General features: G+C 70.0%; 103 protein-coding genes and 11 pseudogenes (1 of these 114 only partly in view). 45 read left to right on the plus strand and 69 right to left on the minus strand.

Going from position 1 to position 112,374, the window contains the following annotated elements; translation table 11 throughout:
* Positions 1–51: 51 nt before the first annotated feature.
* Both LRS10_RS20520 and LRS10_RS20525 read left to right on the plus strand, forming a co-directional pair.
* Positions 52–279 (plus strand): hypothetical protein, encoded by a 228-nt coding sequence (locus tag LRS10_RS20520; protein ID WP_257838866.1) that lies wholly within the window; start codon positions 52–54, stop codon positions 277–279.
* Positions 280–700: 421 nt separating this feature from the next.
* Positions 701–1,345 (plus strand): S24 family peptidase, encoded by a 645-nt coding sequence (locus LRS10_RS20525; RefSeq protein ID WP_257838867.1) that lies wholly within the window; start codon positions 701–703, stop codon positions 1,343–1,345.
* A 273-nt stretch (positions 1,346–1,618) separates the two neighbouring features.
* Here the strand turns inward: LRS10_RS20525 and LRS10_RS20530 are convergent, their stop codons facing one another.
* Complete coding sequence (locus LRS10_RS20530) at positions 1,619–2,014, minus strand: hypothetical protein (protein WP_257838868.1); 396 nt, start codon at positions 2,012–2,014, stop codon at positions 1,619–1,621.
* Between LRS10_RS20530 and LRS10_RS25380 the strand changes: the two are divergent.
* Both LRS10_RS25380 and LRS10_RS20535 read left to right on the plus strand, forming a co-directional pair.
* Positions 1,985–2,173, plus strand: a pseudogene (locus LRS10_RS25380) (GSU2403 family nucleotidyltransferase fold protein); the annotation flags it as partial. The gene LRS10_RS20530 and the pseudogene LRS10_RS25380 sit on opposite strands and share 30 nt — an antisense overlap.
* Positions 2,174–2,276: 103 nt before the next feature.
* Positions 2,277–2,681: a nucleotidyltransferase domain-containing protein gene (locus tag LRS10_RS20535; protein ID WP_257838869.1), complete on the plus strand. Its 405-nt coding sequence runs from the start codon at positions 2,277–2,279 to the stop codon at positions 2,679–2,681.
* A 155-nt stretch (positions 2,682–2,836) separates the two neighbouring features.
* Here LRS10_RS20535 and LRS10_RS25385 read toward each other — a convergent pair whose 3' ends face one another.
* Positions 2,837–2,947 carry a hypothetical protein gene (locus LRS10_RS25385; RefSeq protein WP_374570698.1) on the minus strand — a complete coding sequence of 37 codons (111 nt, stop codon included), beginning with the start codon at positions 2,945–2,947 and terminating at the stop codon, positions 2,837–2,839.
* Between the two features lie 56 nt (positions 2,948–3,003).
* Between LRS10_RS25385 and LRS10_RS20545 the strand changes: the two genes are divergently transcribed.
* Positions 3,004–3,591: an SOS response-associated peptidase gene (locus LRS10_RS20545; protein ID WP_257838870.1), complete on the plus strand. Its 588-nt coding sequence runs from the start codon at positions 3,004–3,006 to the stop codon at positions 3,589–3,591.
* Positions 3,592–3,594: 3 nt separating this feature from the next.
* Here the strand turns inward: LRS10_RS20545 and LRS10_RS20550 are convergent, their stop codons facing one another.
* The 4 genes from LRS10_RS20550 to LRS10_RS20565 form a co-directional block, all read right to left on the minus strand.
* Entirely contained in the window at positions 3,595–3,828 is a 234-nt protein-coding gene (locus LRS10_RS20550; RefSeq protein WP_257838871.1) for a hypothetical protein, read from the minus strand.
* Positions 3,829–3,881: 53 nt separating this feature from the next.
* Entirely contained in the window at positions 3,882–4,088 is a 207-nt protein-coding gene (locus tag LRS10_RS20555) for a DUF3126 family protein (RefSeq protein ID WP_257838872.1), read from the minus strand.
* Between the two features lie 67 nt (positions 4,089–4,155).
* Positions 4,156–4,983 (minus strand): serine O-acetyltransferase, encoded by an 828-nt coding sequence (gene cysE / locus LRS10_RS20560; RefSeq protein ID WP_257838873.1) that lies wholly within the window; start codon positions 4,981–4,983, stop codon positions 4,156–4,158.
* Between the two features lie 29 nt (positions 4,984–5,012).
* Positions 5,013–5,627: an NUDIX hydrolase gene (locus LRS10_RS20565; RefSeq protein WP_257838874.1), complete on the minus strand. Its 615-nt coding sequence runs from the start codon at positions 5,625–5,627 to the stop codon at positions 5,013–5,015.
* Positions 5,628–5,709: 82 nt separating this feature from the next.
* Between LRS10_RS20565 and LRS10_RS20570 the strand changes: the two genes are divergently transcribed.
* Entirely contained in the window at positions 5,710–6,321 is a 612-nt protein-coding gene (locus LRS10_RS20570) for a nitroreductase (protein ID WP_257838875.1), read from the plus strand.
* Positions 6,322–6,592: 271 nt separating this feature from the next.
* Here LRS10_RS20570 and queF read toward each other — a convergent pair whose 3' ends face one another.
* Positions 6,593–7,102: a preQ(1) synthase gene (gene queF, locus LRS10_RS20575; protein ID WP_257838876.1), complete on the minus strand. Its 510-nt coding sequence runs from the start codon at positions 7,100–7,102 to the stop codon at positions 6,593–6,595.
* Positions 7,103–7,171: 69 nt separating this feature from the next.
* Between queF and LRS10_RS20580 the strand changes: the two are divergent.
* From LRS10_RS20580 to LRS10_RS20600, 5 genes and pseudogenes are all read left to right on the plus strand, one after another.
* Positions 7,172–7,970, plus strand: a pseudogene (locus tag LRS10_RS20580) (SDR family NAD(P)-dependent oxidoreductase).
* Between the two features lie 188 nt (positions 7,971–8,158).
* Positions 8,159–8,842, plus strand: a pseudogene (locus LRS10_RS20585) (TorF family putative porin); the annotation flags it as partial.
* A 210-nt stretch (positions 8,843–9,052) separates the two neighbouring features.
* Positions 9,053–9,676, plus strand: a complete 624-nt coding sequence (locus LRS10_RS20590) for a hypothetical protein (protein ID WP_257838877.1) — start codon at positions 9,053–9,055, stop codon at positions 9,674–9,676.
* Entirely contained in the window at positions 9,562–10,989 is a 1,428-nt protein-coding gene (locus LRS10_RS20595; protein WP_257838878.1) for a UDP-N-acetylglucosamine 4,6-dehydratase family protein, read from the plus strand. The genes LRS10_RS20590 and LRS10_RS20595 overlap by 115 nt, the downstream gene beginning before the upstream one ends.
* A gap of 48 nt (positions 10,990–11,037) precedes the next feature.
* Complete coding sequence (locus LRS10_RS20600; protein ID WP_257838879.1) at positions 11,038–11,310, plus strand: hypothetical protein; 273 nt, start codon at positions 11,038–11,040, stop codon at positions 11,308–11,310.
* A gap of 15 nt (positions 11,311–11,325) precedes the next feature.
* Here the strand turns inward: LRS10_RS20600 and LRS10_RS20605 are convergent, their stop codons facing one another.
* Positions 11,326–13,176 (minus strand): phosphoenolpyruvate carboxykinase (GTP), encoded by a 1,851-nt coding sequence (locus LRS10_RS20605; protein ID WP_257838880.1) that lies wholly within the window; start codon positions 13,174–13,176, stop codon positions 11,326–11,328.
* Between the two features lie 268 nt (positions 13,177–13,444).
* On the opposite strand from LRS10_RS20605, the gene LRS10_RS20610 reads away from it, so the two are divergent.
* The 7 genes from LRS10_RS20610 to LRS10_RS20640 all read left to right on the plus strand — a co-directional run bounded on the left by LRS10_RS20610 (position 13,445) and on the right by LRS10_RS20640 (position 19,481).
* Positions 13,445–13,981 carry an RNA polymerase sigma factor gene (locus tag LRS10_RS20610; RefSeq protein WP_257838881.1) on the plus strand — a complete coding sequence of 179 codons (537 nt, stop codon included), beginning with the start codon at positions 13,445–13,447 and terminating at the stop codon, positions 13,979–13,981.
* Positions 13,982–14,078: 97 nt separating this feature from the next.
* On the plus strand, positions 14,079–14,381 hold the full coding sequence (locus LRS10_RS20615; protein WP_257838882.1) for a DUF4880 domain-containing protein: 303 nt from the start codon (positions 14,079–14,081) through the stop codon (positions 14,379–14,381).
* On the plus strand, positions 14,333–15,064 hold the full coding sequence (locus LRS10_RS20620) for a FecR family protein (RefSeq protein WP_257838883.1): 732 nt from the start codon (positions 14,333–14,335) through the stop codon (positions 15,062–15,064). Before LRS10_RS20615 ends, LRS10_RS20620 begins: the two co-directional genes overlap by 49 nt.
* Before the next feature lie 171 nt (positions 15,065–15,235).
* Positions 15,236–17,491, plus strand: coding sequence for a TonB-dependent receptor (locus LRS10_RS20625; protein ID WP_308237991.1), 2,256 nt, complete (start codon positions 15,236–15,238; stop codon positions 17,489–17,491).
* A 99-nt stretch (positions 17,492–17,590) separates the two neighbouring features.
* Positions 17,591–18,001 (plus strand): hypothetical protein, encoded by a 411-nt coding sequence (locus LRS10_RS20630; protein WP_257838884.1) that lies wholly within the window; start codon positions 17,591–17,593, stop codon positions 17,999–18,001.
* Positions 17,977–18,393 carry a hypothetical protein gene (locus tag LRS10_RS20635; RefSeq protein ID WP_257838885.1) on the plus strand — a complete coding sequence of 139 codons (417 nt, stop codon included), beginning with the start codon at positions 17,977–17,979 and terminating at the stop codon, positions 18,391–18,393. The genes LRS10_RS20630 and LRS10_RS20635 overlap by 25 nt, the downstream gene beginning before the upstream one ends.
* Positions 18,394–18,470: 77 nt before the next feature.
* Positions 18,471–19,481 (plus strand): NAD-dependent epimerase, encoded by a 1,011-nt coding sequence (locus LRS10_RS20640; RefSeq protein WP_257838886.1) that lies wholly within the window; start codon positions 18,471–18,473, stop codon positions 19,479–19,481.
* A gap of 150 nt (positions 19,482–19,631) precedes the next feature.
* Here the strand turns inward: LRS10_RS20640 and LRS10_RS20645 are convergent.
* Positions 19,632–20,738: pseudogene (locus LRS10_RS20645) on the minus strand (M24 family metallopeptidase); the annotation flags it as partial.
* 193 nt (positions 20,739–20,931) lie between these two features.
* Here LRS10_RS20645 and LRS10_RS20650 point away from each other — a divergent pair.
* The gene (locus LRS10_RS20650; protein WP_257838887.1) at positions 20,932–21,249 is read left to right on the plus strand and encodes a UrcA family protein; all 318 of its coding nucleotides are present in this window, start codon (positions 20,932–20,934) and stop codon (positions 21,247–21,249) included.
* Between the two features lie 9 nt (positions 21,250–21,258).
* On the opposite strand, the gene LRS10_RS20655 is transcribed toward LRS10_RS20650, so the two are convergent.
* Positions 21,259–21,732, minus strand: a complete 474-nt coding sequence (locus tag LRS10_RS20655) for a RidA family protein (RefSeq protein ID WP_257838888.1) — start codon at positions 21,730–21,732, stop codon at positions 21,259–21,261.
* Positions 21,733–22,124: 392 nt separating this feature from the next.
* On the opposite strand from LRS10_RS20655, the gene LRS10_RS20660 reads away from it, so the two are divergent.
* Entirely contained in the window at positions 22,125–24,689 is a 2,565-nt protein-coding gene (locus LRS10_RS20660; protein ID WP_257838889.1) for a TonB-dependent siderophore receptor, read from the plus strand.
* 41 nt (positions 24,690–24,730) lie between these two features.
* Here LRS10_RS20660 and LRS10_RS20665 read toward each other — a convergent pair whose 3' ends face one another.
* The 19 genes from LRS10_RS20665 to LRS10_RS20755 form a co-directional block, all read right to left on the minus strand.
* Positions 24,731–25,957 carry a pyridoxal-dependent decarboxylase gene (locus LRS10_RS20665; RefSeq protein ID WP_257838890.1) on the minus strand — a complete coding sequence of 409 codons (1,227 nt, stop codon included), beginning with the start codon at positions 25,955–25,957 and terminating at the stop codon, positions 24,731–24,733.
* Between the two features lie 206 nt (positions 25,958–26,163).
* Positions 26,164–27,453, minus strand: a complete 1,290-nt coding sequence (locus tag LRS10_RS20670) for a nucleotide sugar dehydrogenase (protein ID WP_257838891.1) — start codon at positions 27,451–27,453, stop codon at positions 26,164–26,166.
* Between the two features lie 93 nt (positions 27,454–27,546).
* Entirely contained in the window at positions 27,547–29,511 is a 1,965-nt protein-coding gene (locus tag LRS10_RS20675) for an AGE family epimerase/isomerase (protein WP_257838892.1), read from the minus strand.
* Between the two features lie 7 nt (positions 29,512–29,518).
* Positions 29,519–29,872: a hypothetical protein gene (locus LRS10_RS20680; RefSeq protein WP_257838893.1), complete on the minus strand. Its 354-nt coding sequence runs from the start codon at positions 29,870–29,872 to the stop codon at positions 29,519–29,521.
* Positions 29,869–30,675 (minus strand): sugar phosphate isomerase/epimerase, encoded by an 807-nt coding sequence (locus tag LRS10_RS20685; RefSeq protein ID WP_257838894.1) that lies wholly within the window; start codon positions 30,673–30,675, stop codon positions 29,869–29,871. Before LRS10_RS20685 ends, LRS10_RS20680 begins: the two co-directional genes overlap by 4 nt.
* The gene (locus tag LRS10_RS20690; protein WP_257838895.1) at positions 30,675–31,472 is read right to left on the minus strand and encodes a pyridine nucleotide transhydrogenase; all 798 of its coding nucleotides are present in this window, start codon (positions 31,470–31,472) and stop codon (positions 30,675–30,677) included. Before LRS10_RS20690 ends, LRS10_RS20685 begins: the two co-directional genes overlap by 1 nt.
* The gene (locus LRS10_RS20695) at positions 31,469–32,548 is read right to left on the minus strand and encodes an FAD-dependent oxidoreductase (RefSeq protein ID WP_257838896.1); all 1,080 of its coding nucleotides are present in this window, start codon (positions 32,546–32,548) and stop codon (positions 31,469–31,471) included. Before LRS10_RS20695 ends, LRS10_RS20690 begins: the two co-directional genes overlap by 4 nt.
* On the minus strand, positions 32,545–33,549 hold the full coding sequence (locus LRS10_RS20700; protein WP_257839224.1) for a glycosyltransferase: 1,005 nt from the start codon (positions 33,547–33,549) through the stop codon (positions 32,545–32,547). Before LRS10_RS20700 ends, LRS10_RS20695 begins: the two co-directional genes overlap by 4 nt.
* Before the next feature lie 73 nt (positions 33,550–33,622).
* Positions 33,623–34,042 carry a DUF4112 domain-containing protein gene (locus LRS10_RS20705; protein WP_257838897.1) on the minus strand — a complete coding sequence of 140 codons (420 nt, stop codon included), beginning with the start codon at positions 34,040–34,042 and terminating at the stop codon, positions 33,623–33,625.
* Positions 34,043–34,083: 41 nt separating this feature from the next.
* Positions 34,084–36,759: a polar localization protein TipN gene (locus LRS10_RS20710; protein WP_257838898.1), complete on the minus strand. Its 2,676-nt coding sequence runs from the start codon at positions 36,757–36,759 to the stop codon at positions 34,084–34,086.
* A 118-nt stretch (positions 36,760–36,877) separates the two neighbouring features.
* Positions 36,878–37,099, minus strand: a complete 222-nt coding sequence (locus LRS10_RS20715; protein ID WP_257838899.1) for a hypothetical protein — start codon at positions 37,097–37,099, stop codon at positions 36,878–36,880.
* 108 nt (positions 37,100–37,207) lie between these two features.
* Positions 37,208–37,669, minus strand: coding sequence for a methylated-DNA--[protein]-cysteine S-methyltransferase (locus tag LRS10_RS24610; RefSeq protein WP_308237992.1), 462 nt, complete (start codon positions 37,667–37,669; stop codon positions 37,208–37,210).
* 44 nt (positions 37,670–37,713) lie between these two features.
* Positions 37,714–39,225, minus strand: a complete 1,512-nt coding sequence (locus tag LRS10_RS20725; RefSeq protein WP_257838900.1) for an AlkA N-terminal domain-containing protein — start codon at positions 39,223–39,225, stop codon at positions 37,714–37,716.
* A 194-nt stretch (positions 39,226–39,419) separates the two neighbouring features.
* Complete coding sequence (locus LRS10_RS20730; RefSeq protein ID WP_257838901.1) at positions 39,420–39,602, minus strand: hypothetical protein; 183 nt, start codon at positions 39,600–39,602, stop codon at positions 39,420–39,422.
* Between the two features lie 96 nt (positions 39,603–39,698).
* Positions 39,699–41,003, minus strand: a complete 1,305-nt coding sequence (locus tag LRS10_RS20735; protein ID WP_257838902.1) for an MFS transporter — start codon at positions 41,001–41,003, stop codon at positions 39,699–39,701.
* A gap of 113 nt (positions 41,004–41,116) precedes the next feature.
* The gene (locus LRS10_RS20740; protein ID WP_257838903.1) at positions 41,117–43,573 is read right to left on the minus strand and encodes a response regulator; all 2,457 of its coding nucleotides are present in this window, start codon (positions 43,571–43,573) and stop codon (positions 41,117–41,119) included.
* Positions 43,566–44,018, minus strand: a complete 453-nt coding sequence (locus LRS10_RS20745; protein WP_257838904.1) for a response regulator — start codon at positions 44,016–44,018, stop codon at positions 43,566–43,568. The genes LRS10_RS20740 and LRS10_RS20745 overlap by 8 nt, the downstream gene beginning before the upstream one ends.
* Positions 44,019–44,024: 6 nt before the next feature.
* Positions 44,025–46,226, minus strand: a complete 2,202-nt coding sequence (locus tag LRS10_RS20750; protein WP_257838905.1) for an ATP-binding protein — start codon at positions 46,224–46,226, stop codon at positions 44,025–44,027.
* Positions 46,223–46,774 (minus strand): biliverdin-producing heme oxygenase, encoded by a 552-nt coding sequence (locus LRS10_RS20755; RefSeq protein WP_257838906.1) that lies wholly within the window; start codon positions 46,772–46,774, stop codon positions 46,223–46,225. Before LRS10_RS20755 ends, LRS10_RS20750 begins: the two co-directional genes overlap by 4 nt.
* A gap of 273 nt (positions 46,775–47,047) precedes the next feature.
* Between LRS10_RS20755 and cysD the strand changes: the two genes are divergently transcribed.
* Both cysD and cysN read left to right on the plus strand, forming a co-directional pair.
* Positions 47,048–47,998 (plus strand): sulfate adenylyltransferase subunit CysD, encoded by a 951-nt coding sequence (cysD, locus tag LRS10_RS20760; RefSeq protein ID WP_257838907.1) that lies wholly within the window; start codon positions 47,048–47,050, stop codon positions 47,996–47,998.
* A pseudogene (gene cysN / locus LRS10_RS20765) lies at positions 47,998–49,903 on the plus strand (sulfate adenylyltransferase subunit CysN). Before cysD ends, cysN begins: the two are co-directional and overlap by 1 nt.
* Positions 49,904–49,935: 32 nt before the next feature.
* On the opposite strand, the gene LRS10_RS20770 reads toward cysN, so the two are convergent.
* The 3 genes from LRS10_RS20770 to LRS10_RS20780 form a co-directional block, all read right to left on the minus strand.
* Positions 49,936–50,955, minus strand: a complete 1,020-nt coding sequence (locus tag LRS10_RS20770; RefSeq protein ID WP_257838908.1) for an NAD(P)-dependent alcohol dehydrogenase — start codon at positions 50,953–50,955, stop codon at positions 49,936–49,938.
* A 66-nt stretch (positions 50,956–51,021) separates the two neighbouring features.
* Entirely contained in the window at positions 51,022–51,780 is a 759-nt protein-coding gene (locus LRS10_RS20775; RefSeq protein ID WP_257838909.1) for an N-acyl homoserine lactonase family protein, read from the minus strand.
* A 39-nt stretch (positions 51,781–51,819) separates the two neighbouring features.
* Entirely contained in the window at positions 51,820–52,983 is a 1,164-nt protein-coding gene (locus LRS10_RS20780) for an MFS transporter (protein ID WP_257838910.1), read from the minus strand.
* A 78-nt stretch (positions 52,984–53,061) separates the two neighbouring features.
* Between LRS10_RS20780 and LRS10_RS20785 the strand changes: the two genes are divergently transcribed.
* Genes LRS10_RS20785 through LRS10_RS20795 form a run of 3 tightly spaced genes read left to right on the plus strand, consistent with a single transcriptional unit; the run spans position 53,062 to position 56,101 of the window.
* Entirely contained in the window at positions 53,062–54,339 is a 1,278-nt protein-coding gene (locus tag LRS10_RS20785) for an aminotransferase class III-fold pyridoxal phosphate-dependent enzyme (RefSeq protein WP_257838911.1), read from the plus strand.
* Positions 54,339–55,760: an amidase gene (locus LRS10_RS20790; RefSeq protein ID WP_257838912.1), complete on the plus strand. Its 1,422-nt coding sequence runs from the start codon at positions 54,339–54,341 to the stop codon at positions 55,758–55,760. Before LRS10_RS20785 ends, LRS10_RS20790 begins: the two co-directional genes overlap by 1 nt.
* 8 nt (positions 55,761–55,768) lie before the next feature.
* Entirely contained in the window at positions 55,769–56,101 is a 333-nt protein-coding gene (locus LRS10_RS20795) for a DUF423 domain-containing protein (RefSeq protein WP_308237993.1), read from the plus strand.
* Here LRS10_RS20795 and LRS10_RS20800 read toward each other — a convergent pair.
* Positions 56,092–57,330: a multidrug effflux MFS transporter gene (locus tag LRS10_RS20800; protein WP_308237994.1), complete on the minus strand. Its 1,239-nt coding sequence runs from the start codon at positions 57,328–57,330 to the stop codon at positions 56,092–56,094. The genes LRS10_RS20795 and LRS10_RS20800 overlap by 10 nt on opposite strands.
* A gap of 80 nt (positions 57,331–57,410) precedes the next feature.
* On the opposite strand from LRS10_RS20800, the gene LRS10_RS20805 reads away from it, so the two are divergent.
* From LRS10_RS20805 to LRS10_RS20820, 4 genes are all read left to right on the plus strand, one after another.
* Complete coding sequence (locus LRS10_RS20805) at positions 57,411–58,391, plus strand: alpha/beta fold hydrolase (RefSeq protein WP_257838914.1); 981 nt, start codon at positions 57,411–57,413, stop codon at positions 58,389–58,391.
* A gap of 10 nt (positions 58,392–58,401) precedes the next feature.
* Positions 58,402–59,394: a prolyl aminopeptidase gene (pip, locus tag LRS10_RS20810; protein ID WP_257838915.1), complete on the plus strand. Its 993-nt coding sequence runs from the start codon at positions 58,402–58,404 to the stop codon at positions 59,392–59,394.
* 7 nt (positions 59,395–59,401) lie between these two features.
* Entirely contained in the window at positions 59,402–59,785 is a 384-nt protein-coding gene (locus LRS10_RS20815; RefSeq protein WP_257838916.1) for a nuclear transport factor 2 family protein, read from the plus strand.
* Between the two features lie 106 nt (positions 59,786–59,891).
* Positions 59,892–61,325 carry an MFS transporter gene (locus tag LRS10_RS20820; RefSeq protein ID WP_257838917.1) on the plus strand — a complete coding sequence of 478 codons (1,434 nt, stop codon included), beginning with the start codon at positions 59,892–59,894 and terminating at the stop codon, positions 61,323–61,325.
* Positions 61,326–61,346: 21 nt separating this feature from the next.
* Here the strand turns inward: LRS10_RS20820 and rodA are convergent.
* The 11 genes and pseudogenes from rodA to LRS10_RS20875 form a co-directional block, all read right to left on the minus strand.
* Positions 61,347–62,499, minus strand: a pseudogene (gene rodA / locus LRS10_RS20825) (rod shape-determining protein RodA).
* Entirely contained in the window at positions 62,496–64,502 is a 2,007-nt protein-coding gene (gene mrdA / locus LRS10_RS20830) for a penicillin-binding protein 2 (RefSeq protein ID WP_257838918.1), read from the minus strand. The pseudogene rodA and the gene mrdA overlap by 4 nt, the downstream one beginning before the upstream one ends.
* A gap of 4 nt (positions 64,503–64,506) precedes the next feature.
* Complete coding sequence (locus tag LRS10_RS20835) at positions 64,507–65,019, minus strand: hypothetical protein (protein WP_257838919.1); 513 nt, start codon at positions 65,017–65,019, stop codon at positions 64,507–64,509.
* The gene (mreC, locus tag LRS10_RS20840) at positions 65,016–66,155 is read right to left on the minus strand and encodes a rod shape-determining protein MreC (RefSeq protein WP_257838920.1); all 1,140 of its coding nucleotides are present in this window, start codon (positions 66,153–66,155) and stop codon (positions 65,016–65,018) included. Before mreC ends, LRS10_RS20835 begins: the two co-directional genes overlap by 4 nt.
* A gap of 71 nt (positions 66,156–66,226) precedes the next feature.
* Positions 66,227–67,271 (minus strand): annotated as a pseudogene (locus LRS10_RS20845) (rod shape-determining protein).
* 354 nt (positions 67,272–67,625) lie between these two features.
* A pseudogene (modB, locus tag LRS10_RS20850) lies at positions 67,626–68,293 on the minus strand (molybdate ABC transporter permease subunit).
* A 5-nt stretch (positions 68,294–68,298) separates the two neighbouring features.
* Positions 68,299–69,051, minus strand: a complete 753-nt coding sequence (modA, locus tag LRS10_RS20855; protein ID WP_257838921.1) for a molybdate ABC transporter substrate-binding protein — start codon at positions 69,049–69,051, stop codon at positions 68,299–68,301.
* A 26-nt stretch (positions 69,052–69,077) separates the two neighbouring features.
* Positions 69,078–70,058 (minus strand): kelch repeat-containing protein, encoded by a 981-nt coding sequence (locus LRS10_RS20860; RefSeq protein ID WP_257838922.1) that lies wholly within the window; start codon positions 70,056–70,058, stop codon positions 69,078–69,080.
* A gap of 16 nt (positions 70,059–70,074) precedes the next feature.
* A complete protein-coding gene (locus LRS10_RS20865) occupies positions 70,075–70,968 on the minus strand; it encodes an EamA/RhaT family transporter (RefSeq protein WP_308237995.1) in 894 nt (297 codons plus the stop codon).
* Between the two features lie 42 nt (positions 70,969–71,010).
* A complete protein-coding gene (locus LRS10_RS20870; RefSeq protein WP_257838923.1) occupies positions 71,011–72,582 on the minus strand; it encodes a 2-isopropylmalate synthase in 1,572 nt (523 codons plus the stop codon).
* A 294-nt stretch (positions 72,583–72,876) separates the two neighbouring features.
* Positions 72,877–73,602, minus strand: coding sequence for a TVP38/TMEM64 family protein (locus LRS10_RS20875; RefSeq protein WP_257839226.1), 726 nt, complete (start codon positions 73,600–73,602; stop codon positions 72,877–72,879).
* Between the two features lie 162 nt (positions 73,603–73,764).
* Between LRS10_RS20875 and LRS10_RS24615 the strand changes: the two genes are divergently transcribed.
* A complete protein-coding gene (locus LRS10_RS24615; RefSeq protein ID WP_308237996.1) occupies positions 73,765–74,949 on the plus strand; it encodes a calcium-binding protein in 1,185 nt (394 codons plus the stop codon).
* A 6-nt stretch (positions 74,950–74,955) separates the two neighbouring features.
* On the opposite strand, the gene LRS10_RS20895 is transcribed toward LRS10_RS24615, so the two are convergent.
* Positions 74,956–75,366 carry a hypothetical protein gene (locus tag LRS10_RS20895; RefSeq protein ID WP_257838924.1) on the minus strand — a complete coding sequence of 137 codons (411 nt, stop codon included), beginning with the start codon at positions 75,364–75,366 and terminating at the stop codon, positions 74,956–74,958.
* A gap of 85 nt (positions 75,367–75,451) precedes the next feature.
* On the opposite strand from LRS10_RS20895, the gene LRS10_RS20900 reads away from it, so the two are divergent.
* Complete coding sequence (locus tag LRS10_RS20900) at positions 75,452–76,687, plus strand: pyridoxal phosphate-dependent aminotransferase (RefSeq protein WP_257839228.1); 1,236 nt, start codon at positions 75,452–75,454, stop codon at positions 76,685–76,687.
* Positions 76,688–76,702: 15 nt separating this feature from the next.
* Here LRS10_RS20900 and LRS10_RS20905 read toward each other — a convergent pair whose 3' ends face one another.
* Positions 76,703–76,939 (minus strand): DUF2171 domain-containing protein, encoded by a 237-nt coding sequence (locus tag LRS10_RS20905; protein WP_257838925.1) that lies wholly within the window; start codon positions 76,937–76,939, stop codon positions 76,703–76,705.
* A 52-nt stretch (positions 76,940–76,991) separates the two neighbouring features.
* The gene (locus LRS10_RS20910; protein WP_257838926.1) at positions 76,992–78,629 is read right to left on the minus strand and encodes a CHASE domain-containing protein; all 1,638 of its coding nucleotides are present in this window, start codon (positions 78,627–78,629) and stop codon (positions 76,992–76,994) included.
* A gap of 112 nt (positions 78,630–78,741) precedes the next feature.
* Here LRS10_RS20910 and LRS10_RS20915 point away from each other — a divergent pair, with 112 nt between their 5' ends.
* A complete protein-coding gene (locus tag LRS10_RS20915; protein ID WP_257838927.1) occupies positions 78,742–78,918 on the plus strand; it encodes a DUF4169 family protein in 177 nt (58 codons plus the stop codon).
* 9 nt (positions 78,919–78,927) lie between these two features.
* Here LRS10_RS20915 and LRS10_RS20920 read toward each other — a convergent pair whose 3' ends face one another.
* The gene (locus LRS10_RS20920; protein WP_257838928.1) at positions 78,928–79,680 is read right to left on the minus strand and encodes a Coq4 family protein; all 753 of its coding nucleotides are present in this window, start codon (positions 79,678–79,680) and stop codon (positions 78,928–78,930) included.
* Positions 79,681–79,895: 215 nt separating this feature from the next.
* Here LRS10_RS20920 and LRS10_RS20925 point away from each other — a divergent pair, with 215 nt between their 5' ends.
* A complete protein-coding gene (locus LRS10_RS20925; protein WP_257838929.1) occupies positions 79,896–80,108 on the plus strand; it encodes a ribbon-helix-helix domain-containing protein in 213 nt (70 codons plus the stop codon).
* Position 80,109: 1 nt separating this feature from the next.
* Here LRS10_RS20925 and LRS10_RS20930 read toward each other — a convergent pair whose 3' ends face one another.
* From LRS10_RS20930 to LRS10_RS20950, 5 genes are all read right to left on the minus strand, one after another.
* Positions 80,110–80,361 carry a hypothetical protein gene (locus LRS10_RS20930; protein ID WP_257838930.1) on the minus strand — a complete coding sequence of 84 codons (252 nt, stop codon included), beginning with the start codon at positions 80,359–80,361 and terminating at the stop codon, positions 80,110–80,112.
* A gap of 10 nt (positions 80,362–80,371) precedes the next feature.
* A complete protein-coding gene (locus LRS10_RS20935; protein ID WP_257838931.1) occupies positions 80,372–80,596 on the minus strand; it encodes a hypothetical protein in 225 nt (74 codons plus the stop codon).
* A gap of 49 nt (positions 80,597–80,645) precedes the next feature.
* Positions 80,646–80,993: an iron chaperone gene (locus tag LRS10_RS20940; protein ID WP_257838932.1), complete on the minus strand. Its 348-nt coding sequence runs from the start codon at positions 80,991–80,993 to the stop codon at positions 80,646–80,648.
* Between the two features lie 84 nt (positions 80,994–81,077).
* The gene (locus tag LRS10_RS20945) at positions 81,078–81,806 is read right to left on the minus strand and encodes a pseudouridine synthase (RefSeq protein WP_257838933.1); all 729 of its coding nucleotides are present in this window, start codon (positions 81,804–81,806) and stop codon (positions 81,078–81,080) included.
* Positions 81,803–82,717: a class I SAM-dependent methyltransferase gene (locus tag LRS10_RS20950; RefSeq protein ID WP_257838934.1), complete on the minus strand. Its 915-nt coding sequence runs from the start codon at positions 82,715–82,717 to the stop codon at positions 81,803–81,805. The genes LRS10_RS20945 and LRS10_RS20950 overlap by 4 nt, the downstream gene beginning before the upstream one ends.
* Before the next feature lie 140 nt (positions 82,718–82,857).
* Here LRS10_RS20950 and LRS10_RS20955 point away from each other — a divergent pair, with 140 nt between their 5' ends.
* Positions 82,858–85,209 carry a UvrD-helicase domain-containing protein gene (locus tag LRS10_RS20955; RefSeq protein WP_374570750.1) on the plus strand — a complete coding sequence of 784 codons (2,352 nt, stop codon included), beginning with the start codon at positions 82,858–82,860 and terminating at the stop codon, positions 85,207–85,209.
* On the opposite strand, the gene LRS10_RS20960 is transcribed toward LRS10_RS20955, so the two are convergent.
* The gene (locus LRS10_RS20960; protein WP_257838935.1) at positions 85,206–85,682 is read right to left on the minus strand and encodes a hypothetical protein; all 477 of its coding nucleotides are present in this window, start codon (positions 85,680–85,682) and stop codon (positions 85,206–85,208) included. The genes LRS10_RS20955 and LRS10_RS20960 overlap by 4 nt on opposite strands.
* A gap of 38 nt (positions 85,683–85,720) precedes the next feature.
* On the opposite strand from LRS10_RS20960, the gene LRS10_RS20965 reads away from it, so the two are divergent.
* The 3 genes from LRS10_RS20965 to LRS10_RS20975 all read left to right on the plus strand — a co-directional run bounded on the left by LRS10_RS20965 (position 85,721) and on the right by LRS10_RS20975 (position 87,653).
* Complete coding sequence (locus LRS10_RS20965) at positions 85,721–86,284, plus strand: hypothetical protein (protein ID WP_257838936.1); 564 nt, start codon at positions 85,721–85,723, stop codon at positions 86,282–86,284.
* 50 nt (positions 86,285–86,334) lie between these two features.
* Complete coding sequence (locus LRS10_RS20970; protein ID WP_257838937.1) at positions 86,335–87,204, plus strand: 50S ribosomal protein L11 methyltransferase; 870 nt, start codon at positions 86,335–86,337, stop codon at positions 87,202–87,204.
* A gap of 62 nt (positions 87,205–87,266) precedes the next feature.
* The gene (locus LRS10_RS20975) at positions 87,267–87,653 is read left to right on the plus strand and encodes a hypothetical protein (RefSeq protein ID WP_257838938.1); all 387 of its coding nucleotides are present in this window, start codon (positions 87,267–87,269) and stop codon (positions 87,651–87,653) included.
* A gap of 5 nt (positions 87,654–87,658) precedes the next feature.
* Here the strand turns inward: LRS10_RS20975 and LRS10_RS20980 are convergent, their stop codons facing one another.
* On the minus strand, positions 87,659–87,841 hold the full coding sequence (locus LRS10_RS20980) for a hypothetical protein (protein WP_257838939.1): 183 nt from the start codon (positions 87,839–87,841) through the stop codon (positions 87,659–87,661).
* A gap of 265 nt (positions 87,842–88,106) precedes the next feature.
* Here LRS10_RS20980 and LRS10_RS20985 point away from each other — a divergent pair, with 265 nt between their 5' ends.
* The 4 genes and pseudogenes from LRS10_RS20985 (at position 88,107) to LRS10_RS20995 (ending at position 92,195) form a co-directional block, all read left to right on the plus strand.
* On the plus strand, positions 88,107–89,921 hold the full coding sequence (locus LRS10_RS20985; protein WP_257839230.1) for an aminopeptidase P family protein: 1,815 nt from the start codon (positions 88,107–88,109) through the stop codon (positions 89,919–89,921).
* Positions 89,922–89,925: 4 nt separating this feature from the next.
* Positions 89,926–90,792, plus strand: coding sequence for a class I SAM-dependent methyltransferase (locus tag LRS10_RS20990; protein WP_257838940.1), 867 nt, complete (start codon positions 89,926–89,928; stop codon positions 90,790–90,792).
* A gap of 70 nt (positions 90,793–90,862) precedes the next feature.
* Positions 90,863–91,171: pseudogene (locus LRS10_RS25390) on the plus strand (PAS domain-containing protein); the annotation flags it as partial.
* Positions 91,172–91,190: 19 nt separating this feature from the next.
* Positions 91,191–92,195, plus strand: a complete 1,005-nt coding sequence (locus LRS10_RS20995) for a sensor histidine kinase (protein WP_257838941.1) — start codon at positions 91,191–91,193, stop codon at positions 92,193–92,195.
* Here the strand turns inward: LRS10_RS20995 and ligA are convergent.
* The 7 genes and pseudogenes from ligA to LRS10_RS21030 form a co-directional block, all read right to left on the minus strand.
* The gene (ligA, locus tag LRS10_RS21000) at positions 92,192–94,255 is read right to left on the minus strand and encodes an NAD-dependent DNA ligase LigA (RefSeq protein ID WP_257839231.1); all 2,064 of its coding nucleotides are present in this window, start codon (positions 94,253–94,255) and stop codon (positions 92,192–92,194) included. The two genes, LRS10_RS20995 and ligA, sit on opposite strands and share 4 nt — an antisense overlap.
* 70 nt (positions 94,256–94,325) lie before the next feature.
* Positions 94,326–96,023 (minus strand): DNA repair protein RecN, encoded by a 1,698-nt coding sequence (gene recN, locus LRS10_RS21005; protein ID WP_257838942.1) that lies wholly within the window; start codon positions 96,021–96,023, stop codon positions 94,326–94,328.
* A gap of 41 nt (positions 96,024–96,064) precedes the next feature.
* Positions 96,065–96,967: an outer membrane protein assembly factor BamD gene (locus tag LRS10_RS21010; protein WP_374570760.1), complete on the minus strand. Its 903-nt coding sequence runs from the start codon at positions 96,965–96,967 to the stop codon at positions 96,065–96,067.
* A gap of 120 nt (positions 96,968–97,087) precedes the next feature.
* A pseudogene (gene lpxC / locus LRS10_RS21015) lies at positions 97,088–97,979 on the minus strand (UDP-3-O-acyl-N-acetylglucosamine deacetylase).
* A gap of 198 nt (positions 97,980–98,177) precedes the next feature.
* A complete protein-coding gene (locus tag LRS10_RS21020; protein WP_257838944.1) occupies positions 98,178–98,396 on the minus strand; it encodes a hypothetical protein in 219 nt (72 codons plus the stop codon).
* 109 nt (positions 98,397–98,505) lie between these two features.
* Positions 98,506–100,017, minus strand: a complete 1,512-nt coding sequence (gene ftsZ / locus LRS10_RS21025; protein WP_257838945.1) for a cell division protein FtsZ — start codon at positions 100,015–100,017, stop codon at positions 98,506–98,508.
* Between the two features lie 278 nt (positions 100,018–100,295).
* Positions 100,296–101,381: a phytase gene (locus tag LRS10_RS21030; RefSeq protein ID WP_257838946.1), complete on the minus strand. Its 1,086-nt coding sequence runs from the start codon at positions 101,379–101,381 to the stop codon at positions 100,296–100,298.
* 365 nt (positions 101,382–101,746) lie between these two features.
* Between LRS10_RS21030 and LRS10_RS21035 the strand changes: the two genes are divergently transcribed.
* The 4 genes from LRS10_RS21035 to LRS10_RS21050 all read left to right on the plus strand — a co-directional run bounded on the left by LRS10_RS21035 (position 101,747) and on the right by LRS10_RS21050 (position 105,799).
* Entirely contained in the window at positions 101,747–103,753 is a 2,007-nt protein-coding gene (locus LRS10_RS21035) for a TonB-dependent siderophore receptor (RefSeq protein WP_257838947.1), read from the plus strand.
* Positions 103,754–103,765: 12 nt separating this feature from the next.
* Positions 103,766–104,002, plus strand: coding sequence for a hypothetical protein (locus LRS10_RS21040; RefSeq protein WP_257838948.1), 237 nt, complete (start codon positions 103,766–103,768; stop codon positions 104,000–104,002).
* Positions 103,999–105,273: a phosphoesterase gene (locus tag LRS10_RS21045; protein ID WP_257838949.1), complete on the plus strand. Its 1,275-nt coding sequence runs from the start codon at positions 103,999–104,001 to the stop codon at positions 105,271–105,273. The genes LRS10_RS21040 and LRS10_RS21045 overlap by 4 nt, the downstream gene beginning before the upstream one ends.
* A gap of 64 nt (positions 105,274–105,337) precedes the next feature.
* Complete coding sequence (locus LRS10_RS21050) at positions 105,338–105,799, plus strand: hypothetical protein (RefSeq protein ID WP_257838950.1); 462 nt, start codon at positions 105,338–105,340, stop codon at positions 105,797–105,799.
* Here LRS10_RS21050 and ftsA read toward each other — a convergent pair.
* The 7 genes and pseudogenes from ftsA to murB form a co-directional block, all read right to left on the minus strand.
* Positions 105,796–107,136, minus strand: a complete 1,341-nt coding sequence (gene ftsA / locus LRS10_RS21055) for a cell division protein FtsA (RefSeq protein ID WP_257838951.1) — start codon at positions 107,134–107,136, stop codon at positions 105,796–105,798. The genes LRS10_RS21050 and ftsA overlap by 4 nt on opposite strands.
* Positions 107,137–107,159: 23 nt before the next feature.
* The gene (locus LRS10_RS21060; protein ID WP_257838952.1) at positions 107,160–108,074 is read right to left on the minus strand and encodes a cell division protein FtsQ/DivIB; all 915 of its coding nucleotides are present in this window, start codon (positions 108,072–108,074) and stop codon (positions 107,160–107,162) included.
* Positions 107,986–108,950: pseudogene (locus LRS10_RS21065) on the minus strand (D-alanine--D-alanine ligase). The gene LRS10_RS21060 and the pseudogene LRS10_RS21065 overlap by 89 nt, the downstream one beginning before the upstream one ends.
* 97 nt (positions 108,951–109,047) lie before the next feature.
* Entirely contained in the window at positions 109,048–110,268 is a 1,221-nt protein-coding gene (locus tag LRS10_RS21070) for a SulP family inorganic anion transporter (protein ID WP_257839232.1), read from the minus strand.
* Positions 110,269–110,370: 102 nt separating this feature from the next.
* The gene (locus tag LRS10_RS24620) at positions 110,371–111,087 is read right to left on the minus strand and encodes a M20/M25/M40 family metallo-hydrolase (protein WP_308237997.1); all 717 of its coding nucleotides are present in this window, start codon (positions 111,085–111,087) and stop codon (positions 110,371–110,373) included.
* The gene (locus tag LRS10_RS24625) at positions 111,084–111,788 is read right to left on the minus strand and encodes a hypothetical protein (protein WP_308237998.1); all 705 of its coding nucleotides are present in this window, start codon (positions 111,786–111,788) and stop codon (positions 111,084–111,086) included. Before LRS10_RS24625 ends, LRS10_RS24620 begins: the two co-directional genes overlap by 4 nt.
* 71 nt (positions 111,789–111,859) lie before the next feature.
* On the minus strand, positions 111,860–112,374 hold the 3' portion of the coding sequence (gene murB, locus LRS10_RS21080; protein ID WP_257838953.1) for a UDP-N-acetylmuramate dehydrogenase. It continues 397 nt past the right edge of the window; the window shows 515 of its 912 coding nt (coding positions 398–912); its start codon lies off the right edge, out of view; its stop codon occupies positions 111,860–111,862.

Consider the following 112,374-nt stretch of genomic DNA (forward strand, 5'->3'; position numbering starts at 1 on the left):
TCGGCCTCTCGGCGTTGTCATGCTTTCGCCCTCGACTGCGAGGTGCTTCCGATGCCTGGCGACGTAGAATTCCTCGACGATGCGCGCCGCGCCCGCCGGTCGGCCCGCCAGTCTGCCGCCCAGGCTTCGGCGGCGGCCGGCTACGTTAGCCGCGCCGAAGAGGCCTTGGGCTTGCTGCCGCAACTCACGGACCTCGACGAGCGCGCCGCGGTCTGCCGCATCGTTGAGGCTTGGCTTGCTCTGGCTGAGGCGGAGTTGTCGAAACCCGCGCCCTGCTGAGCCCCAGGCGGCGCACGGATCAACGCCGCCGGACATCCGTCCTAAATCTCCGAGCCGTGGATATCTCGCGGCGAAACCTCTGCCCTCCTCGCCCCGCGGACGATCCGGGTGAGCGCACGCCTAGGGAACGGGCATCCTCAGGCTGCGACGGCGGGACCCATGAGTGTTTGGGTCCGCGAACCGCGGACGGCGCTCGCGCGGGTAACCAGCCGCGGCAGGCCGCCCCGCGCCCTGCGACCGATACTGACGCGCAGGCGCAGTTCATTGGGAGTGCGGCGCGGCGGGTTCCGCGGTCGCAGCGCATCGGCCACACGGCCCCGGCGCCGTCGGTGACTGGCGGTCTCTACAGATGGTCTACTTGTGCTTGGTGCGACGGAGTCCTGCATGTTATATACAGAACAGAGACGCCACAGGACGAACCATGGACGGCCGCGCCGAGCGCCTGCGCCAAGCCCGCCTCGACAAGGGGTTCGAGACCGCCGCCGCAGCGGCCGACGCCTTCGGCTGGAGCCGCAATACCTATGCGTCCAACGAGAACGGCAATGCGCCCTTCTCCTACCGCCGCGCCAAGGAATATGCCGCGGCCTTCGGCGTCCGGCCCGAGTGGCTGTACGACGCCGCCGGTCCCATGACGGGCTCATCCGAGCCGGGCTTCGTCCAGGTGGTGGGTCGCGTGGGCGCCAATCCGGAGGGCGCCGTCCTCTTTGCGACGGGTCAGGATCCGGCCGAACTGGCGCCGATACCGCCCGGCGGCACCGACAAGGCGGCGGCGCTTAAGGTGGTTGGCCACTCCATGCGCGGCGTCGCCGACGATGGCGCGCTCATCTACTTCGAGGATCAGCGCACGCCGCCGACGCCGGACATGCTGGGCCATGTCGTGGTGGTCGAGACAGACACCGACGAGGTGCTGGTCAAGCGGCTGCTCCGCGGTTCGCGCCCAGGGTTGTACGACCTGGAGAGCGTGGCCGGTCCTACGCGGCGCGACGCCCGCCTGCGTTGGGCCGCGCATATCACGGCCATCATCCCGCCCTTCCAGGCCCGCCGGATCATCCGAGGCGCATCTTAAATACAGAGATGACCCGCCCTTTGGCGGTGGCTTTGCGACAGTCGTTGTCGGCGGAGAGCAAGCGGCTGGAGCGGAAGCTTGAGGCCCCTCGCGTGGCCGGTTTGGCTGGCGAGCGGGGCGCGTACGCCAGAGCGCGAGGCGACGCGTCGAGGTCCGCGTCGGTCGAAAGCGGAGGTTGGCTCAGAGCCCGAGAGCAGACGATTTCGGCGTACATGCCCGAGAGCTGACACTCGGAAGGTCGGCCAGCCGCTGCGCCTCGCCTCCGCGGCGCAACTACAGACAACTTCGGCCTTTCTGTCTGTAGGACTTGTAAATGCAGACAGCTTTGGCGAAACTGTCTGTATGAGCCTGGCGCCGATCAGCCCCACCCTGCAGACGATGTTCGCGGACCTGGTGCAACAGGTAGAGACCGCGCCCCTCGCCGGCTCCGTCTACCGCCGCACCGCCGACGGCCATGACTACATCTACGCCAAGGTCCGGGTGGGCGCCGGCCGCGTCGATCAGTTTGTCGGCAAGTCCGGCGATCCCGAGGCCGAGGCGCGCGCCGCGGCGATGCGGACGGGGGCCGCCCTGGCCGTGGAGCGCCGCCGCCTGGTCTCGGCGCTCCGGAGCCAACGCTTCGCCGCCCCGGACCGAACCATGGGGGCGATCCTCGACGTCCTCGCTCACGCGGGCTTGTTCCACAACGGCGCCGTGCTCATCGGCACCGCCGCCTATCTCGTCAGCGAACCCCTGGTCGGGCGTCGCCTGCCCTCCCCCACCCTGATGACCGGCGACGTCGATATCGCCACCGCGAGCCTCGCGCTCTCCGCTGAACCGCCCGACCGCCTCGAGGCGATCCTGAAACGGGCCGATCCGACCTTCGAGGGCATCCCGCAGCTGACGGCCAAGGCGCCCCCCTTCCCGCTTCCGGAACGCCGCCGGCTACCTGGTGGACCTGGTGACGCCGGTCCGGTCGCGCGACGACCCCAACCCCCTCGCCGTGCGGGAGCTCGACGCAGGCGCAACGCCGCTGCAGCACCTCGCATGGCTGATCGAGGCGCCGGTCCGCACCGTTGCGCTTTGGGGCGCGGGCGTGCTGGTCAACGTCCCGCAGCCGGCGCGCTTCGCCGTGCACAAGCTCATCCTGGCGCAGCGGCGCGATCCTTCCGGTCGGCTGAAGCGGGCCAAGGACCTCGCCCAGGCCAAGGCCCTCGTCGAGGCCCTGGTCGAGCACGACCGCTTCGCCTTGGATGACGCGCTCGAGGACGCGCTCACGCGCGGCGAAAGAGGCTGGGCGACGCCGATCCGGCGGTCGCTGGCGGAGTTGGGGCTGGAGCGCTTCAGCGCGCCCTAGTGTCGGCGCGCTCGGGCCGGCGAGGCTCCTCGCCCGGGCCAAGCGGCGGGCGCCTGTTACGGGGCCCCGGCTTGCGGCGACAGCCGATAGCTGTCCCCATGCGTGACGACTTCAGACAACAATCCTCCAGGCGCAGCAGCGCCTCGGCCGCCGGGTTAGCGTGCAAGGTCGAGAGCCCCTGGGGTGGCCGTGTTCCAGTCCTTCAGGGTCTCCAGCGCCGCGGCGCCGTCGCTCATCTCGCCGACCACGATCCGGTCCGGCCGCATGCGCAGCCCATCTCGCACAAGGTCCCCGACGCCGGCGCGGAGTGCGCGCGAGAGCCTTGCCAAGCCGCCTGCTGACGGCCACCTCTCAGACCATGTGCAACGAGTTCAGGGCCCAGCGCGCCCTCGACGACCTCCTGCGCGAGTTCGGGCAGGTCAACATTCCGCTGGAGTTCGCCGGCGGCCGGCCGAACCTTGAGCCGCGGGCGTCGGTACGGCCAACGGACCTTGCCCCGATCATCGTCGGCGAGGACGGCGCCGCACGCCTGAAGGAGCTCCGCTGGGGCTTCCCCAATCCGCGGGGCGGGCCGGTGATCAACTTCCGGTCGGAAGGCCGTCGCTTCCCGACCGGCCGCTGTCTGGTTCCGATCGACGGCTTCTACGAGTTCACCGGTGCGAAGGCGCCGAAATCCAAATGGCTCTTTGAACCGATCGAGGGAGACATGCTCGGCGTGGCCGGGCTCGTCCGCGGCGACCGCTTCACCCTGCTGACCTGTGAACCGGGTCCCGACGTCGTCCCCTATCACGACCGGCAGATCGCCATCCTGCCGCGTTCACAATGGGCCGCCTGGCTGGGCCCGCCCGAAGAGCAGCCGCCCATCGCGCCCCTGCCGGCCGGCAGCCTGAGGGTCACCCAGGTCCGCTGAGCTTCAGCGACGTCCCGCGTCATCCATGTGCAGACGGCCGACGCTCAGCTCGTCGACGCGAAGACGCCTGATGTGGAGGTCACCGACGCGCGCCTTGCGCACCGAGAGGCGACCGATGGCGAACGCGCCCACCGCGACGGCCCCGAACGCCAGCGCGCCCACGGCCACCGCTCCGAAGATCCCCGAGCCGGCGCTGATCGCGCCGGCGGTCGAGACGCCAACGGCGCGAGCGCCCACGGCGTCCGCCTTCCGGATGCCTGATGGCCTCTCCGGAGCGGAGCTCATCGCGCTTACGGCAGGTCTTCGGCCAGGATGGCCATTTCGAACATGAACGAGCCGTCCTCGTCCTCGTCCTGGAAGACGACGCCGATGAACTCCTCGCCGATGTAGACCTCGCAGGAGTCCTTCTGCTTCGGCCGCGGCACGAGGGTGATCCGCGCATTGGCGAAGGTCCCGCGCAGATGGCCTTCGATCTTGCGGATGGTCTTCTCGTCCACGCCCAACGCTCCATTACGGTCCGGAAATCGGGCGCGAACCTACCGTCTCGGCGCGATCAGGGAAACCTCAGATGACGTAGTCGTACACAGCGTCGGCCAAGGTGTGGTCCATCCGCTTGGCCGGCTCCTCACAGGTCGGGCAGTTCACGAGCCGCGCCGGCACGCCCGCCGCGGTGCAGCCGGGCGGCACCGGTTTCAGCACGACCGAACCCGAAGCGATCTTGGCGTAGTCGCCGATAGTGATATTGCCCAGCACCTTGGCGCCCGCGCCCAGCAGCACGCCCTTGCCGACCTTCGGGTGCCGGTCGCCGCGCTCCGCGCCCGTGCCGCCCAGCGTTACGCCCTGCAGCATCGAGACGTCGTCGCCGATCACCGCGGTCTCGCCGATGACGATGCCGGTGCCGTGGTCGACGAACACGCCGCGGCCGATCTTCGTCGCCGGATTGATGTCCACCTGGAACAGCTCGCTCGAACGGCTCTGCAGGTAGAAGGCCATGGTCTCCCGGCCTTCACGCCACAGCCAGTGCGCCACGCGGTGCGTCTGCAGCGCCAGGAAGCCCTTGAAGAACAGAAACGGCTGGACATAGCCCTTGCAGGCCGGGTCGCGCTCGAACACCGCCTTCAGATCGGCCTCGGCGATCTCCACGATCCGCGGATCGCTGCCGTAGGCTTCCTCGATCGTGTCGCGCAGGCTCATCGCCCGCAGTTCCTGGTCGCCCAGCTTCCGCGCGAGCTGGTACGACAATGCGTCGCCCAGCGTCTCGTGGTTCAGGATGACCGCCGCCAGCAGGCTCGCCAGCGCCGCCTCGTTCTTGGCGGCGGCATAGGCCTCGTTGCGCAGCGCGGCCCATACGGGCGGCGGCGTCGCGGGGTTCACCACCTCGAGGCGGCTCATCGGTTCCTCCCGACCCATAGGCTTCTCCCTCAGCCTAACATGGCGCGCGCCAGCGCGGGCGCCAAAAGCCCTTCACGGGCCATATGGTAAGCCCGCAGCAGCATCGCCACCGTGAGCACGTCCGGCAGGTCTCCGGCCAGCGCCGCGTCGAGCGCTTCGCGGAACGGCGCGCGCACCAGGGCGATCGCTTCGGTATCGTCAGCTTCGTGGTCGGCGTCGGCCTCTGAAAGCCCGAGCGCAAGGTAGCCGATCGCCCGCTCGTCGGTGATCGAGTTGGAAAGCTGCACCCGCATCAGCTCCCGCCACTCGGCGGCCTGCAGCCCCGTCTCCTCGGCCAATTCCCGCTTGGCGGCGTCCAGCGGGTCCTCGCCGGGCGGCGCGCCGCCTTCTGGAATCTCCCAGCTGTAGTCGGCGTGCGGCAGGCGGTGCTGGCCCACCAGGGTGACCGTCCCGTCGTCGTGGAGCGGCAGGACCGCCATGGCGATGTTGCGGAAGCTCACGAGGCCATACAGCGCCGGGCGGCCCGTCGGGGCGATCGCGTCGTATTCGGTGACGCGGATCCAGGGGTTCTCGTAGATCGGCCGCCCATCCCCGCGCGTCCAGGGTCGGCCGTGCGCCTTCAGCCACGCAGCTCTGCCGGTCATCTTCGCCTCGCCTTGCGGAATGGCCGCCCGCCCCCATAAAGGGTTGGCCCCTTTCGTTTCCCTAAACGCGAAGACCGCCGCCTTGAGCCAAGACCTGCCGCCCGAACCTGAGTTCGGGACCGCCCTGCCTGTCACGCCAGCTCCGGAGGTGCTCCGCTTCCTTGCGCTGCGCCGCTCTACAGCTGCGGTTACGCTCGAAGCTCCCGCGCCCACCGACGCCGAACTCGACCAGCTCTTCCGGCTTGCCGCCCGAGCCCCGGACCACGGCAAGCTGGCGCCGTGGCGCTTCGTCGTCCTCGAGGGTCCCGACAAGGCCGCCTTCGCCGACCGGCTCGAGGCCCTTGCGCGCAGCCGCGGCGACGCCAATCTGGTCGGCAAGCTTGCCAAGCTGCGGATCCCGCCGCTCACGGTGGTCATCATCTCACGGGTGAAGCCCGCCGCGATCCCGGAGTGGGAGCAGATCCTCTCGGCCGGCGCGGTCTGCACCAACTTCCTCAACGCCGCGCTCGCCATGGGCTACGGCTGCAACTGGATCACGGACTGGTACAGCTTCGACCAGGACGCGCTTGCGATCCTCGGGCTCGCCCACGGCGAGCGGGTCGCCGGCTTCATGATGTTGGGGACGCCCGGCGAGCCGCCGCTCGAGCGGGAACGCCCGGACCTGGCGCCCCTCGTCAGCCGATGGACGCCTTAACCAAGCTGCGGATTGGAATCGGCTGCCAGAGACACAGCGGCCGGACGGCGCGCCGCGCCGCCCGGCCTGAGGTGACACGCCCGAGGAGAGTTGGGCAAGCTCACGTATAGGCCTCTAAGCCGCTTTTGGGAAGCCCGAACGGGCTTCCGCCACGCTCGCGATCTTATATTCGCCCTCTAGGTGAGTAGGACGCCTCACGCGGGTCTCACGCGAGCTCTGGACCAACCCGCCGAGCAGGCCCGTTAACCAGGACTCTTCTCGCCGCCCCCCCTCAGCCCAAAAGCATTGGAGGCGTCGAAACCCTTCGCGGGTCTGTCCGCGGACTCAACCCCGCCCCCCGGTACGGAGCGACGCCCTGATCCGGCAGCCACAGGCCCTCCGGCGGCGCCCCCGTCTGCCAGAAAACATCGATCGGAATGCCGCCGCGCGGATACCAGTAGCCGCCGATGCGCAGCCACTGAGGGTCAAGTTCGGTCACCAGGCGCCGCCCGATGGCGACGGTGCAGTCTTCGTGGAAGGCGCCATGGTTCCGGAACGACGCCAGGTAGAGCTTCAGGGACTTCGACTCCACCAGCCAGGCGCTGGGCGCATAGTCGATCACCAGGTGGGCGAAGTCGGGCTGTCCCGTCACGGGGCAGAGCGAGGTGAATTCCGGCGCTGTGAAACGCACGAGATAGACGGTGTCGGCGTGCGGGTTTGGCACGCGCTCCAGGATCGCGGCCTCGGGGCTTTCGAAGCCCCGGACGTCGCGTCCGAGCTGGCTTAGGCGGGTCTCTTCCATGCGCGCGGCTTTAGCGGCTACTAGGTCCCCAAACAACAAGGCCCAAGGGCACATTCAAGGGAGCGGCGCATGGCGGGCGATTTCGAAGGCTTCGTGGTGGTGGTCACCGGGGCGTCCACAGGGCTCGGTCGCGCCGTCGCGGTCGAGACCGCCCGCCAAGGCGCGCAAACCGTGATCGTCAACTACGCTCGCAGCGCTGACGAGGCCGAGGAGACCGCCCGTCAGGTCCGCGCGCACGGCGCCGAGGCCATCCTCGTCCAGGGCGATGTCGCTTCCGATGAGGACTGCCGGAAGATCGCCGCGGCCGCCCAGCCGTTCGGCCGTATCGATGCGCTTTTCAACAACGCCGGCGTGACCCGCTTCGCCGGCCACGCCAACCTCGACGCCGTTTCGGCTCAGGACTTCCTCGACCTCTACGCCGTCAACGTCATCGGTCCCTACCAGATGATCCGGGCCTGCCGCAGCCTGCTCGAGGCCGGCCCAAGGCCGGGCGCCGTCGTCAACACCGCCTCGATCGCGGGCGTCACCGGCATCGGCTCGTCGGTGCCCTACGCCGCGTCCAAGGGCGCCCTCAACACCATGACCCTCTCGCTGGCTCGGGCGCTTGCGCCCCAGATCCGCGTCAACGCCGTGTGTCCCGGCTTTATCGACACACCCTGGTTCGGCAAGGGCATGCCCGACGCGGCCGTCGAGAAGCTGCGGGCCAACGCCGAGGCCACCACGCCGCTGAGGGCGGCCTCGACGCCAGAGGACATCGCCGCCTCGACGGTGTTCCTCGCGTCGCCCGCCTCCCCGCCACATCACCGGCGAGACCCTGCTGGTCGACGCCGGAACGCATCTGGGATTCGCGCCGCTCGTCGCCCGCTGACGACGTGCACAAATTTGCGGCGCCGGGCTGCCGCGGCGCCCAGACTTCAACCAGCCTGGTCGAGGCCGAGCTTGAGCGGCCCCTCCGCGTTGATCTGGTCGAGCGGCGGTCAACGATGGCCGGCGCACGGTCAGGCCGAGGTCGGATCGAGACACAAAAAAGGGGATACTCGAATGAATAAGCTGAAAGTGTCGCTTCTCGCCGCTGTCGGCTCTCTGGCCATTTCGGGCGTCGCTCACGCCCAGGACGAAGGCCCCGTTTCGCTGTCCTTCAACATCGGCTCGGCCACCGACTACGTCTTCCGGGGGGTCAGCCAGACCGATGAGGATCCGCAGGTCTTCGGCGGCGTCGACGCCACCCTCGGCTCCATCGGCTATGCAGGCGTCTGGGCGTCGAACGTGGATTTCGGCGACGGCACCGACTTCGAGTATGACATCTATGCGGGCGTGAGGCCCACGCTGGGCGCGGTCTCCCTGGACATCGGCGTCATCTACTACGGCTACGCCGACCAGCCTTCCGGCGCAGACTACGACTATTGGGAGGGCAAGATCGCCGCGTCCGTGCCGGCTGGCCCGGCGACGCTTGGCGCCGCCGTGTTCTACTCGCCGAACTTCTTCGGCGCGACCGACGACGCCTGGTACTATGAGGCGAACGCCACCTACGCCATTCCCGAGACGAAGTTCTCGATCAGCGGCGCCATTGGCCACCAGTACGTGGATGGCCCCGGCGACTACACCACCTGGAACGTTGGGTTGGGCTTCGCGCTGACCGACAACATCGGCTTCGATGTCCGGTACTGGGACACGGACGAGCATAGCTACGGCAAGCTGTACGACAGCCGCGTCGTGGCTGGCGTGAAACTCGCCTTCTGATCCGCCGACGCGGAATGCGCAGAGCCGCTCGGGCCAGCCCCGGGCGGCTTTTCGTTTGCGCGCCGGAACGCCTCTTTTTAAGTTCGTGCGCCTACGCAGACATAGGAGTCGGCGCCGTTCGCGCCGTCGTAGTCCAGTCTGTCGAGTTTTCCGGGCGGCCGCATCCGGCCTCCAAGTCTGGCGATCGGGAAGGTGAGCGGAGTGCGGCGCATGGAGCGTGTGGCTTTCCGAGCCCAGACCGTCGTGGCCGACGTGGCGCTCGCGGCGCTGGCGTTCGCCCTGGCCTTCGTCATCGCCCGAAACCAGGCCGGCCTCGACCTCGCCTCCCTGTCGGACGCAGGGTTCGTCCAGCTGACGGCCCTTTACGGCGGGATCGCCGGCATCTTCGCCTTGCTGTTCCGCCGGGAGCTGTCGCCCTGGCGCTACGTGTCGATCCCGGACGCCCTGGTCCTGGCGCGCAGCGCCTTGCTGACGGTCGGTGTCTTCCTGCTCGGCGTCTTCGTCCTGACCCGGGCTCAAGGGGTTCCGCGGTCCGCGCTGTTCATGGCGCCGCTCTTCCAGATGGTCTTCTCGATGGGGGTCCGCATCACGCGGCGCGCCCTGCACGAGCGCGCGCTCGAGAGCTTCTCCCCGCTGAAGACGGTCACCGACCGACTGGCGCAGGCCCCGACCCTCCTGCTGATCGGCCCCCCTCCCTGGCCGACACCTATCTGCGCGACGTGGCCCGTAGCCACGACCGCACCTATACGCCGGTCGGTATCGTCACCACCGAGAAGCGGGACGTGGGCCAGCAGGTGCGCGGCGTCTGCATTCTCGACACGCTGGATCGCCTAGACGAGGCCCTGGCGGAGCTCCGCCGCTGGAACCGCTACCCGCGGGCCATCCTGTTCCTGGAGGAACCGGCGCGCCTGAAAGGGCTGACCGCCGACCAGCTTGGCCGCCTCAAGAACGACGGCATCCGTCTGCTTCGCCTGCCCTCTATCGTCGAACTGCCGCAGCACGACAGCGTCACCCTGCTGCCGATGCGCGACATCAACATCGAAGAACTGCTCGCCCGCGACCCCATCGAGCTGGATCGCGGCGCCATCGCCAAACTGATCCGCGGCCGGCGCGTGCTGATCACTGGGGCGGGAGGCTCCATCGGCGCCGAGCTATGCCGGCAAGTGGCGGCCTTCGACTGCGCTCACCTGACCTTGCTCGACATCTCCGAAACGGCCCTGTTCGAGATCGACCGCGAGATGCGCGAGACCTTCCCGCACATTCCGCGCAAGGCGGTGATGTGCGACGTGCGCCAAGCGCCCCGACTAACGGCGGCCTTCAAGGCCGAGAAACCCGACCTCGTCTTCCACGCCGCGGCGCTGAAGCATGTGTCCATGGTCGAGCATCACCCTTCCGAGGGCGTGCTCACCAACGTCATCGGGACCTGGAACGTCACCGAGGCTTCCAAGGCCGCGGGCGCTGGCCAGATGGTGCTGATCTCCACCGACAAGGCGGTCGATCCGACGAATGTGATGGGCGCGACCAAGCGCATGGCCGAAGCGGTGATCCAGGCCCAGCAATCCAGCGGCAAAGGCACGCGGTTCTCGGCCGTGCGGTTCGGCAATGTGCTGGGTTCGGCAGGCTCGGTCGTGCCGATCTTCAAGTCGCAGATCGAGCGCGGCGGCCCGGTGACCATCACCCATCCCGACATGGAACGGTTCTTCATGACCATTCCGGAGGCGGCGCAACTGGTGCTTCACGCGACGGCCACGTCGGCGGAGGGCGAGCGGCGCGACGCCCGCCTCTTCCTCCTGGAGATGGGCGAGCCCGTGCGGATCCTCGACCTGGCCCGTCAGATGATCGCCCTGTCCGGCCGCACCCCGGGCCGCGACATCGACATCGAGGTGACGGGCCTCCGCCCGGGCGAGAAGCTGACCGAGGCGCTGCTCGACGAGACCGAGAGCTCGGTTCCCTGCGCGCCCAAGGTGTTGGAGGTGATCAGCAACTCCGCCCTGCGGGTGACGCCGTCGCATCTGGCTGAGCTGGAGGCCCTCGCCAACGAAGGCGACGTCGACCGCGTTCGCGATGCGCTCTTCGCTCTGGTGTCGCAGGTCCGCGGCGAGAAGCCCGGCGGCGCCCCCAACCTTCGGGTCATCGCCGGCGGCTGAGCCCGCCGGCCCACCTTCCGCCACCTTTCGCAGGAATAGCCCCGCACCATGGGATATGCCGCCGGTCTGATCGGTCTCGCCGCGCCAATGGCCGCCGTCGCCGCCATCGTTCGCTACACGGGCCGCGCCGAACGTCGGCGCCGCCAGGCGCGGCTCGAAGCCTTGCGCCCGTCTCCGGTGAATGCGCCGGCGCGCGTCGAGCCGGCCGACACGTTCGAGGCCTGGCAGGCCGGCTTTTCCGGCCAGTCGCAGCCGGAAGCCGCGCCGGGCGGCGCAGAAACGCAAAAGGCCGCGGATACGCCGCGGCCTTCGCAATCCTAGAGAGCGGGCGGGCCGCTATTCGGCGGCGACCACTTCCGGCGACTTGGTCCCCTGGAGGCGTTTGACCAACGCCTCATACTCTTCCCAGAGGCCCTTCGGCGTGTGTTCGCCAAACTTCTGGTAGAACTCGGGGATCAGCGCCGCTTCCTGGGCCCAGATGCTCGGGTCGACCGTCAGCAGAAGGTCGAGCTGGGCGTCGGTGAGCGTGACACCGGACAGGTCCAGGCTGTCCTTGGTCGGCACCTTGCCGATCGGCGTGTCCACCGCATCCGCGCGGCCTTCCAGCCGCTCCACGATCCACTTCAGCACACGCGAGTTGTCGCCGAAGCCCGGCCACACGAACTTGCCGCGCTCGTCCTTGCGGAACCAGTTCACGAAGTAGATCCGCGGCAGCTTGGCGGTGTCGGCCTTCTCGCCCATCGCCAGCCAGTGAGCGAAGTAGTCGCCCATGTTGTAGCCGCAGAACGGCAGCATCGCGAAGGGATCGCGCCGCAGCTCACCGATCTTGTTCTCGGCCGCCGCCGTGCCTTCCGACGCCACGTTGGACGCCATGAACACCCCGTGGCGCCAGTCCCGGGCCTCGGTCACCAGCGGCACCGCCGAGGCGCGGCGGCCGCCGAACAGGATGGCGGAGATCGGCACGCCGGCCGGGTCTTCCCACTCCGGCGCCACCACCGGGCACTGCGAGGCGGGCACGGTGAAGCGAGCGTTCGGATGCGCCGCCGGCTCGTCGCTGTCGGGCGTCCAGGAGCGGCCTTTCCAGTCGGTCAGGTGCGCCGGCGCCTCGTCGGTCAAGCCTTCCCACCAGACGTCGCCGTCATCAGTCAGGGCCACGTTGGTGAAGATGCAGTTGGAGTGCAGCGCATCCACGGCATTCTTGTTGGTGGTCTCGCCGGTGCCGGGCGCCACGCCGAAGAAGCCGGCTTCCGGATTGATGGCGTAGAGGCGACCATCCTCGCCGAAGCGCATCCAGCAGATGTCGTCGCCAATCGTCTCGGCCTTCCAGCCCTCGAGCGTCGGCTGCAGCATGGCCATGTTGGTCTTGCCGCACGCGCTGGGGAAGGCGGCGGCGATGTAGCGGACCTGGCCCTCGGGGGAGGTCAGCTTCAGGATCAGCATGTGCTCGGCGAACCACCCTTCGTCGCGGGCCATGACCGATGCGATCCGCAGGGCGAAGCACTTCTTGCCCAGCAGGGCGTTGCCGCCGTAGCCCGACCCGTACGACCAGATCTCCCGCGTCTCCGGGAAGTGGACGATGTACTTGATCTCGTTGCACGGCCAGGCGACGTCCTTGGCGCCGTCGATCAGCGGCATGCCCACCGAATGGACCGCCGGCACGAAGAAGCCGTCCTCGCCGAGCTGGTCGAGGGCGGCCTGGCCCATCCGCGTCATGATGCGCATGGATACGGCCACATAGGCAGAGTCTGTGATCTCAACGCCGATGGCGCTGATCTGGGATCCGAGCGGCCCCATGCAGAATGGCACGACGTACATGGTCCGACCGCGCATCACGCCGTCGAACAGCTGCTTCAGGTCGGCCCGCATCTCGCCCGGATCCAGCCAGTTGTTGGTCGGGCCGGCGTCCTCGGGCTTCTCCGAGCAGATGAAGGTGCGGCTCTCGACACGGGCGACGTCGCGCGGATCGGAGGCGGCGTAGAACGAATTCGGCCGCTTGGCCGGGTTCAGCGGCTTCAACGTGCCGGCGGCGACGAGTTCGGCCGTCAGCCGATCCCATTCCGCATCCGACCCGTCGCACCACACCACGCGGTCGGGCTTCGTCAGCGCGGCGATCTCGCCGACCCACTGGACGAGCTTGGCGTGTTTCGTCGGCGCGGGCGCAAGTCCCGGGACGGTGGGTTGGCTCATAGACGAAAACTCCCTGGCCCCAACTGACGCGCCCGGGCGGGCCGAACGCTCCTTACACGTGAGCAACTCCTTAACCGCCGAAGACGCGTCTGCCTACCGCTGGACGCGTCCTGGACGGCTGTGCCGTTGCATCAACGCCCCACAACGCGAAGCGGCCACGGCAGTTCACGGTCAATTGCACCGGCTCACGCAACGGGAGGAGCGCGGATTTCCACAGAATCGGCCCGGCGGTTGGCGAGGCTCGGCGAATGGGGCATGTGTGTCGGCCATGGCCGGTCGGAGCAAATCGGCTGCACATGATCCGCTCCTGGATGTCTACCTGGAGCGCCGGGCGAACCTTGTCCGGTTCTTCGCCGCCCGCAGCGGCTCGCCGGCCGCCGCCGAAGACCTGGCCCAGGAGCTCTACCTGAAGCTCGCCGCGCGGGAGCCGGCGGCGGCCGCAGACAACCCGACCGCCCTCCTCTACCGGATGGCGCTCAACCTCATGCTGGACCGGGCGCGGGCCGAGCAGCGCGCCACCGCCCGCGAGACGGCGTGGCGTCAGACCGCCCACCAGAGCCTGGGAGGCGAGGACATCGCCGATGCGCCGCCCGCGGACGAGGCCCTGGCGTCGCGGCAGCGGCTGAGCCAACTCGTCGAAGCCGTCGCCGTCCTGCCGCCGCAGATGCAACGTGCGTTCCGGCTCCACAAGCTGGACGGGCTGTCCCACGCGCAGACGGCGGAGGCCATGGGGATCTCGGTCAAGTCGGTCGAAAAGCACATCAGCGCGGCGCTGAAGGCGCTCACCGCGAGAGTTCGCCCATGATCAACCAGGAATTGTTTTCTCGGACCGGGGGGCGGGCGGAGGCGGCGCCGTCTATGCATTCAGAAGGCGGCTCTGCGGGGCGGCGTTGGGACGGATGATGAGCCAACTGCGTCGACATGCCGACGACGAGCCCCGGCGCGAAGCGGCCGCGGCTTGGGTCGTGCGACTGCAGGGCGCCGACGTCGACGAAGCCGACGCTATGGCCTTCGACGCCTGGCTGTCGGCCTCTGCTGCGAATGCGCAGGCCTACGACGAGGCGCTCGCGGTTTCTCAGGAATACGCGCGCAACGCCGACGCCCTGACCGAGGCGCTGAGCCGGCGCCGCGCGGTGAGCCCCAGCCGTCGACAGGCGTGGTTCGCCATGGGGCCGCCGCGGCGGCCGCCGCCGCGGGCCTGCTGATCCTTACGCCTCCGCTCCGCGGGCCGCAGCCCCAGACCTACGCCACCGGCATCGGCGAGCACCGCACCGTAACCCTGGCCGACGGCTCGACGCTGCAGATGAACGCTGCGACCAAGCTCTCAGTCGTGCTCCGCCGGGATCGGCGCGAGGTGACGCTGCAGGAGGGCGAAGCCATCTTCGATGTCGCGCACGACGTCCGCCGGCCGTTCGAGATCGCCGTCGGAGACCGGACCGTCAGGGTGGTCGGCACCCAGTTCGACGTCCGCCGCCGCGGCGGCGAACTGTCGGTCACGGTGGCCCGCGGCGCGGTCGAGGTTCGTCCTGCGGCGGGGTCGTCGGGCCCCGCCTACCGGCTACATCCCGACCAAAGACTTGACCACCGCGAGGGGGACACGACGGTCGATCTGGCCACGGTCGACGCCCAGGAAGTGCTCGGATGGCGCACGGGCCGGCTGGTCTATCGCGAGCAGCCGCTGAGCCAGGTGGTGTCCGACCTGAACCACCAGTTCTCCACGCCCATACATGTCGAGGACCCTGCGCTCGCGGCCACGCCGATCTCCGGCGTGCTGGTTCTCGACGACCAGGATGCGGTTATCCGTCGCCTGGCCTTGCTGGTTCCCATAAGAGCAGTACGTTCCGATGCAGGCCTGGTCCTGCGGCGCGAGGGCGCGCCGGACCGGTGATCGGGCCGCTTTTGGGGTTCAGGGGCGATATCACCTCCAGGCAGGCCTCTTCGGGCGTTGCTGGCCGGCGGTCTTCTCGCGTGTTCCGCGACGGCCGCTGAGGCCGCCGACGCGCGCCTGCGTCTCTCGATCCCCCCGAAACCCTATGCGGACGCGCTGATCGACCTCGGCATGCAAGCCAATGTCTCGATCGTCGGCACTTCGGCCTGCGGCCGCGGCGGCCGCGTCGAGCTCCTGGGACGATACAGTCTGAGCCAGGCGCTGGAGCGACTGCTCGCCGACGCGCCCTGCCAGTATCGCATCGTGGACGCCCGTACGGTCCGCATCACCGCCGCCGCGGCGGCCGAGGCTCCGCCGCCCGCGCGGCTGCCTGCCGACCAGCCTATGCTGGTCTCCGAGCTGGTGGTGACGGCGGCCAAGCGTCCGGCCAGCCTCGACCTGCTGCCCGCCGGCGTCAGCGCCATCTCGCGGGAGCAGATCGCCGTCACCGGGGCCGCCGATGTCGGCCAGACGGTGGGTCAGGTTGCGGGCGTACTGACCACCAACCTCGGGCCGGGCCGCGACAAGCTGCTGATCCGCGGCCTGTCCGACGGCGCCTTCACCGGCCGCGCGCGTTCGACGGTCAGCACCTACCTTGACGAGGCGCCGATCAACTACAACGCGCCCGATCCGGACCTCCGGCTCGTGGATGTCGAGCGCATCGAGGTGGTGCGGGGGCCACAAGGCGCGCTCTACGGATCGGGCGCCGTCTCGGGCATCTACCGGATCATCACCCGCCAGCCGGACCTCGACAGCCTCGAAGGCGGCCTGGCCGGCACGCTGGCGCTGACCAAGGACGGGGAGCCTAGCCGCGAGGTGGAGGGCTACCTCAGCGTGCCGCTGGCCGCCGGCCACGCGGCCCTGCGCATCGCCGCCTACCACGACTACCGCGGCGGCTATCTCGACGACACGCGCACGGGCGAGAAGGATGTCGACCAGACCGTCCGCAACGGCGGACGCCTCGCGCTGCGGCTTCGCGTGAGCGACGACTGGGAAATGAACCTGCGGGCCGCCACCCAGCATCTGCGGACCAAGGACGCCCAGTACATCTTCCCGGCGATGGGCGTCCGGCGGGTCTCGCCGTTCCGCGAGGGCCACGACAACGACTTCTCGCACGCGGCGCTGAGCCTCGCTGGGCGGGTGGGCGAGATCGAGCTCTCCTCCTCCACCGCCTACGTGCACCACACCTTCACCAGCCAGTACGACGCCAGCGAAGCCGGCGTCTTCAACCGTCCCGGCGAAACGGGCGCCTACCTGGAAAACACCCGGGTGAACATGCTCGTGGAGGATCTGCTGATCCGATCCGGCTCGGGAGGCCGCTTCAACTGGCTCGCCGGAGCCTTCGGCTCGCTGACCCTGGAGCGCTCGCCCTCGGAGGCGAACTTCGTCTCGGCCGCGGGACGGACCGTGACGACCTACGAGGAATTCCGGAAGGACCGGCTCGAGGAGGCCGCGCTTTACGGGGAAGCCGACTACGCATTCGCGGACGGATGGAAGGCCACGCTCGGAGGCCGGCTGTTCCGCAGCCGGGTTCGCACCTCGGCGGAGATCGAGGTGGCGCCCGGCATACCGCTGGCGCGCTCCCGGGTGGTTGGCTACGCGCGCTCCTTCGACGGGTTCTCGCCAAAGCTCGCCCTGCAGCGGGCGTTCGCCAACGGCAGCCTGGCCTACGCCCTGGTTTCGGAGGGCTATCGCCCCGGCGGCTTCAACACCGCCGGCGTCACCTATCTGCGCCAGGAGCGGACCTTCTTCCAACCCGACCGGCTGAGGAACTATGAGATCGGCGCCAAGCTGCGCCTTTTCGAGGGCCGCATGGCCCTGCGCTCGGCCGTCTATTACGACGAGTGGAACGACATCCAGACAGACCAGTATCGCCCGACGGGCCTCTCCTACACGACCAACGTCGGCGACGCCCGGATCGTGGGGCTGGAGACCGAGGTCGGCTACGACTGGGATTTCGGGCTCTCAGTGCAGGTCAACGCCCTCCTCACCGACTCGCGCCTCGCCAATCCCAATCCGAACTTCACGGGTCCGGTCGCCGAGGAGTTGCCGGGGATCCCTGCGGCCTCGGGGGGCGTGGTCGCCGTCTATCAGCGGCCGCTTCCCGGGACATTCGTCATGCGGTTCGTCGGCGAGGCCAGCTACGTCGGCCGCTCCAGCATCTCGTTCGACGCCGCCGCGACACGCCGGATGGGGGACTACGTGCGGGCCAAGATCAGCGCTGAAGTGGCCAGCGATATCTGGACGGCGGCCGTCTTCGTCAGCAACCCGCTCGACGACGACAGCGACACCTTCGCCTACGGCAATCCGTTCAGCTTCCGCGCCGTGCGCCAGGTGACGCCACAACGTCCCCGGACCGTCGGCGTCAGGCTCGCGGCCAACTTCTAAACATTTCTTTGACCCTAGAGCGGGGGGTGCGCTGCGCCGGCGGCGTCTCATCAGCATGAGCCGGAAGGCTCGGCTGGAGGCGCAGAGGACGTGGTCAGATTGTCGGCGCTTGTCTGCGTGCGTGATGGCGAAGCCGAGCTCGCCGCCTGCCTGCGCAGCCTCGGCTTTTGCGACGAGATCGTCGTGGTCCTCGACCGCGGCGCCGAAGGCGCCCGCGAGGCCGCCCGCCGCGCCGGCGCCCATGTGGTCGACGGCATCTTCCCGCTTCCCAGCCAGGCCCGCGTGGCGGGCGCGGAGGTCTGCACCGGCGACTGGGTGCTCGAGATCGAACCGGACGAGCAGGTCGACCGCGCCCTTGCCTGGGAAATCCGCGCGGCCCTTCAGATGCGTCCGCAGGGCGACTGGTTTGAAATCCCGATCGACAACTACGTGGGGGAAACCCTCGTGCGGCAGGGCTGGACCGGGGCGCTCGGCGCCGACCGGGGGTGCGTCTGGCCCGGCGCGGGGTGAAGTCCTGGCGGCCTGGGCGACGCGCGACCGTCGTGCTGGGGGAAACCGCCGGGGCGTTGAAGGGCGCGATCCGCCGTATGGCCGGCCGCGACCTGGGCCAGCTGGTCGCGCGGCTGGACCTCGAAACCGGCGCCGCCGCCGAAGATAGCGCCGACGCCGGGCGGATCGGCGGCTTCGCCCGCGCCCTGCTCTCGGGCCTCGGCGCGGCTGCCCACAGCTACCTGCTCCGCCAGGGCTGGCGGGAAGGCCGCCTGGGACTGATCGTGGCGCTGCTCTCGGGCCTTTATCCTGTGCTCATCCAGTTGCGCGCGGCCGACCTCCTCGCGACCCGGGAGGCCGAGGCGGCCCGGTTGCAGGCCCAGCCGCTCCGGCTTCGCCAGGCCGCCGGCTAGGCCTCGACCGTCGACTTCGTCGCCGCCTGGCGCTACCCAGGCGTGCCCAAAGCGCAGGCGGCGTCTGGAGTGAGACCTTGACCATTCTCGTCACCGGCTCGGCCGGCTTCATCGGCTTTCACCTGAGCCGCCGGCTGCTGGAGCGCGGCGAGGTCGTGGTGGGCCTCGACAGCCTGAACGCCTACTACGATCCCAAGCTCAAGGCCGCGCGCCTGGCGATCCTCGAGGGTTACGGGGGCTATCGGCATGCCAAGCTCGATCTCGCCAACCGGGACGGCGTGGCCGCCCTGTTCGCCGAGACGAGACCCACAGGCGTCGTGAACCTGGCAGCCCAGGCCGGTGTGCGCTACAGCCTCGAGAAGCCCGAGGCGTACGTGGACTCCAACGTGGTGGGCTTCCTCAACATCCTCGAAGGTTGCCGGGCGGTGCAGCCGCGCCATCTGTTGTACGCCTCGACGAGCTCGGTCTACGGCGCCAACGGCAAGCTGCCGTTCAACGTCCACGACCACGCCGTCCATCCCATCACGCTCTACGCGGCCACCAAGCTCGCCAACGAGACGATGGCTCACAGCTATTCGCACCTGTTCGGCATCCCCTCCACGGGCTTCCGGTTCTTCACCGTGTATGGGCCCTGGGGCCGGCCGGACATGGCGCTGTTCAAGTTCACCGACGCGATCCTCAGGGGGCAGCCGATCGACGTCTATGGCCAGGGCAAGATGCAGCGCGACTTCACCTTCGTGGATGACATCGTCGACGGCCTCGTCGCCGCCCTCGACCGCCCGCCGGCGCCGAACCCCGCCTGGGACGCCCAGGCGCCCGATCCGGCGACCAGCGGCGTCGCCCCGTGGCGCGTGCTCAACCTGGGGGCCGGCCGCCGTGTCGAACTGATGCGCTACATTGAGGTGCTGGAGGAGAAGCTTGGCCGCAAGGCCGAGCTCAACCTGATGCCGATGCAGGCCGGCGACGTCGCCCGCACGGAAGCTGACACCGCGGAAACCGAAGCCGCCCTCGCCTACCGCCCCTCCACCTCGGTGGAGGTCGGCGTCGGCAAGTTCGTCGACTGGTACCGCGAGTACTACGGCGTCTGACGCTAGACCGGCCGGTCGATGGAGGCGGGCGGCTGCGAGAACCACTTCGGCCCCCGCTCGGTCATGTACAGGCAGTCCTCCAGCCGGACCCCCGAATTCGCCGGGGATGTAGATGCCGGGTTCGTTCGACAGGCACATGCCGGGCGCCAGCTTCGTCCGCTCGCCGCGCACGAAGTTGATGGGCTCGTGTCCATCCAGGCCGATGCCGTGGCCGGTGCGGTGCGACGTGCCGGGCAGCTTGTAGTCGGGGCCGTAGCCCAGCGAGGCGTAGTAGGCGCGCACCGCGTCGTCGACCCTCCCGGCCTCGACGCCGACCTGGGCCGCCTCGAAGGCGATCTGCTGGCCGCGCCGCATGTGCTCCCAGACGACCCGCTGCCGCTTCGTCGGCTCGCCGAAGACGAGCGTCCGGGAGATGTCCGACTGGTAGCCCTGGTAGGTGCAGCCGCAGTCCATCAGCACGACCTCGCCGTCCCGCACCGCCTGCGGCTTGCCCGAGCCGTGCGGATAGGCGCTGGCCTCGCCCAGCAGGATCAGGGCGAACTCGGGCGCGCCGCCCAGCGCACGCGTCGCGCCGTTCATGATCGCGCCGATATCGCCAGGCGTCATGCCGCGCTCGATGCGCGGCGCGGTGTGGCGATAGGCGGCTACGGTGATGTCGGCGGCGTGCTGCATCAGGGCGATCTCGGCGGGCGACTTGATCATCCGGCAGGCGCGGACGACCCCCGCGCCTGACCGCACCTCGACCCCGGGCAGGCGCCTCTGCAGCCCCTCGACGGCGAAGAAGCGGACGGTCTCCTCGACGCCGACCGCGCCCCTCGCGAGCTTCCTGTCCCGCAGCCAGCCGGCGACCAGCGCCAGCGGGTCCTCATGCTCCTGCCAGGTGCGGAATTCGGCAGGGACCGCCAAACTTTCGCGGACCGAAGGTTCTTCGAAGAACGGCGTGACGACCAGGATCTCGCCCTCCGCCGGAATGACAGCCGCGGTCAGGCGTTCGCTCCGCCCCCATCGGACGCCGGTGAAATAGACGAGGCTCGCGCCAGGCTCGATCAGCAGAGCCGATAGCCCTTGTTCGCGCATCAGGCGCTGAGCCTTGGCGAGCCGCGCGGCGCGCTCTGCGGGCCCGATCGGCGGCGGCGGGTTCGCCAGGGGCGCGAGACCGGCGGCCTGGACTGGCGAGGCGGACAAGGCGGGCAAGGCGGGCAAGGCGCTCAAGGCCAGGGATGACGCCCCGAGGGCGAGAAGGCTGCGACGGTCCATGGCGGCCAAGCTGTCCTGACTTCCCGCCCCGCTCAAGTCCGCAGGACCTGCAACGACTTTTGCGCAGACCCGCCGATTCTCACGAGGATTTGCCTGCGCCGGCAGCGTTCTGCTGGCGACGCGAGCGCCCGGCGACTAAACTTTCGGCGCATTGATCGAGCCGGCGCGAGACCGGCCGCCTAGGGAGCCCAACATGAAGCGCCTGATCGCCATCGCCCTCATCGCCTGCGCCGCACCGGCCGCCGGCTCGGCCGCACCGCTGACGGCGGTGGTTCGCTACGGCGATCTCGACCTATCGCGGTCGGACGACGCAGCCATGATGATGCGCAGGATCGATCGCGCGGCCCTTTCCGCCTGCGGCGCCTCGAAGGTCAGCGTTCGCGAGCTGCAGCGAGCGGTCCGGGAAGGGCCCTGCTTCCAGGAGACCCTCGCCCGGACCGTCAGCGCGCTGAATGCGCCTGCCGTCTCGGCAATCTATCGGGAGCAGATGCCCCAAATGGCGGCGCGCTGAGCCCGGCGATCAAGGCTTCTTCGCCGCCTGCACCTCGATCTCGGCGTACATGCCGGGCCGAACCAGCCCGGCGACCTGCGAGGTGATCCGCGCAGGCTTGTTCTTCAGCGGGCCGAAGACCTGGTTGTAGCCTTCCATCATGCCCGCGAAGTCCATCCCACCGCCCTTGGCCGGGTCTCCGACGAGCAGCACCCGCATCATCACCACGTCCTCGAAGCCGTAGCCCTGGGCCGTCAGGATCGCGCCGATCTTGTTGAGCACGCTGAGCGTCTGGGTCTTCGTGTCGCCGAACGGCGTGGCCGGCGGCGCACCGGGCACGGTGTCGGGGGTAATGCCGCTCACATAGAGCATCTCCGAGCCGGCAGGCACCTTCACCGCCTGGGAAATGAAGCTGTTCTGCGGGTTGACGTGCACGTTCTGGGCCTGAGCGGTCGCCCCCGCGCAGGCGCTGAGGGCAAGGGCGGCGAAGACGGATCGATGCATGAGCACTCCCGGGTGACGATCGGCTGGTGTGGATGCCGCAAGCTAGGCCATCTGCGACCCTGCCGACGAGTCCCGTGGGCGCTGGCGCAGCGCCCTTGAGACCGGCGCCTGAATTTTAGCCTCCGGGCGTAGCGAACGCGCCAGCGGAACGCCGTTTTGTACGGAGCCGCCAAATTGACGCTCAAGACGAAATAAGTATTCCCGTCTGATCCTTGCTCACATTTCAGACCTACTGCTCACCGCGTGCGCAATCGATCGGACCGCCCAACCCGTCTTCTTGACTCTCCCAGGAAGTCACGCGGTCCTGTCATGCAAGTGACGTGTGATCAACATGCGCACGGGGGTTGGGGAGGTGCGCTGCGAAAGGGCCCACAGCAAAGAGGGGGTCCTAGGTGAAAGCAGTACTTAAGACGAGCGGCCGCGCCGCTCGGCCCGCATACGCGCGCGGCTTGTGGCTGGCTGGCATCTCGGCCGGCGCGGTCACCGACACCCAGGACCTTCTGAAAACCCTGGTGCCGTCCTACACCCTGACCCGCCAGCCGATCTCCGACGGCGCCACCTTCATCCGGCCGGCGTCGCTCCGCGGTCTGCCGTCGGACAAGACGCTGCTGCTGGTGAACTCCAAGCGTCGGCACCGCTCGGCGCTGGTTGTGACCGGCGGGTCCGGCGTTCAGGCCCAGGACGCCGCTCAGATTCCAGCAGCCGCGCTGAAGTCCGTGGAGGTGCTGCGGGACGGCGCGGGCGCCCAGTACGGCTCGGACGCCATCGCCGGCGTGATCAACTTCATCCTGAAGGACGGCCCCGACGGTGGGAGTCTGCAGGTCCAGGCCGGCGAGTACTACGAGAAGGACGGCGATTCCATCATCGTCAGCGGCAACAAGGGGCTTCCGCTTCCCAACAACGGCTCCATCAACGTCTCGTTCGAGTACATCACCGAGCAACCGAGCTCGCGGGCGCAGACCTTCTGCAACCGCAATATCCCGAACCAGTCGGCGGGCTTCTGCATCCCCGTCTTCGCCAGCGAAACCGCGGGCACGGCGGCCAATCCCGGCACGGCCTACACAGCGGCCTACGCGCAGCAGGTGAACTACCTCGGCCTCTACAGGCGCACGCCGCAGAAGTGGGGTCAGCCCGAGGCGGAGGCGATCCGGGTCTTTGCAAACAGCGAAATGGAGTTGGGCGTCGGCGAACTCTACGCCTTCGGCAACTACGGTCGCAGCCACATGAAGGAGGACTTCAACTACCGGAACCCGGTGGACGTCGGCGCCTCGACGAACAATCTCGACGACTATGTGCGCATGCAGAACGGCCAGCTGTTCCGCGCCAACCAGATCTTTCCGCTGGGCTTCACCCCCGAGTACTTCGGCACGGTGACCGACTGGTCGATCATCGGCGGCTACCGTGGCGAGATCAGCGGCCTGAGCTACGATCTCTCCGCCCGGTACGGCTATGACAAGCTGCGCTACGACCTCGACAACACCGTGAACTTCTCGCTCGGGGAGAAGAGCCCGACGGAGTTCCACCAGGGCGATCTGGTGTCCGATGAAGTCGCGCTGAACGCCGACTTCACCTACGCCTGGGAAGGCCTGACGCCCGAGCCCGTGGCCATCGCCTTCGGCCTCGAGTACCGCAAGGAAGGCTACGAGATCCGGTCCGGCGACGTGAACGCCTATATCGCCGGCCCCTACGCGGTGCAGGACCCCTACGACTTCTGCACCAACGAGGCGAGCGTCGCCCTACGTACTCTGCGGCCGACGGCGCCGCAGAACGCGGGCATCGTCTGCAATTCGACGACCCAGGTGATCGACGGCCGCACCTTCACCAATCCCGTCTATGCGGTGCTGGGCGTGGGATCGAACGGCGCGCCGGGCTTCTCGCCCCAGTATGCCGGTCGCCTGACCCGCAACTCCAAAGCCGCCTACGTCGACGTCTCCACCGACCTGACAGACCGGCTCTTCCTGCAGGGTTCGCTGAGAGCCGAGGACTTCTCGGATTTCGGCTCGACCCTCGATTACAAGGTCGCCGGGCGCTTCGAGATCAACGACGTCTTCGCCCTCCGCGGCTCCGTCGGAACCGGCTTCCGGGCGCCGACCACCGGCCAGAACTTCACCACCATCGTCTCCACGGTGGTCAACAACGGCCAGCCGGTTGCCCAGGGGCTCTTCCCAGCCACCAATCCGGTCGCCCAGTTCCTGGGCGCCGAGCCGCTGGAACCCGAGACATCGCAGAACTTCTCCTTCGGCGTCACCGCGCAGCCGCTGCCGGGGCTTTCGATCTCGGCCGACGCCTACTTCATCAAGATCGACGACATGTTCTACGCCGTGACGCCGATCACGGTGACGCCGGCGCTGCAGGCGGCGCTGATCGCAGCCGGTGTGCCGGGCGCCGACACGATCGGCCAGGTGAACTTCTTCCAGAACGCCTTCGACGCCGAGATCCAGGGCATCGACGTGGTGGCGACCTATGCCCACGTCTGGGAGAATGGCCAGAGCACCAACCTCACGGCCTCGTTCAACTGGAACATGCCGGTCGTGAAGGCGGTGAAGACCATCGTCGATCCGTCCGGGGTCACGCGGACGTTCTTCGACGGCGAGTACGTCTACGACTTCAAGCACGCCGAACCGCGCTGGCGCAGCGTGCTCACGGGCGTCCACAAGGCGGGCCCGTTCACGGCCGTCGCACGCGCCTCGATCTACGGTCCTTACAAGAACATGTTCAGTCAGACGCTGAACGGGGTGATCCAGAAGTGGGACCCCGAGATCTTCCTCGACCTTGAGGGCAGCTGGGCCGTGACCGAGCGGACGACGCTCACGCTTGGGGTCCGAAACATCCTCGACAACTACCCCGACCGCGACAAGATCGGTGAGTCGGCCACCAACGGGCGGATCTACCGGTCCGACATGATCGTCGACTGGCAGGGCGGCTTCTACTACGCCCGGGTCGGCGTCACCTTCTGACCCCGGGAAGCGGGCGGTCCTCGGGCCGCCCGCAGCTCGCGTCAGGCATAACGCGCCTCCCCGCCGACCCCGCCCTTCGCCGCCTCCACGGCCCAGGCGAGGTCCGCCAGGTAGGCGTCCGCGACCGCGGCATGGAAGGGTGAGAGCATCAGGTGCAGGCTCTTCGGCTCGGTGGTGACCCCGGTGAACCAGCCGCGTTCGCGGAGCTTGGCCCAGACGGCCAGGCAATCGACATCGCTCCGGGTGAACGCCAGCAATCCCAGCGCCGGGCGCCCCAGCACCGTGAAGCCCAGGGCCTCCGCGCCCGCCTGGATCGCCTCGCGCGCCGCGGTCACCTGCCGCTGCTTCTCGCGGTAGCCCTCGACCCCCAGGAAGTTCATCACCGCCCAGGCGGCCGCAATGGCTCCGCCCGGCCGCGTGCCGGCCAGCGTGGGCGTCACCATCCGCCCGCCGGGCCAATCCTTGAAGTCGAACACCATGAACGCCTTCAGCGCCTCCGACCGGAACAGCACGGTCGAAGCGCCCTTGGCCGCATAGCCGTACTTGTGCAGGTCGGCGGACATCGAACGGACCCCCGGCAGCTCGAAGTCGAAGGGCGGGATGTCCCCGCCGTTCATGCGGACGAACGGGGCGAGATAGCCGCCGACGCAGGCGTCGACGTGCAGCCAGAGGTCCTGCGCGATGGCGAGATCTGAGAGGGCCTCGATCGGATCGATCAGGCCGTAGGGAAAGTTGGGCGCGGAGCCGACGATCATGATCGTGGCGGCGTCCGCCGCCGCCACGATGGCTGATGGGTCCGCGAGATAGTCCTTCAGCGGCGTCCGCCGGACCTCGATCTCCATGACGGCGCAGGCCTTGTCGAACGCCGGGTGCGCAGACCGCGGCAGCACCACATTGAGCGAACCCGTGACGCCGCGCTCCCGCCGCGCGAAGTCGCGCGCCGCCTTGATCGCCATGGTGATGGAATCCGTGCCGCCGGACGTCAGCGCGCCCGCCGCCTCCGGCGGGGCATGCATGAGACCGAGACCGAACCCGACGACCTCGCGCTCCATCGCCGCCAGGCTCGGAAAGGCCGCCGGCCCCAGGCCATTCTCCGACATGAAGAGGCCGTAGGCTTCCTTCTGGACCTGCTCCACCTCCGGACCGGCGTTGAAGACGTAAACGGCGGTCTTGCCCTCGCGCCAGCGGACGTCGCCGTGCGCCATCTGCAGCATACGGGACTTGAGGTCGGCCCAGTCGGCGCCGGCTTCGGGAAGGGTTTTGCGCATCGGAGTCTCCGCAGGACGCGGACACCATAGCGCAAACAAAAAGCCGCGCCTTTGGGCGCGGCCAGTTAAGGGAGGAAACGCCCCGAAGGGCAGGACCACCTCTGACCTGTAACTGTGACGGGACAAAGACGTAATCGCCTCGATCCAGACACCGGTCACCCAAACGCCCAAGCTTTAGGCGCCTGCCCGAATATCGGGCGCTGGATCTACAGTCGGAGGTCGGCGGCGGCCCTGGGCAGCGCCGCCTTCACGTCGAAGAGCACGGCGCCCGCCTTGCCAAGCGCCCGGATCGAATCCGCGCCCATTTCGGCGAACTGGCGGTGCGCCACGGCCAGAACGACGCCATCGTAGGCGCCCGCCCGCGGTTTCTCGATCAGGTCCAGGCCGTATTCGTGGCGCGCATCCGCCGACGCGATCCACGGATCCCAGACGTCCACCGCCGCACCATAGTCGGCAAGCTCGCGCACAATGTCGATCACCCGCGTGTTGCGCAGGTCGGGCGTGTTCTCCTTGAACGCGAGGCCCATCACCAGCACGCGGGCGCCCTTCACCATCACGCCCCGGCGGATCATCTCCTTGATCAGCTCGCGCGCGACATAGCCCCCCATCCCGTCGTTGATCCGCCGGCCGGCCAGGATCACCTCGGGGTGATAGCCCAGGGCCTCCGCCTTGTGGGTGAGGTAGTAGGGATCCACCCCGATGCAGTGGCCGCCGACCAGACCCGGCCGGAAATTGAGGAAGTTCCACTTGGTGGCCGCGGCTGCGAGCACCTCCTGGGTGTCGACGCCCAGCCGGTGGAAAATCAGAGCGAACTCATTGATCAGGGCGATGTTGAGGTCACGCTGGGTGTTCTCGATCACCTTGGCCGCCTCGGCCACCTTGATCGAACTGGCCCGATGCACGCCGGCCGTCACCACCGAGGCATAGAGCGCTTCCACAAAGTCACCCGCTTCGGGCGTCGAGCCCGCCACGACCTTGACGATGTTCTCGAGGCGGTGGTGCGGGTCGCCGGGATTGGCGCGTTCAGGGCTGTAGCCCGCGAAAAAGTCGCGGTTGAACGCAAGGCCCGAGACCTGCTCGACGATCGGGATGCAATCGTCCTCCGTCGCCCCGGGATAGACGGTGGACTCATAGATCACCACGCCGCCGCGCCCGATGGCCCCGCCGACCGTATGGCTCGCCGCGCGCAGGGCCGAGAGATCGGGCTGCTTGTGCTCGTCGATGGGCGTCGGCACCGTGACGATGAAGACGTTGCAGGCTTTGAGGGCCGCGGGATCGGCGCTGAACGCCAGCCGCTCGGCCGAGGCGAGAGCCTCTGGCTGGACCTCCAGCGTGCGATCGCGGCCTGCCGTCAGTTCCGCGATCCGGTCCTGGTCGATGTCGAACGCCACGACCTCATGGTGACGCGCGAAGGCCACGGCCAGCGGGAGGCCGACATAGCCGAGTCCGATCACGGCGATGCGCGCGGGCGCCGAGGCGAAGGGGTTCTGCACCATCGCAGGCTGCCTAGCATGGTTCGCACCGGGAGCGTGAAGAGCCGCCAGGCTCGTGCGCGCCCGCGCGGCCGTCGACGAAGGTGGTCCGCGAGATCAACGCCTCGGATCGAGCGACTGCGCAGCCGGCGCGTCGAGCGGCGCCTTCGCGGTGGTCGTCACGTGCGACCGAGGCCCTAGACGGCGCTCCTCAGGGCCAGAACGGCCCCCCAGGACGTGGTAGAGCGAGGTCGCAGGGGCGGGCTCCTCCACGAAAGCGCCCTCCGCATCCCGCCTGTCTCGCCACAGCCCGGCGACCGGCGTCTGCAGATACGTCGCCAGGCCCCGGGCCGCCGACAGCGCGTCGGCCGTCTCGCCGAGCATCAAGGCGGCCTTCAGACGCTCCGTCTGCGGCCATAGCCGCGCGCCGCCGTCCCGCACCCGCAGATCCTCCCATAGCGCGTTCACCGCGACGTCGCCCACGAGTCCGCGCGCGCCCACGGCGTACAGCGCCCGCGCCGCCGTCCGGGCGCGGGCGCTGGCGCGGCGGCGGCCCCAGTGCTCCAGCAGCCAGGCCCATTCAAACTGATGGCCGGGCTCCACGAGCCCCGCCTCCCCTTCCACGGCGCTCCAGCCTTCGTCGAAGAACTCCCGCAGCACGCCTGTCGCCGGGTCAATGAACCGGTCGAGCGCCAGCTCGGCGATGTGGTCGGCCACCGACCGCCAGCGGGCGTCGCCGCCCGCCGTTTCCCACGCCAGCGCCGCTTCCAGGACATGCATGTGGGCATTGGCCTGGAACGGGCGGTCTCCAAACTCGCGGAGGCCGCCCGGCGGGTGCCGCAGCGGCTCCAGCGCCCGGAGCATCGCCTCGCCCTCGGCCAGCCACCGCGGGTTGTGCGGTTCGGCGCGGTGCAGCGCCGAGGCCGCCAGCATGGCGAAGGCCTGTTCATAGATGTGGCCGGTCTCGTCCAGCGCTTCGCCGCCAGGCGTCACCGCATAGGCGAACAGGCCATCCGCCCGGCGCGCGTGCTGAAGCAGGAATTCGAAGCCCGCCACGGCCCGCTCGAACCAGGGCCCGTCGAGGCCCTCCGCCGCGGCCGCAGCGAAGACATAGACCTGCCGCGCCATGCTGCGCGAACGTCGCCGCGGCTCATGCGGCCGGCCCTCCTGCGTCAGCGCCTCGCGAAAGCCGCCGTTGGTCGGGTCGACGCCAACGGTGCTCCACAGCGGCAGAGCAGCGTCGTGGAGCCAGTCCACGTACCAGTCCCGCGCCTCCGCCAGCGACCCGAACGGGGCCGCCTCCGCCGGGATGTCGAACCGGCCGAGGCAAACCTTGGCCAGGGTCTTCAGCAGGTCCAGCTCCCCGCGGAACGGCCGGATCTTGGTGGGCGCCTTTTCGCCCTTCGGGTAGCGCCGCGCCGTCGGCAGTTCCACGCAGTGGAAGCCCAGCTTCGGCGCGCGGTAATTCATGTAGGCCAGGAGTTCGTAGTCCCGGAATTCGGGCCTGAAGATCGCCATGCGCGGATCGGCCAGCAGCCGCCGGCTATAGGCGCGGAAGCCCTGGGTGGTGTCGCTCCACCGGAATCCGGAGGCGAGGCTGAGCGCCGGCGCGTGGATGAGGCGGATCGCGAGATCGCGCGCCACCGGCGTGTTCTCCGCCACCCCGCCTGCCACATATCGCGAGGCCTGGACGAAATCGTAGCCCGCCTGAAGGGCCGCCAGGAACGCGGGGATCGCGTCGGGATCGTCCTTGTCGTTGCCGTCGATCGTGACGACGCCCTGGTAGCCCTGCTCCAGCGCGAAGGCGTAGGCGCAAAGAAGCTGCGCGCTCAGCTTGCCCGGACCGGTCTTGCGGATCAGGCCGGCGACACGATGAGCCTCCAGGCGCTCACCCGCCAGCGAGCCGTCCGTCGAACCGCCGTCCACGATAAGGATGTCGGCGAGGTCGGCGATCCCGAGACTGTCCATCCGACCCAGCAGGCGTCCGATGCGCTCGCCCTCGTTGATCACCGGGATGACCACGCAATGGTCGCGGGTGCGGCCGGTCCACCGCTCCACGACATGGTCTGGCACGTACCTCATGCTGGCCTCATGCCGGCGACCGGGTCAGGGCGAGGACGACGATCCCGGCCAGCAGCAGGCCATAGCCCAGCCCGTGCAACGGCGTGAACGTCTCGCGGATCATCAGGGCCGAGCAAGCGCCGACGAGGACGATGGCGCCGGCGGTCGCCACGGGGTGGGCGACATTGAGGGGCAGCCGGGTGACGGCCGCCGCATAGGCCAGGAAGGCCACGCCGTAGCTGATCGCCGCGAGCCACAGGCGGCCGTTTCCGACCATCGCCAAGGGGTTGGAAAGGTCGAGGGGTCCCTCCGAGCTCAGCTTGACCAGCACGCTGGCGGCGGCGTTGGCGACGACGCCCACGAGGATCAGCAGCCAGGTCATGCGCCCTCTCCATAGGCGGCTTGGGCGGCGGCCACGGCCCGCGCGACAGCCGCGAGGCCGTCGGGCTGGGTCGCCATCTCCACGGTCACCGTCAGGTCCGGCCGGAGCCGGCGAATGACTCCGCCGGCCCGGACGTGCGGCGCGCCGCCCTCGCCAAGGGTGACCAGCCCGGGCTCGCTGGCGTGGGCATGGGCGAACAGGGGCGCATGAGCCGCGACGGTCGCCTCTACGTCCTCATCCTCCGCAGCCATCGTGCCGACGTCCAGCTGCAGCCGGATGGCCGGGTGATCCACCGCGCGCACCATGGCCGCAGCCTCGGCGGTCCGGACCATGAAGTTGCAGCCGTACATGGTCGGGTTGGCCTCGACGCAGACGACCACGTCGTGCCGCGCTGCGGCGTCGCCGAGCCGGCGGAAGAAGTCCACGGCGGTCCGCCGGACCTCTGTGTCCGCCAGGGCCCCGCGATCTCGCTGCTTCGGCGAACCGAACACCAGCGCCCGCGCGCCCAGCCCTTGGCCGACACGGCACTGGGCGGCGAGACGCGCCAGCATCGTCCCGTCGTCCGAGAAGAGATTCAGGCCGGTGGTCCCGAACAGCAGGCCCTGCAGGCCGACGATCTGGAACCCGCGGTCCGCCCACCACCGGCGGACAGCCTGGACCTCGGCGCCGCTCGCCGCCGCAGGATCGGCAAAGTATTTGCCGGGGGCGACGTCGACGCAGGCGACGCCCGCCGCGGCCAGCAGCTCGGCCGCCGCAGGCTCGTCGGCGATATCCCACGCGATGTTGGAGACCGAGAGGCGCATCAGGCGCCCGTCGTCGCGTTTGGCGGCTGCGCCGGGGGCTCGGACTGGGCGTAGGCGCGAATGGCCAGCAGGCTGTCGCGCCTCGAATATTGGTAGGCCCCTGCGCCGCCGAACAGGGCCGCGTGCCGGCTTTGCAGGTCATAGGCCGGGGGCGTGCGGCCTTCCACGCGATTGTCGAACGGCCGCCCGAAGCCGGCCTCGGCGACCTCGGCCACGGACACCGGTTCGGCCGTCAGGTGCAGCACCGTCAGCTCGGCCTCAAGCGCCGTCCGCAAGTCCGCCCACAGGTTCACCATCGGGTAGAACTGGTAGACGCCGCGCGCATCGATGGCCGAGAGGTTGTTGTCATTGCGCAGGTCGAAGATCGCGTTCTTCCGGAGGCCGGGGCCCACGAGGCCCGGCAGCCGCACGATCAGCGCGCCCGGAAACCGCCCCAGCACCCAGCGCTCCAGCCAGCGCCGATTGGCGCCGTAGGCGCCGGGGGCCTGGGCGTCGGGGTCGCTGTCCTCGTCGGCCCCGCGACTGTCGGCGAAGACATCCACCGTGCTGATCAGCACGACGCGTCGCGCCTGGACGTGGTCCAGATGCTCCGCCAGCCCCTGCAATCGCGCCCGATCGGCCTCGGGTTCGCGATCGGCGACCCACTTCTGAGCCGGCGCGCCGGCGCAGACGAGGAGCTCCGCCTCCAGGCCGCGAGCCTCGGCGATGTCCGTCGAGCGGAACCGCCGGTCGAACGGCCGCTGCCGCAGCAGGCTCTGGCCCACGAATCCGCTCCAGCCGACCAGGACATCGGTCATGGCAGCGCCTCGCGATCGAGACGTTCGAGCACGTCGAAGACGTTGTCGATCTTGCCGCCCAGCACGCTGACGAGCCGCCCACCGGCGCCTCGACGCTCAAGCAGAATGGGCCGTCCGTCATCGCCCTCGTTGCGCGCCAGCACCGTCTTGACGGTGAACAGCGAGTCTTCGGGCTCGGCCTCGGCCATCACCGGCACATAGCGCGCCGCGTCGCGCAGCATCCGGTCGACGCGGGTCTGCTTCTCATAGGCGTCCAGCACCGCGCGCGGGTCGCGCTGACCGCTCTCCGTCCAGCTCATGTGAGGCGTATAGCGGACGTGGCTCAGGGAATGCAGCCCGCGCGGCGGAAACGGCATGCAGGAGAAGAACGCTCCGTCCATCACGGTCACGCCCAGGCCGGCCAGGGCGGCGGGCGGGCGGATCAGCGCCAGTTCGGTCAGCTCGTGCTTCAGCGCCAGCGGCGGACCCGGGGCGAAGGCCTGGAGACGGCTGTAGGCGCAGTTGAACAGCAGGTCCGATCGATGCGCCTCGCCACGAACCGTCACAGCGACGCCGGCCTCATCCGCGGTGGCGGCCGTGACCTCGGCGTTGAGGCGCAGGTCCACGCCCGCGCCGACCAGCTGGCGCTCGCAGAGCGCCGCGAGCCGCTCGGCGTCGAAGGCGGCCTCCTCGGCAAGATAGGCGCGTGCGACGGTGCGGGGATCGAACAGCCGGGCGATCTCGGGCGGGGCCGGCGTGAGCCCCGCTCCGATGTCGGCGCAGAACCGCTCTGTCTGCCGCGGGGTCACCTTCGAGTTGCGCGCGGCGAGGGCGTAGATGGCCTGAAAGCCGACGATCGCCTCGCGATACGCCGTCAGGAAGCGCGGATAGTTCACCCGGCTGCGATAGGCCGTCGTGAAGCTGCGCAGGTAGTGGTAGCCCGCGTGCACCCGCGCTTGATTGATGAAGGAGGCCCCGCCCAGCAGGCGCGGACCGGATTCGAACAGGCGCACCTCCGCCAGACCGCGCACCGTCTTCAGGTAGGTTGCGATCGCGGCGCCGTAGAAGCCGCCGCCCACGACGATGGCGCGCGTCATCTGGCCCGCTTCAGCGCCGGCTTCCGGTCAGCCTCGACGTTCAGCCGGCTCCGGCGGGTCATCACCGTGCTCGTGTGCTCTCCCGCCAGGTAGTAGGACGGCCCCTCCAGCGTCCAGACCAGCATCTGGGCGACGTATTCCACGAGGATGAAGACCACGAGCGACAGCAGGAAGAACATGCCCGACTGTTGCAGCGACAGCGTCGTCCAACCCGGCATGACGTCGGCCTTGAAGAGCCGGATCAGGATCACGTAGCCCGAGTAGATGAGATTCAGGGTGGCCCCCGTGATCGCCAGGGCTGACGCGAGGCGGAGCGGAAGCATGGTCTGGGCGAACAGCAGGTTCAGGCCCCGCCTGGCCTTGGTCCGTAGCCCCGCCTGGTCCTTCGCCGCACGCGGCCCCGGATAGTCCAGGCTCGCCTTGGGGAAGCCGGCCAGCGCCGGCAGCGCGCGATAGCGGAGCGCCGGCTTCGGCTGTTCCATCAGGAAGCTGACCACGCGCTTGCTGATGATCCGGCAGCTTGCGCCTTCTGTGGCCAGATCGACCCCGACGAGCTTGCGGTAGGCGCCACGGAACAGGCGGTCGAGCAGCCGTTCCGGGCCGGACATGGGCTTGGGCGTGGTGTTTCGGATCGTGACGAGATCGACGCCTTCCGAAATCTTCTCAAGAGCTTGGGGCAGGAAGCTGAGATCTTCATTCAGAGGATCGAGCACGAGGACATAATCCCCCAGGGCGTTCTCGACGCCAGCCCAGACGGCGATCTCGAAGTCGACCTCGCGGATCAGCCGGTAGATCTGCAGGTTGGGCAGGCCGCCCTCGCCCACCAGGTCGGCGTATTCCCGGGCGGAGCCGTCGTCGGAGCCGTTGTCGACGACCACGACCTCGAAATCCTCTACGTGCGCCGAAAGCTCGACGACGAGAGGTTCGATGAGCGCGCGCACGCGACCGGCCGCGTTTCGGAGCGGCACGACGACGGACAGCAGGATCGGATAAGGCTGCACCAAGGCCCACGACTCCCCACGCGGCCTCCACGCATGCCGGGTCCCCAGGGGTTCGGCAAGTCCGGGCTTGGCCTCAGCGGACGGCCCGCGGGCCGACCGGGCGAGCGCGACTCGCCCGAAGCGCCTCGTCGTCGAGGTTCACAGGCCGTCCGTGGCGACGCTCGATGTCCTTCTGCAGCGCCTTCGCGGCCATGGCATGGCCCGGGAACAGGGTGTCCACGGCCCAGCCTGCGAGCGGTACGCTGGAGCTCGCCGTATCGACGCCCAGGTACAACGCCATCTTGACCAGCGTCGCCCGCGACGCGCCGGCCTGGATCGCCTCGGAGAACAACAGGGCTCCGGCGCCGACGGAGTAGGCGGTCCCGGCCACCGGCACCCAGGCGAGGACACCATCGATGCCGATGCCGAAGGGGCCTATGCCGAGCATCCGGTCCGAGAGCACTCGGATCCGCTCGGCGCGGCGCCAGGCGGTGTGGGCGCGGTTCTCCTCCATGTCCGACTAACCGGCCGCCCCGGCCCAGGTTCCCAAGGCCCCTAGAGCATCCCGCCAGCGGCGGCGTCGAGCAGCAGGTAGAGCCGTCCGGGCTCGCCCGCGAGCAGCTCGGCCATCAGGAAGCCCTGAGGATCGCGAACCACGGCGTCGTCGATGAGGGTCTTGTAGCGGCGCAGATAGATCTCCGTCTGCCGCTTGACCGCCTCGTCCGTGAACAGCCGTCGCGCGATGCGGCGGGTCGCGGCCGGCGCAAGCTTTTTCACCACCTGCCGCGCGCCGTCCTCGTCGCCCGTCTGCACCGCGGCGGCGATCTCCTCGATGCGGCCCTTGGGCAGCAGCTTGGCGGGGTCGACCCCCATCCGCGCAAGCTCGGCCGAAAGCGCAGTCTCCAGGCGTTCCCCCTCGCCTTCGGAGCCGTCCAGCGACGCCAGCAGGTCCTTCCAGGTCCAGGTTTCCCCCTCGGGCGGCGCCTCGTCGTCCTCCTCGTCGTCCGAGGCGCCCGCGGCGGCCACGGCGTCCGGCGCGGGGCCGCCAGCCGCGGCGAACACCGCCTGGAACTCACGGTCCGTGGCCGTCGGCGTCAGCTTCAACCGGGCGCGAAGGCCGAGCTGCTGGGCCAGCACGCCGCCCGGCGCGGCGGCTTCGGGCGTCGCGGGCGGCGCCTCCACCTGCACAGGCGCATCAAGTTCCAGCGGCTCGTCGCCTTCGACCATCGCCGCGATCGGCCCCGGCTCAACCGGTGCGGGCGGCTCGGCCAACGGTGGCGGCGGGGCGCGCCGCGGGGCCGGCTTGATCGGGGACGGAGCGGCCGCGGTCAGCGGAGCGGGCGCCGAGGCGACCGTGCCCATCAGGCGCACGGCTTCGGACAGCATCTCGAAGTTCCGGCGCACGCGGTCCTGGAACGCGGCGTCGATGGCCTGCGCCTCTTCCGCCGTGCGGCGGGCCTGCTCCATCAGTTCGTCCATCCCGTGAGCCACGGCGGCCTTGACCTGTTCGGCCTGGCCACGAGCGGCCGCCGGAAGGCGAGAAGCGCGCTGCTCCAGTTCGCCGAGCATGGCGGCCAGCTCGTCCAGCGTGGCGCGAGCGGCGACAGCGCCCTCCTCCAGCTTCCGCGCCGTGGCGGCGCCGGCCTCTTCGACCATCTTCGACGATTGTTCGACGAGCGCGCGAGCTTCCTCGAGACGGGCTTCGAAGACCTGGTTGGCCTTCTGGCCGGCGGTGAACGCGGCTTCGGAAAGCTGATCCACCTGCTCGCGCGCGGTCGTGGCATGGCGGGCGGCGGCCTCGCGGGTCTCCTCGGCGGCGGCGGCCAGCGCGTCGATCGCGGCGCGCGTCTGAGCCTCCAGCTTCGCGCGTTGGTCCGCGGCGGCGGCGGAGACCGCCTCGAGCGCGTGCAGCGTCGACTGGCCGAACTCCTCGCGTTCGGCCTTGGCGGTCTCGGCCAGGTCGCGGAACTGGAGGGCCGCGTCGGCCATCAGCTGGCGCAGCGCCTCGCCGCCCTTGGTCGCCCGGTCGCTCATTTCCGCGGCCGACAGTCGGGCCTGGCCGATGAATTCCGACAGCCGCGCGGCATGAGCCTCGGCCTCGCTCGAGAAGCCCTCGTGGTCGGCCCGCAGTGCGGCGGCCAGGGTGATCAGGGCGGCGCGCTGTTCGGAAAGACCGGACTCGACGGCCCGGGCCTGCTCGGCGACGCCCACGCCGGCCGTCTCCAGGCGGGCGATATGCCGGGTCAGGTCCTCGCCGGCGGTTCGCGCCGCGTCGCTGGCCTCGCCCGCGGCGGCGGCCAGGTCGGCGGCGCGGGCGGCCAGGGCGGTCTCGGCTTCGCGGATCTGCGTCTCGGCCAGGCCAGCCGCATCGGCGACCATCTTGGCCTGCTGGGTGATGGCGTCCGCCACCCGGGTGGCCTGGCCGTCCAGCGTGCGGGCCAGTTCGCCCATCTCGGTGCGTTCGCGGCCCAGCGTGCCCGCCAGGTCGTGGGCGGTGCGGACCGACTGGGCCGTCGCCCCCGCCAGTTGCTCGGTCTCCAGCGCGAGCGCGTCGCGCAGCGCCAGCAGGGTCTCGCGCGCATCCTCGGCCGCGGCGCCGGCGCGGGCGATCTCGTCCCGAACGGACTGCGCCACGTGCCCGGCGCGGGCGGCGGCGACCACGGCTGGGCTCAGCATGTCCTCGGCCATCGCCTTGGCGCGGCGCGCTTCGAAGGCGAGCTTCTGCCCCTGGCGGATCATGAAGGCCGCGGCCCAAACGAACGCGGCGGGACCGATGGCCAGCAGGGCGAACACCGCGAGCGCAAAACCGTCATTCTGCAGCGGCGCCACCCCGCCGCGATAGCCCACCGCAAAGGCGATGGGCGCGAGCGCCCAAAGCACGGACACCGCGACGGCGGCCACCCAGATCGGCCAGCCCGACGGCGGCGTCAGCTCATCCATGACCGAGGGCTGATACCCGGGCTCCGGCTGGAACTCCGGGCGCGGCGCGGGCGTGCGGGCCCCGTGGGTGGCGACCGCCGAGGCCCCTGGCGGCGGCTGGAGAGGCGGCGCAGGCTGGGGCTGGGGCTGGGGCTGGGGCTGGGGCTGGGTCTCGGCCCAGGGCTCGGACTTGGGCGCAGCGAACGCGCCGCCCGAAGGCTCGACCTCGGACATGGCCTCGGACAGGGGCGCTGTCTCGAGCCCGGGCTGGGCGCCAAAATCCACCGGTTGTCGCCGCTTCGGAAACTTCATGCGCGGCCGTCCCCTTCCCCACTAAGCCGGGGAAGGATTACTCGGCTGGCGGGCGGACGCAAACAGCCGCCGCGAATCGCCGGGTCAGCGGGTCGGATTGTCGCGGAACGAAAGGGCCTCAGGCCCGGACGACCATCGGCTTGCGCTGGTCGGGACAGTCGGCGACCGCCTTGTCGGAGATCTTCTGGCTCTTGCGGGGCGAACGGGCGACGACGCGCTGCTCCACCGGGGCCGCGGGCCGCTCGACGATCGGGGCGTCGAGGGTCACGCCGAAATGCGAGAAGGCGACGGCGGACGAATGCACGACCACCGCGGCCACAACTTCCGTCAATGTCGCCATCGGCCCTCTCCCGATCCCAGCGCGACTCCGCCGAGCGGTGTTATACGTGAGTGGAAGCTGCGCCGCACGGGGGCCGGTTCCTTAAATTTCCGCAATGTTGCCGCGCGGTCAGGCGGCCCTGAACGTCGCGCCCTCGTGCGACAGCAGCCAGGTCTTCCGTGGCAGGCCGCCGCCGTAGCCGGTCAGCGAACCGTCGGACCCGATCACCCGATGGCAGGGCACCACCACCGCGACCGGGTTGGAGCCGTTGGCGAGCCCGACCGCTCGCACCGCGGTGGGCCTGCCGATCGCCTGGGCGAGCCTGGCATAGGTCCAGGTCTCGCCCGCCGGGATGTCGCAAAGCGCCGCCCAGACCTTGCGCTGGAAGTCGGTTCCCGCGCCGTGCCAAGGCACCTCGGCGAGCGCTGCGACGTCGCCCGCGAAGTACCGCTCGAGCGCGAAGCGCGCGGGGCTGCGCCCCTCCCTCAGGGCGGCCTTCGGATAGCGGCGGGCGATCCAGGCCCGCATGCGATCCTCGTAGTCGGTCCAGTTGAACGCGCGGAGCACGCCGGCCTCATCGGTGACCACCATCGCCACGCCGATGGGGGGTCTCGATGCGGTCGAGGGTCAAGGTTTCAGGCTGCGGCGCGGCGGTCGACTTTGGCATCGGTCTTGGTCCTCTTGGTCTCTGGCTGGGCCGCGTCGTGGGCCCAGAGGTGTTGGGCGGCGTAGGCGCGCCAGGGACGCCACCGCTCGCTCCGGGCGAGCAGCTCTTCCGCCGTCGGCCGACGGCCCGTCTCGTCCGCCATGGCCCGCAACAGGGCGATGTCGGCCCCGGGGAACGCGTCCGGTTCGCGGAGCTCGCGGAGCGCGATGTACTGGGCCGTCCACTCGCCGACGCCGGGCAGCGCCTTCAGGGCGGCCACGGCGCTCGGCAGGTCCGCGCGCGGCGTGAAGATGGTCGGGTCTTCGGCGACGGTGCGCGCCAGGCCTTCGAGGGCCGCGCCTCGCGCCCGCGGCATCCCCAGGGCGGCGATGTTCTGGCCGACCAGCTGCTCAGGGCGCGGGAAGACGTATGTCAGGCCGAGTTCGGCCGCCGCGCGGTCGTGAGTCGTGTCGCCGTAAGCCATTGTCAGCTTGCCGGCGAGGAGGCGCGCCGCGCCGACCGTGATCTGCTGCCCGAGGATCGCGCGGACCGCCAGCTCGAAGCCGTCCCACGCACCGGGCGCGCGCAGCCCGGGGCGGGCTGCAATCAGCGGCGCGAGCGCCGGATCCTGGCTCAGGTGGTCTCCGATCAGGCCCGGATCTGCGGTGAGATCGAACACCCGTCGGACGCGAGCGATGACGGCTGGCAGCGCCTTCAGCTTCGGGAAGCGGATCTCCGCCGTGAGCGCCTGATCCCCCGCCCGCGGCGTGACGATGACTACGCCCTGGACGCCGTCCACCTCGAGCGTGCGGGCGTAACGGCGAGGCTCGACGCGCTCGACCCCCGGGATCGCCCGATCGGCGAGGAAGCGGATGATCGCCTCCCAGTCGTAAGGCGGCCGGTAGGGCAACCGCACGACGATGCCGTCCGCCGCGGGGACCTCTTCCTGCCGCGAGCGGCGGAGTTCGCCCGGCGGGCGGCCGAACAGCTGCTGGAACGTCTCGTTGAAGCGTCGCACGCTGCCGAAGCCCGAGGCGAGAGCGACCTCGCCCATCGGCAATCGGGTCTCTTGGATGAGCTGCTTTGCGAGCAGCACGCGCCGGGTCTGGGCGACCGAGACGGGCGAGGCGCCGAGGTGCTGGCGGAAGAGACGTCGCAGCTGGCGCTCTCCGACGCCAAGCCTGGCCGCCAGCGCGTCGACGTCGCCGGCGTCCATCGCGCCGGCCTCGATCAGCGCGAGGGCGCGCGAGACCGTATTGGATGTGCCACGCCAGGCGCCAAGGTCCGGAGAGGCCTCGGGCCGACACCGCAGACAGGGGCGGTAACCGGCCTCCTGGGCCGCCGCAGCCGCCGGATAGAACGTCATGTTCTCCGGCTTGGGGGTCCGCGCCGGGCAGATCGGGCGACAGTAGATGCCGGTGGTCTTGACCGCGCCGAAGATGCGCCCGTCGAACCGGTGATCCCGGGTGACGAAGGCGCGGCGGCAGGCTTCGAAATCCATATCCATGTTCGCGAGAATGCGCCGGGCGTCCGGGCAAGTCTCGCGGTTTTCGGACACAGATGGGGTGGCGGTCGCGGTCTTCGGACAACAAATGTCGCCCGCCTGACGCCCAGCCGAGGAGCCCTCGGCTGCGAGCCCTCAGCTGCAAGTCCTCAGCTGCAAGTCCTCAGCTGCAAGCCCTCAGCTGCAAGCCCTCAGCTGGACAGCACCGCCTTGCGGGTCTCGAGCTTCGGCGGGTTCACCGCGTTCGGGGTGTCGGCCGAAGGACGCTGCCAGCGCCATTCGTACGGCTTCAGCCACACCCAGCCGCCTTCGGTCAGCCGGCGGGGGGTCAGCGCATAGCTGCGGATCCAAAGAGGGTCGGAAGTCTCGCGCACGGCAATCTACTCTGAATCAGGAACGCCCACGCGCTGACAATAGACGGCTTGCGCACGCCGCGGGATGCGGCGTGCGCGCCTATCCACAGCTCAGAACTAGCCGATGGCGGCGGCCAGTCGCTTGTCGCGGGCGATCGACCAGGCCGACATGAGGTGGGCCAGGATCGTGATGATGATCACCGGGATCAGCCAGGCGAAACCGATCATCAGCGAGTTGTCGCCGTGCTCCGCCTTCGCCATGTCCGAAATCCGGCCGACGTAGACGGGCCCGATGCCCAGGCCGATCAGGTTCAGGACGAACAGCAGGATCGCGCCCGAGATCGTGCGGCGGTTCGGGGCCACGGCGTTCTGCACGACGGCCAAGGCCGGCGCGAGGTAGCAGTTGTTGAGCAAGGCCGGGACCGCCATGAACGCGAGAGCGATCTGCCAGGTCGGGGCGTAGAGCAGCCCGATCCAGAACGGGATGGTGATGGCGAAGGCGATCGCCGGCACCCAGGCGAACCACCGTCGGTCCTTCGCCCCCAGCTTGTCGGCGAGCCAGCCGGCGCCGAAGGTGCCGATCATGCCGGTGATGCCCAGCACGAGGCTGTAGTAGGCGGCGACCTCGGTCAGGCTCATGCCCTTGACCCGCATCAGGAACGGCGGATTCCAGGTCAGGGCCGCGTAGCCGACGAAGGCCGACAGACCGGCCGCGATCGCGGTGAACACGAGGGTCCGGTTGCTGAAGAAGCCGCTGAACGCCTTGACGATCGACGGCGCGGCCTCGTGGCTGTCCTTGCCGTCGGCGAACGCATCCAGCCCGCCGCGCTTCGGCTCGCGGATGATGAACAGGACGGCCAGCGCCAGGACAATGCCAGGCACGCCCATCACGAAGAAGGCGGTGCGCCAGCCGTGTTCCGCGGCGATCCAGCCTCCGAACCCCGCGCCCAGCATCGAGCCGGCCGGCACGCCCAGCGAGTAGATCGCCAGCGCGGTGCCGCGCTCTTCGGGGCGGAAATAGTCGGAGATCAACGAATAAGAGGGCGGGGAGCCGCCCGCCTCGCCAATGCCGACCCCCATCCGGAACAGCGCGAGTTGGACGAAGTTGGTCGCCGTCCCGCAGAGCGCCGTGAACAGGCTCCACAGGGCGCAGGCGCCCGAGATGATCCACACGCGCTTGACGCGGTCGGCCAGCCAACCCACCGGAATGCCGAAGCCGGTGTAGAACAGGGCGAAGACAATCCCCCCCAGCATGCCGAGCTGTGTGTCGGTGAGCTGCAGGTCCTTCCGGATCGGCTCAGCCAGGATCGAGACGATCTGCCGGTCCAGGAAGTTCAGCGTATAGACGACGGCCAGCAGCCAGACGACCAGATAGCGATAGCTGCCCGAGACCTTAGGCGCCTGCACGGCGTCGACGTTCATTACTTCCCCCTGTCACCCGCAGGCCGGCGTTCCGGCTCGAAAAACGGGTATGCGTTTCCGCCGCCACTCTTGGCAGGAACCGCGCGTCGCGCCAAGCCGGTTTGCGCAGAGGCTCAACGCCTCAGGGGGATGACCTTGCCGCCGGCCGCACCGCCGGCCCCGACGATAGCCGCCACCTTTCGCGCCAGCTCATCGTCACGGAACGGCTTCTGGATGATCCGATCCTCTCCCACCTCGCGGAGCGCCGCGAGGTCGGCGAAGCCGGTGATGAACAGCGCCGGCAGGCCCGGCCGGAGCGCCTGCGCAGCCTTCACCGTCTCGACACCGTTCATGCCGGGCATGGCGTAGTCGGCGAGGAGCAGATCCACCGCCGTCTTCCCGCGCAGCACGTCCAGGACGGTGTTGCCGCTGCCGGCCTCCACGACGTTGTAGCCGAACTCACGCAGCAGGGAGGCGGTGATCTCGCGCACGGCGCTGTCGTCGTCGACGAGCAGGATGGTGATCCCGGACGGAGCCGGCGGCGCCTCGGAGGCGCGAGCGGGCGCCTGGCGCGCCGGCGCGGCGGCGGCGCGGGGCAGGTAGACGCTGATCGTGGTCCCCTCGCCCGGCCGGGTGCGGATGCTGACGCCGCCGCCCGACTGCTTGGCGAAACCATAGACCTGCGCCAGGCCGAGGCCCGAACCGCGCCCCACGCCCTTGGTCGTGAAGAACGGTTCGAACGCCTTGGCCAAGACCTCTTCGCTCATGCCATGGCCGGTGTCGCTTACCGCCAGGACGGCATAGTCGCCGGGCCCCGGCTCCTCGGGACGCGCCGGCTCGCGGTCGACCGTGACGTTGGCCGTCTCGACCGTGAGGCTGCCGCCCACCTCCATCGCGTCCCTGGCGTTGATCGCCAGGTTCAGGATGATCAGTTCGATCTGGGTCGGGTCGACCAGCGCCGACCACAGGTCGGGCTTCAGCACGGTCTCCAGGCGCACGGTGCCGCCCATGGTGCTCTGGAGGAGCTCGCGCATGCTCTCGACGGTGTCGTTGAGGTCGACGGCCTTCGGCTCGAGTTTCTGACGGCGCGAGAAGGCCAGCATCTGACCTGTCAGCTTGGCGCCGCGCTCGGCCGCGGTCCGCATGTACCCGATCCGCTCGGCGATCTCGCCGCTGAGCCCGCCGCGGGCGATGGCCCGCTCGATGAAGCGGACGTTGCCGAGGATCACCGTCAGCAGGTTGTTGAAGTCGTGCGCGACGCCGGAGGTGAGCTGGCCGACAGCCTCCAGCCGCTGCATCTGCCGCAGCTCCTTCTCCACTCGCTCGCGCTCGGCCATCTGGTTGGCGAGTTCGGCGTTGCGCTCGGCGAGGGCCGCGCCCGCGGCCTTCTCCTCCGTGATGTCGCGCCCCACCGCATAGAAGGCGTCGCCTTCGGGCGCCGCTGTCCAGGAGATCCAGCGCCAGGCCCCGTCCGCATGGCGCACGCGGCTCTCGAAACGCGGGGGCACGAGCCCGGCCGCGAGCATCTTCACCGACTTGGCCGCCTCGGCGGCGTCCTCGGGGTGGATCAGGAGGTTGAAGTCGCTGCCGACCAGGGCGGCCGGGTCATAGCCGAGGCCAACCTGCCAAGCGGGGTTCACGCGGCGGAGGCGTCCGTCGGTCGAGGCCACGACGAACAGATCCCGGCTCAGCCGCCAGATGCGATCGCGCTCGGCGGTCCGTTCGGCGACCTGTTGCTCCAGGTTGTGGGCGAAACTCTCGAGTTCCCGCTTCGCGCGCCGTTCCTCGGTCACGTCGCGCACGACGCCGGCGAACCGCGTACAGGTCTGGTCGACGAACTGACCCTGGCCACGCAGCGCCAGCCACTGTTCCGGGCCGTGCGTCGGCAGCGTGCGGAATTCCTCCAGGAAGGGCTCGTGGCCCTCCTCGCGCCAGGTGGTGGCCCGGCTGATCGCACGCTCGAGCCGCCGACGGTCGTCGGGATGCACCATCTTGAGGAATCGGCGGTAGTCGAGCTCCGCCGCGGCGTCCGCCGGCAGGCCGAACAGCGCCCGGCATCGCTCGTCCCACTCCAGCCGGCCATCGCGGGGATCCAGGTCCCAGGCGCCGAGCCCTGCGCCCTCCATGGCCAGCGTCGCCCGCATCTGAATGCGGGCCAGCTCCTCCTCGGCGCGACGGCGCTCCTCACGCTCCCTGGCCTGTTCCAGCGCCCGTTCCACGGCCGTGGCCAGGCGGGTCAGGTTGCGCTTGAGCACATAGTCCGTGGCGCCCCGCTTCAGAGCATTGGTGGCGAATTCCTCGCCGACCACGCCCGACACGAAGATGAACGGGATCTCCGGCTGCAGGGCCCGGGCGATGTTCAGCGCCGACAGGCCGTCAAAGTCGGGCAGCGAGTAGTCGGCCAGGATGATGTCGCACGTCTCCTCTTCGAGGGCGTGGACGAACTCCCGGCGGTTTGTCGTCCAGCGGACGCTGAACCTCAGACCCGTCTTCTCGAGGTGCGCCGAGAGCAGCTCGGCGTCGATCGCGCTGTCCTCCAGGAGGAGGATGCAGATCTCCTGAGCCCGCCCCCGCGCGCCGCCGTCAGCCATGACCATTCCCCCGGGGCGGCGGTTCGTTGAGGATCGCCCAGAACATGCCGAGATCCTGGATCGCCTCGAAAAAGGCGTTGAAGTCGACGGGCTTCACGACGAAGGCGTTCACGCCCAGCTCATAGCTGCGGAGCAGGTCCCGCTCCTCGCGGGACGACGTCAGCATGACCACCGGGATCTGGCGCTGCACCGGATTCGTCTTCACCTGTTCCAACACCTCCAGGCCGTCCACCTTGGGCAGCTTGAGGTCCAGCAACACGACAGCCGGATCTCCGGGCTGGCGGTCGGCATAGGCATTGCGGCCGTTCAGATAATCCAGAGCCTCGGCGCCGTCGCGGGCGACCACGATCTCGTTGGCGAGCTGGCACTTCGCGAGCGCCGCCAAGGTCAGTTCGAGGTCTCGCGGATTGTCCTCGACCAGCAGGATGGGCCTAAGGTCAGCCAAACTCAGTTACTCCGGATGTTCCGCCCGCAGGCGTTTTGGAAGGGTGAAGGTGAAGGAGGCGCCGCCATCGACAACGCCGTGCGCCGTGATGGTTCCGCCGTGCCGGTCGATAACGCGCTTGACGAGGGCGAGGCCAATTCCGGTGCCCTCGAACTCCTCGGATCGGTGCAGGCGCTGGAAGACGCCAAACAGCTTGTGCGCATAGGCGGGGTCGAAACCGACGCCATTGTCCGACACGGTGTAGGACGTGGAGTCGCTCAGGTCCTCGCCCTCAATGGTCACGATCGCAGGGTTGCGGCCCGCTGAGTACTTGAGCGCGTTGTGCAGGAGGTTCTGCAGCACCTGTCGGATCATCGCCGGGTCGGCCCAGGCGCTCGGCAGGGCGCCGACGCGCCATTCGATCTCCCGTCCCTCCAGCTCCGGCTCCATGGAGCGGCGCACCTCGGCGACGAGCTTGCTGACGTCCACCCGCGAGAACTTCAATCCCGCTCGCCCGAGCTGCGAGAAATTGAGGAGGTCGTCGACCAGCTGGCCGGCCGAAAGCGCTGCGTCGGTGATGCTCTGCAGGTAGTGTCGCGAGGTGGGGTCGAGGCGCTCTCCCGCGCGGTCGTTCAGCAACTCGGCGAAGCCCACGACATGCCGGAACGGCGCACGAAGGTCGTGGGAGATGGAGTAGGAGAAGCTCTCCAGCTCCTTGTTGATCTCGACGAGGCGGTTGGTCAGCTCCGCCCGCTCCTCCGCGCGACGGAGGACGAAGTTTTGGATCGACGAGCGGAAGCTGCGGGCGCTTTCGACGTCCACCTGTCCCCACGGGGTGGCGCGCAGACGGACCTGTTCCTTCCACAGCTGGAACGACTTCCGTGGGTGCAACCGGTCGCCCAGTTCGCGCTGCTTCTGCGGTTCGCCGGCCCATTCGACGGTCCGGATGACCTCGGGCCGGAACCACATCAGCCAGTTTGAGTGGATCTGGGAGATGGATACCGCCAGCAATCCGCTGGCCCGCTCAGCGAACGCTTCGGTCTCGGGCCATCGCTGCGCCATGCTTTCAATGGCCAGTTCGGTGACATCCATCTCGCTGAGGCGCTCGGCGATCCGGCGGATCTGGTCCTCGGGCGGGGCGCTCCCCACCGACAGGACGCCCTCCTCGGTCACCACCGCGGCGCCTTCCGCTCGGGCGAGCTGCTTCCAGAGCTCGGCGTTGTCGCCCAGGCCCGTCTGGTAGTTCAGCGCGGTCGACAGCTTGGCGACGAGCTCGGCCTCTACGTTCTTCAGGGCGAGCCGGTCGGCCGTGCGAACCGCCTGCTCCCGCGCCTCGATCTGGAGCGACAGGATCTGACCGAGTACGTCGCAGGCCGTGCGCACCTGGGCGTCCACCCGGCGTGGATCGCGGCTGTGGCCGGAGATCAGGCCCCACAGCTCGCCCTCGACCAGGATTGAGATCGACATGGACGAGCCGGTGCCCATGTTGCGCATGTATTCGAGATGCACCGGCGAGACGCTGCGCAAGGCCGCGAAGCTGAGGTCCAGCGGCCGCCCGTCGAGCGGGCTCAGCGGCGGTTCGATCGGCGCAGGCTCGTAGTTCGCGTCAGGGATCAGCCGCAGGCGGCTCAGCTTGTACAGCTCGCGGGCCTGCGCTGGAATGTCGGCGGCCGGGAAGCGAAGGTTCAGATAGGACGGCAGGACCTCGTTTCCATTCTCCGCCAGCACCGTCCCGACGCCCTCTGCGTCGAAGCTGTAAAGCAGGACCCGGTCGAAGCCCGTCAGGGCGCGAACCTCTCGCACAGCGATGGCGGCGATGGCCGGGATGTCATCGACCTCCCCCACGGCCTCCAGGAACTGCCGGAGGCGCAGATAGAGCATGTCGCGCGCTTCTACGCCTGAGGCGGGCGGCTCCTCGAACTCGACGATCAGGCCCTGAGCCGTCCGATGGGCGGAAACCTGGAGATTGCGCGCCCCTACCGCCATGGTGCGCATGAAGGCGGGGCTATCGGAGGCGGCCCAATCGCGAAGTTCGGCCGCGAGCGCCTCGGGCAGCCCACCCACGAGGCCCGTCACGTCCGGCAGATTGCTGCTCGCCTGGAGGACCTCGAGCGTCACCGGATCGACGACCATCAAGGCGCCATGCGGCTGGATCCCGCCGGGAATGCGGATCGGCTCCGCCGCGCAGGCGTCGAGGTCGATCGTCGGATCGGTCGTGACGTCGTTCATGGGACCCAGGCCTCCAGCACCTCGAAGGTGCGTCGCGCCCCCGCGACCGCGGCCCCATGCGCCTGCGCCGGCAGCCGGGCGTCCGCGAACGCGTGGAAGGCCCGCCACATCGCCCCGGTCTCCCGGCCATAGGGATTGAAGTACGCCAGGCCGCCGTCGGGCAGCCAATCGACTTCGGTGAGCGCGCGACCGATCAGCTGGCCGCCCAGCGTCGAGCCTTCCATCACATAGATCGAGCCGAGGGCGGACGCCTCGCAGGCCGCCAGCTCGCCCGCCGCAAGGCACAGCGGCAGCTGGTCCAGCTCCGCCGGGTCGCAGCCAAGCGCCACGAGATCCCGCCGCAGGTGCGGCAGGCGCGTCCTCGCATCCGTGAAGGCCCGTAAGCCTGCATGGCGGCGCACAGCGCACTCCCATACCGTGTGGAAACCAAGGAAACGGTGCAACACATGCACGAACCGCTGTCTGTCGACAGGCCGACACAGCAGGTCGAGCCGCGTCTCCAGGCGGTGGTGGGCGTCGGCCGTCTCCCGCCGCAGGCGCCCAGCCAAGGATCTGTTGGCGCGCTCAGGTTTGCAGGCAGCCGAAAGCACTGGCGGAACACTCCTGTTCTCGCCCCACCCCGTTGGGCGACTTGAACCGGAAGCCGCTTCCGGGCGCAACCCTTCGCGGTCCGGCGCCAATGCATCTGCGGGCGTGTGGAGAATTCCTGGGCGGGCCTCGCCTTGCACGCTCATGGGCCCTCCTCTAACTCAGTCGCCGGGCCGATACTCGGGCGCGCCATGCGCACGGGAATGTTTCATTCTTTGCTGTAAGGTCCGCTCATGGACGCCCGCGTCCTTGCCCGATCAACGACCCCCGAAGGCGCCTTGTCCCGCCAGACGCTCACGCACCTGCAGCGGCTCGAGGCCGAGAGCATCCACATCTTCCGCGAGGTGGTCGCCGAGTGCGAGCGGCCGGTGATGCTCTACTCCATCGGCAAGGACTCGGCCGTGATGCTGCGCCTTGCGCAGAAGGCCTTCTATCCGTCCAAGCCGCCGTTCCCGCTGCTCCACGTGGACACCACCTGGAAGTTCCGGGCGATGTACGAGATGCGCGAGCGGATGGCGCGCGAGAGCGGCATGGAGCTGCTCATCCACCAGAATCCCGAGGCGCTGGCGAAGGGCATCAACCCGTTCGACCACGGCAGCCTCCACACCGACATGTGGAAGACCGAGGGTCTGAAGCAGGCGCTGGACAAGTACGGCTTCGACGCCGCCTTCGGCGGCGGTCGCCGCGACGAGGAGAAGAGCCGGGCCAAGGAACGTATCCTGTCCTTCCGCACCGCCGAGCACCGCTGGGATCCCAAGAACCAGCGGCCCGAACTCTGGCGGCTGTACAACACGCGCAAGGCGCAGGGCGAAAGCCTCCGCGCCTTCCCGATCTCGAATTGGACCGAGCTCGACATCTGGCAGTACATCTACCTGGAGGACATCCCCATCGTGCCCCTCTACTTCGCGGCCGAGCGGCCGGTGGTGGAGCGCGACGGCAACCTCATCATGGTCGATGACGACCGCATGCGCCTGCGGCCGGGTGAGGTCCCGCAGATGCGCTCGATCCGCTTCCGGACCCAGGGTTGTTACCCGCTGACCGGAGCCGTCGAGAGCACGGCGGCGACGCTTCCCGAGATCATCCAGGAGATGCTGCTGGCCACGACGTCGGAGCGTCAGGGCCGGGTGATCGATCACGACCAGTCGGCCTCGATGGAGAAGAAGAAGCAGGAGGGCTACTTCTGATGGCCCACCAGTCCGCGCTCATCGCCGAGGATATCGAGGCCTACCTCAAGCAGCACGAGGTGAAGAGCCTCCTGCGGTTCATCACCTGCGGCTCCGTCGACGACGGCAAGTCGACGCTGATCGGGCGCCTGCTCTACGACTCCAAGATGATCTTCGAGGACCAGCTGGCGGCCCTCGAAGCCGATAGCAAGAAGGTCGGCACCCAGGGCGGCGACATCGACTTCGCCCTCCTGGTGGACGGCCTCGCGGCCGAGCGCGAGCAAGGCATCACCATCGATGTGGCCTACCGCTTCTTCTCGACCGACAAGCGCAAATTCATCGTCGCCGACACGCCCGGCCACGAGCAGTACACGCGCAACATGGTGACGGGCGCCTCGACGGCCGACGCCGCCGTCATCCTCATCGACGCCCGCAAGGGCGTGCTGACCCAGACCCGCCGGCACAGCTTCCTGGTCAGCCTGCTGGGCATCCGCCACGTGGTGCTAGCGATCAACAAGATGGACCTGGTCGGGTGGAGCCAGGAGACCTTCGACGCGATTGTCGCCGACTACCACGACTTCGCCGCCCAGATCGGCATCCGGGCGTTCACCGCCATCCCGATGTCGGCGCTGAAAGGCGACAACATCACCGAGGCCTCGGTGAACACGCCCTGGTACGCCGGGCCGCCGCTCATGCGCTGGCTGGAAGAGGCGCCGGTCGAGGACGACCTGCAGGAAAAGCCCTTCCGCATGCCGGTCCAGTGGGTGAACCGGCCGAACCTCGACTTCCGCGGCTTCTCCGGTCTCGTCGCTTCGGGCGTGATCCGGCCGGGCGATCGCGTGAAGGCCCTGCCCTCCGGCCGTGAGAGCACCGTCGATCGCATCGTCACCCTGCGCGGCGACCTCGATCAGGCCGTCGCCGGCCAGTCGGTGACCGTCACGCTGACGGACGAGATCGACGTCAGCCGAGGCGACGTGCTCGCGGCGGCGGCCCAGCCGCCGGAGGTCGCCGACCAGTTCGAGAGCACCATCGTCTGGTTCGACGACGAACCGCTCCTGCCGGGACGGCCCTATCTGCTGAAGCTCGGGACGCGGACCGTCACCGCCCAGATCACCGAGCCCAAGCACAAGGTGAACGTCAACACGCTGGAGAAACTGGCCGCGACGCGGCTGGAGCTCAACGAGATCGGCGTGTGCAACCTGGCGCTTTCGGCGCCGATCGCTTTCGACCCCTACGTCGACAACAAGGACCTCGGGGGCTTCATCCTCATCGACCGGCTGTCCAATCGGACAGTGGGCGCGGGGCTGCTGCACTTCGCTCTGCGGCGGAGCCAGAACATCCACTGGCAGGCCCTCGACGTCGACAAGGCCTCGCGGTCGGCGGCCAAGGGCCAGAAGGCGCGTGTCGTCTGGTTCACCGGCCTCTCCGGCGCGGGCAAGTCGACCATCGCCAACCTGGTCGAGAAGCGCCTCCACGCGGAAGGTCGGCACACCTACATCCTCGGACGGCGACAACGTTCGCCACGGCCTGAACAAGGACCTGGGCTTCACCGAGGAAGATCGCGTCGAGAACATCCGCCGCGTCGCCGAGGTGGCCAAGCTGATGGTCGACGCCGGCCTGATCGTGCTCGTCAGCTTCATCTCGCCGTTCCGCGCCGAGCGCCGCATGGCCCGGGAGCTGATGGGCGAGCGTGAGTTCGTCGAGGTGTTCATCGACACCCCGCTGGCCGAGGCCGAGAAGCGGGACGTGAAGGGGCTCTACAAGAAGGCCCGCGCCGGCGAGCTCAAGAACTTCACCGGCATCGACAGCCCGTACGAGCCGCCGGAGAACGCCGAGATCGTCATCGACACCACCAAGGTCTCGCCAGACCAGGCGGCCGAGCAGATCTTCGCCCGGCTGGAAGGCGGCTTCGACCCCGGCATCTGACCGGGGTCGCCTAGGGGCCGGAGAACGCCGACTCAGAACTCCAGGACGATCTTGCCGAAGTGCTCGCCGGCGCCCATCGCGGCGATGGCGGCCTTCGCCTCGGTCCACGGCACGACCTTGTCCACCACGGGCCGGATCTGCTTCAGCTCGATGAAGCGGCACATGGCCTCGAACATGTCGCGCGAGCCCACCGACAGGCCCTGAAGCTTGGCCGAGTTGCCGATCAGGGCGGCCGGGTTGAACGGCTCGCCGGCGCCCGCCACGATGCCGATGATGGCGATGTGGCCGCCGATCTTGATCGCCTTCATGCTCTCCTGGATCGTGCCGCCGCCGCCGACCTCCATGATGAAGTCGGCGCCCCGACCTTGGGTGACCTCCCGGACCGGCTTCGACCAGGCGGGCGTGGCCTTGTAGTTGACGGTGTGGTCCGCCCCGAGCGTCCGGGTCCGCTCCAGCTTGGCGTCGGACGAAGACGTGATCAGCGTCCGCAAGCCCGCCGCCGCGGCGAACTGCAGGCCGAAGATCGAGACGCCGCCGGTGCCCTGCAGCACGACGGTGTCGCCCGGCTCCAGGCTGGCGTCCACGAACAGGCCCCGCCAGGCGGTCAGCGCCGCGCACGGCAGCGTCGCGACTTCGTGGTCGGTCAGGAACTCCGGGACCTTCGACAGCCCCTCCTGGCTGAACACCTGCAGCTCCGCCCCCGCGCCCGGGATCGGGAAGCCCAGGGCGCTGGACAGTTTCGCCAGGTCCGGCGGTCCCGAGATCCAGTTCTGGAAGAACAGCGTCGAGACGCGGTCGCCGACCTTGAACCGCGTCACGCCCTCGCCCACCGCCTCGACGTAGCCGCAGCCGTCCGAGAAGGGCGTGATCACGTCGTTGGCCGTGGCCGCCGCCCGGCCGTACATGCCGTGGATCATCAGGAAGTCGCGGTAGTTCAGCGAACAGGCCTTCATCCGCACCAGCACCTGGCCGGGACCGGCCTTCGGCTCCGGGGCCTCGACAACCTGGATGGCGTCCGCACCCCAAGGGGTGGTGACCTGCAGCGCTCGCATCTTCGTTCCTCCGCCTGGGAGGCATCATGGAGAGCCGTTCAGCGGTTCCGCAACGGTGTCGCCACGTCAGTCCCTGGCGGAAGGCAGCACCGGCCGCTCGCCCCACTGGGCGGGGTCGTGGCCGAAGACCATCACCGTGTCAGGCCCACGCAGCGCCAGCAGCGCATCCAGCGACTGTCCCATCGCCGCGTGGTCGGCATGCGCCGGGAAGGCCCGCGTCTCGACCACCCCGCCATGATAGCAGGCGTCGCCCACCAGGATGTGGTCGCCCGCGGCGCTCCTCACCCGCATCGATTGGTGGCCCGGCGTGTGGCCGAAGCTGGGATGCAGCGTCACCGTCCCGTCGCCGAACAGGTCGTGCTCGCCGTCCACCAGCTTCACGTCGTGACCCAGGTCGAAGAATCGCCTGGGCAGCGCATAGCGCTGGCGCATGTCCGCATCAGCCCCGGCCGCCCACTCGCGCGCCTGCACGACCACCGTCGCGTTCCGCAGCTGGTGCAGCCCGCCGGCGTGGTCGAAGTGCAGGTGCGACAGCACCACGTAGCGGACGCTGGCGGGATCGATGTCCAGTCGCTCCAGATGCGCCGCCGCCAGTTCGTGCGCCTCCACGGGCGAGTCCAGGTCCTGGCCTTGCAGCCGCTGGCGATACGGATCGGCCGGATCGCACAGCTCCGCATGCAGCCCGCAGTCGAACAGCGCCACGCCGTCCGGATGCTCCACCACATAGAAGGGGATCGGCACGGCGACGCGCTCGACGTCCATCCCGAGCCCTGAGCCCGGGCTGTGGAACTGGCCGCAAACGCAGCCGAAGAGCCGGATGGTCATGGCCTCTGCCTCCCTCTGTGAGGAGCGTAGGCCCTGGTGTCAGACCGGGTCCAGTCGTGGGACGCCGTACAGCCGAAGCGCGCCCAGCGTTCCGGCCACGCACATGGCCGCCATCAGCAGGTAGCCCTTGGCGCCGAAGTGGTCGAACAGCGGGCCTGAGGCGAGCGTGGCGAAACCCATCAGGACCCCGGACGACAGCGCCGAGTTGATGGTCTGGGCGGCCGAGGCGTTGCGCGGGTTCGACAGGCGCTCGGTCAGCTGCAGGGCGGCCAGGAAAGTCGCGGCGTAGGTCAGGGCGTGCAGGGCCTGCAGCGGAAACAGCAGCCACAGCGGCGGCGAGAACGCATACGCCGCCCAGCGCACGACGCCGGCGATCCCGCCCAGCACCAGCAGCCGCCGCGCGCCGAGCCTGCGCCGCCAGGGCTCAAGGAACCAGAAGAAGCCGATCTCCACGGCGACGCCCACGGCCCAGAGGACACCGGTGGTGCTCTCGGGGATGCCCTCCGCGCGCCAGGAGAGGGCCGAGAAACTGTAGTAGAAGGCGTGCGCCGACTGGATCGCGCCGACGGACGCCACCGTCAGCATGAAGACCGGGTCGCGCAGCAGGTCGCCAAGGCCGGCCCAGCGCTCGGCCAGCACGGCGCGCCCGCCCGTCTCGTGCACCGGATCGGGCGGCAGCAGAATGCGCGCCGTGACCCCGGCCAGCGCCGCCGCGCCGGTGATCCAGACCAGCACCACCTCGGCCGAGCCCTTCGTCAGCAGCCAGCCCACCACCAGATTGGCGACGATGAAGGCGGCCGAGCCGATGCCGCGCGGCCAGCCGTAGTTGAAGTCGTCGCGCCGGGCGCGGCTGAGCACGATCACGTCCGTCAGCGGCGAGATGGTGGAGAAGGCCGTGGAGGCGGCGAACCACAGCACCGCCCATCCGGCGAAGCCGAGCGGCAGGGCCATCAGGCCGTAGAGGAGGGCCACACCCAGGCCCAGGAAGATCAGCGCCGTCCGGCGCAGGGCGAAGCTATCCGCCCAGAGGGCGATGAGCGGCGCCGACACTACCCGCACCAGCATCGGCAGCGACAGGATCAGGCCGATCTGCGCGCCCGAAAGGCCCTGATGGGCGAACCACACCGGCATGTAGGGCGAGCTCGCGCCCGTCCCGACGAAGATCGCCGCATAGTACAGGCCCATCTTCACGGGAGACGACATGGCCGGCCGCATACACGGAGTCGCCGAGGCCCGCGCGGCGACGTAAGCTCTCGGCAAAAGACGACAAGGGAGGCGGTGATGGATCGCGTGAACAGCCGGGATCGGGCCCTTCGCGCCCGGGCCGAAGCGGTGATCCCGGGCGGCATGTACGGCCACCAGTCGACGGCGCTCTTGCCCGACGACTACCCACAGTTCTTCGAGCGCGGCGAAGGCGCCCACATCTGGGACGTCGACGGGCGCCGCTACCTGGACCTGATGTGCGCCTACGGACCCAACCTGTTCGGCTACGCCCATCCGGAGATCGACGCCGCCTTCGTCCGCCAGCTGGGCCAAGGCGACACGCTCACCGGCCCCACCGAGCTGATGGTCGAGCTGGCGGAGGCGCTGACGGGCCTGGTCAGCCACGCCGACTGGGCGATCTTCTGCAAGAACGGCACGGACGCCACCTCGATGGCGCTGTCCATCTCGCGGGCGCATTCGAAGCGTCGCGTCGTCGTCAGGGCCAAGGGCGCCTACCACGGCGCGGCGGCCTGGTGCACGCCCAGGCCGGCTGGCGTCATCGACAGCGACCGCGCCCACCAGATCTTCTACGACTACAATGATGTCGGCAGCCTCGAGGCCGCGGTCGCGCAAGCCGGCGACGACCTCGCCTGCATCTTCGCCGCGCCCTTCCGCCACGACGCCTTCGTCGACCAGGCCGAGCCCGATCCTGCCTACGCCCGCCGCGCCCGGGAGCTCTGCGACGAACGCGGCGCCCTCCTGGTGGTGGACGAGGTACGCGCCGGCTTCCGCCTGGCCCGCGACTGCTCCTGGACGCGCATCGGGGTGCAACCGGACCTGTCCAGTTGGGGCAAGTGCATCGCCAACGGCCATGCCTTGTCGGCCCTCCTCGGCTCGGACAAGGCCCGAGCCGCCGCAGCCTCGGTCTATTCGACGGGTTCGTTCTGGTACCAGGCCGCGCCGATGGCCGCGGCGCTGGAGACCCTGCGACTGGTCCGCGAGACCGACTATCTGGAGCGCATCACGGCCCTCGGCGAACGGCTGCGGGCGGGCCTGGACGAGCGGGCCCGCGCTGCCGGCTTCGGCTTCCGCCAGACCGGCCCCGTCACCCTGCCGCTCTTCCTGTTCGACGACGATCCGGACCTGCGGAAAGGCTTCTGCTTTGCGGCAGCCATGCTGGAGCGCGGGGTCTATGTGCACCCCTGGCACAACATGTTCATGTGCGCGGCGATGACCGAAGCCGACATTGACGAGGCCCTCGAAGCCGCGGACGGCGCCTTCGCCGAACTGAAGCGCCAGGCGAGCGCCCTGCCGCCGGTCGAGAAACTCGCCTTCCTGACCGCCGGAGCCCGCTGATGGACGACTATGCCGACTACGATGGCCTGGGCCTCGCCGACCTGGTGGCGAAGAAGCAGGTCACGCCCGCCGAACTCGCAGAGGCGGCGATCGCCCGCATCGAGCAACACAACCCGACGCTCAACGCCGTGGTCCACAAGGCCTATGACGAGGCGCGCGCGACAGCGGCGTCCGACCTGCCGGACGGCCCGTTCCGCGGCGTGCCGTTCCTGATCAAGGACCTCGGCGCCCAGGTGAAGGGTTGGCCGCGCACGTCGGGCAGCCGCTTCGCGCAGGTGGCCGCCGACCCCGAGGACAGCGAGCTTGTCCGCCGGTACCGGGCCGCGGGCGTGGTGCTGCTGGGCAAGACCAACACGCCGGAGTTCGGCATACCGGGCGTGACCCACTCGGAGCGCCTCGGCTCCTGCCGCAATCCCTGGAACCCCGATCACATCTCCGGCGGCTCCTCCGGCGGCGCCGCCTCGGCGACGGCGGCGGGGATCGTGCCGATGGCGCACGCCAGCGACGGGCTGGGTTCGATCCGCATCCCCGCCGCCTGCTGCGGCCTCTTCGGCCTGAAGGTGACCCGCGATCGCACCCCGATCTGCGAGGTGTCGGACGGGGCGCTGGGCTTCTCGGTGCACCATGTGGTCAGCCGCACGGTGCGCGACAGCGCCGCCATGCTCGACGCGACCGGCTACGCCCAGGCCAATGACCCGTTCCAGGCGCCGGCGAAGGAACGGCCCTACCTTGAGGAACTCGGCAAGAGCCCCGGCAAGCTGCGCATCGCCTGGTCGGCCGAGACCCCGAGCGGCCGGCCCATCCCCGAGGAGATGCAGACCGCCCTGCTGCGCACCGTCGATCTGCTGAAGGGCCTGGGTCACGAGGTGTTCGAGCGCGGCCTCGGCGTCGACCAGCGCGTGCTCTACCGCGCCCAGGGCCTGGCCAGCGCGTCGAACTTCTCGGCCAACGTCCAGCGCTGGATCGAGGCGCTGGGCCGCGAGCCCGCCGATGACGAACTTGGCCCCCTCGCCCGTCGCGGCTACGAGGCCGGCAAACGGCTGACGGGCCAGCAGGCGTTCTGGGGCTTCCAGCAGCTGCGGCTGATGAACCGCCAGATCCTCGCGGCCTTCGAGGACTTCGACGTCTATCTGTCGCCGGTGATGGCCACGCCCGCGCCGCGCGCCGACTGGCTGGATCCGCTGATGGAGGATCTGCGCGAGTTCGACCGCCGCCAGGCCGCCACCTACCCCTACACGCCGCCGTTCAACTTCACCGGCCAGCCGTCGATGTCCGTGCCGCTGTGGGAATCGGTCGACGGCCTGCCCATCGGCATGATGTTCAGCGGGCGCTTCGCCGACGAGGCTACGCTGTTCCGGCTCGCAGCCCAGCTCGAGACGGAAGCGCCGTGGAAGGATCGCCGCCCGCAGGTCTGGGGCTGATGCGCGCCATGCTCGTCGTCGCGGCCCTGCTTGGCCTGGCCTGCGTCGGCTTCGGCGCCTTCGGCGCGCATGGGATCAGCGATCCCAAGGCCCAGGAATGGCTCCGCACCGGCGCCATGTACGGCTTCGTCCACGTGCTCGCCGTCTATGCGGCAGAACGCTACGGCTCGCCCCTTGCGCCGACGCTGTTCATTGCGGGAGTCGTGATCTTCTCGGGCTCGCTGTTCGCCATGGCGCTTGGCGCGCCGCGGTGGTTCGGTGCGATCACGCCGATCGGTGGCCTAAGCCTCATGGCCGGCTGGGCGGCGCTGGCCTGGACGCTGGCCCGCCGTCAGGCCTGAGGCTTGCCCATCGCCTCCGGCAGCGCGAGGCGGCGCAGCGCCAGCATCGAGCCGCCGAGCGCCAGCAGCATCACGATCGCCATCGGCCGCGGCGTGCCGTCGTGGAAGACCCCCGCCAGGTTGGACGCCAGCGCCCCCGCACCGAATGAAAGGCCGCCCAGCAGCGCCGATGTCGAACCGGCCCGGCGCGGATCGATGCTCAGCGCGCCCGCAGTGGTGTTGCCGCCCATCAGCCCATAGCTCGCGAGCACCAGGAACAGCAGAGGCAGCACGGTCCAGCGCTCGCCTAGGCCGGTGAGCGCCGCGACCATCAAGGCGATCGCGAAAGCGAAGGCGGCCACGCTGACCACCGACAGCACCTGGTCGGGCGTCCGGGTCCGCAGCAACCACCGGTTCACTTGGTTGGCGCCGATGATGCCGACAGCGTTCAGGCCGAAGATCCAGCCGAAGGCCTGGGGCGAGAAGCCGTATGTCTCGATCAGCAGCTCGGGCGAACTGGCGATATAGGTGAAGAGGGTCGCCCCGTTCAGCGCGCCGGCCAGGGCATAGCCGATCAGTCGCGGCTGGCGCAGCAGCGCGCCATAGGCCTGGAGCGGGCTTTCCGATTGCGCCTGGAGCGTGGTTTCCTCGGTGCGGGTCTCCCGCAGGCGCAGGACGGCGGCGACCGCCAGCAGCGCGCCGAACACCGCCATGAACCAGAAGTTCAGCCGCCAGCCGCCGAAGGTCAGCAGCAAGCCGCCGAGCAGGGGCGCCAGGATCGGAGCCAGCCCCATCACCAACATGAGCAGGCTGAGCACGCGGGCCGTGTCACGGTGGTCGAACTGATCGCGGACGACCGCCCGTGAGACCACGCCCCCGGCGCACGCCCCCAGCGCCTGCACGAAGCGGCCCAGCAGAAGCTGCGCCGGGGACGTCGCCAGGGCGCACCCGACCGACGCGACCAGGAAGATGACGACGCCGACCAGAATGGCCGGGCGTCGTCCGAACCGGTCCGCCGCCGGGCCGTAGAAGAACTGTCCGATGGCCATGCCGGCCAGGAAGGCCGAGACGGTCGCCTGAGCCTGGCCGGACGTGGCGCTCAGGCCCTCGGCTATGGCGGGCAGGCTTGGCAGGTACATGTCGATCGCCAGCGGCCCCATGCCGGTCAGCGCCCCTAGCATGACGACGAGACCCCAGGGGGTGGCGGCGGGCGAGGCAGATGGCGGCTTGGCGTACGTCACGAGAGGCATGCCCTAGTGCCATCCACGGTTCCGGCCAAAGCCGATTTGCGGCAAAGCTGCCGGAACCCGCGAATTGGGAGGGGAACGCCATGTCCGCGCTGGAAACCATGATGCCGGAGCCGAACCGCGTTCGGGTGAACGGGGTCGACATCGCCTACTACGAGGCCGGTCCCCGCGAAGGCATGCCCGTGGTGCTGTGCCACGGCTTTCCGGAGCTGGCGTTCTCCTGGCGCCACCAGATCAAGGCCCTCGCCGACGCCGGCCGCTGGGTGATCGCACCCGACCAGCGGGGGTATGGCCTTTCCGAGAAGCCGGGCGAGGTGGAAGCCTACGATATGGCCAACCTGACCGCAGACCTCGTGGGCCTCCTCGACCATCTGGGCGTCGAGAAGGCCATCTTCTGCGGCCACGACTGGGGCGGCATCGTCGTGTGGCAGATGCCGCTGATGCACCCGGAGCGCGTCGCCGGCGTCATCGGCCTGAACACGCCCTTCCTGCCCCGTGCGCCGGTGGATCCGATCACCATCTTCCGCCACCGCTTTGGGCCCGACATGTACATCGTCTGGTTCCAGACCCGCGACGAGCCGGAGGCGGTGCTCGGCGAAGATCCTGAGAAGACCATGCGCTTCTTCATGCGAAAGCCCGCCGCCATGCGCGCCGCGACCCAGCCGACCGAGGGAGGTTCGACCTTCGCCTTCCGCGACCTGCTACGCGCCTGGGACGGCGAGACGGGAGGCGACCCGTTGCTGACGCCCGACGAGCTGAAGGTTTTCGCAGACGCGTTCCGGGAGGGCGGCTTCTTTGGGCCGGTCAGCTGGTATCGGAACTTCACGCGGAACTGGGAGCGGCAGGCGAACCTGCCCAACCGGCTGGACGGCCTGCCCTGCCTGATGATCACCGCCGAACTCGACGCCGTCCTGACGCCCGAGATGGCCGAGCCGATGAAGGCCTTGGTCGGCGACCTTGAAATGGCGATGGTCGAGGGCTCAGGCCACTGGACACAGCAGGAGAAGCCGGGCGAGGTGAACCGTCTGATCCTCGACTGGTTGGACAGACGCTTCCCGAAGTAGATTGGTCCGCATGGAACGCAGCACGCCGGCCCCCGCCGTCTCCTCTCCCCAGCATCGCCGCGGCCTGTTCCCCGACAACGAGCCGTTCGCCCAGGGCTGGCTTTCGACGGGCGGCCCGCACGAAATCTTCTATGAGGAGTGCGGCAACCCGCAAGGCAAGCCGTGCGTGATCCTGCACGGCGGCCCGGGTGGGGCGATCAACCCGACCATGCGGCGGTTCTTCGACCCGGCGAAGTGGCGCATGGCGCTGTTCGACCAGCGGGGTTGCGGCAAGAGCCGCCCGAACGCCAGCCTCGACGACAATACGACCTGGGCCCTGATCGAGGACATCGAGCGGCTGCGCGAGCATCTCGGCGTCGAGAAGTGGTGCGTGTTCGGCGGCTCGTGGGGCTCCACGCTGGCGCTGGCCTACGCGATCACCCATCCGGAGCGGGTCGAGAGCCTGGTGCTGCGGGGCATCTTCTTGCTGACCGAGCGCGAGCTGCGCTGGTTCTACCAGGACGGCGCATCGACGCTGTTCCCGGACGCCTGGCAGCGGTTCTGCGCCCCGATCCCCGAAGCCGAGCGCGGCGACATGATGGCCGCCTACCACAAGCGCCTGACCAGCCCCGACCGCCGGGTCCAGGCCGAGGCCGCGGCCGCCTGGAGCCAGTGGGAAGGCGACACCATCTCGATCCGCGGCCCCGAGGCTCGACCCTCCAAGTTCAACGAGATCGACTTCGCCATCGCCTTCGCCCGCATCGAGTGCCACTTCTTCGTCAACGGCGGCTTCTTCCCGTCGAAGAACTGGATCCTCGAGAACCTCGACAAAATCAGGGACATTCCCGGCTGGATCGTTCAGGGCCGCTTCGACGTGGTCACGCCGATGGAGAGCGCCTGGCGGCTGAAATCCGGCTGGCCCGCCGCGCGCTTCGAGGTGGTGTGGGACGCAGGCCACGCGTCCACCGAGCCGGGGATCGTCGACGGCCTGGTGCGGGCCACGGACCAGGCGCTGAGGCTGTAGCCGTCGCATGAGCCGGGCCGAGATCGTCCGCGCCTATCTCAGGGCCATCGAGAGCCGCGGCGATTCGCTGGCGTTCTTCACCGAGGATGCGGTGCAGGAGGAGTTCCCCAACGCCCTGGCGCCCGCCGGAGCGCGACGCACCTTGGAGGATCTGAAATCGGCCGCCGCCCGGGGCCAGGACGTGCTGACCTCCGAAACCTACGAGATCGTCAATCTTCTGGAGGCCGGCGACATCGTGGCCGCCGAGGTGCTGTGGCGCGGCGTGCTCGCCGTGCCGCTCCGCTCGCTGAAGCCCGGTGACGCGATGAAGGCGCGGTTCGCCGTCTTCTTCGAGTTCCAGGGCGACCGCATCCGGCGGCAACGCAACTACGATTGCTTCGAGCCCTTCTGACGCTCGCGTCAGCGAACAGCCATACCGGAATTTCGGCTCTTTCCCGCTTACCGAACGCTCGTTAGGGTCGCGCCCAACGAAGGGTAACAAGGGGAAACGACAGAGCATGAGCGCGACCAGCACCGTCGCCGGCGGCGACGGCCACATCCACGGCTTCGGCTCCAAGCCGTACCGCAGCTACGTGCTGAACGCGCTGCTCCTGATCTACATCCTCAACTTCGTCGATCGAGGGCTGCTGTCGGTCGTGGCGCCTCAGATGAAGCCCGAGTTGGGGATCTCGGACACGGCGTTCGGCCTGCTGACCGGCTTCGGCTTCGCCCTCCTCTACACCGTCGTCGGCATTCCGTTGGCGCAGTACGCCGAGACCCGGCACCGGGTCTGGATCATGACGGTCTGCGTGGCCCTATGGTCGCTGATGACCGCGCTCTGCGGCCTGGCCGCGCCGGTGACCATCGGCTCGCTCACGATCGGGGCGTTCTGGATTCTCCTGGCCTGCCGCGTCGGGGTCGGCATCGGTGAAGCGGGCTGCACCCCGCCCGCGAACTCGCTGATCGCCGACTACTATCCGCCCAGCCGCCGCTCGACGGCCCTTGGCTACTACGCCATGGGCGTGACGCTTGGCGGCCTGCTGGCGAACCTGATCGGCGGCCCGGTCACGGACGCCTACGGCTGGCGGATCGCCTTCTTCGTGGTCGGTCTCCCCGGCATCCTCGTCGCCGCGATCTTCAAACTGACCGTCAAGGAGCCGCCGCGGGGCTACACCGACCCGCCCGGCGCGGTGCGGCGGGAGAAGCCCAAGTTCTCGGACGGTCTCAAGGAGCTGGCCTCCAAGCCTTCGTTCTGGACGATGACGGTGGCGGCGACCATCGCGGCCTTCTGCGGCTACGGCATCGCCTCGTTCCAGTCGCTGTTCATGAACCGCAGCTTCGGCCTCACCGCGGGCGAGGCCGCGCTGATGATCAACGCCCCCGTCGCCGCAGCCTCGGCGGTCGGGACGTTCGCCACCGGCTGGCTGGCGGAGAAGATCTCCAAGCGGCATCCCACCGCCATCGCCTGGCTGGCCGGCATCGGCCTGACGGCCAGCGTCCCGTTCTACTTCCTGGCGTTCACGACGCAGAACCTGTCGCTGGCGCTGGTCGGCCTCGTCATCGGCGGCGCCATCAAGTACGGCTACCTCGCCGCGCAGTACACGATCGGTCAGGGCGTGGTCTCCGCCCAGGTCCGGGCGGTGGCGACGGCCATCCTGCTCTTCGTGGTGAACCTGCTGGGCTACGGCCTGGGCCCCCTGTTCATCGGCGCCCTCAGCGACCTCATCTTCAACATGCAGGTGGCCAGCCTCGGCGCGCCCGACCTGACCCGGAAGGCCTGCGAAGGCGCGGCGCGGGCCGCCCTCGCGGTCGCCCAGCAGGAGGTCTGCGCCATCGCCCATCCGCAGAGCCTGCAACGCTCGATGCTGATCACCTCGGCGCTCTATGCCGTCGGCGGTCTGTTCTTCTTCATCACCTGCCGCTGGCTGAAGCGGGACATGGTGGCCAAGTAGCGGCGACGGAGGGCTCGGGCCTCAGAGCAGGCCCGAGCCCTTCGTCACTTCGGCGTAGCGATGCACGCGCGCCGACTGCACCAGGCCGAAGCCGATCATCACCGTCAGCATGACGGTGCCGCCGTACGACAGCAACGGCATCGGCACGCCCACCACCGGCGCCAGACCCATGACCATGGCGCCGTTGATGAGCAGATAGAGCGTGAAGGTGGCCGTGACGCCGGCCGTCGCCAGACGCCCGAAGTGGGAATGGCTGAGGTAGGCGGTCCGCAGGGCCATGAAGATCGCGGCCGCGTACAGGACGAGAAGCGACACGCAGCCGACGAAGCCGAACTCCTCCGCCAGGGTGGCGAAGATGAAGTCCGTCTGCTTCTCCGGCAGGAAGTTCAGCTGGCTCTGCGAGCCCAGGCCATAGCCCTTGCCCAGCAGGCCGCCCGAGCCCAGGGCGATCATCGACTGGAGAATGTGATAGCCCGAGCCCGAGGGATCGCTCTCGGGATCGAGGAACGTGAGCACGCGCTGGCGCTGGTAGTCGTGCATCACGAACATCACGAAGGGCGGCACGATCGCGACGAAGGCTGCGATCCCCGCCGCGATGATCTTCCAGGACAGGCCGGCCAGAACGACGATCGCCGCCCCCGTCATCAGGATCAGCATCGCGGTGCCAAGGTCCGGCTGGTGGGCCACGAGCAGGACCGGCAGGGCGATCATGCCGGCCGGGACGAGCAGCCACCAAGACAGCCGCGCCCGCTTTGCAGACGCGCCGTGGTAGTAGCGGGCGAGCGCGAGCACGATGCCCAGCTTCATCACCTCGGACGGCTGGAAGCTGAAGCTGCCGATCGACAGCCAGCGCTGGGCCCCCAGGCGGGTGTCGCCGACGAGTTCGACGGCGACGAGCAGCAGCAGGCCGATCACATAGACGGGGTAGGCGACCGCGAACCAGACGCGGATGTCGATCAGCGCCAGGCCGATCATCAAGGCCACGCACAGGGTGAAGCGGATCACATGCTTGGCGGCCCAGGGGGTCCCAGGACGACCCCGCGATCGAGAACAGCATCAGGGCCCCGGCCCCGGCGATCAGGCTCAGCACGAGCACGAACAGCCAGTCGATCTCGGCCAGCTTGACGATCAGCCGGTCGCGTTCGCCGGGCCGGGTGAGCGCCGAGACAGTCATGCGGGGCCTCGTCCGGGCGGGGTGAGCGGGGCGCCTGAGGCCGGCGTCGGCAGGTTGTCGGGCTCGGCGAAGAGAGGCTCGTCCGGCACGGAGTCGAGTTCAGGGTCGGGCTGGAACTCAGGCATCGGCATCGGCTTCTCGATGCGGGCCCGGAGCTCAGGATCCTTCAGCAGCGCCACGCGCATGATCTCCCGCGCGCGCGGCGCGGCGGCGGTCGAACCGCCCATGCCGTGCTGGACGATCACCGCCAGCGCATAGCGCGGCGCGTCCAGCGGGGCGAACGCCACGAACAGCCCGTGGTCGCGCAACCGCCAGGGGCCGCCTTTGCCCCGGTGGCCGCCGGCCTTGTAGGTGTAGACCTGCGCCGTACCGGTCTTGCCGGCCATCAGGATGTCGCCAAGGCCGAGCTGACTGGCCCGGAACGCCGTACCGCCGGCCTCGGTCACCGCCGCCATGCCGGCGCGGACATAGTTCAGGTGCTCCTGGCTGAACGGCAGGTCGGGGACGGCCGCGCCGCTGGGCAGCTCCTTGCCGCCGATCGACTTGATCAGCCGCGGGTTCAGCGCCTTCTTTCCGTTGGCCAGGCGGGCGGTCATCACCGCCAGCTGCAGGCAATTGGCCGTCAGCATGCCCTGGCCGATGCCGTAGCTGAGCGACTCGCCGGCGTGCCACTTGGGATCCTTGGGCCGGTTCTTCCTGACCCACTCCGTGGAGGGCACGATGCCCTTCTTCTGGCCCGGAATGCCGATGTCGAAGGTCTGGCCGAAGCCGAACTCGCGGGCCACCTTGGCGATCCGGTCGGGCCCGATCCGAACCGCCACCGAATAGAAGTAGACGTCGCAGGAGTTCTTGATCGCGTCCTGCATGTTCTGTGGGCCGTGACCGCCCTTCTTGTGGCAGCGGAAGTAGCGCCCGCCGAAGTTCATGCCGCCGCCGCAGTTCACCGTCAGCGCCGGGTTGATCCCCGCTTCCAGCGCCGCCAGCGCCGTCATGGTCTTGAAGGTGGAGCCCGGCGGATAGGTGCCGGACAGGCACTTGTCGAGCAGCGGCTTGCGCTCGTAGTTCGCCAGGGCGCGGTACTCGGCCCCGGTCAGGCCCCGCACGAAGCGGTTCGCGTCGAAGCTGGGCGCGGACATCATGCAGAGGATGTCGCCGGTTCGACAGTCCATGAGGACCGCCCCGCCGCTCTCGCCGCCGAACACCTCCAGCGCCCGGTTCTGGATGTCCACGTCGAGCGTGAGCTGGACCTCCTTGCCCGGCACGGCGGCGATGTCGCCGGCCTCGTCGTGGCGCACCTCGCGCCCCCGGGCGTCGACCTCGACCTTCTTCGCCCCGGGCCGACCGCGCAGCTGGAGGTCCAGCGCCTTCTCGATGCCCTGCTTGCCGATCCGGAAACCGGGGTGGAACATGATCGGGTCGGCGTTCGGGCCGGTGGGCTCGATGTCCTCCTGGTTGACCTTGGCCACATAGCCGATCACGTGCGCGAAGGCCCCGCCGTGCGGATAGACGCGCACCTCGCCCATGTCGGCCGTGACGTTCGGCATCTCGGCGGACCTGACGTTGATGGCGGAGAACTGCTCCCAGCTCATGTCCTCCATCACCGACACCGGCGCCCGCCGCGGCGCGCTGTTGATCTCGCGCAGCAGCCGCTGCTGGCGCCGATCGTCCAGCGGCACGAAGTTCGCGAGCGTCTGCAGCGTCGCCTCGGTGTCGAATTCCTTGTCCTTGACCACCAGCAGCCGGAAGTTCGGGCGATTGGCGGCCAGGATCGCGCCGTTGCGGTCGACGATCACGCCTCGGGGCGCCGGCACCAGCTTGAAGTTGAACTGGTTCGACGTCGCGAGCTTCTCGTAGCGCTGGGTCTCGAGCAGCTGGAGATAGGCCAGCCGGCTGCCCAGCGCGGCGATCCCCAGGCCGGCGAAACCGCCCATGAGGATGGCGCGGCGGTGGAACACGCCCTGCCGCTCGTTGACCTCCTCGAAGAAGATTGCGGGTTCGGCCATGCGACTATCGGAACCTGACGTCGGCGTCCTCGAACCGCTCGATCAGGCGGTCGGCGAACGGATAGAGGATGACTGTGGCGAGGAATTGCCAGAACACCGAGAGCGGGCTGGGCATGCCGTGGACGTCCAGCATGACGAAGAGATAGCCGGCGCCGAAGGCGAGCGTCGCCAGCACGCCGTACCAGCCCCACATCGCAGCACGCCCCTGCCCCGCCATGAAGGCGCGCCCGCCGAGGGCGCCGCCGTAGGCGATCAGCAGGCAGACCGCCCAGAGGCCGAGGGGGCCGCCCCAGACGAGGTCGAGGAAGAAGCCGAGGATCGCCACGCAGAACGGGGCCAGCATCGAGGGCCGAATGACCGCCCAGGCGAAGGCCACCGGCAGCGCGAATACGGGCTCGGGCAGTCCGTGGCCCCAGAGGCGGATCGGCAGGGCGAACAGCAGGGTGGCGGCCATCACCTGCAGCATCGGCACGCCCAGCCAGCGCCACGGCTCGAGGGACCGGGCGCCGCCGCTCATCGTCCGGCTCCAGCGGGCGGCGTCGCGGACGTCTTCGGCGCCGGGGCGGCGGGACTGGGCGCTGGCGCGGCGGCCTTGGGCGTGGGCGTGGGCGCCGCCGTCTTCGGCGCGGGCGCCGTCGTCTTCGGCGCGGGCGTCGTCGTCGCCGGCGCGGCCGTGGTCGTCGCCGGCGGGGCGGCCGCCGCCGGCGGCGCGCCGGTCGTGGCCGGGGCGGCCTCGGGCGGCGGCAAGGTCGGCGCGCCAGGGGTCGGCGGCGGCGCCGCCGTGCGGTCGAGGGCCGACCGATTGGCGAGCTGGGTGAAGTCCTCGAACAGCAGGATGCGGACGTAGTCGATCGGGGCGCGGTCCGAGGCCAGCACCACCCGCCAGCGACCGTCCAAGCCCTTCACGGCGCGACCGACCGGCAGGCCGCGCGGGAACACGCCGCCGTCGCCGGACGTCAGAACACGGTCGCCGTCGCGCACCGGCTCCTGCCCCCGCAGATACTCCAGCCGCGGGTTGGGACCGCCGTCGCCCGCCAGGATGGCCCGCGCATTGGTCCGATCGATCATCACCGGCGTGCGCGAGGCCACGTCGGTCAGCATCAAGACGCGGCTGACACCATCGGTGACGCCGACCACCCGGCCGACGAGACCGTTCTCGCTCATCACCGGATGGCCGATCTTGACGCCGGCCTCCGAGCCGATGTTGGCGAGCCGCGAATTGGCGAAGGGGCCGCGGCTGTCGGTGACGATCCGGGCGGCGACCATCGGGATCGGCGGATCGGTCTTCAGCCCCAGGAGAGCGCGATAGCGTTCGTTGTTGTCGCGCAGCGCGATGGCGACATCGCGCCACTGGCGCATCTCCTTCAGCTCGGCCTTGAGCCGGCGGTTCTCGGAGACAGCGAAGAAATAGCCGCGGACGGTCTCGAAGCCGGCGCCGGTCCAGCGACCGGGGGCCGACAGGACGTTGCCCACCGGCTCCAGGGCCTTGTCCGTCGCGGTGCGCGTGCGCCCGTAGGCGTCCGTCTCGAAGGCCTCGCGACGGTCGGAGAGGAGGATCGCCACCGTCGCGATGAGAACGACGATGAAGACGATCCCCGCCGTCCAGGTGAGCGGGACCTTCAGTTCACCGAGCGGATTGTCCCGCAAGGACATCGACGTTCACGCCCCCAACAGCCGCACCCGGGTCCCGATCCCCGAGCGCCCTACGACTCCAGGCGGCTATCTTACGCCAGGGTCGATTCCAGCACGCCCTTCATCCACTTGGGATGCTCGAGCACTTTGCCGCAGCCCAGGGCCACGCAGGACAGCGGATCGTCGGCCACGGTCACCGGCAGGCCGGTGTGGTCGCGGATCTCGGCGTCCAGGCCGCGCAGCAGCGCGCCGCCGCCGGTGAGCATGATGCCCTTGTCGGCGATGTCCGAGGCGAGCTCGGGCGGGGTGGCTTCCAGCGCCATCTTCACAGCGTCGACGATCTGGCCGACGGGCTCGGACAGCGCGTCCGAGGCCTGCTTCTCGGAGATGCGCACTTCGCGCGGCACGCCCTGCATCAGGTCGCGGCCCTTGACCTCGATCGACAGACCCTCGCCGTCGGCGGGCGCCCGGGCGGTGCCGATCTCCTTCTTGATCCGCTCGGCCGTCGTCTCGCCGATCAGCAGGTTATGGTTGCGGCGCATGTAGCTGATGATCGCCTCGTCCATCTTGTCGCCGCCGACGCGGACCGAGCGCGAATAGACGATGCCCGACAGCGACAGGACGGCCACCCTCGGTGGTGCCGCCGCCGATGTCGACGACCATCGAGCCGGTCGGCTCGTGGATCGGCAGGCCGGCGCCGATCGCCGCCGCCATCGGCTCGTCGATCAGGCCCACGCGGCGGCCGCCGGCGTTCAGGCAGCTGTCGTTGATGGCGCGGCGCTCCACGGCGGTGGCGCCCGACGGCACGCACACGATCACCTTCGGGTTCACGAAGCCCTTGCGGTTGTGAACCTTGCGGATGAAGTACTTGATCATCTCCTCGGCGACTTCGAAGTCGGCGATGACCCCATCGCGCATCGGGCGGATGGCTTCCATGTGCCCCGGCGTGCGGCCCAGCATCTGCTTGGCCTCGATGCCCACGGCGTGGACGACCTTTCGTCCGCCTACGTTGCGCAGGGCCACGACCGAGGGCTCGTTCAGCACGATGCCCTTGCCCTTCATGTAGATGAGCGTGTTGGCGGTTCCGAGGTCGATGGCGATGTCGTTCGAGATCGCGCCGAAGAGGGATGAGATCATGCAGGGCCCTGGTCGATGGGGGCTTTGAGGGTCGCGTCACCGAAGACCGTTGGGCGGCCCGACTGACGCAAGCACCATGCGTCGAGTCGCTACGATCTGTCTGGCAGGCTTAACGTCCCTCTGCCCTGCCCGATTTGCCATTTCAAGGTTTAAAGAGCGGTGTGCGCTTTCGCGTCGCGCGCGAGTTTCACGCACCGGGTTTCGCCTTGTCGGCGCCACGAATCCGAGGCAGCCGCGGGTCGCGCTCATGGAGGCGCGAACGCCCGGGTTCCCGCAATCGCGGGAACGGGCGGTGAGAGGCCCGGTTTGGGCGGAAGGCGCGGCGGCAATCAGCCCTCTGGTCGCGGCGGGCGGTCACTCGTCGGCCGGCCGGGAAATCCGTCGGTCGAGCAGCAGCAACGACAGCACCACCAGGAAGCCGAACACCACCAGCAGGGCGCTGAGGGCGTGGGCCCGTTCCCACTCCAGCGCCTCGACCAGTCGCCAGATCTCGATCGAGACGACGTCGGTGCGGCCCGGGATGCCGCCGCCGATCATCAGCACCACGCCGAACTCGCCGACGGTGTGGGCGAAGGTCAGCACCGCGGCGACGGCGTAGCCGGGCGCCGCCAGCGGCAGGGCGACCCTCGCGAACGTCTCCCACCCCGAGGCGCCCAGCGTGGCGGCGGCGTCCAGGTTCTCGCGGCCGATCGCCCGGAAGGCGTTGCGCAAGGGCTGCACCGCGAAGGGCAGCGAGTAGACCACCGAGCCGATCACCAGCCCCGTGAAGGTGAACGCCAGGGTGCGGACGCCCAGCGCCTGCAACGGCGCCATCAGCGGGCTGTCCGGACCGAGCGCGATCAGCAGGTAGAAGCCCAGCACCGTCGGCGGCAGCACCACGGGCAGCGCCACTAGGGGCCCACCGCCTCGGTCCACCAGGCGCGGCTGCGCGCGAGCCACCAGGCCAGGGGCGTGCCGACGACGAGCAGGATCAGCGTCGTGACCGTCGCCAGCTTGACCGTGAGCCAGAGGATGGGCAGCAGGCTGCTCACTTCACTTCGTAGCCGTACTTGCGGATCACCGCCTTGGCCTCGGGGCTCCGCAGGTAGGCGAGAAAGGCCCTGGCCGCCGGGTTGGCCGCGCCGGTGCGCAGCAGCACCGCCTGCTGATCGATCGGCGTGTGCAGGTTGGCCGGGACCAGCCAGCGGGAGCCGCCCTTCTCGGTCATAACCTGGGACAGCGCGACGAAGCCCAGCTCCGCCGCGCCCGTCCTGGCGAACTGATAGGCCTGGGTGATCGAGGCGCCCTGCACGATCCTGGGCCGCAGGGCGTCGTACAGGCTAAGCTTCCGCAGGGTCTCTATGGCGGCCGAGCCGTAGGGCGCGGCCTTGGGATCGGCGATCGCCAGCTTCTCGAAGCCGCCGCGGGCCAGCACTTGGCCGCGGGCGTCGACACGCTGCGGCTCGCGGCTCCAGAGCACCAGCCGGCCGGTGGCGTAGGTGAACCGCGAGCCGGCCACCGCCAGGCCGTCGGCCTCGGCCTTCTGCGGCCGCTCGGCGTCGGCCGAGAGGAAGACCTGGAACGGCGCGCCGTTGGCGATCTGGGCGTAGAACTGCCCCGACGCGCCGAAGCTCAGGACCGCTCTGTGGCCCGTCCTCCGCTCGAAACGCTCGGCGATCTCCTTCGCCGGTTCGGTGAAGTTGGCCGCGACGGCGACCTGCACCTGGCCCGCGTGGGCCTGGCCCGCGTGCGCAAGCGCGGGCGCCATGACGGCGAGCAGCAGGGCGAGGAGCCGAAGCATCGTCTAAGCTTAGCCGATCCCGAGGGCTACGGGACCAGCGCCTCGACGACCGACGTCACCTGGCCGCCGGACGCCTTGGCGCCGCCGCCGATGGCGTAGATCCTGCCGCCCGTCGCAACGCCGACGAGGCCGTGGCGCGGCGTGCGCATCGCGGGCTCGGCGCGCCACTGGTCGGTCTTCGGATCGTAGGACCAGGTCTCGGGGATGACGCCGGGGTTCTCGCCGCCGAAGACGTAGAGCCGCCCGCCAAGGGCGGCGCTGGCGAGACCGCCCGAGGCGCGGGGCATCGGCCGCAGCGTCTCCCAGCGGTCGGTCCTGGGATCGTAGCGGTCGAGGCGGGCGGAGTTGCCCTCGCCCACCCGCCGGCCGCCCGCCAGGTAGAACAGGCCGTCGATCACGGCGCCGGTGGCGCTGTTCCGGGCCTCCGGAACCGGCGCGGCGCTGCTCCAGCGGCCGGCGCGCGGATCATAGACCTGGTGGTCGGCGACATCGCCCTGGTCGCTCCAGTTGCGGTTGCCCTCGCCCTTCGGGCCGCGCCCCGAAGCGATGTGGATGCGGTCGGCCAGGGTCACGGCGACGGTCTCGCACTGAAGCTTCGGCATCGGCGCGACCGTCTTCCAGGCCTCGCCGTCCAGCACCAGGGCGTCGGGGATCGCAACCCAGCCGCCCGCGTCGGTGACGCGGAAACCGCCGAAGGCGTAGGCCCGGCCTCGCGCGGTGGCGAGGACCGGATGATGCCGCGCGAACGGAAGCTTCGGCCCCTCGGACCAGCGGTCGGACGCCGGGTCGTAGAGACCGGTGCGGTCCTGCGGATTGATCCCGCCGCCGAGCCCGCCTGGGCCCGGCGCCATGCCGCCGGCGATCACAATGCGCTTGCCGAGCACCGTTCCGTAGACCTCCTGCACCGGCCAGGGCGCATCGGCGCGAGGCTCCCAACGGGCCGCGGCGCGCGCGACGGCGGGAACGGCCAGGGCGGCGGCGGCGAGGACGGTGCGGCGGTCGATCATGCCGCCATGAGAGCGTTCAGCTCCCGCTCGTCAACCTAGCGCCGTCAAAGCCACGCCCGCGGCGGTGAGCACGCCACCCACGATGGCGCGAAGGCTGAGGCGTTCCTTGAACAGCCGCCGGCCGACGGCGGCGGCGACCGGCGTCTCGATCAAGGCGGACGGCGCGGACCGGCCCCGCGGGCGCGAGCGCCAGCGCGCCGAACCAGAACGCCGAGGCGGCCGAGCCGAAGAAGCCGGCGCCCAGGGACTGCCGCCAGGAGGTCGCCACCGCCCGGATCGCCTGAGGCCGGGTGAGCGCCAGGATCAGGCCCAGGCCCACGGTCTGCAGCGCCTGGGCGATGACCACGGCGGCGGTCGCCGAATAGATCGGGTGCGCCGGATCCAGCGCCAGCCCCGCCTGCCGATAGCCGTTGAAGGACACCGCGAACGCCGCCCCGGCCGCGAGGCCCAGCAGGCCGCCGACGAAGGCATGGTGGGTCTGGTCGCGGCGCGGCCAGGAGACGACGGCGAGGCCGGCGCTGGCCACCGCCACGCCGATCCAGGCCTGGACCGACAAGGCGTCCCCGAGGGCCAGGCCCATCACCGCCGCCAGCGGCAGCGACGACTGCTGAAGCACGGTGGCCACGGCGAACCCCGAGCGGTGCATGGCCATCAGCAGGAAGCCGGTGGCGGCCACCTGGCTGACCGCGCCGAAGCCGACGCTGGTCCAGAAGCGCCAGGACAGGCCCGGCGCCGCGTCGGGCGTGAAGGCGGCGACCGCCGCGAAGATGAGGATCGAGAACGGCAGGCCGAACAGGAAGCGGACCAGGGTCGCCCCCCACGGCCCGGCGTCGCCGACCAGCCCCCGCTGCGCCGCGTTCCGCGCAACCTGCAGCGGCGCGGCGATCAGGGTGAGGACGATCCAGAGCAAGTGCGAAATCCCGGTCCCTCCTCTTCAGGGAGGGACGGAGACCTAAAACCCGCTGACCATCCGGGCCGGCGCGGTCTTCTCCTTGCGGGCGACGAGATTGTTCAGGGCGTTCACATAGGCCTTGGCCGAGGCGGTCAGCGTGTCGGTGTCGGCAGCCTGGCCGGTGGCGATCCGGCCGTCCTCCTCGAGGCGCACGGAGACCTGGGCCTGGGCGTCGGTGCCTTCCGTCACCGCGTGCACCTGGAAAAGGCGCAGGGTGGCGGCGTGCGGATAGACTTCGTGGATGGCGTTGAACACGGCGTCCACCGGGCCGTCGCCGGTGGCGTTGGCCGACTTCTCGGCGCCTTCGATCGTCACCGTCAGGAAGGCCTCCTGCGGGCCCTCGGTGCCGGCGATGACGCGCAGGTGCTTGACCTGGATCTTGTCGGCCTGGCTGGCCAGGGCGTCGTCGACCAGGGCCACGATGTCGTCGTCGAAGACGTGCTTCTTCTTGTCGGCCAGGTCCTTGAAGCGCTGGAACGCCTCGTTCAGCGCGTTCTGGCCCAGCTCGTAGCCCAGTTCCTTCAGCTTCTCGCGGAAGCCGGCGCGGCCGGCGTGCTTGCCCATCACCAGGTTCGAGGCGCCCTGCCCCACGTCCTCGGGCTGCATGATCTCGTAGGTGCCGCGGTCCTTCAGCATGCCGTCCTGGTGGATGCCGCTCTCGTGGGCGAAGGCGTTCTTGCCGACGATGGCCTTGTTGAACTGCACCGGGAAACCGGTGATGGCCGAGACGTAGCGGCTGGCGCGCGTGATGTGCTGGGTCTCGATGCCGGTGTGGTACGGCAACCGGTCGCCGCGCACCTTCAGCGCCATGACGATCTCTTCCAGCGCCGCATTGCCGGCCCGCTCACCGATGCCGTTGATGGCGCACTCGACCTGCCGCGCGCCGGCCTGGACGCCCGACAGGCTGTTGGCGACCGCCAGGCCCAGGTCGTTGTGGCAGTGAGTGGAGAAGATCACCGTGTCCGCGCCGGGCACGTTCTCGATCAGGTCGCGGAAGACCTCGGCGTATTCGGAGGGATAGGTGTAGCCGACGGTGTCGGGGATGTTGATCGTGGTGGCCCCGGCGCGGATCGCCGCCTCGACGCAGCGGCGCAGGAAGTCCTGCTCGGTGCGGGTGGCGTCCTGGGCCGACCATTCCACGTCGCCGCACAGGTTGCGCGCGTGTGTCACCGAGCCGGTGATCATCTCCAGGATGTCGTCCTGGCTGGCGCGCAGGATGTGGTCGCGGTGGCTGGGGCTGGTCGACAGGAAGGTGTGGATCCGGCCGCGCTTGGCCTTGCGGATGGCCTCGGCGCAGCGCTCGATGTCCTGGACGCCGGCGCGGGCCAGGCCGCAGACCACGCTCTCGGTGACGATCTCGGAGATCTGGCGGACCGCCTCGAAGTCGCCGTTCGAGGCGATGGGGAAACCGGCCTCGATCACGTCGACGCGCATGTCCTCCAGGATCTTCGCCAGCTCCAGCTTCTCTTCCAGGGACATGGAAGCGCCAGGCGACTGCTCGCCGTCGCGCATGGTGGTGTCGAAGATGATGACGCGGTCGCGCTCGGAAGCGGCGGTAGATACGGGGGTCATGGTCTTACGGGCTCTTCGCGAAGGTTTGGATCGTCGGGCGGAGGTTCGAAGCCCCTGGGCGCCCGGCCGCGAAGATGCGCGTGCCTAAAGGGTCGCCCAGGGGCGGCTAAGCCCCAGCGACAGAAGAAGAAGCGAGTTGTTCGCCTGCGTGCGCATCGAGGCGGCTTCTACCCAAAGAGGCGGCTCGACGCAACCATCTTGCGCGTCACCGCGGTATTTCGGCCGGCCGAGAATGAAACCACCCGAGAGCCCCGTCAGATCGGAAGTTTTTGCCCTCACGCCGTGAGCCGAGGGTCAGTCCTTGTCGCGCCCCGCCTCCGCCTCGCGGGCCTTCAGCCAGCGGCGCGCGTACCAGCCGATCGCCAGCCACAGGGCGGCGATGCCGGCCAGCGCGATCAGGTGTCCAGAGCCGCCCTGCCCGCGCATCACCTGGGCGACGGAGTTTCCCGCGAAGGCGGTGAGCGCGATCTTGGGGATGATGCCCAGCGCTGTGCCGGCGGTGAAGTCGCGGGCCCGCATGGGCGTTACGCCCGCCGCCATGTTGACGACGATGAACGGGGCCGAGGGCACCAGGCGGACGATCAGGCTGGCGAAGAAGCCGTTGCGGCCGACCAGGTCCATGAACTGCCGCAGCCCCTCGCCCTGGAAGGTGGCCAGCGTCCGCGCCCCGGCGAAGCGCCCCAGATAGAAGCCGATCATCGCCGAGGCCATCGTGCCGATCCAAGAGTAGGCGAAGCCGGTCCAGGCGCCGAACGCCACCACGCACGCGGCGATGAGCATGAACTGGGGCACGCCGACGAAGGCGAGCACGGCGAAGGCCAGCACCGCCACCGGCAAGGCCCACACGCCGTGCGCCGCGCCCAGCCAGCGCTCCACGGCGGCCTCCCCGCCGAACCCCAGCACCTGGGCGCCGAAGACGAAGACCAGGCCCACGCCGCCGAACAGGACGAAGGAGATCGCCAGCGCCCGCCAGGCCTGGGCGTCCATGTTGGAGAGGAACGAGAGGAGGCGGCGCATCAGGGCCCTGAGGTCGCCGATGCGGCAGGTCGGGTCAAGCGCAGGCGCCCGGTTCGGGAGGCAGGCGAGCGGGCGGGATTGCATTTTCCACAGTTGCGTTTTTACGCAACCTGCACCATGTGATGCGGCAAGAGGGGCGTTCGCCTAACGGAGCTATGCTGAACCATGGAATACGCGTTCGAGACGATCACGCCCGAGCAGGCGCTGAACATCCGCCTCGGCGACACGCTGACGATCAACGGTGGCCCGGCGCGGCTCGTGTCGGCGGTCTACCAGTCCTATGATCCGCTGATCCTCACGCCCGAGGTCCCGAGCGTCCTCGTCACGTTCGGCGGGAAGACCGTGAAGTTCGGCGTCGGCCTGACCGAGGTGTCGAACGCGGGCGGGATCGTGATGGCCGACGGGTCGAAGCTGCTGATCGGCGACGCCGGCAGCCAGCGCGCCGTCGGCACGGCCCTGGATGACGGGCTCTACGGCGGCCCGGGCGCCGACCAGCTTTCCGGCCTCGCCGGCGACGACCTGATCCACGGCGGCAGCGGCGACGACGTGCTGATCGGCGGCCAGGGCGCGGACAGCATCTACGGCGGCCAGGGGGCCGACGTGATCTTCACGAGCGACGGCGTCACCGGCGTCCACGGCGAAGCCGGCGACTTCGCCCATGGCAACCTCGGCGACGACGAAATCTACGGCGGCGCGGGGGACGACTGGCTCTACGGCGGCCAAGGCGCCGACTCTCTCGCCGGCCGCGACGGCGACGACTACCTCAGCGGCGACCTGGGCGATGACGAGCTGTCGGGCGGCCTGGGTGACGACACCCTTGTGGGCGGGGCCGGCGACGACACCCTGCAAGGCGGCTTCGGGGCCGACGATCTGAACGGCGGCGACGGCGACGACCGGCTCGTGACCCAGGGACCGGAGGGGACGACGATGCGCGGCGGCGCGGGCGCCGACACCCTCACGGCGTTCGGCTCGGGCCAGGACCGGCTATGGGGCGGCGAAGGCCGCGACCGCTTCGAGTTCGTCGCCAACTCCGCCCCGAACCCTGGCCATGACGACCTGATCATGGATTGGGAGGCCCACGACACGATCAGCTTCGCCGACGTCGGCATCCTGTCGACCGCGTCGATCCTGCCGCAGAGCTACTCCGAGTTCGTGGCCACGAGTTACGCCGAGGCGCTGCGGATCGCCAACGAGCACATCTCGGGCGCGGGCGCGAAGTACGTGGCCGCGCAGGTCGGGGCCGACGTCATCGTCTTCTACGATGCGGGCGATCCGGCGGACGGCGCCGACATGGCCGTCGTCCTCGTCGGCCGGACGCTGAACGACATCAGCCTGGCGAACTTCGTCTGACGCCGGCTAGGCAGGGCAGCGGCGCAGCGTCACGGGCCCGTTCCAGGGGCCGCCGCTCACCGTCATGCTCTCCGGAGGCGCGGGATCGGTGATGGAGAGCCCGATCTCGCCCTCGCTCTCCGAGCCCTCGTGCGAGCAGGCGGCCGCGATGCGGTAGCCGCTGGCCGAGGGCTCGACCGAGGCGAACCGGCAGCTCACCTCGCCCGCCGTCGAGACGCCGTCGGTCCGGAACACCCAGGCGCCGTCGGCGCAGAGTTCGGGCGAAGCCGCCCAGCGCCCGACGAAGGGGGCTTGCCGCCGCACGTCGGGCGTGGCCGACGCCGCCGGCGCTTCGGCGGCGGCGGTCACCTTCGGAGGTTCCGCGCGCTCGCACGCGGCGAGCGCGATGACGGGCAGGACGAGCATAAGCGGGCGCATGCGCCTCCAACGGCTCCGCCTGTAGCCACGTTCCGGCAGCCGGCTCTATTTGCGTGCGCTGCAGCATGGTCTAAACCCCGGCGCAATCTCGTCAGTCCCCGAGGGAGACCCCGCCCCATGTCGCTCAGAATCCGCCGCGCTTTCCCGCGTGAAGCCGTCCGCCACCCTGGCGGCCGACGCGAAGGCCCGCGAGCTGAAAGCGCAGGGCCGGAACGTGATCAGCCTCGCCGCCGGCGAGCCCGATTTCGACACGCCGGAGAACATCAAGGAAGCCGGGATCCGCGCGATCCGCGAGGGCAAGACGAAGTACACCAACGTCGACGGCATCCCGGAGCTGAAGGAGGCCATCTGCGCCAAGTTCGCGCGCGAGAACGGCCTCACCTACAAGCCCAGCCAGATCAACGTCTCGCCCGGCGGCAAGCCGGTGATCTGGAACGCCTTCATCGCCACCTTGAACCCCGGCGACGAAGTGATCGTGCCCACGCCCTACTGGGTCAGCTACTGGGACATCGTGCTGCTGGCCGGCGGCCAGCCCGTCGCGGCGCCCACCTCCGCCGAAACGGGCTTCAAGCTGACCGGCAAGGGCCTCGAATCCAAGATCACGCCCAAGACCCGGTGGGTGATCCTGAACTCGCCCTCGAACCCGTCGGGCGCGGCCTACACCAAGGCCGAGCTGCGCGAACTGGCCGACGTCCTGCTGCGCCACCCGCACGTCTGGATCCTGACGGACGACATGTACGAGCACCTGGTGTTCGGCGACTTCGAGTTCTTCACCATCGCCCAGGTGGAGCCGGCGCTCTACGACCGCACGCTGACCATGAACGGCGTGTCGAAGGCCTATGCCATGACCGGCTGGCGGATCGGCTACGCCGGCGGGCCCGAGCCGCTGATCAAGGCGATGGCCAAGGTCATGAGCCAGACGACGTCGAACCCGTCGTCGGTCTCGCAGTGGGCCGCCGTCGAGGCGCTGAACGGGCCGCAGGACTTCATCAAGCCGAACGCCAAGCTGTTCGAAGGCCGCCGGGACCTGGTCGTCTCGATGCTGAACCAGGCCAGCGGCGTCACGTGCCCGACGCCGGAAGGCGCCTTCTACGTCTATCCGTCGGTGGCCGGCCTGATCGGCAAGACCGCGCCGTCGGGCAAGGTGATCGGCTCGGACGAGGACTTCGCCGTCGAGCTGCTGGAGACCGAGGGCGTCTCGGTGGTGTTCGGCGCGGCCTTCGGCCTCTCGCCGCACTTCCGGATCAGCTATGCGACCTCGAACGCGGTCCTGGAAGACGCCTGCGAGCGCATCCAGCGGTTCTGCGCCAACGTCAAATAGGCCGGTTCGAGGGCTTCACATCTTGGTCCGCCAGGCGGCCTTCGCCGCCTGTTTGGTGCGGTTGAGGCAGACCGTGTCGTCGTCGACGCGGTCCACCCAGCTGAGCGGGATCATGTGGTGCTTCAGCCCCGAGGCCAGGTCGAGCTTCGTCAGTTCGATCTCGTCGCCGACCACGTGATCGACGCGGCCGACGTGACCGCCGCCGGACCCCACGACTTCCATGTGCTGGACGATCTCGGAGGGCTGGACCATGCGTTGGCTCCCGTGTTGGACAGCCTCCGAACGAGCGGCGCCGGGAACCGGTTCACTCTGCGGCGAGCGGCGGCGCTTCTTCGGCTAGCGGAATGTCGATGCAGCAGACCACGCCCTCGGGCTTGAAGGCGAGGTCGACCGTGCCCTGCAGCTGGCGGCTCAGGCCCTGGGTGATCATGCGCGTGCCGAACCCCCGACGGGCCGGCGCATCCACCGGCGGCCCGCCGGCTTCGCGCCAGGTGAGATCCAGCCGCCCGGGCGGCAGCTTCCAGCTGATCCGGACGTGGCCGGCCGGCGTCGAAAGCGCCCCGTACTTCGCGGCGTTCGTCGCCAGTTCGTGCAGCGCCATCGCCAGCGCCAGGGCCGTGCTGGGCGAAAGCGTCACCGACGGGCCCTCGGCGGTGATCCGGTCGGCGTAGGGCAGAGTCTCCTCACGAACGATCTCGGACAGCTCCGCGCCTCGCCAGTTCTCGCGGGTCAGCAGATCGTGGGCGTGGCTGAGCGCCACCAGCCGCGCCTCGAAGGTCTCGCGCGCCTCGGCGGCCGGGCGGCCCTCGCGAAGGCTCTGGGCGGCGATCGACTGGACCGTGGCCAGCGTGTTCTTGACCCGGTGGTTCAGCTCGGCGACCAGCAGCTCCCGCGCCTCCTCGGCGGCCCGCCGGGCCTCCACCTCGCTCTCGGCCTGCAGCCGGGCGCTCACCTGACGGGCGGTGGCGGCGGCGACCAGCACCGTCGCCAGAAGGCCGCCCAGGAAGGTGACGAGGGCGAGGCCCCGGCTCGAGCCGGCCTCCAGCGCGCTCGTCGAGCGGTAGTCGATCATCCAGCGCCGGCCGGCGATCTCCAGCGGGCGGACGGTGGAGAAGCGGCCGTCGGCCCGGCTCGGCGAGTCCGGTCGCGGGCCGTAAAGCAGGTTCTCGGGCGAGACAGCGTCGTCGTACACCGCCAACCGGACGCGGGGGTCCTCGCGTTCGCCGAGGATGCCCTGCAGGAGGTCGCCCGCCCGGAATGGCGCATAGACGAACCCCGTCAGGGCGGCGCGGCGCTCGGCCTCGGTCGCGGGCGCGCCGCGGCCGCCATAGACAGGATGATAGATCAGGAAACCGGCCTGCTTGTCGCGGTCGATCTCCTGCACCAGCTCCACCTTGCCCGACATGGCGCTGACGCCCAGGTCGCGGGCCCGGGCCATGGCGGCGCGGCGGACGGGGTTCGAGTACATGTCGAAACCGATGGCGTTCTGGTTGCGGCGGTCCAGCGGCTCGAGGAAGACGATCGCGTGGACCTCCGGCCGTGGCCCGGCGGGCTTCACGACGACCTCCGGGGTCCCGAGGCGCCGCAGCGCTGCGTCGGTCTCGGGGCCCTCCGCCGCGGGCAGCCGGACGCTGAAGCCGAGCCCCTGGATGCCGGGGTACACGTTCGGCAGATCCAGGCGCTCGGCGAAGGCGCGGAACTCGTCGCGGGTCACCTCGCCGCCCTGGGGGGCGAACAGGGCCGCGCCGGCCCGCAGCGCGGCGAGATAGGTCTGCAGTCGCGCCGCGACGGTGACATGCGCCTCGGCGACCGCCTGGTTGAACCGCTCGCGATCCTTCGCCCGGGCCATCCGCTCGACCTGCCACCCAGCCGCGAGGCTGGCGAGCAGACCCGCCACGAGCACGAGCGCCGGCAGGGTGCGCGGCAAACCCAATCGGTTCATGAGACTGGGCTCAGACACCCTAGGCGACGGCTCCACTTGAGGGCATGGGCGCGGACTAGCGCGGACGATCCCGCTGACCTAGCCTGAACGCCACACGCCGGTGTTGGAGCCAATGGCCGAACCGATCAACCTCAACAAGGTCCGCAAGGCCCGTGACAAGCAGAAGGCGCGGTCTCTCGCGGCCGAAAACCGCGTGCGGTTCGGCCGGCCCAAGGCCGAGAGCCTCGCCGCGAAGCTGGAGGCCGAGCGCGCGCGGCGGGAACTCGAGGGCAAGAAGCGCGAGGACTGACGCCAGCGATCAGGCGGCGGGCAGCACGTCGCGGGCTTCCGGCGGGATGGAATCGTAGATCGTGGCCGGCGTGATGTTCAGGCGGCGGCGGGCCGCCTCGAGCGGCTCGGCCATCAGCCGGTCGTAGTCCTCGCCCAGCAGCCACCTGGCCGCCTTGCCGCGCCTGTAGCCCTGAAGGATGGCGCGGACGTACGGATACTTCGCCCCGCGGGTGCGCGAGATGGCGCCCAGCGCGATCAGGGCCCAGCCGAGCCCCCGCGTCTGCGCGTACGAGAACGCCACCAGACAGGCTTCCCCAAGCCCGTCGCGATGGTAGCCCGACAGGATGTGCCAGATGTCGTGGACGTCGCGGGTCCGGCGGCCGAACCAGGCGTAGGGATGCGGCTCCTCGATCTCCTGCAAGCCCTCGCGGCTCACCATGGCGAGGCCTTCGGCCGACAGGTTCTCGGCGCGGATGAACTGGCGGTAGGCCGCCCCGACGCTGCCCTCCGGCAGGCTGTCCAGCCAAGCGTCGTCCATCAGCTTGCGGGCGAACTCCTCCCGCTCATAGGCGATGCGGCCGCCCTCGGCGGTCGCCAGGAGGCGATGGTATCCCTTGGCCGTCGAGGCGCCGTTCAGCGCGCGCATGATCTCGAAGACCTGACGGGTATCTTCCTTGTCGGCCAGCAGGCGGCGCAGCGAGCGGATCGCATGCGGCCAGTCCAGCTTGGCGGAGTTCCGGGGCGCGGGTCGGAAGTCGGCGGTGACGTCGGCCATGGCCATGGTTGGGGAGAACCTCGAAAAACAGGACGCGATAAAAGTGACGACCCCGTCACCTTTTGGCAAGGGGGATTGGCGTGAGGGTTAGGCCCAAGAGGATCGGCCCCAGGAGGATTGGCCCCAGGAGGGTTGGCCCCAAGAGGGTTGCCCAAAGGGTTAGCAAGGAGGCTGACGGGGGCTGGCGCTGACGCCGCCTGTTTCCGTAAACAGCGTGCGCCATGCCGCAACTCAAGAAACGCTCCGTCCTGCTCTCCGGCCACGCGACGTCCATCGCCCTGGAGCCGGAATTCTGGGCGGTGCTGGACGAGATGGCCGAGCGCCGCGGCGTCAGCCTCGCCGCGCTGATCGTCGGCATAGACCGCGGCCGAGCGGGGCGTCCCCTCGCCTCGGCGTGCCGGGTGGCGGCGCTGGGCTACGCCCGCAGCGCCTAGCCTACTGCGGAGCGGCCGGAGCGTTGGCGACCCCGCCCGGCGTCGCCGGCGTCGTGCCTTCGGCGGGCGCCGGCGGCATGATGGAGGGGCCCTGCTCGGCCATGGGCATCTCGCCGCCGCTGGGCGTCCGGTGGGTCCCGCCTCGCTGGACCATCATGATCACCGCCCAGGCCACCAGGCCCGCCAGCACGATCCAGACAAGCGGCGGGATGCGACGGCCGGGCTTGGAGGGTGAGGTTCGCGGGTCGGTCATGAAGGGGCTCCTACTGCGGTCGGGGGACCGGCGTGTTCGGGATCCGTGGCGCGTCGGGCAGGCGTGGCGGGGCCAGCGCCGGGACGGCGTCGGCGGCCTGCAGGGCCAGGCGGGCGGCGCGCTCCGCCGCGTCGCGCTGGCTGAACGCCGCCCAGGCGAGCGCCAGGGCCAGCATCGCCACGGCGCCGGCGCAGAACGCCATCCACGGCGCGGTCCTGCGGTCTGTGCGGTCCACGGGAATCTCCTGGCCGGGTAACGAACCCCCGGAAGGGCAGTTCCGCCCGTCAGGCGGCCGCCTCGGCCAGCAGCCGCTCGATGAGGCCCCAGTCGATGGGCGCCGACTTCCGGTATCGCAGGCAGCCCTTGCTGCGGCGGACGTCGGCCACCGCCTCGCCATGGCCGTCCAGCAAGGCATGTTCGCCAAAGTACAGCGAGACGTACTGCTTCTGCTCGGCGAAGCCGAACACGGCGCGCCCCTCGCGCAGATAGGTTGGCCGCCCCCAGAGCATCTGTTCCTGGTGGCCGGTGAGCACGCGGCGCGCGATCTCGCGCAGCCGGACGAGATCCCGAACGCGCATCGCCGAGACCTCCGTGAGGTAGGCGTCCACGGTCGCAGCCGGCGATTGAACCATCTGGCATCCCGCTCGGCCCCGCCGGGGGGCAGGCCGTCGGAAATCAACGCAGATCGCGCCGGCAAAGGTCCCGGAAACCACCGCCTAGGCGAAGATGGCGGCGAGGTCGGCCTCGCCCATGATCCGGTAGCGGCCGGGCTCAAGGTCGGCGGGAAGGTCGAGGCCGCCGATGCGGTCGCGGTGCAGCCCTTCCACGTGGTTGCCGACGGCCGCGAACATGCGACGGACCTGATGATAACGCCCCTCGGTGATCGTCAGCCGGGCGACGGTGTCGCTCAGGGGTTCGAGCGCAGCGGGCGCCAGCGGCTTCTCCTCGCCCTCAAGCATCAGGTCGCCGGCCGCGAAGATCGCACGCTCGTCGCCGCGGAGGGGCCGGGCCAGCGTCGCCACATAGCGCTTCGCCACGTGGCGCTTGGGCGAGATGATCCGGTGCAGCAGGTCGCCGTCGTCCGTCAGCAGCAGGAGGCCCGAGGTCTCCTTGTCCAGGCGCCCGACGGTGGAGAGCGCTGGATCGCGCATCCGCCACCTCGACGGCAGCAGGCCGTAGACGAGCTCGCCCGCCTCCTTGTGCGAGCAGGTGACGCCCACCGGCTTGTGCATCATCAGCGCCACGCCCGGCAGCGGGTCCAGCGGCCGGCCGTCCACCAGCATCCGCTCCGGCAGGTCGGGCGAAAGCTTGATCCGTTCGTCGGCCTTGGACAGCGGCTTGCCGTCGAGCGTGACGGCGCCCAGCCGCGCGAGCGCCTGGATCTCGCGCCGCGAGCCGTAGCCCATGTTGGCCAGCAGCTTGTCCAGCCGGACGGCCCCGCTCATTTGCGCGCCTCATAAACCTTGAAGCCGCCGCCCTCGGCCCGCAGCGCCACGGACGCGAACAGCTCGGCCAGTACGCCCTCGTACGGCAGGTGCCGGTTGGCCACGATCCATAGCGACCCGCCCTTGCGGAGGATGGCGTGGCCGCGACGGATGAAGGCCTGGCCCAGCGACTTGTCCTCGGCCCCGCCGTCGTGGAACGGCGGGTTCATCACCATGAAGTCGAGGCCGGAGAGTTCGGGGCCCGTGCGCGCGTCCTGCCAGTGGAAGCTCGCCCGCGCGTCGAGGACGTTGCGCCGGGAGCACTCGTGAGCGCGACGGTCGAGCTCGACCAGGGCGAGCTCGGTCACGTCGGGGCTCGTGAGCACCGCCCGGGACAGCAGGCCGACGCCCGCGCCCAGGTCCGCGCCGCGGCCGGTCAGCTTCGGCAGCGCGCGGATCAGCAGGACGCTGCCCGGATCGGGCCGGTCCCAGCTGAAGACGCCGGGCTGCGTCCAGAGGCCGAGGCTCTCGGCGATGCGCGGCCTGCCGGCTTCAATGGCGGTATCGAGCCCCGCCAGGGTCTCCGGCCGCGTGGTTTCACAGATGCGCTGCTTGCGCTTGGGCGTCTCATGGACCTCGCACCCGAAGGCGGCGAGTTCCTTGCCGATGCGGGAGCCGCCCTTTTCCTTGGGCGCCAGGGCGGTCAGCGCGCCGCCAGGTCGAAGCGCCCGCAGCGCCAGGGCGAGGACGTAACGCCGCTCGATCGTCCCCGGCGGCGCGGCCACGACCATCGCCTCGACGCTGCCCGGCGGGATCTCGTCCAGCGCGGCCGATCCGGGGACCAGCGGCGAGACTTGAACAGCCCCCGGCGGCGCAAGCGCCAGCTCAGGGAGCGGTTGTCCATAGACGGCGGAAACCGGCGGCGGGCTCAAACGGCGAAAACTCCGGCAGTGAGCGGCCGCGATAGCGGGCCGCACCCTGTACGTCCAGGCCGGCGCGCGCCTATATCAGCCGGAACGCACCACGAACGCCGGGGCGCCATTCCCGCACGCCCCATGCTAATTGGCTGTCGATGTCTTCCGAGTCCCCCAAGCCCCTGGGCGATCCGCCCGCCAACGCGCCAGCCCCCCGCATCAGCGATCTCGCCCGCCCGCAACCGGCGGCGGCGTTCGACTACCTCCAGGGCCTGAACCCTGAACAGCGCGAGGCCGTCGAGGCGACCGAGGGCCCGGTGCTGGTGCTGGCTGGCGCGGGCACGGGCAAGACCCGCGTGCTGACCACCCGCCTGGCCCACATCCTGGCGAGCGGCCGGGCGCGGCCGTGGGAACTGCTGGCCGTCACCTTCACCAACAAGGCTGCGCGCGAGATGCGCGAGCGGATCACCCAGATCATCGGCCCCGCCGCGGAGGGCCTGCGATGGCTGGGGACCTTCCACTCGGTGGCCGCCCAGATCCTGCGCCGCCACGCCGAGCTGGTGGGGCTGAAATCGAACTACACCATCCTCGACGACGACGATCAGGAGCGGCTGCTCAAGCAGATCCTCGAGGCCGAGAACATCGACGTGAAGCGCTGGACGCCCAAGGCGCTGAACGGCCTGATCGACCACTGGAAGAACCGCGGCTGGACGCCCGACCGCCTGCCGCCGGCCGAGAACCAGGCGTTCGCGAATGGTCGCGGCCAGGCGCTGTACCGGCTGTACCAGGAGCGGCTGCGCATCCTCAACGCCTGCGACTTCGGCGATCTCCTGCTGCACAACATCACCATCTTCACCAGCCAGCCCGACGTGCTGGCCGACTACCACGACCGCTTCAAGTACCTGCTGGTCGACGAGTACCAGGACACCAACGTCGCCCAGTACCTGTGGCTGCGGCTGCTGGCGCAGAAGAGCCAGAACCTCTGCTGCGTGGGCGACGACGACCAGTCGATCTACGGCTGGCGCGGCGCGGAGGTGGACAACATCCTGCGCTTCGAGCGCGACTTCCCTGGCGCCAAGGTCGTCCGCCTGGAGCGCAACTACCGCTCGACCAGCCACATCCTGGCCGCGGCCTCGGGCCTGATCGCCGCCAACAAGGGCCGGCTGGGCAAGACCCTGTGGACCGAGGCCAACGAGGGCGAGAAGGTCGTCGTGCGCGGCGTCTGGGACGGCGAGGCCGAGAGCCGGCTGATCGCCGACGAGGTGGAGCGCGCCCGCAAGGCCGGGCGCAAGTACAGCGACATCGCCATCCTCGTCCGCGCCTCGTTCCAGATGCGGGCGTTCGAAGAGCGGTTCGTGATGCTGCAGATCCCGTATGTGGTGATCGGCGGTCCGCGGTTCTTCGAGCGGGCCGAAATCCGCGACGCGGTGGCCTACCTGCGGCTGATCTATTCCGAGGACGACGACCTGGCCTTCGAGCGGATCGTCAACACGCCCAAGCGCGGGATCGGCGACACCTCGGTCCAGAAGCTGCTGCAGGCCGGGCGGCTCAACGGCGTCTCCGCGAGCCGCGCCGCGCGGCAGATCGTGCTCACCGACGAGCTGGCGGCCAAGACGCGGACGGCGCTCGCCAATTTCCTGCGCGACCTCGACCGCTGGCGGTCCCAGATCCCTCAGATGCCGCACTACCGGCTGATGGAGACGGTGCTGGAAGAGAGCGGCTACACCGATGCGCTCCGCCTCGACCGCAGCCCGCAGGCCCAGGGGCGGCTCGAGAACCTGAAGGAGCTCATCAACGCGATGAGCCAGTTCGACACCCTCGAGGCCTTCCTGGAGCACGTGTCGCTGGTCCTCGACCTCGACCGCAGCTCGGGCGACGACCGGGTGCAGATCATGACCCTGCACCAGGCCAAGGGCCTGGAGTTCCCGCTGGTCTTCCTGCCGGGCTGGGAGGAAGGCGTCTTCCCGTCCCAGCGCAGCATGGACGAGAAGGGCGAGAAGGGCCTCGAGGAGGAGCGGCGGCTGGCCTACGTGGGCATCACCCGCGCCCGCCAGGACGCCCGCATCAGCTTCGCCGCCAATCGCCAGGTCTATGGCCGCTGGACCAGCCAGCTCCCGTCGCGCTTTGTCGACGAACTGCCGATCGCCAATGTCGAGGCGAGCTCCGAGACGGGCTACTACGGCGGCGGCCCCGGCATGCAGCAGCACGGCAGCCGCTGGGACGAGACCCCGACGTTCGGCGCGGGCTATTCCTCGCCGGGATGGCGCCGCGCCCAGGCCTCCAACTACAAGGGCAGCCACCCCGGCCGGCAGCAGGTGATCGAGGGCGACGGCCGGCTGGTCGTCACGGGATCCGAGGCCAACAGCGACTACAGCCGCGGCGACCGCGTCTTCCACATCAAGTTCGGCTACGGCACCGTCAGGGGCATCGAGGGCAACAAGCTGACGGTGAACTTCGACAAGGCCGGCGAGAAGAAGGTCATCGACAGCTTCGTGGAGAAGCAGGGCTAGACAGCCCGGCGCCTCATCACCGTCCGCGCCACCAGGGCGGCAAGGCCGGCGACGACCGCCACGCCGGCGACGATCGGCGCCGCAGCGCCCGCGCGGCGCACGGGACCGAGGGTCGCCCGCGGCATCGCGCCCATGGCCACGGCCTGGCCCGGCGGCAGCGGCGGGGCGGTCGCACCGTGGCTCGCCTCGACGTCGGTCTGCGGCTCGTCCATGCCCACGACGGACTCGGCCACAGCGGCCGTGGTCTGGCCGTCGCGCTTGAAGGTGACGTAGCCGCCGGCGTGATCGATGTCGTCGGCGCGCCAGCCGTGCTCGCGCCAGCCGCGCTTGTCGTCGCCCCACCAGGCGCGACCTGAGCGCGCGCCCTTGGGCAGCGGGAAGCCCAGCACTTCCTCCAGCTCCGCGAAGCTGGCGCGCCACTCGGGCGCTTCGTGGCCGGACAGGCGATCGGAGAGGGGCTTGTACTTGCTCATGGCGCCTTAACGCGCGCCGGCGCGATCGGCGCCCGAAGATGTTGCGGAACCTGAGCCTCAAAGGCGCGCTTCGGCAGACGATGGACAGGTTGATCCGAACCCAGGACGTGAAGTCGCTCATGCTGGGCGCGGCCGGCGTCGCAGCTGTGGGCCTCCTGTTGGGCGCCGCGATGCAGCCGGATCTCCGCGCGCCGGGCGACGCCGAGGGCGCGCAACTGCAGGCCGGCGTGTCCGGCCCGCGCGCCTACGGACTGGCCGACGCCGGCGCAGCCTGGACGAGCTATGCGAACGGCATCCCGGACTATGTGATCGGCGCCGATTGGCTGCAGCCGCCGCAGTACGACACCCCGCCGCCGCCGGACGAGGCGTTCGCCGACGACGCCTCCGCCTACGCCTTCGACGAACCCGCATACGCGCCGGCGGCCGTCGCCAGGTATGAAGAGGCGCCCCGGGAGCCGACGCGATATCCGTCCATGGACGGCGGCCAGGCCTTCGCCGCCCAGGCGGTCGCGGCGGCCGCGACGGCCGCGGTTGCGACCGAGCCGATGGAGACCTCGCTGGATCCGGAAGCGGCCGAACTGGCGGCGGCGACGCCCGGCTGACCGCTTCTCCCCTCGCCTTTCGGCGCTTCGCCCGCTAGAGCCTCACGCCCATGAGCGACGAGGCCGTCCAGATCATCGCCCGCGGCCCGCGCCGCGAGGCTGAAGCCGCCGCAAACGCCCTGGAGGCGGAGCCCGCCACCGAGGCCCTGACCTATTCCATCCTGGAAGAGGACGAGGACCACGACGTCTGGCGGATCGACGCCTTCCCGACGACGGACGAGGAGCGCACCGCGATCGAGGGCGTGCTCTCGACGTTCGCCGGGCTGCGCACCGTCGTCGAGAAGCTGGCCGACGCCGACTGGCTGGCCATGGCGCTTTCCGGCCTGCCGCCGGTGCGGGCCGGACGCTTCTTCGTCTACGGCGCCCACGACAAGGGCCTCGCGCCGGCCAGCACGGTGAACCTCCGTATCGAGGCGGGCGCCGCCTTCGGCACGGGCCATCACGGCACGACCGTCGGCTGCCTGCAGGCCTACCACGACCTCCTGAAGTCGCGTCGGTTCGAGCGGGTCCTTGACGTGGGCTGCGGCACGGGGGTGCTGGCCATCGCCGCGGCGCGCACGGGTTCGCGGATCGCGGTCGGCACCGACATCGACGAGCCCTCGGTCCGGATCGCCAACGAGAATGCGGCGCTGAACAACGCCGGCGCGCGGTTCGTCCACGCGTCGGGCCTGAACCACCCCGAGGTGCGGAACGATGGTCCCTATGACCTGGTCTTCGCCAACATCCTGGCCCCGCCCCTGGTCGCGCTGTCCCAGGAGATCAAGACGGCGCTGAAGCCCGGCGGCTTCGCTATCCTGTCGGGCCTGCTGCGCACCCAGGAGCGGCGGGTGCTGGCGGCCTATATGTCGAAGGGCTTCCGCCTGCATCGGCGCCTGCACCGCGACGCCTGGGCCACCCTGGTGCTGCGCCGCGGCGGCTGAGACGGAACCCTCTGTCGCGCCTCACGTTTTCCCAGCTGAACGGCACAGCTTGGAGCGTCGAGATGTCTGAACAGTACGAACGCACCACGGTCACCAACGAACCTGCGCGCACCGTCGAGGTCCGCCGCAGCGGCGGCGCCGCCGGCTGGTGGGTCGCGGCCCTCGTGGCGGTCGTGGCCATCGTCGCGGTCTTCTTCGTCTACAGCAATCGCACGGCGACCGACCTGCAGGCGGCCCGCGAACAGGGCCGGACCGAGGCCTCGATCGCCGCCTCCAGCGCGTCGGCTCAGCAGGCCGCGGCTGCGGCGGCGCAGGCCGCGCAGGACGCCGCCGCCGGCGCAGCTGCGGCCACCGAGAACGCGGCCCAGGCCGCGGCCGAGGGCACGCGGGACGTCGCCAACGCCGCGACCGACGCCGCCCAGGATGCGGCCGACGAGGTCCCGAACTAAGAGGTCTAGGCCAGCTTCCTGCCCGCGAGCGCTTCGATCCAGTGGCGCTCGCGGCGCTTGAGCAGGTCCGCCAAGCCGAGCGGCGTGAGGTCCGGGTCGTCGATCCGCTCCAGCACCTCGTAGCCGAAGGCGTCGCCGCCGTGGGCCTTCAGCGCCGCCTGAACGTCCCGGTTAGGGTGCGTCCCCATCCGCAGCACGAAGCCGACGCTGTTCGCCTGGGCGTCGATGTTGTTCGAGACCCCCCACCCAGACAGCCCCGGCCGCCGGACAGCGCAGGGCGTAGATCCCTCCGGCTGTCCGCTTTTCCTTGTAGTCGCGCACGAGCTGGCGGCGGTTCGGCTTTTCCATCGCGGCCCTCTAGCCCAGGCTCGCGCCCCCGTCAATTTCACCCGGGTATAATTATGGCTCGGCCGCCCCTTTGCCGGCGGCGGGCGAACGGCTTACATGCCGGCCATGCGCCAGACCTTCGACGAGACGACCGACCGCACCTTCGGGGCCAAGCACGTCCCCCTCATCCGAAAGGCCATGCAGCAGCAGGGCCTGGACGGCTTCCTCGTGCCGCACGAGGACGAGCACCAGAACGAATATCTGCCCGAGGCCAATGACCGCCTGGCCTGGGCGTCCGGCTTCACCGGCTCTGCGGGCGCCGCGGTGATCCTGCAGGACAAGGCGGCGATCTTCGTCGACGGCCGCTACACCCTGCAGGTGCGCGATCAGGTGGACCCGGGCGTGTTCGAGATCCGCGATCTGGTGGAAGGCGGCGTGCCCGCCTACCTGGAGACGGCCGCCGCGAAGGGCCAGAGGATCGGCTATGACCCGCGACTCCACAGCCCGGACGCCCTGCACTGGCTGAAGGCCGCTGCGGCCAAGGCCGGGGCCGAGCTGACGCCGGTCGAGGCCAATCCGGTGGACGCCGCGTGGGGCCAGGACCGCCCGGCGCAGCCCGTGGCGCCCGTCGTGCCGCATCCGGCGCAGTACTCCGGCGAAGACTCCAACGCCAAGCGCGCCCGCATCGGGGAGATCATCGCCGGCAAGGGCGCCGACGCCGCGGTGCTGACGGCGCCCGCCTCCCTCGCGTGGCTCTTCAACGTCCGGGGCGGCGACGTCATCCGCTCGCCCCTGCCGCTAGGCCAGGCCATCGTGAACAAGGACGGCTCCGCCCGCCTCTTCCTCGATTCGCAGAAGGTGACGCCCGAGCTGCCGGCCTGGCTCGGAAACCAGGTGCGGCTGGAGACGCCCGAGGACCTGCCTCAGGCGCTGGGCGACCTGAAGGGCAAGAAGGTCGTCGTCGACCCGGCGCAGTCCTCCGCCTGGTACTTCGAGGCGCTGCAGGCCGCCGGCGCCGAGGTGGTTCGGGGCGAAGACCCCTGCGCCCTGCCCCGCGCCTGCAAGAACGCGATCGAGATCGAGGGCAGCCGGCAGGCGCACATCCGCGACGGCGCCGCGCTCACCCGATTCCTTCATTGGCTGGCCACCGAGGGCCAGACGAACCCGCCCGACGAGATCGAGGTGGTGACAAAGCTGGAGGCCTTTCGTGAGGCCACGGGGGCGCTGAAGGATCTGTCCTTCGACACCATCGCCGGCGCGGCCTCGAACGGCGCGATCGTCCACTACCGGCCGACCGCGCGGCTCAACAAGCGCACCGAGCCGGGCGCCCTGCTGCTGGTGGACTCCGGCGCCCAGTACCTCGACGGCACCACCGACGTCACCCGGACCGTCGCCATCGGCGAGCCGACGCAGGAGATGCGCGAGCGCTTCACCCTGGTGCTGAAGGGGCATCTGGCCTTGGCGCGGGTGCGCTTCCCGGCCGGCACGACCGGCAGCCAGCTCGACGCGCTGGCGCGCTTCCCGCTGTGGCAGGCCGGCCTCGACTACGACCACGGCACCGGACACGGCGTCGGCAGCTATCTCGGCGTCCACGAGGGGCCGCAGCGGATCGCCAAGGCGCCGAACACGGTGGCCCTGCGGCCGGGCATGATCGTCTCCAACGAGCCCGGCTACTACAAGGAAGGCGAGTACGGGATCCGCATCGAGAACCTGCAGTTCGTCACCGAGGCGGCGCAGGTCCAGGGCGGCGAGCGCCCGATGCATGGCTTCGAGACCCTGACCCTGGCGCCGATCGACCGGCGTCTGGTGGTGGCCGAGATGCTGACGCCGGAGGAGCGCGAGCAATTCAACGGCTACCACGCGCGGGTGCGCGAGACGGTCGGACCGCTGCTGGACGGCGACGTCCGGGCGTGGCTCGACGAGGCGACGGCGCCGGTCTGACGTCATGAGCGAAGCGCCCCCCACCGCCGCGCCGCACGCCGCGCCCAACGCCGCTCAGGCGGCCTACTGGAATGAGTCCGCCGGCCCGACCTGGGCGAGCCTGCAGGCGCTGCTGGATCGGCAGCTGGAGCCCTTGGGCGAGGCCGCCCTGCGCGCGCTGGCCCCGGCGCCCGGCGAGCGAATCCTGGATATCGGGTGCGGCGCCGGCGCGACGACGGCGCGACTGGCCGCCGCCGCGGCGCCCGACGGCGAAGCGACCGGGCTGGATATCTCGCGGCCGCTGCTGGAGATCGCCCGGACCCGCAGCGCGCCGGGGCGCATGGATTTCGTCGAGGCTGACGCCCAGACCCATGTGTTCCCGCCGGGCGCCTACGACGCGGCCTTCTCGCGGTTCGGGGTGATGTTCTTTGCGGATCCGGTAGCTGCGTTCGCCAACATCCGGCTGGCGCTGAGGCCCGGCGGACGACTGGTCTTCATCTGCTGGCGGACCCCCGCCGAGAACCCGATCATGACGCTGCCGATGGCCGCGGCCTCCCGTATCGTGGAACCCCCGCCGCCGCCTGAGCCTGGCGCCCCCGGCCCCTTCGCCTTCGCCGACCCCAACCGCGTGCTCGACATCCTGGGGACGGCCGGCTTCGGCGCGGTCGAGATCGCGCGTCATGACGAGAAGATCGGCGCCGGCGACCTCGACGCGGCGCTCGAGCTAGCCCTGAGGGTGGGTCCCCTGGGCGGCCTCCTGCGCGAGCATCCGGACAAGCGGGAGGCGGTGGTCGAGGTCGTGCGCGACGCCCTGGCGCATCACGTCGGCGAGGATGGCGTGAAACTCGACTCCGCGACGTGGATCGTCTCGGCGCGAACGCTGGGGAGTTGAAGGCCGGCCATCGCTCACGTTAGTTGCGCAGGGGGTTCGTAGGAGCGCGTGGGTGAGCGACGACGGCCAGATGCGTGGTGAGAGTCCGGCATCCCCCGAGGGGCGGCTGGACGATTTCATCGAGAGCGTCAGCGACGCGTTCTACGCCGTAGACCGGCAATGGCGGATCGTGGTGTTCAACCGCGCCGCCGAGGAATTCTTCGGTTTCCCGCGGCGCGATGTCCTGGGCCGCTCGATCTGGGACATCTGGCCCGCAGGCCGCGACACGGAGTTCGGCCGCGCCTGCGATCGCGCCATGTCGCAAGGCGTGGGCACGCAGATGGAGGCCGGATCGGCGTTCCGGCCAGGGCGCACGGTGGAGCTGCGCATCACGCCCCTCCGCGCCGGCGGGCGCCAGCGTGGCCCTCACCGACGTCACCGAGAGAGCCCGCGCCCAGGCGCAGCTGCGCGAGGCCGAGGAAGATTATCGCCACGCCGCCGAATTGAACCCGCAGGTCGCGTGGACCGCCCTGCCGGACGGCCAGCTGGATCGCGTCGCCGCGCGCTGGATGGAATGGACGGGGACCACCGGTCTGGGCTCCAGCTACGCCGATGCGCTGCATCCCGACGACGTGCAGCGCACCTTCGAGGTGTGGGGCCGCTCCGTGGCCACCGGCGAGCCCTACGACATCGTCCATCGCGTGCGCCGCACGAGCGGAGAGCATCGCTGGATCCGTTCTCGCGCCTATCCCCGGCGCGACGCGCGCGGTGAGATCGTCCGCTGGTACGGCACGACCGAAGACATCCACGAACAGACGCTGGCCGAAGAGCACCTCAAGCTGATGGTTCTGGAGCTGAACCATCGGGTGAAGAACAACCTGGCGACGGTTCAGGCCATTGCGGTGCAGACCCTGCGCGGGACGGAGGCGCCCGAAGCCGCGCGCGAGGCCTTCCTCCAGCGGATCACGGCGCTCGCCGCGGCCCACGACATCCTGACCCGCGAACAGTGGGACGGCGTCGGAGTGGCCGATATCGCCCGCGGCGTGCTCCAGGCGCTGGACGGCGCCGGGGCGCAGGTGCGGCTCGAGGGGCCGGAGGTGCGTTTGACGCCCAAGGCGGCGCTGGCGCTGTCCATGGCCTTCCACGAACTGGGAACGAACGCGCTGAAGTACGGCGCCCTCAGCCGCCCCGAGGGCCAGGTGCGTCTCGGCTGGAGCATCGCGCCGGCGGCGTCCCCGATCCTGGAGCTGCGCTGGGCCGAGAGCGGCGGGCCGGCCGTGCTGCCGCCCGAGCGGCGCGGGTTCGGCTCACGCCTGCTGGAGCGCGGCCTGGCGGCCGAGCTGAGCGGAGAGGTGACGGTCGGCTACGAGCCGGACGGCGTGCGCTGCACGATCCGGACGCCGCTGGAAAGCGCCACGCTCTAGGCGGCGCCCACCAGGGACAGCCATTCGTCCTCGGTCATCACCTGGACGCCCAGTTCAGTGGCCGTCTTCAGCTTCGAGCCCGCGCCAGGCCCGGCGACCACCAGATCGGTCTTCTTGGAGACCGAGCCCGAGACCTTCGCCCCCAGCCGCTCGGCCTGGGCCTTGGCCTCGTCGCGGGTCATCCGCTCGAGGCTGCCGGTGAAGACCACCGTCTTGCCGGCCACCGCCGTGTCGGTCTTGGGCTTCTCGGCGTCCAGCACGGTGAGCTGAGCCTTCAGGTCCTGCACCACGGCCCGGTTGTGCGCCTCGGCGAAGAACGCCGCCGCCGCCTCGATCACCGCGCCGCCGATCTGATCGAGGTCGTCCAGTTCCTGCATCGCCTCGGCGTCGCGCTCGGCGACCTTGTCCATGGCCGCCAGGAAGGCGTCCACGCTCCCGTAGCCGCGCGCCATCACCACCGCCGTCGTCTCTCCGATATGGCGGATGCCGAGGCCGTAGATGAAGCGGTCGAGGGCGATGGTGCGGCGGGCCTCGATCCCGGCCAGCAGGTTGGCGACGCTGGTTTCTCCGAAACGATCCAGCTCCAGCAGTTCGTCGCGCTTCTCGTGCAGCCGGAAGATGTCGGCGGGCGAGGTCAGCCACCCCTTCTCGTTGAACAGCACCAGCTGCTTCTCGCCCAAGCCCTCGATGTCGAACGCCCGGCGGCTGACGAAGTGGCGCAGGTGCGCCAGCTTCTGGAACGGACAGGCGAACTCGCCCGAGCAGCGGCGCACCACCGTCTCGGCGCCCGACGCCGTGGTCTCGCGCACGACCTCGGTGTGAAGCGGACACGGGCAGACGTGGGGGAACGCGTAGGGCGTGGCGTCCGCGGGCCGCTCCTCCGGCACGTGGCTCAGGATCTGCGGGATGACGTCCCCGGCCCGCTGCAGGATCACCGTGTCGCCGATCCGGACGTCGAGGCGAGCGATCTCGTCGGCGTTGTGCAGGGTGGCGTTGGTCACCACGACCCCGCCGACCGTCACCGGCGTGAGGCGCGCGACGGGGGTCAGGGCCCCAGTGCGGCCCACCTGGATGTCGATGGCCTCCAGCACCGTGCGCGCCTGCTGGGCCGGGAACTTGCGGGCGATGCCCCAGCGCGGCGCACGGCTGACGAAGCCCAGGCGCTGCTGCCAGTCGAGGCGGTCGACCTTGTAGACCACGCCGTCGATGTCGAATCCGAGATGCGGCCGTTCGGCCTCCATCGCCTGGTAGGCCGCGAGCAGCCCGTCCGCGTCCTTCACGCAGCGCGACTGCGGCGTCACCTTGAACCCCCAGCTCCTGAGCTTCTCCAGCGCCTCCCACTGGGTCTCGGCGAAGGGCGCGCTGACGTAGCCCCAGGCATAGGCGAAGAAGCGCAGCGGCCGCTGGGCCGTCACCTTCGGATCGATCTGCCGGAGCGAGCCCGCGGCGGCGTTCCGGGGGTTGGCGTAGGTCTTCTGGCCGGCGGCCTCGGCCGCCGCGTTCAGGGCGGCGAATTCGGCGTGGCCGAGATAGACTTCGCCGCGGATCTCGATCACCTCGGGCCAGTGCGCCCCCGCCAGCCTCTGGGGAATCTCGCTGATGGTGGAGACGTTGGCGGTGACGTCCTCCCCCACCCGGCCGTCCCCGCGGGTCGCCGCCTGGACCAGCCGTCCCTTCTCGTAACGGATCGAGCACGAGAGGCCGTCGATCTTCGGCTCGGCCGTATAGGAGACCTCGCCCTCCAGCTTGAGGAAGCGCCGCACCCGGGCGTCGAACTCCAGCGCGTCCTCGTCGGAGAAGGCGTTGTCGAGACTGAGCATGGGAACCCCATGCTCGACCGGCGCGAACTGCTCCGACCGCGCGGCGCCGACCCGCAGGGTCGGAGAGTTCTCGCGGATCAGATGGGGGAAGCGGCCCTCGATCGCGGCGTTGCGCTGCTTCAGCGCATCGTAGTCCGCATCGGAGATCGAGGGCTGATCCTCCTGATAGTAGCGGATGTCGTGCCGGGCGATCTCATCGGCGAGCCGGGTCAGCTCGTCGACGGCGTCGGCCTCCGTCAGCGACCTCGATTTCGGGGAGCGATTTGGGCGGCTTCATCGCGGCAAGGTCTAGCCTGCCCCGCCCGCCTCGTCAGGCGCCGATCAACGCCCGGGCGGCGGCGCGGGCCGCGTCGGTGATCTGGGCGCCGGCCAGCATGCGGGCGATCTCCTCCTCGCGGTCGGCGGGAGGCAGCACTTCCACGGCGGTGCGGATCCGCTCGGCATCGCCGGCCTTGGAGATCCGCCAGTGCGCCTCGGCGCGAGCGGCGACCTGCGGACTGTGGGTGACGACGAGCACCTGGGCGTTCCCGGCCAGCTTCTTCAGCCGAAGGCCCACGGCGTCGGCCACGGCGCCGCCGACGCCCTGGTCGACCTCGTCGAAGATCATCAGCGGCTGCGGCCCGGCGGCGCGCCCGGCCAGCGACGCCTTGAGCGCCAGGGCGAAACGGGCCAGCTCGCCGCCCGAGGCGATGGCGCCCAGGTCGCCGAACGGCGCGCCCGGGTTGGTGGCGATCTCGAAGGCGACACGATCCAGGCCGGCCGGGCCGGCGCGGTCTTCCGCCAGCGGCTCGACCGCGACGCGGAAGCGGGCCTTGTCCAGCTTCAGCGGCGCAAGCTCGCTCATCACGGACAGGGCCAGCCGCTCGCCCGCGGTCTGGCGGCCGTCGGTGAGCCGGGCGGCGGCCTCCAGGTATCGGGTCCGGGCGGCGGCCAGCTCGGCTTCCGCGGCCTTGAGGGTCTCCTCGGACGACTCCACCGCCCGCAGCCGCTCGGCGAAGCGGACGCGCAGCACCGGGAGCTCCTCCACGGCGACATTCAGCTTCCGCGCCAGGCCGCGGAGGTCGAACAGCCGCTCCTCGGCCTTTTCCAGGCGGTCGGGCTCGAAGTCGAACGCCGCGGCGGCGGCGTCGATGGCCGCCTCCGCCTCGCCGGCCTCGATCAGCACGCGATCAAGCGCCTCGGAGGCCTGGCTGACGCACGCCACTGCGGCGCTGTCGGCCCCGGCGCCCGCGGCGACAGCCCTCTCCCGCGCGCGCTCCAGCGCGCGCACGGCTGAGGCGACCTTGGTCGACAGGCCGTCGAACACCTCGCGCGCGGCGGCGATGTCGGCCAGCGCCTTCTCGGCCGACCCCAGCAGCGCCCGCTCTTCGGCCAGGGCGGTCTCCTCGCCCGGCTTCGGGTCGAGGCGGTCCAGTTCCGAAAGCCGGAAGGTCAGTTCCTCGGTCTCGGCGGCGGCGCGGGCGACGTCCTCGCGCAAAGCCTCCACCCTCTCGCGGGCGGCGCGCCAGTCCCGATGGCGGGCGGCGACCTCGGCGGCCAGCGGCTCCAGTCCGCCGAAGGCGTCCAGCATCGGCCGGTGGGTGCGGGCGTCCAGCAGGCCAACCGTCTCGTGCTGGCCATGCACCTCCAGCAGCAGCTCGCCGATCTCCTTCAGCACGCCGACGCCGGTGGCCTGGTCGTTGACGAAGGCGCGGCTGCGGCCGTCCGCCGACAGCGACCGGCGAAGCACAAGATCTTCGTCGCGGGCGTAGGAAAGGCCCTTCTCTTCGAGCAGATCCCAGACCGCGTGCTGGGGCGAAGGCGCGAACACGGCGGTGGCCACGGCCTGGGACGCGCCGCGCCGCACGAGGCCCGAGTCGGCGCGCATGCCGGTGGCGAGGCCAAGCGCGTCCAGGATGATCGACTTGCCCGCCCCGGTCTCACCCGTAAGCGCGGTCAGGCCCGGCCCGATGGACAGGTCCAGGGCCTCGATCAAGACGACGTCGCGGATCTGCAGGCCGATCAGCATGGCGCTCAGGATCGTACGGAATCAGGGCGCCCGGAAAGGGCTCAGTTCGCCTTCGGTTCCGCCGCACTCGCGGCGGCGTCCGTGCTGGCGGCCGGCGCTTCGGCCGCGGGCGGCCGGATGGTCTGGCCCTTGTCCTTGCGGAACGGCAGGCGAAGCAGGCCCCGCTTGCCGTCGCCGGTGGGCTCCACCGCCGGGCGCAGCCCCCGGTCGTTGAGCAGCCGGTAGGCGTCACGGTACCAGGGATCGCCGGGATAGTTGAAGCCGAGCACGGCGCCGTTCTTCCGGGCCTCGTCCAGCAGGCCAAGCGTCAGATAGCCCTCCACCAGACGGTACAGGGCTTCCGGCGTGTGCGTCGTGGTCTGGTAGCGGTCGACCACGGTCTTGAAGCGGTTCACGCCCGCCAGGGTGTCCCCGTTGCGCAGATACCAGCGGCCGACGGTCATCTCCTTGCCGGCCAGCTGGTCGTTGACCATGTCGATCTTCAGCCGCGCGTCCTGGGCATACTCGGTGGTCGGATAGCGCTGGACGACCGTGCGCAGGGCTTCGAGCGCCTGGGCGGTCGCCGCCTGGTCTCGGCCCACGTCGACGATCTGTTCGAAGTAGCAGATGGCCTTGATGTAGTGGGCGTAGGCCGCCGCCGGGTTGCCGGGGTACAGCTGAATGAACCGGTCGGCGTCGCCGATCGCCTCGGCGTAGTCGTTGGACTGATAGTGGGCGTAGGCCTGCATCAGGATCGCGCGGCGCGACCACTCCGAATACGGGTGCTGGCGCTCCACTTCCTGGAAGTAGTTGATGGCCTGGTTCCACAGGCCCCGGTCAAGGCGGTTCGCCCCGGTGGCGTAGAGCAGCTCGACCGGCCGTTCCTCATAGACCAGCCGCGGCCTTTTCTTCTGGCCTGCGCAGGCGGACAGGGCGAGCGCGCAGGCGGCGGCGACGAGAACCACTCGCGTAGAAGTTCGAACCGGAGACACCTTCACCTCAAGACCAACGCGCGCGCCCCCACGCGGAGAGTCGCTTCTACACCACCGACTGTGGCGAGCAAACGGCGGCGCGGTCGCAGCGGGTCAGACCGCTTCGGCGAAATCTTCGGCGAAGGTGCGGACTCGCCAGGCGCCGGGCCGGGCGACCAGCGCGCGCACCACGGCGTTGTTCAGACCGTGTCCGGCGAGCACGCCTTCGAAGCGGCCCAGGACGGGCGCGCCAAGCACGAAAAAGATCGCCGATCGCATCGAGCGCCTTGTGGCGCACGAACTCGTCGGGGCGGCGGAGGCCCTCGGGGTTCAGCACGCGGCCGCCGTCGATGACCACCGCGTTCTCCATGGAGCCGCCGCGGGCCAGGCCCATGGCGCGCAGGGCCTCGACCTCGTGCAGGAAGCCAAAGGTCCGGCAGTCGGCGAGCTCGTCGCGGAACGCAGCCTCATCCATCGGCAGGTCGACCACCTGCGTGCCGATGGCGGCGCTGTCGAAGCGGATCTCGAAGGCGACCTCGAACCGCTCGGCCGGCTTGAGCGTCGCACGCTTGTCGCCGTCCACGACCTCGACCGTCTCCAGGATCTCGATGTAGCGGCGCGGCGACTGTTGCTGGCGCACCCCGGCGCGGTCCAGCACGCGGAGGAACGGCAGGCTGGAGCCGTCCATGATCGGCATCTCGGGCCCGTCCAGCTCGACGATGGCGTTGTCGACGCCCAGCATCACGAGGGCGGCCATGAGATGCTCGATGGTCGAAACGGTCACGCCCGCGGCGTTGCCGATCACCGTGCCGAGCTGGGTCTTGCAGACCGCCTCGGGCGACACCGGCACGCGGTTGTCGCGATCGGTGACGTCGCTGCGCACGAAGACGATCCCGGCGTCAGGCGCCGCGGGGCGCACGGCCACCCGCGTGTAGGCGCCGGTGTGGACGCCTACGCCGGCGAAGAGGGCCGGAGCCTTCACGGTATGCTGGAACACGGGCGCCATCGAAGCCTGAGGACCTTCCACAAACACAAGAAGTCCGGTCACGGATGACCGAGCTAGAGCCCCACAACTGCTGCATAGGATGCTTCGATGCAGTGCAGCAAAACACTTGCTGTTTCGCTATGTTTCGCCGCGTTCGGGCTCAGGCCTTGCCTGACGCGAGTCCATCTCGCTTCCGTGACGCCCGCAGGCCGCGAGGGGTCAGCCCGCCGGATAGTCCTGGGCGCCCACCAGGTTCATGGCGCGGTCCTGGATCCGCACCTGGGCGTCGCGTCCGAGACCCGACAGGCAGCGCGCCAGGGCCCTCGCCTGGGCCTCGGCCTGGCGTCCGGATCGGAACACAAGCGGCTCCAGTTCGGCGCAGCGCACGGTCCAGCCGTCCGCCAATGGGGAAACCCAGATCACCTTCGTGTAGGTCATTGTCCGCCCTCCCGGTTGGTTGGACGCCAAAACAATAGCAGGGAGCGTGAGCTCCCTGCTTTCTCGTTTGTGTGACGATGCCGACTTTAGCCCGGTGGCGTGGCCAGAATTAGTTCGCCAGGCGGCGGAGGAAGGACGGGATCTCGAGGTCCTCGGCCGTATCCGGCTCCTGCTCGTACTGCTGCGCCTCGAGCGGCTGAGCGCCGCCACGCACCGGCGCCGCCGTGGCGACCGGGCCGGCCGCCGGACGGGCGTCCATGCGGGCCTGCTGCGGAGCCTGGGCGGGCGCATCGTAGCGCGGACGGCCGCCGAACAGGCTCAGGAAGCCGCCGCGCGGCTTGCGCGCCTCGTAGGCCGGCTCGGCGAAGAGCGGCTCTTCGTCCACGTCGGCCGGGGCCTGGGCGACAGGCTCGAACGTCCGGGCGACAGGAGCCGGCGCAGGTTCCGCCTCGGCCGCCGCGGGCATGCTGAAGATGTCGGGCTGCTCTTCCTCGCGGGCGTCCAGGCTGAACGCAGGCTCGGCCGCAGGCTCCACGGCGGGCGCGCTCGCCGCCATGACCGGGTCGGCTTCCGGGGCCTTCGGGGTCACCGTGGCGCGAAGCGGCTCGGCGGTGAGCGAGCGACGCTCCACCCGAGGCTCGATGGACGCGATCGAGGCTCCGTCCATGCCGGTGGCGACCACCGACACGCGGATCTTGCCGTCCAGGGTCGGGTCGAAGGCCGCGCCGAAGATGATGTTGGCTTCGGGGTCGACCTGTTCCGAGATGGCGTTGGCCGCCTCGTCGACTTCCAGCAGGGTCATGTCGAGGCCGCCGGTGACGTTGACCAGCACGGCCTTGGCGCCCTTCAGCGAGACCTCGTCCAGCAGCGGGTTCTGGATGGCGTTCTGGGCGGCCATCAGGGCGCGGTCGTCGCCGGTGGCCTCGCCGGTGCCCATCATGGCCTTGCCCATCTCGGTCATGACCGTGCGGACGTCGGCGAAGTCGAGGTTGATCAGGCCCGGCAGCACCATCAGGTCGGTGATCGAGCGGACGCCCGAGTGCAGGACCTGGTCGGCCATGCCGAAGGCTTCGGCGAAGGTCGTCCGCTCATTGGCCACCCGGAACAGGTTCTGGTTCGGGATGACGATCAGGGTGTCGACGTAGCGCTGCAGCTCGTTGATGCCGGCGTCGGCCAGGCGCATCCGGTGGCGGCCCTCGAAGTGGAAGGGCTTGGTGACCACGCCCACCGTCAGGATGCCGCGCTCGCGGGCGCACTTGGCGATGATCGGGGCCGCGCCCGTGCCGGTGCCGCCGCCCATGCCGGCGGTGATGAACACCATGTGGGCGCCGTCGAGGTGCTCGCCGATCTCCGGGATGCTCTCCTCCGCCGCGCTCATGCCGACTTCGGGATGCGCGCCGGCGCCGAGGCCCTGGGTCACCTGCACGCCGAGCTGGATGCGGCGATCGGTCTTGGCGAACTGAAGCTGCTGGGCGTCGGTGTTCGCCACCACGAACTCCACGCCCTCCAGGCCAGCCTCGATCATGTTGTTGACGGCGTTGCCGCCCGCGCCGCCGACGCCGAACACGACGATCCGGGGCTTGAGTTCCGTGGCGCGCGGCGCGGTGAGAGAAATGGCCATGGACCCTGCGTCCTTCCCAAATACGGTCAGAGCGCCGGCGACCCGCCCGCCTGACGCACCCTTCTTTAAGGATGGGTTTATTTGGGGACCGACATCCTTAAGCGAGCGTTAAGCCCATAGCGCGAGTCGCGATTCCGGCGAGCTTAGCCACAGGGAAAATTCCGCTTGTCCCTCAAGGACTCAGCTTCCGCCCCGGCAAGCCTGCGGCAACGCGTCCGCGCGCGACCGGTTAGCGGCGCGTTAGGCCCGGTTACCGCGCCGTTCAAAGGTGAGGCGATTCAGAGGCCGAGCGCCCGTTTCACCTCGCGCCAGTCGACCAGCTTGAAGTTCTGGCGGGCGCCGGGCGGGCCTTCATCCACGTCGTCCTGCATGACGATGAGCCCCTCCGGGAAAGCTCCGACGGCGCCGCCCAGCGCCGCTACGCCATCGGTGCCGGTCACGGCGTCGACGCCGTTCGCCGCGACCACGCTGAACCGACCGCGGTATTCCGGCTCGGGTCCGTCGACGCGGTACACCGCGAAGGCGCTGTCGCCCTGGCTGGACGCGATCAGCCAGGTGGCCGGGCCGTCCCTCAGCAGCGCCAGACCTTCCACGTCCGGGACGAGTTCGGCGGACGGGGCCCTGGCGAACAGCTGGCCGGGCGTCGCGACGGGTCCGAGGTCGAAGCGCCAGATGCCGGCCCCCTCCTCGCCCAGGTACAGGCGGTTCGCCGCCTCGTCCGCCACGCACCCCTCCGGCTGGGTCGGCACCGAGAACCGCCGTTCCTCCACGACCTGCGGCCTGCCGTCGGCGCCCGCCGAGACCTTCAGCTGGCGGACCTGGCCGTCCGTCCCGTTCACGATGACCAGGAAGGTCCCGGCGCGATCGGCCATGCACAGGCCGTAAGGCTCCGCCAGGTCGACCGGGATCGCCGCCCAGAAGTCCAGCTTGAGCGTCGCCGGATCGAGCAGGAACAGCGCCGCGCCGGCGCCGGGCCGTCCCCGATCCGAGGCGGCGACCAGCACCCGCGGTCCCGCCGGCGTCGGGAAGCCGCCACGGAGATCGACGTTGTTCGGCAAGCCGCCGGCCACATACTGCGTCTGCCGCCCGGCCAGGTCGTAGACATAGAGGCCCGACTTCTTGTCGGTGCCGATGATCACGCCCCGAGACGAGTTCGCAGGATCGACCCAGATGGCCGGATCGTCGGCGGCGTCGGCGGCCGTGGTTCCTACCGGCGGGGTCTCGGCCGCAGCCGGGACCGGCGTGCCCGCGCCCACGGTCATCTTCGGAGAGTCGGACTGCGCCTCGAATGAACCACACGACACGAGAAGTATTGATGACGCCAGAACCGACACAAAACTGTCACTGATCCGACGCCTAAACATCACTGGCCCCCGTTTCGATCGAAAACTAATTCCAGCCCCCCGAATAGATCCGGCCGAGTTCTTAGGTCAACCGGCCAGTACGGGGGATAGCTACATGACCAAGCGCTCGCTCTACGCGGTCGCATCTGCGATCTCTTTGTTGTCTGCCGCCCAAGCGCACGCGCTCGACGCGGCTGCGGCCGCCGACGACGCCGATCGCACCAAGACGGTCGAAGAGCTGATCGTCACCGGCGAAATCGCCTTCCGCAACCGGGTCGAGGGGCCCGAGCCGGTCCTCTCGTACGACCTGGAGTACTTCCAGCGGTTCGAACCCCTGACCGCCGGCGATGCGCTGAAGCGCGTGCCGAGCGTCGCCTTCCTCTCGGATGTCCTCAGAATCGGACGGCGCCCGCCTGCGCGGCCTCGATCCGGGCTACACCCAGATCCTGATCAACGGCGAGCGCGTGCCGGGCGCCGGCCTCGACCGCTCGTTCTTCGTCGACCGCATCCCCGCCGAGCTGATCGAGCGCGTGGAGGTGGTCCGGTCCGCCTCGGCCAACCGAAGCGGCGACGCCATGGCCGGCGCCCTGAACATCGTGCTGCGGGACGGCTATTCGGTCGATGGCGGTTACCTGCGCGTCGGCGCGCTCCACTTCGACGACAAGCGGGTGAAGGGGACGGTGGGCGGCGTCTACTCCGGCGAGTTCGGTCCCGGCCGCTTCATCGTCGGCGCCAATGTGCAGGGCCGTCGTAATCCCAAGCAGAAGACCAGCTGGCGCTATTCCGAACCCGGCGGGACGCTGGACGACATCGAGCTGCAGAGCGACCTGCGCGACGGGACCGATTACTCGGTGAACGGCAGCTACGACCTCAGGACCGAAACGGGCGCGCTGAAGCTCGATGGCTTCTTCGTGCGCACCAGCCGCTACGAGGACGAGGACTCCATCGAGTACGCCGGCGGGCGCATCGGTCCTGCCGACCTGCTGACCTACAACGACAACAACGTCGACATCCGCACCGACAACTGGTCGCTGGGCGCGCGCTTCGATCAGGACATGGCGGGGGGCCGCACCCGCTTCAAGATCGGCTACGCCGAGCTGAGCGACCGGCAGGATGAGGTCGAGGAGGAGTACGAGTACCTGCGCGACACCCGGCCCTTCCCGGAGGATGACCGCTTCACCGGCGACCTGACCTTCACCCGACTGAAAGACAAGGAGATCACCGGCGAGCTGTCGCACAGGCGAGACCTGGGCGGGGCGGAGCTCGCATTCGGCGTCCAATACGCCCGGAAGGACCGGGACACCGCGATCACCACCGACCGCAACCGGATCACCATCCCCAACGCGCCGGCGCCGCGGCCGACGCTGCCCGGCGACTACGGTCCGTTCCTGCCGGAAGCGGGCGGGCTGAACCACATCCGGGAAGAGCGGATCGACCCGTTCCTGATGGTCACAGGCGACGCCGGCGCCTTCGTCTGGGAAGCCGGCGTCCGGTGGGAGAACACCGACACGACGATCGAGGACGAAACCGCCGCGGCCGGCGCGCGCGACGTGAAGAACGACTACAGCTTCCTGCTGCCGTCGGCGCACCTGCGCTGGACCCTGTCGGCCGCCGACCGCATCAACCTTTCGGTCGCGCGCACCGTTCGCCGGCCGAACTTCAATTTCATCTCGCCGGCCTTGCTCGAGGCCGAGCTGGGCGACAACGACTTCTTCGGCAATCCCGACCTGAAGCCGGAGACGGCCTGGGGCCTCGACCTCGGCTACGAGCGCCGCATGGGCCGTCGTGGCGTCGCCGGCGTCAACGTCTTCTACCGCGACGTGAAGGACCTCATCGAGGTCGCCGGCACCGGTGAGGAAGGCAGCGAAGGCCCCGGCACGTTCGTGCTCAGCCCCCGGAATACGGGCGACGGGAAGGTGTGGGGCATCGAGTTCGACCTCTCGACGCCGTTGACCTTCGCGGGGCTGGAGAACACCGGGGTGTTCTTCAACTACTCCTGGCTCGACAGCGACATCACCGACGAGTTCGGCGGCCGCCGCTTCAACGACCAGGCCAAGTTTGTCCTGAACGCCGGCTTCATCCACGACCTTCCCGAATGGGGCGCCGCATTCGGGGCCACCTACCGCAAGCAGGGGAAGGCCTTCGGCCGGATCATCGGCGAGGAGGTCACCACCACCTACGGCGCCGATCTCGAGCTGTTCGTCGAGAAGCGCCTCAGCGACCGCTTCGTGATCCGCCTCACGGGCTCGAACCTGCTCGACGGCAAGAAGAGGGAAGCCTTCGATAAGTTCAACACCATCGAGGATCAGATCGACCGGGACTACGACGAGTTCGAGCGGGAGGCCGAGGAGGCCGGACCGGTGTTCCAGCTCGTCGCGCGGATGACGTTCTAGGAGAGCTCAGCCATGCGGCGACGCCACGCGATCCTGGCCGGCGCGGCGCTCGCCGCCGCCCTCGCCGCCCTCGCCGCCCCGGCGAGCGCTCACCCCGGACATCAGCACTTCCAGCCGGTCCCGGGCGCGAAGGCCAGCGGCGCCGATCCGGCGAAGCGCACGTGGCTGGCGGGCGACCATCACGTCCACAGCTGGTTCAGCGTCGACTGGAAAGACGCGACGGACGGACGTTCGCCCCCGAGCCGGTGATCGGCGGCGACAGCAACAACACGATCCGCACCAACGCCAAGCGGGCGGCGGAGCATGGCCTGGCCTGGATGGCGGCGACGGACCACGGCGGCCCCAACCATTCCAAGCTGAACAGGGACCAGGCCTATCCCGAGGTGCTGCAGGCCCGGCGGGAAACCCCCGGCCTGATCCTGTTCTTCGGCATGGAGCTGGACACGCCGGGCGCGGAACACTCCAGCGTGATCGTGCCGAAGACGCCGGCCGAACGCGACACGCTGTTCGGCATCGAAAGCGGCTACAATCGGCGCGAGCCCTGGCCCGCCGATCCCACCTGGGACACCGAACGGCGCATGCTCGATGCGCTGACCCACATGCGGGCGTTGCCCGCGCCGCCCGTGGTGATCGCCAATCATCCGTCCCGCACGGCCGACGGCGTCGGCCAGTATGGCAAGGTCAGCCCGCACGAACTGCGGAACTGGAACGACACCGCGCCGACCGTCGCCGTCGGCATGGAGGGCGCGCCCGGGCACCAGGCAGGGCCCCTGCTCTCGCCCGGAAGCGCCGATGAGGAGCACCGTGCTCGGGGCGCCTATCGTCGCGCGCCGACGATGGGCGGCTTCGACCAGATGGCGGCCATCGTCGGCGGCGTCTGGGACTCCATGCTCGGCGAAGGCCGCCGCTGGTGGATCACCGCCACCTCCGACTCGCACCGCCACTACACCGAGGGCGGCTCCGACTTCTGGCCCGGCGAATATTCCAAGACCTATGTCAAGGCGACACGGACCTACGACGACGTGCTGGACGGCCTGCGCAACGGCCGGGTCTTCGTCACCCTGGGCGACCTCGTGTCCGAGGTCGACGTCACCGCCCAGACCGCCGACGGCCGGCGCCGGGCCGAAATCGGCGGCGCGCTGAAGGTCCCGAGAGGCTCGGACGTCGCCATCGTCATCCGCGTTCGCGATCCCGCGGGCGAGAACTTCGGCGGCTCCACGCCCAGCGTCGCCCGCATCGACCTGATCCGCGGCGACGTCACGGGTCCGGCCGCCGACCGCAGCGCCGACCAGAACCCGACCGCACGCGTAGAGAAGCGTTTCGGCCCCGCCGACTGGGCGCGGGACGGCGAGCGGCTGAACATGGTCTACACGCTGAGGAACGTGACGGCCGACGGCTACGTACGAATCCGCGGCACGAACGGCGCCGAACTCGAGCCTGCCCCCGACGCGATCGGCGAGGACCCGTGGGCCGACCTCTGGTTCTACGCCAACCCGATCTTCATCGAGGTCGAGGACTAGCCGCCGCCGGAACCGGCTCTGGTCAAGCTCGTTTCGGTTGCGGGACGGGGACCCGGAGAACGACATGCTCAGGACGATCGCCTTGACCGTGGCCATCGCCTCGGCCCTTGCCGCCTGCTCCGCCCTGCCCAGGACCGCGCCGGCCCCGACCGCCCCGCCGGCCTTCTCGGCGCGCATTGACATCCAGGATGTGAGCGGATCGGCGGCGTCCGGGGTCAGGACGCCGCCTGGGACGGCCCAGACCCTCGCCGAGGCCGTGCGGACGGAGGTCGGCCGGGCCCCGCAGGGCGGGCCGGCAGCCCGGCTTGTCTTCGTGATCGCGGACTACCGCCCGGCCGGCCGCAACGCGAAGACCGCCCGAATGACGGTCAAGGTAAGCATCACGACACCGAGCGGCGCGGCCCTGCGCCAGTTCGCCGTCACCCGGGAAGCGACCGGCGGGGCCGCGGAGGCCCGGGCCACCCTGATCGCCCAAAGCGCCGAGGCGATCGTCAGGATCGCCCGGGGTGAAGCGGCGCCGTCCTAGAGGTTCTCGCGCAGCCAGGCGGCGGCCTTGGCCACCGGATTGGCGCGGGGGTCCAGCGGCTCCCGGCGCAGCTTGGCCGAGGTCAGCGACTTGGCCGAGACCGCTTCGCGCGGACCGAAGGCGGCGCGGTGCAGGATGCCGGCGGCCGCCGTGAAGGCCGGGCCCGAGGCGGCGTCGGCCAGGTGCGGCACGCGGCGCGGCCGGCCCAGGCGCACCGGGCGATCGAACACGCGGACGGCGACTTCCCGGACGCCCGCCAGCTGGCTGGCGCCGCCGGTCAGCACCAGGCCCGCGCCCGGCTCCACCGGCGCGCCCGACGCCTTGAGGCGGTCGCGCAGCAGTTCCAGGGTCTCTTCGACGCGCGGGGCGATGATGCCCTTGAGCAGGGAGCGCGGCGCCACGACCGGACCCGCGCCCGGATCGTCGCCGCGGGGCGGCGCCTCGATCATCTCGCGGTCCTCGTTCGCCGAGGCGATGGCGGAGCCGTGCAGGGTCTTGATGCGCTCGGCGCCGGCGATCGAGGTCGACAGGCCCCGGGCGATGTCCTGGGTCACGTGCTGGCCGCCGACCGGCACGGTCTCGACGTGGACCAGGCTGCCGCCGGTGAACACCGCCGCCGAGGTCGAGCCGCCGCCCATGTCGATGCAGACCGATCCAAGGTCCATCTCGTCTTCTTCCAGCGCAGCCAGGGCCGAGACGAACGGCGCGGCCACCACGCCCTCGAGCTGGAGGTGGGCGCGCTCGACGCAGGCGCCGAGGGTCTGGAAGACGGTTTCGGCGACCGAGACGACCAGCAGTTCGACGCCCAGCGTCTTGCCGAACATGGCGCGCGGATCGCGCACCCCGCCCTGCCCGTCCACCGACCAGGCGACCGGCAGGATGTGGACCGCGCGGCGGCCCGGAAGCTTGATCTGGGCCAATGCGTTCTGGATGGCGCGGACGAGGTCGTTGTCGGCGATCGGACGAGCGCCGATCGAGACGCGGCCGGCCACGCGAGACGATGAGAGCTGGCCGCCAGCCGTCGCCACCGCCACGCCCTGGACGTTCACGCCCGCCACGTTCTCGGCCCGCTCCACCGCCTGGGCGATGGCTTCCGACGCCTCGTCGAGGTTGACGATCGAGCCGCCGCGCACGCCGCGCGACTGGACGTAGCCCACGCCGCAGGTCGTCAGCGTCCGGTCCGCCTTGCGCACGCCTTCCGGCTTCATGATGAAGCAGGTCACCTTCGAGGCGCCCAGGTCGACGGCGGCGATCACCTTGGGCGGCGCAAGCGCGGCCTTCAGACCATCGCGGCTGTCCTTGGCGGCGGCTTCGGGTCGGGTCGGCAGCTTGAGCATCTGCGGGGCTTTTCTTCTCTTCGTTACACGCCGGCGGCGACCAGGCCGCCCGGCGCGGTGGGACCGATGGGGGCGCGCGGCCGGACGGCCACGACGTCGGGGTTGCGCAGGTCGATGCGCTCGAAGCCCAGCTCAAGGATGCGCGAGCGCAGGTCGAGCTGTTCGAGCTGGGCCAGCGCGTCCTCCTCGCCCGCGGCGGGGAGCTGGATCAGCGAACCGTCCTTCAGGCGCAGGTCCCAGCGGCGATCGTCGACGCGGACAAGGGCTTCCAGGCGCTGCATCAGCTTTGGCCGCTGGGCCAGGACCGGCAGGATCTCGCCCGCGTGCTGTGCGCCGCCCGCGCCCACCACCAGCGGCAGGGTCGGGAAGCGAGCCGGATCGGCCTCGGGGATGATGGCGCCCTTGTCGTCGATCACCACCGTACGCCCGCCGTGCTGCCAGACGGCCAGCTGCCGGCGCTCTTCGACGGCGATCACCAGGGTGTCGGGCAGCAGGCGCACGACCTTGGCTTCCTTCACCCAGCCCACCTGTTCGACCCGGGCGCGCAAGGCGTCCAGATCCATGCCCAGCAGCGGTTGGTCCTTCTGGACGGCGGCGGCGCGGACGATGTCCGGGGTGGCCATCTTGGACGCGCCCTGGACATGGACGGCCTGCAGGCGGAACCCGGCCTGGCCGAACTGGCCGTCGACCGCTGCGGTCACGCTGTGCGCCAGGGCCTCGCCGCGACCGCCGGTGGCGAGCGTGGCGGTGACGGCGGCGATCAGCACGCCGGACGCGGCCAACAGGATCAGCTTGGGGGAGGCGCCGCCGCGCGGGGCCGCCGCGCCCTTGGCGGGTGACCGCCTGGGACTACCCTGCCCGCCCGACGCCCTGGCGGGGGCTGCCTTGGGCCGGGGCGTCGCTGCGACTCGCGATGCTCCCCGCTCCGCCGCGGGCATAGGCGTCCTCCGTGATCCACAACACAAGCCGGTCGAAATCCACGCCCTGCGCCGCCGCCTGCTCGGGGACGAGCGAGGTGGGCGTCATGCCGGGCTGGGTATTGACCTCCAAGAGGACCAGAATGTCGTTAATGTCGTCATAACGGAGGTCCGCCCGGGTAACGCCCCGACAACCAAGAGCGGCGTGTGCGCGCTCGGACAGTTCTTTCGCCTTTTCAAAGGCATGCTGCGGCATCCGGGCCGGAACGATGTGCTGCGAGCCGCCCTCCGCGTACTTGGCGTCGTAGTCGTAGAACTCTCGCTCGGTAAGAATTTCGGTCACGGTCATGGCCCTGCCGTCCATGACGCCCACCGCCAACTCCATCCCGCGCACGAAGGGCTCGACCATAACCTCGTCGCCGTAGGTCCAGGACGGCTCCAGGATTTCCTGCGGCGGCCGGTTGGCGCGATCCCGGACGATATAGACGCCGACCGACGATCCCTCGGCGTTGGCCTTCACGACGTAGGGCGGCGGCATCACGTGATCGCGGGCCACGTCGAAGCGGTTGTACAGCCCGCCGCCGGGGACGGTGACCCTCGCCGCCGCCAGCACCGCCTTGGCCTTGGCCTTGTCCATCGCCAGCGCCGAGGCCAGCACGCCCGAGTGGGTGTAGGGGACCTGCAGCGTCTCGAGGATGCCCTGGACGCAGCCGTCCTCGCCCCACGCGCCATGCAGGGCGTTGAACACCACGTCCGGCTTCAGCCGCGCCAGCACCTCCGCGACGTCGCGGCCAGCGTCGACACGGCTCACGCGGGGCCCAGCCGCTCCAGCGCATCGGCGCACTCGCGGCCCGAGACGAGGCTCACCTCGCGCTCGGAAGATAGGCCGCCCAGCAGAACGGCGACGTGGTGTCCGGAGAGGGGGGGCGGTCATTGTGACGACTCGTGGGGCTGGGTGGTCTGGCGTCCGCCGTCGCCCACGGGGGGCCCCGGGTCAAGTGCGCGCGCGGCCGCGCTCCCACAGGCTGATGAAGGCGGCGAGCAGGCAGCCGGCGACGATCCCCAGCGTCAGGTCGTGCAGGATCGTGAACCCGAAGGTGGCGAACAGCACCGCGCCCGTCCGCCAGTCGCGCGCCAGACGCGCGAGCTCATCCTTCTCGACCATGTTCCAGGCCACGACCACCAGCACGCCGGCGAGGGCCGCGAGCGGTATGTAGCTGGCCAGCGGCGCGGCCAGCAGCATGAACAGCAGCAGGAACAGGGCATGCAGCATGCCCGCGAACGGGCTGCGGGCGCCGGCGCGGATGTTGGCCGCGGTCCGCGCGATGGTCCCCGTCACGGCGATACCGCCGAACAGCGCCGAGCCCACATTGGCGAGCCCCTGCGCCACGAGTTCCATGTTCGCCCTGTGCACGCGGCCCGTCATCCTGTCGGCGACCGTGGCCGAGAGCAGGCTCTCGACTCCGCCCAGCAAGGTGAAGGCGAGCGCGGAGGGCAGCACCTGCAGCGCCAGCCCGGGGGTGAACGGCGGAAGGCCGGGCGCCGGCAGGTTGCGGGGCAGGTCGCCGAAGCGCGCGCCGATGGTCTCCACCGGCAGGTGCAGCCCGGCGGCGAGGAGCGTCGCGCCGACGACGGCGAACAGCATCCCCGGCCAGCCGGGCCTCAACCGGCGCAGACCCAGGATGAAAGCCGCGACACCGAGGCCCAAGGCCAGGGCGGCCGGCGTGACGGTCGGCGCCGCTGCGGCGAGCGCGGCGAGCTTGGGCACGAGTTCGCCCGGCTCCCGGCCGGGCAGCGTCAGGCCGGCGAGATCCTTGATCTGGCTGGCCAGGATGGTGACGCCGATCCCCGCGGTGAAGCCGACGGTCACCGCGTGGGGGATGTGGCGGATCAGCGACCCCAGCCGGAGCAGCCCGACCAGCGCGAGCATGACTCCCGACATGAGGACCGTCAGGAGCAGGCCTTCGACGCCGAACCTCGCGGTGGTGGCGGAGACCAGGACGATGAAGGCGCCGGCAGGCCCACCGATCTGGTAGCGGCTCCCGCCGAGGGCCGAGACCAGGAACCCGCCGACGATGGCCGTCCACAGGCCCCGCTCCGGGGAAACGCCGGAGGCCACGGCGATGGCCATGGACAGCGGCAACGCGAGGATCGCGACCGTCAGGCCGGCCATCGCGTCGCGTCGCAGCGCCCCGGCGCTGTAACCCTCCTTCAGGGCGGTGGCGAGCTTGGGCTTGTAGAGGTGAGCTTTGGCGGCGCCCGTCCGGCATGACGGCCAGGGTCGCGCGGGACGAGGGCGCGACGCAACTCCGGTCGGCTACGGAAGCCCGTTCCGTAACGGCGCCGCGGCGGGAGGCCTCAGGGCTTCGCCGCCAGCGCCCGGAAATCGATGTCGCTGTTCGCCGCCGCGTGCAGGAATGCGGCCCAGACCGCCACGTTCTGCGACAGCTCCGCCGGGTCGATCTTGTCCAGCGTGTCGTCGGCGGAGTGGTGCAGATCGAAGTAGCGGCTGGCGTCCTGGTCGAACTCCACGAACGGCCCCGGCCGAGATCAGGCCCGAGACGTCGGCGCCCCCGAACCGCGGAGCCTCGCGGCTGACGATCACCTTCAGCGGAGCGATGGTCGCCCGGAACGCCTGCATGGCCGGATGGTCCAGGCTCCCCTTGGGCAGGCGGGCCTGCCACACGCGGCCGGCCCCGGAATCGCTCTCGCCGACGACCACCATCTGGGCGACTTCGTCCCTGTGCGCGGCGAGATAGGCCTCGCTGGAGCCGCCCTGCTCTTCCGAGCCCCACATCACCACGCGGAGCGTCCGCTTCAATGGCCCCTGCGAGGCGGCAAGCTTGGCGGCGGCCGTGGTGATGGCGATGCCCGCGGCGTCGTCCACCGCGCCCGTGCCCGCATCCCAGGAGTCCAGGTGTCCGCCGACGATCAGCACCCCGGCTCCGGGGTCCGCGCCGGGGATTTCGCCCGAGATGTTGTAGGCCGGAACCTTGGGTTCGAACCGCGAGGTCATGTTGAGCTTGACGGTCACGGGTTTGCCGCGGGCGACCATGTTCTCGAGCAGGTCGGCGTCGGGCGTCGACAGCGCCGCAGCCGGGATGCCGCCCGCCTGGCGCCGCCGGCGTGCGGCAGGCGGGTGTCGTCCGTCGACAGCGAGCGGATCAGATAGGCGACGGCGCCGCGCTTGGCGGCCTCGACTGGGCCGCGGCTCCGCTGGGCGTTGATGGCGCCGTAGCCGGAACCGTCCTGGGCGCGGGTCATCACGCCAGTGACGACGGCGATCTTGCCCTTCAGCGACCCCTCCGGCGCGGCGAGGAACGCGTCGTAGCTGCGGAACAGCGCGATCTCGGCCGTAATCCCGCCCTTCGGCGTCGACGACGAACGGCCGAGCCCCAGGATATGCAGTTTCTGCGGATAGGGGCCGACCACTTCCGCGCTCTCCTCGCCCCGGAACCAGCCTGAGGCGGTGAAGGTCTCGACCTTCACGTTCTGGAAGCCCTGGCGCTTGAACGTCTCGACCGCCCAGTCCTTGGCCCGGTCCATGGCGGGCGAGCCGACGAGGCGCGGCCCGATTTCCGTGGTGAGGGATTCGGCGATCGTCCAGGCGGTCTGATCGGTCAGCGCCTTGTCGCGAACGGCGGCGGCGCTGGCGGCCAGATCCTGGGCGGAGGCGGGCGCGGCGGCGACCAGCAGGCTGGCGGCGGCTACGGTCATGAGGGCGAAGTTGCGCATGACCTCCGCGTGCGCGGCCGGGGGATTCCCGTCAAGCGCGTCTGCTGCCAAAGCTTGGCGGCAGCATCGGATCAAGCTTGCGGCGGGCGCCCGATACGCTTGATTTCCCAATCCAGGTCAACGCCGAACTTGGCCTTCACGTCGGCCCGGACCGCCTCGCCGAGACCTTCGAGATCGGCCGCCGTCGCCTCGCCGGTGTTGATCAGGAAGTTCGCGTGCAGCGGCGAGAACATCGCCCCGCCGAACAGCTTCCCGCGCCATCCGGCCTCGTCGACCAGCTTCCAGGACGAATGTCCCGGCGGGTTCTTGAAGGTCGAGCCGCCCGTCTTCTCGCGGATCGGCTGGGTCTGCTCGCGACGCGCCGTGATCTCGGCCATCCGCGCCTCGACGGCGGCCGGCTCGTCGGCCGCGCCCTCGTACAGCGCGCCGAGGAAGATCAGCTGCTGCGCCGCCGCCCGCGCGGACTTGCGGTAGGCGTACTCCAGGTCCGCGTTGGAGAGCGTGATCCGCTCCCCGCCCCGGGTCAGCGCATAGGCCTCGACCAGCACGTCCTTGGTCTCGGAGCCGTAGCAGCCGGCGTTCATGA

Source organism: Phenylobacterium sp. J426 (genome assembly GCF_024699945.1).
Taxonomy (GTDB): Bacteria; Pseudomonadota; Alphaproteobacteria; order Caulobacterales; family Caulobacteraceae; genus Phenylobacterium.

Bases quoted from the DNA above. Each gene is read 5' to 3' on its own strand.
- LRS10_RS20520 (WP_257838866.1), top strand. From the start codon at position 52: ATGCCTGGCGACGTAGAATTCCTCGACGATGCGCGCCGCGCCCGCCGG.
- LRS10_RS20525 (WP_257838867.1), top strand. From the start codon at position 701: ATGGACGGCCGCGCCGAGCGCCTGCGCCAAGCCCGCCTCGACAAGGGG.
- LRS10_RS25385 (WP_374570698.1), bottom strand. From the start codon at position 2,947: ATGCGGCCGGACCGGATCGTGGTCGGCGAGATGAGCGACGGCGCCGCG.
- cysE (WP_257838873.1), bottom strand. From the start codon at position 4,983: ATGAGCCGCCTCGAGGTGGTGAACCCCGCGACGCCGCCGCCCGTATGG.
- LRS10_RS20565 (WP_257838874.1), bottom strand. From the start codon at position 5,627: ATGACCGGCAGAGCTGCGTGGCTGAAGGCGCACGGCCGACCCTGGACG.
- queF (WP_257838876.1), bottom strand. From the start codon at position 7,102: ATGGAAGAGACCCGCCTAAGCCAGCTCGGACGCGACGTCCGGGGCTTC.
- LRS10_RS20590 (WP_257838877.1), top strand. From the start codon at position 9,053: ATGGAGCGTGTGGCTTTCCGAGCCCAGACCGTCGTGGCCGACGTGGCG.
- LRS10_RS20600 (WP_257838879.1), top strand. From the start codon at position 11,038: ATGGGATATGCCGCCGGTCTGATCGGTCTCGCCGCGCCAATGGCCGCC.
- LRS10_RS20605 (WP_257838880.1), bottom strand. From the start codon at position 13,176: ATGAGCCAACCCACCGTCCCGGGACTTGCGCCCGCGCCGACGAAACAC.
- LRS10_RS20610 (WP_257838881.1), top strand. From the start codon at position 13,445: ATGGCCGGTCGGAGCAAATCGGCTGCACATGATCCGCTCCTGGATGTC.
- LRS10_RS20615 (WP_257838882.1), top strand. From the start codon at position 14,079: ATGAGCCAACTGCGTCGACATGCCGACGACGAGCCCCGGCGCGAAGCG.
- LRS10_RS20625 (WP_308237991.1), top strand. From the start codon at position 15,236: ATGCAAGCCAATGTCTCGATCGTCGGCACTTCGGCCTGCGGCCGCGGC.
- LRS10_RS20650 (WP_257838887.1), top strand. From the start codon at position 20,932: ATGAAGCGCCTGATCGCCATCGCCCTCATCGCCTGCGCCGCACCGGCC.
- LRS10_RS20655 (WP_257838888.1), bottom strand. From the start codon at position 21,732: ATGCATCGATCCGTCTTCGCCGCCCTTGCCCTCAGCGCCTGCGCGGGG.
- LRS10_RS20665 (WP_257838890.1), bottom strand. From the start codon at position 25,957: ATGCGCAAAACCCTTCCCGAAGCCGGCGCCGACTGGGCCGACCTCAAG.
- LRS10_RS20670 (WP_257838891.1), bottom strand. From the start codon at position 27,453: ATGGTGCAGAACCCCTTCGCCTCGGCGCCCGCGCGCATCGCCGTGATC.
- LRS10_RS20675 (WP_257838892.1), bottom strand. From the start codon at position 29,511: ATGAGGTACGTGCCAGACCATGTCGTGGAGCGGTGGACCGGCCGCACC.
- LRS10_RS20680 (WP_257838893.1), bottom strand. From the start codon at position 29,872: ATGACCTGGCTGCTGATCCTCGTGGGCGTCGTCGCCAACGCCGCCGCC.
- LRS10_RS20685 (WP_257838894.1), bottom strand. From the start codon at position 30,675: ATGCGCCTCTCGGTCTCCAACATCGCGTGGGATATCGCCGACGAGCCT.
- LRS10_RS20690 (WP_257838895.1), bottom strand. From the start codon at position 31,472: ATGACCGATGTCCTGGTCGGCTGGAGCGGATTCGTGGGCCAGAGCCTG.
- LRS10_RS20695 (WP_257838896.1), bottom strand. From the start codon at position 32,548: ATGACGCGCGCCATCGTCGTGGGCGGCGGCTTCTACGGCGCCGCGATC.
- LRS10_RS20705 (WP_257838897.1), bottom strand. From the start codon at position 34,042: ATGGAGGAGAACCGCGCCCACACCGCCTGGCGCCGCGCCGAGCGGATC.
- LRS10_RS20710 (WP_257838898.1), bottom strand. From the start codon at position 36,759: ATGAAGTTTCCGAAGCGGCGACAACCGGTGGATTTTGGCGCCCAGCCC.
- LRS10_RS20715 (WP_257838899.1), bottom strand. From the start codon at position 37,099: ATGGCGACATTGACGGAAGTTGTGGCCGCGGTGGTCGTGCATTCGTCC.
- LRS10_RS24610 (WP_308237992.1), bottom strand. From the start codon at position 37,669: ATGGTGGTCACCGATGAGGCCGGCGTGCTCCGCGCGTTCAACTGGACC.
- LRS10_RS20725 (WP_257838900.1), bottom strand. From the start codon at position 39,225: ATGGATTTCGAAGCCTGCCGCCGCGCCTTCGTCACCCGGGATCACCGG.
- LRS10_RS20735 (WP_257838902.1), bottom strand. From the start codon at position 41,003: ATGAACGTCGACGCCGTGCAGGCGCCTAAGGTCTCGGGCAGCTATCGC.
- LRS10_RS20740 (WP_257838903.1), bottom strand. From the start codon at position 43,573: ATGGCTGACGGCGGCGCGCGGGGGCGGGCTCAGGAGATCTGCATCCTC.
- LRS10_RS20750 (WP_257838905.1), bottom strand. From the start codon at position 46,226: ATGAACGACGTCACGACCGATCCGACGATCGACCTCGACGCCTGCGCG.
- cysD (WP_257838907.1), top strand. From the start codon at position 47,048: ATGGACGCCCGCGTCCTTGCCCGATCAACGACCCCCGAAGGCGCCTTG.
- LRS10_RS20770 (WP_257838908.1), bottom strand. From the start codon at position 50,955: ATGCGAGCGCTGCAGGTCACCACCCCTTGGGGTGCGGACGCCATCCAG.
- LRS10_RS20775 (WP_257838909.1), bottom strand. From the start codon at position 51,780: ATGACCATCCGGCTCTTCGGCTGCGTTTGCGGCCAGTTCCACAGCCCG.
- LRS10_RS20780 (WP_257838910.1), bottom strand. From the start codon at position 52,983: ATGTCGTCTCCCGTGAAGATGGGCCTGTACTATGCGGCGATCTTCGTC.
- LRS10_RS20785 (WP_257838911.1), top strand. From the start codon at position 53,062: ATGGATCGCGTGAACAGCCGGGATCGGGCCCTTCGCGCCCGGGCCGAA.
- LRS10_RS20790 (WP_257838912.1), top strand. From the start codon at position 54,339: ATGGACGACTATGCCGACTACGATGGCCTGGGCCTCGCCGACCTGGTG.
- LRS10_RS20795 (WP_308237993.1), top strand. From the start codon at position 55,769: ATGCTCGTCGTCGCGGCCCTGCTTGGCCTGGCCTGCGTCGGCTTCGGC.
- LRS10_RS20800 (WP_308237994.1), bottom strand. From the start codon at position 57,330: ATGCCTCTCGTGACGTACGCCAAGCCGCCATCTGCCTCGCCCGCCGCC.
- LRS10_RS20805 (WP_257838914.1), top strand. From the start codon at position 57,411: ATGTCCGCGCTGGAAACCATGATGCCGGAGCCGAACCGCGTTCGGGTG.
- pip (WP_257838915.1), top strand. From the start codon at position 58,402: ATGGAACGCAGCACGCCGGCCCCCGCCGTCTCCTCTCCCCAGCATCGC.
- LRS10_RS20815 (WP_257838916.1), top strand. From the start codon at position 59,402: ATGAGCCGGGCCGAGATCGTCCGCGCCTATCTCAGGGCCATCGAGAGC.
- LRS10_RS20820 (WP_257838917.1), top strand. From the start codon at position 59,892: ATGAGCGCGACCAGCACCGTCGCCGGCGGCGACGGCCACATCCACGGC.
- mrdA (WP_257838918.1), bottom strand. From the start codon at position 64,502: ATGGCCGAACCCGCAATCTTCTTCGAGGAGGTCAACGAGCGGCAGGGC.
- LRS10_RS20835 (WP_257838919.1), bottom strand. From the start codon at position 65,019: ATGAGCGGCGGCGCCCGGTCCCTCGAGCCGTGGCGCTGGCTGGGCGTG.
- mreC (WP_257838920.1), bottom strand. From the start codon at position 66,155: ATGTCCTTGCGGGACAATCCGCTCGGTGAACTGAAGGTCCCGCTCACC.
- modA (WP_257838921.1), bottom strand. From the start codon at position 69,051: ATGCTTCGGCTCCTCGCCCTGCTGCTCGCCGTCATGGCGCCCGCGCTT.
- LRS10_RS20860 (WP_257838922.1), bottom strand. From the start codon at position 70,058: ATGATCGACCGCCGCACCGTCCTCGCCGCCGCCGCCCTGGCCGTTCCC.
- LRS10_RS20870 (WP_257838923.1), bottom strand. From the start codon at position 72,582: ATGACCCCCGTATCTACCGCCGCTTCCGAGCGCGACCGCGTCATCATC.
- LRS10_RS24615 (WP_308237996.1), top strand. From the start codon at position 73,765: ATGGAATACGCGTTCGAGACGATCACGCCCGAGCAGGCGCTGAACATC.
- LRS10_RS20895 (WP_257838924.1), bottom strand. From the start codon at position 75,366: ATGCGCCCGCTTATGCTCGTCCTGCCCGTCATCGCGCTCGCCGCGTGC.
- LRS10_RS20905 (WP_257838925.1), bottom strand. From the start codon at position 76,939: ATGGTCCAGCCCTCCGAGATCGTCCAGCACATGGAAGTCGTGGGGTCC.
- LRS10_RS20910 (WP_257838926.1), bottom strand. From the start codon at position 78,629: ATGAACCGATTGGGTTTGCCGCGCACCCTGCCGGCGCTCGTGCTCGTG.
- LRS10_RS20915 (WP_257838927.1), top strand. From the start codon at position 78,742: ATGGCCGAACCGATCAACCTCAACAAGGTCCGCAAGGCCCGTGACAAG.
- LRS10_RS20920 (WP_257838928.1), bottom strand. From the start codon at position 79,680: ATGGCCATGGCCGACGTCACCGCCGACTTCCGACCCGCGCCCCGGAAC.
- LRS10_RS20925 (WP_257838929.1), top strand. From the start codon at position 79,896: ATGCCGCAACTCAAGAAACGCTCCGTCCTGCTCTCCGGCCACGCGACG.
- LRS10_RS20930 (WP_257838930.1), bottom strand. From the start codon at position 80,361: ATGACCGACCCGCGAACCTCACCCTCCAAGCCCGGCCGTCGCATCCCG.
- LRS10_RS20940 (WP_257838932.1), bottom strand. From the start codon at position 80,993: ATGGTTCAATCGCCGGCTGCGACCGTGGACGCCTACCTCACGGAGGTC.
- LRS10_RS20945 (WP_257838933.1), bottom strand. From the start codon at position 81,806: ATGAGCGGGGCCGTCCGGCTGGACAAGCTGCTGGCCAACATGGGCTAC.
- LRS10_RS20955 (WP_374570750.1), top strand. From the start codon at position 82,858: ATGTCTTCCGAGTCCCCCAAGCCCCTGGGCGATCCGCCCGCCAACGCG.
- LRS10_RS20960 (WP_257838935.1), bottom strand. From the start codon at position 85,682: ATGAGCAAGTACAAGCCCCTCTCCGATCGCCTGTCCGGCCACGAAGCG.
- LRS10_RS20965 (WP_257838936.1), top strand. From the start codon at position 85,721: ATGTTGCGGAACCTGAGCCTCAAAGGCGCGCTTCGGCAGACGATGGAC.
- LRS10_RS20970 (WP_257838937.1), top strand. From the start codon at position 86,335: ATGAGCGACGAGGCCGTCCAGATCATCGCCCGCGGCCCGCGCCGCGAG.
- LRS10_RS20975 (WP_257838938.1), top strand. From the start codon at position 87,267: ATGTCTGAACAGTACGAACGCACCACGGTCACCAACGAACCTGCGCGC.
- LRS10_RS20980 (WP_257838939.1), bottom strand. From the start codon at position 87,841: ATGGGGACGCACCCTAACCGGGACGTTCAGGCGGCGCTGAAGGCCCAC.
- LRS10_RS20985 (WP_257839230.1), top strand. From the start codon at position 88,107: ATGCGCCAGACCTTCGACGAGACGACCGACCGCACCTTCGGGGCCAAG.
- LRS10_RS20990 (WP_257838940.1), top strand. From the start codon at position 89,926: ATGAGCGAAGCGCCCCCCACCGCCGCGCCGCACGCCGCGCCCAACGCC.
- recN (WP_257838942.1), bottom strand. From the start codon at position 96,023: ATGCTGATCGGCCTGCAGATCCGCGACGTCGTCTTGATCGAGGCCCTG.
- LRS10_RS21020 (WP_257838944.1), bottom strand. From the start codon at position 98,396: ATGACCTACACGAAGGTGATCTGGGTTTCCCCATTGGCGGACGGCTGG.
- ftsZ (WP_257838945.1), bottom strand. From the start codon at position 100,017: ATGGCCATTTCTCTCACCGCGCCGCGCGCCACGGAACTCAAGCCCCGG.
- LRS10_RS21030 (WP_257838946.1), bottom strand. From the start codon at position 101,381: ATGTTTAGGCGTCGGATCAGTGACAGTTTTGTGTCGGTTCTGGCGTCA.
- LRS10_RS21035 (WP_257838947.1), top strand. From the start codon at position 101,747: ATGTCCTCAGAATCGGACGGCGCCCGCCTGCGCGGCCTCGATCCGGGC.
- LRS10_RS21040 (WP_257838948.1), top strand. From the start codon at position 103,766: ATGCGGCGACGCCACGCGATCCTGGCCGGCGCGGCGCTCGCCGCCGCC.
- LRS10_RS21050 (WP_257838950.1), top strand. From the start codon at position 105,338: ATGCTCAGGACGATCGCCTTGACCGTGGCCATCGCCTCGGCCCTTGCC.
- ftsA (WP_257838951.1), bottom strand. From the start codon at position 107,136: ATGCTCAAGCTGCCGACCCGACCCGAAGCCGCCGCCAAGGACAGCCGC.
- LRS10_RS21060 (WP_257838952.1), bottom strand. From the start codon at position 108,074: ATGCCCGCGGCGGAGCGGGGAGCATCGCGAGTCGCAGCGACGCCCCGG.
- LRS10_RS24625 (WP_308237998.1), bottom strand. From the start codon at position 111,788: ATGCGCAACTTCGCCCTCATGACCGTAGCCGCCGCCAGCCTGCTGGTC.